Source organism: Paenibacillus illinoisensis NBRC 15959 (genome assembly GCF_004000925.1).
Taxonomy (GTDB): Bacteria; Bacillota; Bacilli; order Paenibacillales; family Paenibacillaceae; genus Paenibacillus; species Paenibacillus illinoisensis.
On sequence record NZ_BIME01000005.1, the window covers coordinates 57,672 to 173,014 of the forward strand.

The window sequence follows — 115,343 nt, forward strand, 5'->3', positions numbered from 1 at the left end:
TGAGGGCAGCAGACAGCTCCATATAAGCATCCGTATTTTGAGTGGCATCGACGAGATCATCAGCCGTCTGCAGCTTCAGTCCGGTAACATCGGACAAATGCTCCGTGACCTTAACGATGTACTCCGGTTTGGCATTGAGCCCTGTTCCTACTGCCGTAGCTCCGAGGTTGATCGTCAGCAGGCGGCGATTCGCAAATTCAAGACGCTCCATATCGCGTCCCAGCACACGCGCATAGGCACCGAATTCTTGTCCCAAACGGATCGGCACGGCATCCTGGAGATGGGTGCGTCCTACTTTGACGACATCATTGAACTCCAGTTCTTTTTTTAGAAAGGCATCTTTCAGACGCTGCATGGTATCAAGCAGTGTTTCAGACAACCGATACGCTGCGATCCGCAGTGCCGTTGGAATGACATCATTGGTCGATTGGGACATATTCACATGGTTGTTGGGATTGCAATGGAAGTAGTCCCCTTTGTTTTGCAGCAGCAGTTCCAGTCCGCGATTGGCCAAAATTTCATTCATATTCATATTCATGGAGGTGCCTGCACCGCCCTGAATGGAGTCAACTATAAAATGATCCAGATGATGACCTTTCATCATTTCTTCAGCGGCCATCACGATGACATCGCCAATTTTCGGCGGCAGCATCTTCAGCTCCATATTCGTGATTGCGGCAGCCTTCTTCACGGCAGCGAGGGCTGTAATTAGCTCCCGGTGCACAGGTACGCCGGTAATCGGGAAGTTTTCCACGGCCCGCACCGTCTGTATACCGTAATAGGCATAAGCAGGAATTTCTTTTTCACCAATAAAATCTTTCTCCGTCCGTGTGGACATTGTAGACATTTCTTTCGCCTCCAGTGGCATCCAAAAATAGGTCAGCTCCGGCGATGCCGAAGCGCACTCAGTATATCATTTAAGCAAAATGGATGCCAGGCTAAATGATTTTACCCAAGTTGCCGATAATAATTAAAATTAGGGGGTTTAACCTGGCGTGGTACTGGGTGAATCGAAGTGTAACAAACTTATCTTATAAATTATGCACCACAAGGATGAAAAGGTATTCGTGCAGGACAAGATGGGTTCCTGATTCAGCGTTTTCAGTGATGTAGATCACATGTTTTTTGGTCGATGATTGGTAAAATAGGAAAAAAGGACTACGAGGTGTGAGCATGAAATGGACTTTAGGCGCAAAGACAGTCGCAGGTCTGGTACTCATTTCGATTATTACATACGGGACTAGCGGCTTTTTTATATTCTTCCTCCAGGACTGGCTCTCTTTCTCCATGCCAAGCTGGTTGTATATCACCTTAGTACTCATACTAGGGGTATGCTGGAACGGAATTCTGGGATGGTTTGCCTCACGCTGGCTGACACGCCCAATTGTTCACCTGTCCAAGGCAGCTCAGCAAGTTTCCTCAGGGGATTTAACAGCTGAAATTCCGGAGCGCCGTACACAGGACGAGCTTGCCGTTTTATATGACGCATTTCGCGCGATGGTCGTTAATCTAAGAAGTATTGTAAACGATATTTCGGATAGTACGCGTACGACCTCACAGAATGCGCAATCGCTGAGTGAAGCCATTACCCAGGCAGCCGAACAGATCGAAATGATGTCGGAAGCGGTGGATCACATTGCCGTAGGGGTAGAGGAACAAAAAGTGACCTCACAGCAATCACTGATTACCGCAGATGAGATGTTGAATGATTTTCAGCGCATGCATACCCAATCGATCGGAATGACAGAGATGTCAGGGCAAATGGAACGGTCGGTTGATCAAACGAAGCAGACTTTCTCGTATCTGATGAAAGGCATGGACGAGCTGACCGTATCGCATAATCGTTCCCGTGACATCATGGTGCTTCTGGAGAAGGAAGCTTCGGATATTGAAGCCATTACGCAATCGGTCAAAAACATCGCTGAGGAGACAGCGCTTCTTGCCCTTAATGCATCCATCGAGGCAGCGCGTGCAGGGGAAGAGGGAGCTGGTTTTGCTGTAGTTGCCCAACAGATTCGCAAGCTGTCGGACGAGAGTACACAATCGGTTCACCGGATTAACGAATTGATCAGTCGTGTTCAGCAGCGTATCCGCGATACAGCACAGCTGATTCATGAGCAGCACGGGCTTGTCGTGAATGAGTCCCAGCGTACCATCAACGTCGATCAGACTCTGCAGGAGCTGACGGGAACGGTTGAGGTGTTCATGAAAGGCGCTCATGAGATCGGCTCCAAAATTGCAGAGCAGACCGTTCGGGTTGAACGGACGCATGGTCACGTGAAACAAATTCAAGGAAAAGCCGGCTCGTTCTCGGACGAGGCCAGACGGATTATGGATGCCGCTCATGAGGAGACGGCAATCATGGAGGAAATCTCCTCTTCCGCTGAAGAGTTGAGAGAATTAACGAATCGTTTGATGGATAAAACTAAAGCATTTCGGATGCAGCCATAAGCTGTGTCCGGAGTGTTTTTTTCTTTATATGGATAAACCCGAACATTCTTTCGCAAATTTTGAGGTTTGTAAAGTTTTTTTTATGAAACATTAACAAAATCGCAACGACTGGGCGATAAATGACGATATAATAGTTGTAGTATTCCATTTTTAAAAGAAGGAGCCCAGAATATTGAAAACTTGGACAGGTATCCTGCTGATGATCGTTTTGGCGGTTGTTACCATTAGTACAACTTCAGCTGCCAGAACCTCCAATGAACAAAAACAGCTTAACATAGATGATCAATCCAGCCAGACTTCAGGGGTCGTGGCTTCCAATATAGAAACAATGAATGAAACAGCTTTTACAACGAAAGAAGCAACCTCCGTCAAGGAGGAAGACATCTCAGTTGCTCCCGAAAATGAGAACGTAAGACTGTACCCCATGAAATTGGAGGGTTCAGGATATATATATAACGGAATGGTGCTGGAAGTGAACGGCAAAACACAAGAATTCAGCAAATGGCAAGGAGAAGGCGGGTCCTACAAACCCGAAGTGCACGAACTGGATTTGAATGGAGATGGCAAAAAGGAAATTATCGTGCTTTTCACTGCCGGACACGGGACAGGTATTTATTTGGGTCAGGCACACATCATAGATCCGGATACGCTAGAAGAGATGAAGATGCAATCACTGGATGACATTGTCAAGCAGCATGTACATTCGAAAGTCAGTGTTGCACCGGGGCAGGTGACGATCAATGTTACCGTTGATGGTGTTCATGCAGAGCCCTCTCTGATGGAGGAAGAGACGAGCGATGGCGTGTATAACGGTGAGCTCAAGTTCGGCGGTGTTGTATATTACAGTGTGGAGAATGGCAAGTTGGTTGTGTCGGCATCAGGTGCATACGGTATGGGCTTGTATGACGGTGATCTTAACTTTGCCTATGACTATAAAGATGGCGAGTGGCAAGCTGTGGAATTGGAATACAGCACAGAAGAGTATGAAGATGAGTACTATGAATCTTTTGATTGAACGGAAGTAATCAGAGAAGCGCAGAATAGCTGAGAAGCATGGCAAAAAAATAGGTCCCTAAGGTCTGAATGCCGGAGGGAAACGGGTGAGGCTGAAAAAATGATGCACCTTTAGCCTCGCTTTGTGTTATCCAAAATCGAATTTTATTTCAGGAATTTACCATGAAATGGTTGACACAAGCACTTTAGTCGTTTAAATGTATAAAGGATGGAACTTATCTATTTCATCCTTTCAGGAGGGATCATTCATGAGGAAGAAGGTTGTTTTGGGTTTAATGGTGGGTACATTAACACTGGGCATCGGCACTGGGGCACTTGCAGCAACGGGGCTGGAACCGATTAAAGCGTATTTGAACAGCAAGATATCTCTGAAATTAAATGGGACAACGGTAACAGCCAAAGATGCCAATGGCAAAACGGTATTGCCGATTACTTACAACGGAACGACTTATTTGCCTGTGCGTGCGGTGGGATCATTGCTTGGGACAGAGATCACTTATGACAGTGCAACTTCATCCGTCCTGATTGGTGGAAAAAATGAAACCGGGCCAGTAACAAACGATAAAGTAACACTAAGTACACTTGGAACAACTGTATTGGGATCTACTGCATGGCATACCAAAGATCCTGCGGAGACTACTTACAAAGGCAAGGATTACAAAGATGTATATCTGCATACCGATTCCGTGAAGCAAGGGGACGACTTCCAGATCATGACGGGCAAAAAGTATTCTTCCCTGCATCTGGAATTGGCCGCTCTTGTTGGTAATCAGGAGATACAGGTAATCAACCAGGACAATACGGTTCTCAAAAAGCTAAGTATATCGCCGGGAAGCGGTTTGGTAAGCTTGGACGTGGATGTATCAGGCACAGAAGCTGTTTTTGTTGAGATTGTTTCAGAAGATCCAGGTTCATCGCTGTTTGTGCCTCTTACAACATCGTATTTGGTTAAATAAAATAGACGTAAAAAACGATTATCAACGATGATGTTGCTGGATCAAATCCATAGCACACATTGTGATAATCGTTTTTACGTTTATTCAGTGCGAATCATGTTGATCAAACGACATTACCGAATTACAGTATCGAGCGGTTTGAGATTTGCTTCAATCTCTGCACGGCGACCTTCAAGGAATGGAGGCAGTGCCAGGGACTCCCCAAGATGAGCCAGCTCTTCATCCGTATCGAAACCAGGACCGTCGGTTGCAAGCTCGAATAGAATGCCATTGGCTTCACGGAAGTACAGGGACCGGAAGTAAAAGCGATCGACGAAGCCGGAATTAGGGAAGCTGAAGTTGCGAACACGTTCTACCCATTGTTTCAATTCTTCCTCATTATCCACCCGGAAAGCAACATGGTGTACGCTGCCACGTCCTGGTCTCTCGATCGGCAAGTCATTACGCTCCTCGACATGGACCTCGGAACCACTGCCTCCTTCACCGGATTCGAATACAAGTACATCTGGTTGACCTGCAACAAAAGCAGGGTAGGTTCCTTTTTGACGGAATCCAAGCAGCTCCGTGAGAACAGCTGCCGTCAACGATGCATCCTGAACGGTGAGGTGAACAGGACCAAGACCGACAATACCGTATTCAGCTGGTACCGGGCTCTGATCCCATGGTTTGCCCCCAGGTACACCTGTGTTGTTCTCATCAGACACCAAGATCAGACGCTGGTTCTCAAAATCAGTAAATGAGAGTGTTGCACGGCCACCACGATTCGTAATTTCACCGTGAGGTACTTCGTACTCGTCAAAACGTTTGATCCAATACTGGAGTGCAGCATCACTCGGAACGCGCAGCGATGTTGCAGAGATGCTGTTCACGCCTTCACGTGTTTGTCCGGCCATCGGAATTTCGAAGAAGGTTAGCTCCGTGCCGGGATTGCCTTTTTCATCTCCATAGAAAAGGTGGTACACGGAAACGTCATCCTGGTTTACTGTTTTTTTGATTAGGCGAAGGCCCATGACATCGGTATAAAAACGATAGTTTTCAGCGGCATGTGCGGTCAGTGCGGATACGTGGTGAAGTCCTTTGATTTGCATTGTTAATTCCTCCTGAGTAATTGGGATGGGGTATTCTTGATTATGTGTAAAGTGTTATTTAACTTTTATTAAGTGGCTAACTTTTTGTTTGTTTTGTTCTGAATTTATCTTAACATAAAGATAATTAGAACGCAATACATATCTGCAAACATTCAATGGATAGACTTTCACTTCGATTAATGCCAAAATGAAAAATATTACATTTCAAGGTATCACTGTTTGTGATGGGAAGGAGAAGAACATGGGATATCCCCAGTGGCTTGACCCTTATGATGAACGGCCTTTTATCATGTTTTCGAATCCACACATATGGGCGATAGCCTGCACGGCAATGGTGATTATCCTGCTGTACCTGTTTAGAAACCACTTGAGATCATGGCCGGAACGCACACGTAGGGTGCTGCGAATCACTTTAGCCATCTTTATGATAGGTTGTGAAGTGCTGCTTCAGTTATGGTATGTCTACGGCGGGGTGTGGAGTGTGAGGACATCGCTTCCGCTGGAGCTGTGCAGTCTGTCCCTGTTGTTGTCGGCCGTGCTGCTGTTAACACGCAGTCGTATGCTGCATTCAGCATTATTATTGGCAGGGATTGCAGGTGCGCTGATGGCGATTGTAACTCCAAACCTCGGTTATACCGTTCCACATTTTCGTTTTATTCAATTTTTTACGGCTCATGCCTGTATTATACTTGCCTTGCTCTATATGACCTGGGTAGAACAGCTTCGTCCAAGCTGGAGATCAGTTGTGGGTTCGATGGTTTTTGTTAATGTGGCGGCGCTGATTGTATATGGAATGGATGTGCTTTTGGAAGCCAACTATATGTTTCTTCGTCATAAACCGGAGACGGCATCCGTGCTGGATCTTCTGGGACCGTACCCGTTATACATTTTGGGGGAAGAAGTACTGGCAGCCGTGTTGTTTTCGCTCATGTACGTGCTGTTCTTCGCCATTCCGGAGCGAGTGAGGAACCGGGTGAAGAAGGAGAGAAGTTCCGCAGTGTGATTGGCAAAAGGAGAACAATGAAAATCCCGCAGTATCCTGAAGCTCAGGAGACATGCGGGATGATTGGTTTATTGAACTCAATGCGATGGGGCGGATAACTTATCCCCGAAGGAGGGATTCTGCACCATCCACGTAGATTCGTGTACCCGTGACATGGGAAGATTCGTCGGAAGCCAGGAAAAGCACCAGGTTGGCTACCTGTTCTGAAGTACCAGGTTCACCCTTGAGCGGATGTTCATGGCCTTCCGGGAATTCCACGGGGATCTGTACATCCTTCAGATCATCTGAAGGATAGGTGTTGTCATCGATATTGGTGTCGATGGCACCAGGACATACGGCGTTGACACGAATCTTGTAACGGGCAAGTTCGAGTGCAGCCATCTTCGTAAAAGCGGTTTGCCCGGCTTTGCTGGAAGCGTATGCAGAGAATCCGATACCTGAGAATACCCGGTTACCGTTAATCGAACTGGTGATGATGATGCTGCCTCCACGGTCTTTCAGATGGGGGATGGCGTATTTGACGGTTGCAAACGTGCCGCGCATATTAATCTCCATCGTTTGGTCCCAGTCTTCCGGTTCCATCGTTTCAATCGGCGCCATGGTGCCGTTGATCCCGGCATTGGCGAATACAATATCCAGTTTGCCGGCTTCAGCCGCAGCCTGATTAATAGCTTTTTGCACATGGTCCGGTTTGGAGATATCGCATTCGATCACATAAGCTTCGCCGCCAGCCTTCTCAATGGTCTGCTTCGTTTCTTCCGCTTTCTCTGGCGTACGGTCCAGCATGTAGACTTTGGCTCCATGCTCTGCAAAACGAATCGCGGTAGCCTGCCCAATACCAGAACCACCACCGGTCACAATCGCCACTTTTCCTTTCAAACGCTGTTCACTCATCCTGATCCCTCCACGTCCATAAAATTTCAGTGTTACTCTCTATCTCTACATACCCGGCACAAGGGAGGTGAATCAGATTCCTTCATACTTGTCCAACCAAAAAAAACAGGACCGATAATCGGTCCTGCATCTAAATCTGAAATGACGTCTAATATGCGAATCGCTTGCTGAAATGTTATTTATGTTTCTTCCAGTCCAGCGAGCTGTTATTCAATAAATACTCGAAGTCATTATCCCGTCGCTTCTGTTCCGCTTTACGAGCTTCTTCTGCCTGCTGGCGTTCCTCTTCCTTGCGCTGGGCTTCGGCAGCCTTGGCTTCATCAGCTTGAGCCTTCAGCTTCTCCAGCACGTCGCTGCTGAGCAGATCCTTCAGCGTCGTTGGTTTATCCTGAGCTGCTTTGGGGGCAGCAGGTTGTTTTTTGGATTTTGCCATGGAAAATTCTCCTCTCCAACGTAAATCAGGTTCCCTGTTTCGATCCGTAGTCATAGTATATCAGGTTCCCGGTATCCATTCCATGAAACGAGTCAAGAAAAGAAGGAAATCAGCTGTTCCGTGACGAATGAAAACGGGTATAAAATCATATAGTATTACCGATACTGCGACTATTCCCTGGAGAAAGGAGTCGTTGTTCGTGGAAGTTGACCGCAGCATGTTGAAAGGGCTTGCATGGGGGATTGCCTTCAGCTGCCCGCTATGGATTGCGATTATTGGCTGGTTCCGTTTGTTGGGGTGGATGTTGTGAGATCAGCGGGTTGCAGAGCTGCTGCATATATAATGCGTAGAGGGCTTTTTTTAAAACCTCATATGTAAACGCTATCATTAAATAAAGCTCTGCCTTGCGTATTTATCGCAAGACAGAGCTTTTGTTTGTTTGGAATGTACCTGAAGGCTTATTACTCAGGCATTTTAACAGGTTCAGGATATTCCAGTCCATGCGTGTCCACGGTCACCTTTTTCATAACTTGATCGGTAACCGGTTTTACTCCTTCAGTAGGCTGATTAACGATGCTATCCACCACATCCATACCTTCTGTGACTTTGCCAAAAGAGGCATATTGAGCATCTAAATTCTCATCGTCTGCTGCCATGATGAAAAATTGGGAACCAGCTGAATCGAGTTTTCCGGATTCCCGCGCCATGGAGATAACCCCACGTGTGTGCTTCAGATTATTTTTGTGGCCGTTGGATGTGAATTCACCCTTAATGGCATATCCGGGGCCGCCTGTCCCGTTACCATTCGGATCTCCACCTTGAATCATGAAGCCCGGAACAACGCGGTGGAATATCAAGCCATCATAGAAGCCCTGATTGGCCAGCGAGATGAAATTGTATACCGTGTTGGGCGCAATGTCCGGATAGAGTTCGATCACGATTTTTTGCCCGTCCTGCATTTCAATCGTGGCTACCGGATTTTGACCTTCAGGCGGAGCCGGAACGGGTTCCGTAGCGCTGCTCGAAGGGCGTCCACAGCCGCTAATAACAATAAGCAGCAGCGCCATGATCAGCGATGCAGCAGTTGTTTTTTTCCATCGTAAAGACATGAGAATGTTCCCCCTTGCATCTCTGCTTAATGTGATTCAACGGAATTATTTTGGGATAATCCATCAACTATCATACCGTTTTTTGGGACAGGAAGGCAATCCAAGCTTTGCTTTTGCAGGTGCCAGGGATGGTCTTCATGGGAGCATAGGTGTAAAATAAGGAAAATGCTTCCGCAGCAGGGACGTACGGGTCTGTTCCGTCCGCTCCAAACCACGGCAGTCCCGGGCGTCAGTAACGGAAAGGACGTGTGGGTATATGAACTTCTCGTGGAAGCGTAATCTGGTGATTTTGTGGATTGGTGTATTTTTTTGCAGCACCGCATATTCAATCTCCATCCCGTTTTTGCCCTTGTTTCTGAGCGGCGATCTCGGTGTTCGTGATCACCTGGAGTTTTGGTCAGGGCTGGCCTTTGGCATCACGTTTCTGGCCAGTGCACTGGTGTCTCCGTTCTGGGGTTCCCTGGCAGACAAATACGGACGCAAGCCGATGCTGATCCGGTCGGGATACAGCCTTGCGGTTTTGTATTTAATCAATTATTTTGTACAGGACCCATATTCACTCATCGTAGTCCGGCTGTTCCAGGGATTGCTGGCTGGTTTCGTTCCGGCTGCAATTGCCCTTGTGGGTACCAATACACCAGAAGCGAAGACCGGATACGCGCTGGGTATCATGTCCACGGCTGGAGCTACGGGCGGGATTATTGGTCCGCTAATTGGCGGTGTGGTGAGTCACTACTACGGCAATCGAAATGCTTTTTTATTCTCAGCCATTGTGGTGCTCGTCTCTGCGGTAATCGCGACCTTCTGGGTAAAAGAGGAGAATTTCAATCGCAACAAGCCGCGTTCCCATGTCATGGATGATATCCGTGAAGCCAGAGCGAATCGTCTGTTTATTACTGTGCTGGGCATGATGGGCATCTGTACCTTTTCCGTCATGATTCTTGAGCCGCTGCTCACGGTCTATGTCATGGAGATGGGTATTCAGCCGGACCGGGCATCACTCAGCTCAGGTATTATTTTCTCAGCGGTAGGTATAGCTACCGTCATTATGGCACCGAGATGGGGGAAGATTGGTCAGCGCATCGGTTACGGCAAAGTGTTGATTATTGGACTCGTCGGTGGGGCAGTGGGGAATCTGCTGCAGTTTTTCACGACAGGTTATATCGGTTTTGGTGTTTTGCGGTTTGTATACGGGTTGTTCTTCGCGGCTGTGTTCCCGGCCATCAATGCCATGATTGTGCAGGCGACGGACCCGGGCTTCCGAGGAAGGGCCTTTAGCCTGAATCAGTCGGCCTCCCAGATCGGTACGATGGCAGGTCCCATCATTGGTGGTATTCTTGGTGGATGGCTGCCTATTCGCTGGATTTTTATCATCAATGGACTGGCGCTGTTAATCACAGCGATTGTAGCCAAATGGTCTGGCTTGGAGCATAAGCTTCCGGGTTCAGGAAAATCAGCATCGAAGAAAGCGGTAACAGCAGATCGATAGATGGATCTTAAGGAGAGATGGCGCTGTAGCAATACAGCAGCCATCTTTTTGATATGACTATATATGTGGGCAAGTAATATACATTTAAAAAGGGAAACCTCTTCATGAGAGATTTCCCAATTGTTCAGCCTGATTCATTTCATAAAAAAGGTGTATCATTCTTCAGAATCGGATTTCTCCTTCGGAATGGCATGTTCAACAGCATCAAGCTGATCCTCTTTTTCCAGAGCATCCGGAAATGAATCTTCCGTAAATAGCCCGAAATCAGGGTCGATGTCCCGTTCGGTTACCAAATTATCCGGCGTCTCAACATGCTTATGGTGGTCATCCTTCATTATGCTGCACCTCCTTATTCACGACGCAAGGGAGTTTGCCAATCTTAACCTCGTGGAAGAATGTTGTCCTGCGGTTTGGCACCCGCTCCCGCACCGTTGAGAAGATCAGTACCATGAAGGGCATCCGGATCAGGTGCAGCGGGGTCCACCGGGCTATTCGGCTGCAGCAGATCGGCATCAGGTACAGATTCCAGTGCAGGTTCTGCCAAACGTGATTCGAGCTCATCATCCTCTACCGCCGTTGCAGCTACAGGAGGCAGGTACGTCTCATCGGTTTCAATTCGTCTTCCGGACACTTCGTCAAATGTATCCATATCGCCCGCGGGTACTTCTGTTTCGGGTGGAATATCGCGGGACCTCTGATATCGGTCATAATAACGGTCGCTTTCGTCATTACTAATCGGTCTGTCTGTCATAAGTAGCAGCTCCTTTCAGGAATTAAATGTGATTGACTGCATGTATTATTGTGCTGATATTTTCTAAGGTTCTTACCCCGTAGTTACCCAAACCCTAAACGTTGTAATCCTGCACGTGTTAGCATTCCCTGGGTTGACCCGAATATGAATGATTAAAATTTAGGGAATACATATTTGACGAGAAAGTACAGGAAGCCGAAAAAAATGAGTACATAAGCCGCATATTTAATAAAAGTGGAGGCGACCATGCTGGAATCCGATTTTTGCTGGATATCTTTCCGTTCTACTTCTACCGTTTTGTGTGGCTCGTTCATTTAAATCATCTCCTTAATAGGTGAATGGTTGCTTTGAGGAACCATTACACCCATAGAAGCGAATTGAATCGCAGAGCAGCTGGTACAGCTTTCGAGCAAGGCCTATGTTATGATGGAGCATGATGAAATAGGGAGGGATTCCAGTTGGAATGGTTTACACTTGGCAATATGATCACTCGAATCCGAATTGGACAAAAGGCATCTACGCCCGGCTTTTCGCGTACAGTCATTCGCAGACCGGACGGTTTGTTCTGGGTCGGTGGCATATGGGCCGGACAAGTTGTCCAGTTGCGTGATTTTCTTTTTTCGGATATATGGACGATTTATGAGGATGAGGAAACGGAGCAGTGGCTGAAGTTTCGGAATGCCTATGAACGAACGGAACGGGAAATGATTGAGAACCAGTTCGAAGATTTGCGCGGGTAAGACAAAGGATAACTGGATTTCCTCGTTATAAAATGGAAATAAATATATAGTTGGACTAAAATGTGATTTTTTTCGTTTGCCATTAGAAGGTGACACGTTAAATCATGGCGAATCATAAATGATAGAGTTAGGGGATAGATGCAGCATTTTGCATCATTCGAATATTGCTAAATGCTCAAAATATGAACTTTGAGGTGCTGTGAATGAAAAATGTGCCCAAAGCTATCATCGTCCTATGGATCAGCCTGTTATTCATCATGTATTGGCCGCAGGGAGTAGGCGCGGCAGGTGTACAGGAAGATAACAGTCCTGTCCCCATTACGACATGGGAAGTAAAATGGGGAAATGAACACGATCAGGGGTTTATCAGCGAAGTGGGAAGACCTGATGAAGTCTGGGAGCGGCAAGGGCTGGAGAAGCCGGATTACACTACGGTAAATCCTTCTACGGAGTCACTATGGACTCGCTTGACCATTCCGCAACTGAGTGAGGATAATTCTGCCATTCGTTTTGAAAATATTAAAGGTCAACATATTGTGATCTATCTTAAGGATCGCAAGGTGTATGAGAACTATCATTATAACTATGACAACAATGCGGCACTGCTGCCCCTATCTATCGAAAATTCAGGTGAGCAGCTGTATATATGGACTGAAAATACCAACGGCCGACTCGGAATCTTCGGGACGGTGGAGGTAGGCAGATACACCAATCTGCAAGAGAGATATATTCATAATGGCTTGTTGGATGTCATCTTAGGGGCAACCTTTCTGTTTACAGCCATGACCATGCTCAGCTGCACATTCTTCTTTGGCAAATTCCATAAGGGATTATGGATCTCACTATGTGTTGTCATGGGTTCCATCGGAACGATGATCATTACGTATTCACAATTTCTGTATACGTTCTACCAGATTTACGGCGATCTGTACTCCATATTGTTCGATATGGCGATGCTGGCGGGAATGCCTGCACTATGTTATTTTTTCGAACAGATTATTGGGGCGGGGCCTTATGGGATCTTCACGAAGTTAAGAAAATTTCAGCTCGTGTATTCCGGTATTGCAATCATCGCACTGCTCGTGTATTTCATCTCGAGCGGTCAATGGGACGTACTTTATGTATTTCTGGTTCAAAAGGCAATCGGCGTCATTTTGGTAATCCTGCTGACATTACTGATGATAGGCACCATATCCCAGGCACTAAGAAGAAACAAGGAAGCAATACTGCTGGCTGCAGGATACAGTACGTTTGCGCTCATCAGTGTAGCTGAGTTGTTATGGTACTACCAGCGGAATGGCACGTATCATCTCATATGGTGGAAGTGGTCGATGGTTGCTTTTATCATAGCGCTTATTGCCATTCTGGGCAGTCGTTTTGCGGAGAAGCATAGACAGGTCATTGAGTACTCCAAGGAACTGGAGCTGTTCAACAATGAATTGCAGCGATCCGAGAAGATGGAGATTATTAGTGAACTGGCCGCTTCAGTTGCACATGAAGTTCGCAATCCTCTACAGGTGACCAGAGGATTCCTACAGCTGATGACCGAACAGGAAGACAACAAAAACAAGGGGTATGTGCGAATTGCCCTTGAGGAGCTTGACCGAGCATCAGGGATCATTACGGACTTTCTGACGTTTGCCAAACCGGAATTCGATCATATTGCTTCTCTGAATATTGCTGATGAGTTTACGCATATAGAAGGGATTCTGGTGCCGATGGCCAATCTGGAGGGCGGCAAAATAACGACCGATATCCCGCCAGATCTCTGGATTCGAGGCAACTCTTCCAAGTTCAAACAGGCCTTTATTAATATTATTAAAAACAGTATTGAAGCTTTGCAGGGTCAAGGCCAGATTGATATATGGGCCTATGCCCAGGATGGAATGATTAAAGTACACGTGAGGGATAATGGGGAAGGCATGGATGAGGAAGCTTTGGTCCGCCTGGGAGAGCCCTACTTCTCCAACAAGATCAAGGGAACAGGGCTTGGCATGATGGTAACCTTCCGAATTGTGGAAGCGATGCATGGCGAGATCTCATTTACAAGCACAAAAGGGGTAGGAACGGAAGCTGTCGTATCTTTTGCCGAGTTCGTCGATTGACGGACTGGCAGAAGATAGACAGCTTTTTCGTTCTCTACCCCTTTACCTGTAATGTTGGCCCAGAGCCGTTAAGTTGGGTGTTTAGGTTCTCCAAGGTCCGCAATTCACGTCATAATTCACTTTGGAGGGATTGGGCGGAATGACAAGAACATAATCGTTCTGCTGTTCTTCTACTGTACGGATCTTGACGTTGTCCGGAATATCAATACCGAATGCATCGCGAAGTGCCTGTTTTGGATTGGAATGCAGCTGCTGTCTGAAATGTTCATCGGTCCATGCCTTTTCAATAATATCCTCATGCATTGTTCTCTCAGATACCATCATCGTTCAACAATCCCTTCTTAATATAGAATATGAACTGTCACAGTTTCATGACTTCCCTTGTGGGTTTAAGGCATGTTCACTGATCCAGTAATGAAACCCGCCTTGATGAAGCATTTTTTTATGCTGCTTGATTGCCTCGACAGCTTGTACAAGTGTTTGGCATAAATGCGTATTAAAGGACAAAAGGTGCGGAATTCCTGAGTTAGAAGATGCCAATATGTCATGATATCGGTAAGCAATGTCTACATAAGAGTTCATGATTGATGTGCTGTACATATTATCCCGGATACGCTCGCTTAGCGGCTGTTCAGGATAAGTTAGTTGTAGAGCAGAAGAAATATGAGAAAGGAAACTATTATAATTTCCCTGCGCAGCATCTTGATCCATGTCATTGAAATCGTCTGTCATCTGGAGGGTCATGAGTGCGATGTTAACAGCAGAACATACAGCAACAATTCGGTCTTTTTGTTCAAGTAAAAGAAGAGCACCTGCAGCTCCAAGTTGAAGGGGAGCAGCCTTTTGGGTGATCAAAAGCGGGTTTTCTTTGAAGTAATCCAGCGACTTCTCGCCGTTAACACTAACAGCCCAGTCCGTTACATATTGTCTGAAATACGTCCAAAACAGGGAAGACGGGCTAAATAAATCCGAGTAGATACTTAAAGCATCCATGTAGTATAAATTACCCAAGGATAACTTCAAGGTGCTGTCGTCAGGACGTTCATCCATCACTTCATCCTGATTGAGAAAATACAACATATGAATTAGACAGGCCGTGCTTAACTTGTGTGCAGTCTGTGGGGGGAGTCCGTCTGAAATCTGCATCCAGAGCGGAATAATGTAGCCAATATAGCTGTGACCTGAATCGCGCAACAGGGGATTAATTGAGTGAAGTTGTTTCAGTGCATGTTCTGACAGGGATTCAGGATAGTTCTGAACCAGCTGCTCGGCAGCAGCGAACACCACCTCCAAATCGGATCTAAACGGATCAAGCCATTCTCTCCGCATCGTTTGTTTACGCCCTTCCCGCAATAAAATAATTAAGGACTATTCGACTAGATCATGGAGTTATACCCAGTATAGCGGATATGAATTGAAAAAAATAGGATCTTTTGTGATGAATTGTGAAATATTTGATGACTTTTTGTATTTTTATGGGATAAAAACGGGTGGATTAGGCTCAAACTAGGTGTAGACCACAGTATTTCGACATACGAAAGGCGGAAAATAAATATGAAGCACCTATGGAAAACATGGCTTGTAAGCAGTTTGGCAGCCATGCTCATATTAGCAGCAACGGGAAATGCTGCCTCAGCCAGTGCGGCAGAAAAGCCTGACAGCACCGCAATGACAACTCCGGCAGCTTCCCAGCTTGACAAACAACCATGTATGCAGGCAAGCCATGGATTATTTATGATTGGTGAAACAGCCGATCTGCTCGGCATTGGACTCCGAGATCTGAAGGAGCAGATGGAGCTAGGCAAGACATTGAGCCAGATTGCCAAGGAGCGCAAAGGTCTAAGCGAAGAGCAGCTGTTACAGAAGCTCAAACCATCCCTTGTGAAACGTCTGGATCAAGCTGCTGCAGAAGGCTGCCTAACCAAGGAGCAGGTCTCGGCAGCCAAGGCTGGCATGGATGAAAAGTTGAAAAAGGTGATCAATACTCCCCTCAGAGAGCTGCGTAGGGAGTTTGCAGGTCATGGTAGAAAACATGCTTCCTTGAACCACAAGGCGATTGCTCAATTTATCGGCATTACGCCGGAACAGCTTCATGAGCAGTTGAAAAGTGGAAAGTCTCTTGCTGAAGTTGCTAAAGCACATGGAATTAGTGAAACACAGCTTATTGACAAGCTGAAGGAGCAATTAACAGGGGATTTGCAGCGGCTCGTGAACCATAAGGGCGGGGCACATCCGATTCCACGGGAGCATGCACCGGGGCACCCGGCTTCGACCGAGTCAGATTAATGTATGTATATGCAGGGCGCCTGGTCTTCCTCGGAAGACAGGCGCCCTGTTTCTCGTCAACATAGGTGTATAACGAGGTTGACTGAGGTTTACTTTTACTAGCTAAGTGATCAGCTCTTCTAGCTTGTTTCGGAAGAATGGCCTGCACTTGCACTCAGCGGTGTAACTGATCCGGCTTTAAGCCGAGGCTCTACAGGATCGGAGCTTTGAACAGACGAGTTTCGGCTCCGCTTACGCTGTAAACCAACCGTATACCGGGAACCTGGTAACCGGGATAGTCCATAGCTAATGGCCAGCGCTGTGGCAGTTGTCACCAGAAATGACAGCAAGGTTACGGGCAGATGCCAGCCGCCAAGCTGGAGTGGTCTGGTGAAGTAGGCGATCGCATAAATAATCAGAGCATGCACAAGATATCCCCCGAACGAATAGCGGCCGATCCAGGTGAGCGCGCCCAGAAACTTCGTTGTTTTACCTCGTAATAGGACAAGGAATCCATATAACATGAACATCTGCGCCATAATAATAATGAACGTTGTCGGCTTCAGATATGTCGATATATTAAGATTAACAACATCCCCAGAACCTCTGAGCACATCGTAACCCAGCCAGAAGTACATGCCAATGAAAAGACTGATCATCCATGGGAGTGCACGAATGGTCCAGTTTCTCCAAGTGTCTACAGCCCAAGCGCAAACTGCCCCAAGTAAAAAGTAGAACCAGTACATCACCCAGGAATAGGAACGATACTCCAGCAATGTCGACCAGGGCTTCGCAAGTGCCGCTGTCCAGCTGGCCATGTCGTAATAGGACCACTTCATCAGCAAGCTATACATTCCCGCTGCAAGCAGAACAAGCAATAGAACGGAATGCATGCGCGTTATTCTGGTGATTTTGGTAAGCTGGCTGTTCACGAATTGAACCCCGAGCCGGAACAAGGGAAATAACACATAAAACTGAAAAATCATGATGACAAACCAGAGATGATATCCTGTCTGAGGGATGAAAAGCTCGCGGATTAGGCTGCGTACATCAGGCGTGCCCGAGAGCCAAAATGCAGGTGTGAACATGCGAACAGACAGCCAGTAGATCAGTGTCCAGAGAACAAAAGGAACATAAATATCACCAAATCGTTTTCGGATAAATGGACGGTATTCCGGCTTGACCTGACGATGATGATAAAAAAGCATCACACCGGACAAAAAGACAAAGGTCGGCGTTCCGAACCGGGTGAGATGATAGATCATGGTCAGCATGACGGAATCCGGCTGTTCAATATCTGAACGATAGATGTATTCCGCAATATTATGCTGCATGACGATGGCGAGAAACGCGATCCCGCGCAGCTGCGTCCACTCTTCTATACGCGGTTTACCCAAGATGGCCCGCCTCCTTCCAATACACAACATCATTAAAGGGTACTATCTCAACATTAAGAGGAGATTAAATGGTGAAAAAAGGATAAAAAAACGGCGGTCCAAAAGGCCGCCGCTTTTCTATTTATCGTTGCTCTGCCTGAGCATCTTCCTCGAACAGATTTTGAATGAATGCCTGGAGTTTATTTTTGTCCACGCCCAGAACCTGGGCAGAACCTGCAAGCTCGTTGGTTAACAATTTATTAGGTGGAATCTGCTGTTTGTCCACTTCATTGACATTAATATCAAACCCGAGCGAGGCCAGCTTCAGCATCTGCGTAGGGCTGAGGTCTGTTTCGATATAAGGGGCAACCGCCTCCAGGATCTCTGGAATTTTGAAGAGGGAGGTAGTGCTTTGCAGCTTCTTGGCAAGCTCGGTCATGAAAATTCGCTGCCGTTCGGTGCGCGTGAAGTCCGATGTGGCATCATGCCGAAAACGAACATATTGGAGAGCCGTTTTCCCGTCCATGTGCTGAAGTCCTTTTTTGAGATCAATGTCATACATATGTTTGTCAGCTTTACTGGTGTAGTACATGTCTTTTTCCACATCAATATCAATGCCGCCTACGGCATCGACAAGAGCCATAAAGCCGATGAAGTCCGTGTATACGTAATGCTGAATCGGAATGCCGAGCAGATTGCTTACCGTTTGTTTGGTCAATTCAGCGCCTCCGTATGAAAAAGCTGCGTTAAGCCGGCTTTTGCCATGTCCGGGTATTTCCACATATGTATCTCGCAGGACAGAGAATAAATGCGCTCGTTTGGACACCGGATCAATGGAAGCCACCATGACCGAATCGGAGCGCCCGGCATCATCACCTCTGGAGTCACCCCCGAGAAGCAGGATGTTTACGCGTTCCTTGCCTTCCCACTTGGGAATTGGTGTTGTTGTAGTGTCCGTACCAAGGTCTGTCTGAGGATTGGATGTAGACGATGAGGAAGTACCTGAAGCGATTGAGATGCTATTGGCAAAATGTACAATGGAATATCCGTAATATACGAGGACACCTGTTACGGCAAGTGCCAGGGTTAGGGTTGTCCCCCATAACCATTTTTTAAGCATAATCTTCACCTTTCTATTGTTGAACTGATATGTAACCCAGACTATTTTAACAAAAAGTAAGGAAAATGTCCCCTTTGATTTCGAATATTCGGTCATCGGTTGCATTGTTTGACAAATCGTTGGTCGGTATTATAGTGTAAAAACGAATCACGTTTTATGTCATGGAGGTATGAACGCAATTATGAATCAATCTGTTTTTAACTGGATCAACCAATTTGCGGACCGGGTACCGCTTCTGGACTGGTTTATGATCACTTCAGCAGAATATGCCGTGTGGATTATGATTGCCCTTCTGGTTATTGTCTGGTTCCTGGGTAATCCGGCCAAGCAGCGTATTGTCTTTTATGCATGTGTAGCATCTATTGTGGCTCTTGTTCTTGCCAAATGGGGCATTTCTCCAGCCGTTGGTCATCCAAGACCCTTTGTGGAAGGGAATGTACATCAGCTGGTGCCGCATGTACCGGATCCATCTTTTCCAAGCAAGCATGCTTCATTTGTCTTTGCCCTTGCTGCCGCTTCATTTTTCATCGGACGTCGTTTCGGATGGTGGATGCTGCTGCTTGCCGTGCTGACTGGGGTATCGCGTGTATATGTAGGTGTGCATTATCCGGGAGATATTCTTGGCGGATTTATTCTGGGCAGTCTGGTCAGTGTCATTCTGATCGCGACGCGTAACTATACGAAGTCGGTTCCTGATTTCTTTATCCATATCCATCGGAGAGTTTTCCGTTAGAATAGCGCTTATGATGTGGGGACAAGGATTGGGGGATATATACTTTGAAGTCTTGAGTTTTGGCTGTGCCAAAGACTTGAGGCTTTTTTGTTTTTAGGACGAAGTTACATGAAATTGATGAAAATTAAATTTGGAATATCTACAATTCATGTCGATAGATGTCGATATACTATTCATACGTATTGGTTTATGGCCAAGTTGGGAGTGGGGAATATGAAAAGCACGCGGGGAAACGCGTTGGGGAAATTGAAGTTGACGATTCGCATGAAATTGTTGACGGGATTTATGATTGTAGTCGCATTGCTTGCCTTCGTAAGCAGCTATGCCTTGATTCAGATCTATGATATGTCCAATACTTCTGAAGAGATCGATCAGACGTGGATGCCGAGCGTCAGTCTGTTGGGCATGATGAATGGCGACGTCTCGGATGTGGAGCGTCTGGCTCTTGCAGTCATTGTCGAGACGGATGAAAGTGAAATCGCGAAGATGAATGAGGCTTTGGAGCAGCTGCAAGTCAAGATTGAGGATGAGAGCAAACAGCTGCTTGACCTTGTTAAGGGCAGTGACGAAGCAATGGCACTGTATGATACGTTCAGCACCAACTATGATGCCTATTTGGCCAAAATGCCTGCTTTTATCGAGCTGGGCATGGCTAACAACTATGTTGAAGCCAGCAGGCTGCATAATGAAGCATATCCGCTGTGGTTCACAGCCAATGATACCATTGCTCAGCTGATTACGATGAGTAATGAATTAGCAGGGCAAGCCACAGCTGATTCATTGAACGAAGCAAACAGAGCATTTATCATTATTTTGGTGGTAACAATTATTGCTTTCCTGATTGCACTCTTTATTGCTTTCTTCATTGCAAGCATCATTTCGAGACCTATTCAGAAGATGAACGAATCGGCGATGCTAATTGCAAACGGTGATCTAACGGGCGAAACGATCACGCTGAAAAACAAGGATGAGCTTGGCACGCTGGCTGCTTCCTTCAATACCATGACGGGCAACTTACGTGCAATGATTCAGTCCGTTTCCGTGACTTCCGAGCAGGTAGCTGCTTCTTCCGAAGAACTGCTGGCGAGTGCCGAGCAAAATACGCAAGCATCGGAGCAAATATCCGCAACTGTGGAGCAGCTGGCTGTGGGCACATCTGACCAGGTGAATATTGTGAAACGTTCTTCCCAGGCGATGAGCGAAATGGCCATTGGTTCAGAGCAGATTGCAGAGCTTGCTCAGAGCGTATCCGTATCGGCTGTAGATGCAGCGAATCAATCGGCTGAAGGGAATATGATTATCCAGCAGGCTGTGGATCAAATGGGATCGGTGCGTACGTCCATTGCTTCACTTACAGAGCTCGTAACCGGGCTTGGAGAACGTTCTGCAGAGATTGGCAGCATCACGGAGGTCATCAACAATATCGCCCGTCAAACCAACCTTCTCGCATTGAATGCTGCGATTGAGGCCGCACGTGCAGGGGAGCACGGACGAGGTTTCGCCGTTGTTGCCGGAGAAGTTCGTAAATTGGCCGAAGAATCATCGGAGTCCGCACAGAAAATTACGGACCTGGTGCAGCTCATTCAGAATGACACGAACCATGCGGTACAGGCAGTAAAAGTGAACAGCAGTGAAACAGAAGCCGGAATAGAGATGGTAACTGCGGCAGGACAAGCCTTTGAGCAAATCTCAGAAGCAGTGAACAAGGTCGCTGGTGAAATTCAGGAAGTATCTGCCGGATCCGAAGAAATGTCAGCAAGTACGGATGAAGTGGTTCGATATGTGGATCAAATCTCGAATATTGCTGAAGAAGCATCAGGCGGGGTACACAATGTATCTGCAGCAACTGAAGAACAGCTGGCTTCCATGGAAGAGATTGCGTCATCGGCTGGTTCTCTCTCCAAAATGGCAGAAGAATTGCAAGAACAGATCAACAAATTCAAAGTATAGAAAATATCAGAGACGGTTACTTCATGCGCGCAGACCTGCGTCATGAGTGACCGTCTTTTTTTGCTCTAAAGCAATATGGACCTATCTATTTTTCGAGAAGGGAAGGAATTCCTGAAGCAGCTTTTAGGAATTTGAATCAATAAAGCGGCAGTTTTTGCTGATTTTAGACGTAGTAATGTTTACCACTTATGGAATTTGCAAATGTGGTGGTGGGTATATGGACCTATATACTGGTTTAGTTGAAATAACCTATCCGTAACAGCTGGAAACGAAGTGGTATCAAATAGTTACAATATTTTAACCTTTAGAAAACACTTCATATTCCTGCTGTTTTTCATGTGGATGGCGGTTTCATTCCTGATTCTTAGTGCTCAAATGGCCTGAGATGAATACAGGACTTTAGTCTGATGATCACGATGGACAGCCCGTTTACAATGGGGCAAGCCCGGAGAGAACGAAGCCAGGTTAAAATTCTGTAACATCAGGGGGAACACGACATCATGAACTGGAAAAGTAAAATTATTACCGCGAGTCTAACAGCAACGATGCTGATGGGAAGTCTGACGACAGGAGCACTAACGGCACCGGTATCTGCAGCAACGGCCGAAAATGCCAAACTGAAAGTGATCTGGGGAGTTAACATGCGTACTTCACCATCTTCTTCTGCGAGTGTTGTTCGTATGGTGGGTAAAGGGGAGACCATTACCGTACTTCAACAATCTGGATCCGCATGGTATAAAGTAAAAGATTCCAGCAACCGGACAGGATACATATCCTCTTCATCTAAATACACCAAAGCCGTTAGCGGCAGCACAACGACATCGGGTTCCAGCAGCACTTCTGTAACAGGCAGCGCAGCTGTGGAGAAAGTTATTGCTGCTGGCATGAAATATTGGGGCACGCCTTATGAGTTCGGAGCGAGCAGAAACAGTACTGCTACGTTCGACTGCTCCAGCTTTGTTCGCCAGGCATTTATTGATGCCCTTGGGATCAAGCTTCCTGCAGATTCACGTCAGCAGGGGACTTATGTAAAAGGCAAAGGTAACGTTCAGACGGATTGGAAAAAACTCAAGCGTGGGGATTTGATGTTCTTTATGTCGTATAAAGGCACGAAAGCTTCCTCTTATGCTGGGGTGAACAAGTCTACGGCAAGAATTACGCATGTCGGAATCTATCTTGGCGACGGAAAAATACTGCACACCTATTCCAATGCTGGTGGCGGAGTAACGACCAGTGACATCTCGGGCAAGCACTGGGAACATCGCTTCCTCTATGGCGGAAGTGCACTGTAAAGCTAGTTATTATTGATAGTTCCAGGCTCACTTTGAATTCGAATGAACTGAGTGACGGAAAACTGGATACAGCAAAAAAAGGCCTTCCATCATCGCCGAACAGGCAGATGGAAGGTTTTTTGGTTTTTCTTTTCAAGCCTCTAATCCTGGTAGTAGAGACGGAACAGTATATCCTGATTATAGTTGCCGAATCCCTCACCGTATAAGGTAAGACCTCCTACATGCTGGGCATCTTCTTCTACCGACAATCGCAATGTCCATTGATTGCGCTCGACCGGAATATCCGAGAGTGTTACTTCAGAGACACGCTGCCCATCAATAAACGTACCTTCCTGCGTGATCCGAAGCACTTTCAGCATGCCATACTGATTGACACTTTCACTCCACCAGTCAGGCGTGAATACGCCGCGGCCATTCCCTGAATCACCTGGGCTAGTCCATTCACCGACCTGTATTCCGTTGAGCATAAAGGTAATATCCGAGGGCCAATTGGGATTGACCGAAGGCGCCTCTGAACCGATCTCCAGCGATAATTCAATCGAGTTGATCTGCTGTCCCGGTAAGAGGTAGTTTGGAATTTTGTATTCCACAAATCCACGTCCGAACCAGAGAATATTGGCGTGCATCCGCTCGGGATCCAGGAAGTACCGCGGGTCATCATATTGCCCGATCACATGATTGACTGTAGCCAGGCCGCAGGTGGGATAAACGTCAAAATGGGTATAATGCCCGACGGGTACAGCAACCTCATGCACCTTGTTCGACATACCGGTATCCTGCGGCATGGAGATGCCGATCCAGTCGATCGCAAGGCTGTTCATTTTGTGGGTACCGCCGTCCTTGCGGACCATCTTGGATTGAATGATGCCGACATCCTGCAGCTTGCGAACGTGCATCGTTACGATGGCACTGCTTAGTCCAAGTGAGGCGGCGATATCTTTTACGTTCATCGGATTCTCGGCAACAAGTCGTATAATCTGCAAGCGCACTTCACTGGCAAGTGCTTCGTATAAGGGCAGCCATTCGGCATCCGTATTTGCTCTAATCATGGGGTTCCTCCATTATTGGATATAGAATTAAGTTAAACATAAATCCATCAAAAAGAATAACATTTTTAAAAATTCAGGTTGAAATTAGGGTTATAATCGATTTTAATATAAATATGAACGTTGATCCATAGATTATCAATTAATTTTTTTATTAATCTTAAGGAGCTGAACTTCACGATGGTAAAAGCAAAAATGACGGTAGACAAGGATTTCACGATTGGTGCAGTCGATAAACGTTTATACGGTTCATTCATTGAGCATCTCGGACGCGCCGTATATGGCGGTATTTATGAGCCGGGGCATTCCTCTGCGAACGAAGCGGGATTCCGCACGGATGTGCTGGAGATGGTCAAGGAGCTGCAGGTGCCGATTGTACGCTATCCTGGGGGTAACTTTGTATCCGGTTACAATTGGGAAGACTCCGTAGGACCCGTTGCAGAACGTAAACGCAGACTTGAGCTGGCTTGGAGAACCATTGAGACCAATGAATTCGGTTTCAACGAGTTCGTGGATTGGTCCAAACTTGCGAATTCCGAAGTCATGATGGCCGTCAATTTGGGGACACGGGGCGTAGATGCAGCCCGTAACATCGTGGAGTACAGCAACCATCCGGAAGGTTCATATTATAGTGATCTGCGGATCAAGCATGGTTACAAGGAGCCGCATGCGGTCAAAACCTGGTGCTTGGGTAACGAGATGGACGGCCCATGGCAGATCGGTCACAAAACGGCAGAAGAATATGGACGGGTTGCCCTGGAAGCAGCGAAAGTCATGAAATGGACTGACCCAACCATTGAGCTGGTTGCCTGCGGAAGTTCATCACTGGGTATGCCAACGTTCCCGGAATGGGAAGCAACCGTACTGGATCATACCTATGATCATGTGGAATACTTGTCACTTCATCAGTATTATGGCAACGCGGATGATGACACTCCTACGTTCCTGGCGCGTTCGCTGGAGATGGATCGATTTATTGAGACCGTCATGGCAACCTGTGATTACATCAAGGCGAAGAAGCGCAGCAAGAAAACGATGTATCTGTCTTTCGATGAGTGGAACGTGTGGTACCATTCCAATGAAAGTGACAGGAAGCTGGATCCGTGGCAGATTGCACCTCCACAGCTGGAGGATGTATACAACCATGAAGATGCGCTGCTTGTGGGCTGTATGCTGATTAGCATGCTTAAGCATGCGGATCGCGTGAAGATGGCCTGCCTCGCACAATTGGTCAACGTTATCGCGCCGATCATGACGGACACAGGTGGTGCTGCCTGGAGGCAGACCATTTTCTATCCGTTTATGCACGCTTCCGTCTTTGGACGTGGAACAGCACTTGTGCCATTGATTCAATCAGCGAAGTACGATACGAAACAAATTACGGATGTACCGTACCTGGAAGGGATTGCGGTGCATAATGAAGAGCAGGGTGAAGTAACTGTATTTGCCGTGAACCGTCACCTGGAAGATTCTCTTCAGCTTGAAGTCGATCTGCGCAGCTTCGGACAATGCAGCCTGCTGGAGCATATCGTACTGGAAAGTGACGACCTCAAAGCCGTGAATACGGCTGCACAGCCGAATCGGGTGGCTCCACATAACCGCGGCGGGGCAGAAGTGTCGGGCACGCTGGTTACTGCAAGTCTGGCGAAGGCTTCCTGGAACGTGATTCGTTTGAAAATTCAATAAAAATAAGTGTAAGTGAAGAAAAGGATGTTTCCGTCATGACGTGACGGGAACATCCTTTTTTACTGTTCAATTTAACGGGTCTTTACCCAGCTCCGATTTTGAATCAAATACGAAACTTTCGCCATCCCGGGGAATGAGAACTTGTCCGTCCTGCTGTTCGGAAGCCAGATAACTGGCGAGATCCAACCGGGTCATCATGCAATGGTTAATGGCATCCATATGAACAGCGATGACATGTGCATCCGGTGCATGTCGTTTCACTGCAGCTACATCCGGTCCGTCCATGGTGATTGGGTCACCTTGGGTAAAACGGGCACCCCCCGCGTTCACAACGATCACTTCCGGTTGATATCGCTCTATGGCCTCGGCCGGTTCTTCGCACCAGATCGTGTCTCCGGCAATATACGATACGGGTTCGGCATCAGCCTCAAGCACAAAACCGGACACCCTGCCCATCCGCTCCGCGATTTCCCCCGTGCCATGTTGGCCTGAAGTTCGTGCAAAACGCACGGAATGGAACTCATATTTCTCATCCACCGGATGAACGCTCGTAAAACCGGCTTCGATAAATATGTTCTCATCACCAGGCTGACACAGCAAAGGCACATCCTTGCGGAGTCGTTCCGCTGCGGCTGCATCCCAGTGATCGATGTGGGTATGGGTAACAATCACCAAGTCCGGATTGGTGTAATCGGTCTCTGTTTCTGGCAAGGCAACTCTCGGATTACGTAGATCATTAGGGGTGTTGGGAAAGGCAGGCATCTCTTCAGGATCCATCAACATCGGATCAACCAGAATATTCAGCCCGGCATATTCAAGCCACAGGGTGGCATGACGAATCAATTGAATTTTCATTGCAGCTGCACTCCTTCAAGATAGGTTTATATTCTCCTATATGGTATACAACCCGTTTTCACGGTAAATAACGCGCATAACCAAGAAATGGATGGGAGAAGTAAGCTTCAAGTATCTCGCTGCCTCTTTTCGCGCAGGTTCAACTGCAGCAGAATCTCGGCTCGGAGCAGTTCCTTGGAGGTAAGTAAATGGCCAGTCCGGATGTAAAGCCGTTTACCGTCCTTCAGATGCAGGGCGAGCAGGGGAGTTGAGGATAACATCCAACTGCTGGCCCCGGATGGTGTAAGTTCGATATGACGTATCTTATGCCAAGGAACGGTCCTTCCCTGGGTTACGAGTGCTTCATCATTCCAAGAGAATAACACGGTGGATCGTCTGGTTAAGCCCGACAAAAACATGAAAAACAGTGGACCCACGAGCCACATGCCAATAATGGCAGCAATCGTGTAGGGCAATGTCTGCCATCTCCCCGCGTATTCCACATAATTGATCCAGAGTAGAGCTGCACATAACAGTAAAAATATAAGACACAATGCGCTTTTCCAGAGCATAGTACTCCGGCGATAGCCTAAATGCTGATCACCAAACTCAGCTGTTTCGCGTTGCAAAGGCCACTCCTCCTTATCATCATCTGCTCCAAAAACAAATCATGCCGCACTGCAGCGCAGGCGGCACTTATTGGCATTCATTACCCCGGAATTGCCGTGTCACCACCGGTCTCCCGTGCATGGGCGTACAGATCGGCGTAGATGCCTTCGGCTTCGATCAGATGCTGATGTGAGCCTTCCTCGACAATTTCGCCATGTTCCATGACCAGAATCCGGTCTGCGTGCATGACGGTAGACAGGCGATGTGCAATGACAATCGTGGTTCGACCCTGAGATACCGTTTCCAGTGCCTGCTGCACCAGCTGCTCGGTATGGGAATCCAGATTGGCGGTTGCCTCATCGAGAATGAGTATACGGGGCTGGAATACCACAATGCGGGCAAAAGAGATTAACTGACGTTCCCCGGCAGACAGACCGCTACCTCGTTCCGAGAGGCGGGTATCGTATCCTTGCGGCAGTCGTGAGATCATGGCGTGTGCCCCGACAAAACGGCAGGCTTCGATTGCCTGTTCTCTCGTAATATCCTCCCGAAACATGCGGACATTGTCAATAATGGAGCCTGAGAACAGAAAGGGTTCCTGCTGAATAAGCCCCACAATACGGTGCAGCTTGGCCTGAGGCAGCTGCCTAATATCCGTGCCGTCGATTTCAATGCTGCCCTGATTGACATCGTAGAACCGATTGAGCAGGGAGATCAGCGTGCTCTTGCCAGCTCCCGTTGTACCCACAATGCCAACCATTTCTCCTGGATAGAGGTGCAAATTCAGATGCTGAATGAGTGGGCGGTCTGCCCGGTAGCCGAATGACACATCGTTAAAATCAATTTGTCCCATCACGTCCCGGGGCTCTAGTGAAGAAGCGGTCTCTGCTTTTGGATCTGCGACCTCGGGTTTGGTATTCAGAATGTTCCAGATCCGATCCATGGACACGGTAGTGGACTGGAACGTATTCCATTGCATCGTAATCTGGTTGATCGGCTGGAAGAACTGGCGGATGTAGCTGATAAACGCATACAGCACCCCGACCTGAAGCGATTCACCCAGCACGGCGCGTCCGCCAAGCCATACCATCATCACCAGGGCGGCATTGCCCAGAATGTCAAACGTCCGGTTGAAGATAACATTGGAACGGGCCTGAGTAATGTTGGCCTTCAAGTGTAACTTGTTTTGCTCTGTGAAGCGTTTCTTCTGTTCCTCCTCCTGGTGAAAGGCCTGAATCAGAAACATGCCGGACAGGTTCTCCGCCGTAAAAGCAATCAGGCGGGAGAGACGGGTACGGGCATTTTGATAGGCCTGGCGCAGCTTGCTGCGAAACAGGATGGCCACAATGGCGATAACGGGCAGTACAATCAGCGAGTAACCTGCGAGCACCGGATCAAGCTGGAACATGAAGAAGATAATAAGCACCAGCATCATGCCATCCCGAATCAGACTGAGCAGTACCTGGGTGAAGAAACTGCTGATTGTCTCCGTATCGCTGGACACATTCGTGACCAGACTTCCGATATGGAAGCGGTCGAAGAAGGACATGGACATTTTGGAGATGTGCTTAAAGAGATCTTTGCGAATGCGGGAGACGATGTTCTGACCGACATGCTGCAGCAGGTTGTTTTGTATATAGGTAAAAATAAAGCTGATTACAGCCAGTGCCAGATAGACGGCAGCCAGTTTTATAAGAAATCCCACGCTGGTCTGGCCGATCGCCAGATGATCATCAATAGCGATTTTGACCAGATATGGCTGGAGCAGATCGGCGGAGATCCCGAGCAAGGAGCATAAAAAGATGCCCAAAAAAGCAAATCGATGAGGTTTGGCGTAGCTCATCATCGCTTTAAACGATGAACGCTTGCTGAGTTCTTTCTCTGTGCCCGAACCCGTATGGTTCCCGGATGAGGTATGAGGTACGGGGTTCGCTTCGGTATGGGCGCCAGTCTTATGATCCTTCATGATGCAATCCCTCCTCCTGCAAACGGTAGGTCGCAGCATACAGGCCCTCTGCGGCCATCAATTGCGAGTGCGTGCCTTGTTCAGCGATGTGTCCCTCATCCAGCACAATAATTTCATCCGCATGACGGACGGCGCTGATGCGATGGGAGATAATCAGGGTAGTCTTGCCTTTGCCAATTTCCTTCAGGCTGCGCAGGATGCCACTTTCCGTTACCGCATCAACGGCACTCATACTGTCGTCGAGAATGAGGATCTGAGCCTTTTTGATCAATCCCCGAGCCAGGCTGGTTCGCTGACGCTGACCGCCGGACAATGTTAGTCCACGTTCGCCGAGCAGGGTGTCGAACTGATCCGGGAAGCGAATAATGTTGTCGTAGATCATGGCCTGCCTTGCACTGCGTTCCACGGTGTCCAGCGGTACCTCCCGGTCACTGAATACGATATTGTCACGAATGGTGGTGCTGAACAGGAAACCATCCTGCGGGACATAGGCAATGCGGGAACGAAGACTTTCCAGCGACAGCTGCCGAATGTCTGTGCCATTCATACGAATCGTGCCTTCAGGCGGTTCATATGTACGAAGCAGCAGTTTGACCAGGGTGCTTTTGCCAGAGCCGGTCTTGCCCACAATGCCCACGGTCTGTCCTGCGGCAATCTTCAGACTGATGTGCTTAAGAGCAGAAGCTGAGCTCCCCGGGTAGGAGAAGGACAAGTCTTCAATGGTGATGTCATTTACGGCATTCAGGGTTTTGGCCCCGGAGACTTCCCGGACATCCGGTTTTTCTGTCAGCAGATCGTTAACCCGTTCAAGGGACGCTCCCGATCGCTGCATGGTATTGATCACATTGCCAATCTGCTGAAGCGGTCCCATAATGATCCGCAAATATAGCGTCAACGCGACAAAGCTTCCGAGTGTAATGGAATTTTGCATCGTCAGAATACCGCCGACAAGCAGGGAAACAACGAGCGAGATGGCCCCAAGCAGTGGCAGCAGCGCTTGAAACAGGGAAGAGAGGCGAACGAGTCGCAATTGTTTTTCCTTAATGGCATCTACAGTTGCGCCAAATCGTGCACGGGCACCGTCTTCAATGGCGAACGTCTTCGTCACGCGAATTCCGCCGAGCTGCTCTTCCGCAGATTCGGTCATGTTCGCAAGGGCATCCTGCACATCGCGAGAACGCTTGCGGATGCGGGGGCCAAAGAACACAACCAGAAAGGGTATGGCCAGCAAGGGAAGGATACTGATCAGAATAAGGCTCATTGGAATGCCGCTAAGCAGCATCATGACGATACAGGAGATCAGCAGAAATGTAGCATTTGTCATCATCGTCACCCCGTTGGAAATGGCTTCGCGCACGGAGGTAACGTCATTCATGACATAGCTGAGCAGTTTTCCGTTTCCTTGCTTGGAAAAGTAGTGCTCGCTCAATTCGGAAAACTTGCCGAAAATGCGTTCGCGTGTCATGAATTCGAAGCGGCGTCCCAGTCGCATAATCATGAACTGTCCTGTTCCGAAGAGAAGGTTGTAGGCGATGGCGATGGCCAGAAGCCACAGGCTGTAACGGATGACCGTATTCATCTGAAGCGTATTCTGCATGAGCTGGTCCGTGAAACTGCCCAGAATACGGGGCAAAGAGGCCTGACCGACATTGGAGGCAATGATCAGCACAACGGCAGTCAGATACACGGGCCAGTTGGAGACGACATAGCTTCGAAGCAATCCTGTCTTGGACATATCTCGGGTTCTCCTTTGTTCGGGTGAAGTTAGGTAAGGTACGGAGGCAAGAAAAGGGCCGACACCTATAATTAGCGCGTCGTGCCCTCTTACTTTATGCGATCCAGTTTGCTATTTATCCGTTAACGAATGATTTCTTCTTTTCTTATTTTTGCGCTAATTCGTATCATTGTCAACGAAGCCGGGAAGAAGAGCATGAAAGTGAAAATTCGCAGGCCATGCAGACATGTATATGTAGTTTTTTGCACAGGATTACCCTAATGTCGAATTCTCTGAAACATTTTCTGAAGGTGTCCCGTCTGTAGGATTGAAGAAGTCAAAAATAGGGTTTACTAATCTTAGGAGGTGCCAGGAAATGAAACATAAAAAAGGATTGGCTGCAACACTTGCGCTTTGCGTTTCTCTGACGGCAGGAGGTGCGTCTGTACTCGCCTTTTCAGACGTGCAGGATGAAGGACAAAAAACCATTGTGGATTCCCTGAAATCCAAAGGGATTGTCAGCGGAGTAACGGCGGATCTGTTCCGTCCGGATGCTGCGTTGTCCGAGCCGCAGGGTGTTCAATTGATTGTAAAGGCATTTGGATTGAAGAATGAATATGCTGCGGCATCCGCGCAAAACAAAATTAGCCCGGATACCTGGTATGCAGATGCTGTACAGGCTGCAACCCAGAATGGTCTGTCGATTCCGGTAGAATTGAATCCACAAGGCAAGATGACACGCGAGCAATTTGTTATTTTGCTTCATGAAGGCATCAACACAACCGGGAATTATCCGGTCGTTATGAAGTATAATTTTGTTAAGGACGAAAATAAAATTGGTAAGGACGCCATATCTGCAGTCCAGAACCTGCTGAACATGAACATCATTGAACTGGATAAGGACGGTAACTTCCGTCCAGATCAGTCGCTTACCCGTATGGAGGCTGCAAGCATGATCTTCAATGCACTTGAATTTGTGGATAAGCATGGCAATGGCGGCTCAGCTGAGCCAGCTCCAGAGACTCCGGGGGAAGGCCAGCAAGCCATCGTACCTGAAGTGAGTTCTACCAAGGTCGATGACAAAACAACCAAGGTGAAACTCACGGCTGAAATGCCTCATCCTGGTTACGGCTTGAAGATTGATGATGTCAAACTGGAGAAGGATGGACGTGCGATCGTGCTGTATTCCATCGTTCAGCCGGATCCGGACATGATGTATCCGATGGTTATCACGGAAGTTACGGCAGAGACGGATATTCCAGCCGGGTATACCGCTGAAGCACAGCCTTCCGGCAAGTAAGACCAATTGTATTGGGAATGAACCTTGTTAGATTGATGATGTAAGAAAGAACTTCATCGCTAGAATATGCTTAAAACCCACCGCGGCCAGATCAACATGGACGGTGGGTTTTTTGGTATGTTTGCATGGCTTATATCAATGATTAGTCCTGGTTTCCTCTTGCGGCTCATAGTCGAACCAATCGAACTGAGCTGGCGTACCCACTCCGGATGGAGCATGGGCGTACATGGCGATGATGATGCCGGTGAAGCCGCCTGCCACTTCGGTGGAGAGCAGATGGGTTTCGCCAGATCCAATCAGGATGTCCTTCCCCAAGCCGTGCTGCAGGAAAAACGTGAATTGATTACGATCTGTCTGAATTTTTAATCTGACGGGGCCTGTTCCACAGTCGTGAATCTGTTCAGTTTGTAATGAACCTACGGTTCGACGGAAAATAACTTTCTTCTGTCCATGAAGCTGCTTAATCGCCAGATCATAATGATATTTTTCATTCATGAAGACCGTTAATCCGGCTTCTTCTTCTTCCTGTAGGGGCTCATAGTCCAGCCCGGCAGCGATGCTGCATTGGAAATGACTCAAGCGCCGCCCAACAAATGCGGGATTCCCCTGCTCATGAAGGGAGAGGGAGTTACCGCATAAAGTCAAGTGACCCCGATTCGAAGTTAGTGACCAGCTGCCGGGAGCCGGATTTCGCAGGAACACCCAGCCCAGCCCCAGTGTGGGCAGGTCAAAATGGTCTCGAACTGCTGGCGATGGCCACGGCGTTTCCGGCAGCTGCGGTCCAGTCATGGCAGGCTCGATATGTCCGTTATTGCCGATGACTGGCCATCCATCTTCCGTCCATGTGACTGGGGCAAGGAACGTCTCACGTCCCAGATGATGCCGAAGCGGATAGGCAGCAGGACGAATGCCGAGGCAGACCGCCCACCAGCTTCCATCCTGAATCTGGATAAGGTCTGCATGCCCTGTAGCATGGATGCTGGTCTTCATGCTTCGATTGGACAGGATCGGATTGGCGGGACATGCTTCATATGGTCCATAGGGATCGTTGCTGCGGGCAATGGTAACCATATGACCATATTCCGTGCCCCCTTCAGCAATCATCAGATAATACATGCCATTTACTTTGTACAGATGGGGTGCCTCAGGTGCGGCTCCTCCTGTTCCTTTCCAGATTAATCGGCTGTCGGTTAATCGTTCTCCTGTCTCGATATCAATCTCGCACTGATAGATGCCTTCACCTTCTGAACCGTTACAGGCACTTTGGAAGTATACCCGGTCATCTTCATCGAACAAAAGGGAGGGATCAATGCCTTTCTGATCAACATAAACGGGTTCCGACCAAGGGCCTTCAGGCTGAGGGCTGCGTACATACAGGTTGCCACCTGCACTTACATTGGTCGTGATCATATAGAACCAACCTTCATGATGCCGAAGGGTTGGCGCATAGATTCCCCCGGAAACCCATGCATTTGCAAGTACAATCTGTTGGTCAGAGGTTAGCACATGGCCAATTTGCCGCCAGTGGACCAGATCTCGGCTGTGGAATATGGGCACTCCTGGAGCATATTCGAAGGTACTGGTCACCAGGTAATAATCTTCATCTACCCGGCAGATGCTCGGATCAGGATAAAAGCCGGGTATGACGGGATTGCTGTATTTCATCTTGTATTACTCCTATTCATTCCAAAGTTTAACGCGGTCCTGTACATACTTGGTAAATCCCTGTTCCATTTTCTCAACGCCGGCATCAATCAGCATCTGCTGATACTCATTCCAGATGGCCTCGAATTCCTCCGGTTTGGCCATAATGGCCTGCGGGATCTGCTTCCATGTGATGTCCTTGACCTTACTTGAGATAATGTTGATCTCGTCCTCGCTCGGCACGGAGATGTTCCATACGGCCCCCCAAGGTTTGGCCGGAAATTCCTTTTCATTCGGGAACAAATCCATCCATGTTGTGGCACCATAAGCCTTGAGTGTTTCCTTATCAGCATCCGTATAATTTTCCACAATCTGGTCCGGGAAGTTCTTGGTGTAATAATTGCCGGTAGAGTCTTTGACACCATCTCCATAATGAGCTCCAAGGTTCGTGTAAAATCCGATACCCGATTCCCTGCTGAACGCAATGTTATCATTCACGATACGTTCCTGTACTTCAGCGGGGACAACACGGGTGCCATCCTTGACTTCATAATGCTTGCCTTCAATCCCCCAATTGTTCAGTACCTGGGCTTCATCTGAAGCAAGGTAGTCCAGGAACTTGATCGCCCGGACCGGATCTTCGCAGTCTACGGTGATGCCAACACCCCAGCCAGCCATAAAGCCTGTTGATTGATAACGATTATCCTTGTATTGATCCGACAACATGACGGAATAGTGTCCGTAAGTCTGGTCATTTTTCCCGGCAGCTTTCAATGCCTTTTCGCCATCAGCATAGCCCCAGTCCACATCGGTCAGGCCGATAACCCGGCCAGATGCGACTTTGGACAGATACTGGTCATTCTTTTGCACAAAGGACTCCTTATCCAGCAAACCGGTATTGTACATGTGGTTCAGCCACTGGAAATATTCCTTTTCACCTTCAGTGCGGAAATGATAAGAAGCCTCATAGGTTTCCGGATCGATGTAGTATTCACCGTCACCTGATTTGCCGGTCGTTTCGGCAGCCGGGTTCGTTACGGTAATCTGAATGTGCCAGTCGTCCGCATTCAACGTCATGCCGATGTTTGGATTGCCATTTTCATCGGTAGGATGTTTCTCCAGATAATTGCGGATGACATTCTCGTAATCCTGTAACGTTTTGATCTCAGGATATCCAGCTTCCTTCACGGCTCGATGCTGCAGCTGGAAGCCGCCGCCTGCGACGAAGTTGACCCCATCAATCGCAGAGTATGTTGGAATGACGTAGATGGAGGGATCATCATTGCTGTAGCGAAGCCGCTTCATTTCATCCCCGAACAGTTTTTTGAGGTTGGGCGCATGCTCTTCAATCAGATCGGTTAGATCAAGCATGGCCCCGGCATCAATCAATTTGTCCAGATCCCCTTTTGGACTGATCAGATCCGGGTAATCCCCGCTTGCTGCGATGAGTGCCAAACGCTGGGAAGGATCGGACATGGCGAACTCCGCATTCAGGGTTACACCTGTTTGTTTGGTAATTTCCTTTCCGACATCATCCTGCATGTTGCTCCAATTCGGATTGGCATCTGCACCGAAGAAAGTGAAGGTTACCGGAGCAGTTTCATCACCGCTGGAGCTGACATTTGTTGCACCTTCACTGCTGCATCCTGCAAGCAAGCTTAATGAGAGTGTGAGCGCGACTGACCATTTGGGAATATTTCTTATCGATTTAACCATGCTAACCCCCTGAGATATTGTATTTTTGAATGCGTTTACAAATCTGGTCTTAAAAAAATCAGACTGCCCATAGAGCAGAATCATGATCATGTGTTTCTGATCGTATACACCTCCTCAATTCGTCTTCCACTGGCGTCTCTACATGATGAATTATATCGGGGTAGTAAGGTGGAAACCTTGATTTTTCGGTCCTGGAGTAGCATGATATAGACATCAATCCAACTGGAATTGTGGAGGAGAAACGATTGAGCAGCGCGTATCTGAACTGGTTTACATCTGACTTGCAGTTTCCATTTTATATTCAGTACGGTGGGCATGAGGAGGATACCGAGCTGCATCAGCACGTCGATTTTTCGGAGCTCGTGATTGTGCTGAACGGTAATGCCACGCATGTTGTACATACAGAGGAGTATTTTATCAAAAAGGGCAATGCCTTTGTCATTAACGGCTCCACACCTCATGCTTACAGGGACCCTCATGACTTTAAAATCTGCAATATTATGTTCAGACCGGAGATGCTTGCATCCATTGGACCGGATCTGAAGAAATCGAACGGGTTTCAGGCGCTGTTTGTCTTGGAGCCATACTATCGTAATATTCACTCCTATCCTGGCAAGCTGGCGCTGCCCATTCCCAGTCTGGAGTATGTGGAATCACTGATTGCGATCATGATTGAGGAGTATCATGGCCAGCTGCAGGGCTATCAGACGATGCTGCTCTCGCGATTCACGGAGCTGGTCGTCTACCTGTCGCGGCACTATGATACGCAGGAAAAGGGGATGGAGGGCAACCATCTGATGCACTTGGCGAATGCCATATCCTATATGGAAGATCATTACCTGGAGCCGCTGACACTGGAGGAGATTGCAGGTAAATCCAATATCTCGGTAAGGCACCTGAATCGGATCTTTCGCTCTTATTATCAGATGACGCCAATTGCTTATATGTTGACGCTCCGCCTGGAGAGAGCATGCAGCTTGTTGAAACACAGTGGCCTGACCATAACCCAGATATCCTATGAATGCGGCTTTAACGATAGCAACTACTTCACCCGTCAGTTCCGAAGGGCTTATGGAGTCTCCCCTAAGGTATACAGGCAAAATCACATCGATTAGTAACCAGAATCCTTTTTCAACGTATACAATCCATAGCTGAAATAATTAATCGAACATACAGGAGGATCACATATGGATTCACGTGAAACATTGGATCACGAGCTTGAGCAGATTCTAAAGTGGGAAAAGGAACAGAAGGATTTATTCATCTGGGATAAAATCGGGCGTTTGCCATTTGCGATGCTGGATAAAGTCATGCCAAAAGCAATCAAACAGAAAATTGGTGATGCCCTGAACGAAGTTGGGCAGTATGTACAGAATGGCGGCAAATTTCTCGTTCAGAAAAAGAAGGTAGCCAAGCTGCTTCAAGAAGAAGCGGAGAGATCGGGTTACTCCATGAAGGACCATACCTATCGAATGGAAGAGGATGCCGAAGCAGAAGGGACTGCCAAAATTCATAGTGTAGAAAATCTGCCGCTTGAAGTGTTGGACCGCGTTGCTGACAACATTACGGAGAGCAGAACCAAATTTGCCGCAGCACAGGGTGCCGCAACAGGAATTGGCGGTATTGTAACGATCGCAGCGGATATCCCGATGGTGATGGGGCTTTCCCTGAAGGTACTGCAAGAGATGGCGTTATGTTACGGATATGATCCCGACGATCCCCAGGAACGGATATTCATTGTGAAGTGCCTGCAATTCTCCTCTGCCGACATTGTAGGCAAGAAGGCAATTATTGATGAACTGGCCGAGTATGACAATCCGGACAAGCAAGTACAGGTCGTTTCACAAATGCAGGGCTGGCGTGAGGTTTTCAATTCCTATAGTGAATCCTTCGGCTGGAAAAAGCTGTTCCAGCTTATCCCGATTGCGGGCATGGTGTTTGGTTCGGTAAGCAACAAAAATACGATTAGCGATGTTGCCGAAGCAGGTAAAATGTTATACAAAAAAAGGCTGATTCTTCAGCGCTTGAAGTAATAAACCATTTAATAAATAAAAGGGCTCCCGCCAATCTGTATACCAGATTGGAGCGGGAACCCTTTTTGACGTTTATGAGGTTTATAGAAATGTAGTAACAGTACCAGTATCAGTATCCTTTTTATTCCTCACTGCCGTTTTCATCTGCCCAGCGTTTCAGTACCTTATCCGAAGGCAGCAGGAAGGTGAATATGCCGATCAGCGGCAGAAAGCTGCACATCTGCATGACTGGAGATACACCGAACACGTCGATCCAGTTTCCCAGAACAAGCGCACCGAGTCCTCCCATACCGAATGCGAGCCCGGTGATTAATCCGGAGACGGTTCCGATTTTGCCCGGAATGAGCATTTGGGCATAAACCACGGTCACCGAGAAGCTGGATAGCATGATGAATCCGATAATGGTCAGCAGCACGCCGGTCCAGAACAGATTGGCATAAGGCAGCAGCAGCGCAAGTGGAGCGGCTCCAGCCATCGACAGGAATATCATGTTGCGTTTGCCGAAGCGATCTGCCAGTGGACCTCCGAAGAACGTGCCAAGTGCGCCAGCGGCCAGGAACAGGAAGATGTAGATCTGTGCATCCTCTGTGGAGAGACTGAACAATTCCTTAAGATTAAACGCATAGAAGCTGCCGATGGAAGCGACATACCATGAACGAACAAAGACGAGCATAATCAGAATCGTGATGGCAGCAGCTATCTTTTTGCGAAGTGCGGGATTTGGAGCACGACGGGCAGCCGCCTGTTTGCGAAGATAACCTCCGGATTGCAGCATGCGGCCGTACCAGCGGGCAATATAGATCTGTACGGCAATCCCCATGGCTGCAATGCCGGTGAATCCGATGGCACCGAACAAGCCAAACGGGATGAAGATCCATCTCGTCAAGAGCGGAGCAAGAGACTGTCCGGCGTTGCCACCCACCTGGAAGATGGATTGAGCGAGACCCCGACGAGGCCCTGCGGCCATATGGGATACCCGGGAACCTTCCGGGTGAAAAGCGGCCGAACCAAGCCCGACAAAGATAACGGAAATCAGGACAGCCATATAACTGTCAGCAAACGCCAGCAGAAGCATGCCGGTGAACGTGAATCCCATGCCGATCGGCAATATCGAAGGCGTCGGCTTCTTATCTGCAAACCAGCCTACAACAGGCTGCATAATGGATGCGGTAAAGTTGATAGCGAAGGATATCCATCCGATCTGTGTGTATGTAAGATGCATGGAGTCTTTCAAGATTGGAAAAATAGCCGGTATGACAGACTGGATCGAATCGTTAAACAAGTGAACCAGACTGATGGCAATCAAGATCCGGTAAACGGTGCTCTGGGCATCCAATCCGGGTTGGTTTTTCGAACGCATGGCAGCGTCCTTGGATAATGAAGTTTGCATGGACATGTACTTTTCTCCTTTGGTCGCGGTCACGAAGGATCAGCGCCTGATAATGTAGTTTGCCTAAGCATATTGTTACATAATAGGATAGATTGTTGGAAGCGACAAGGGGAACAGGTAAAATAATGACATTCCATAAAATATATTAACCGCTCTTGATAGGTTCGATCGAACCTTTGAGCGATTGAGGGATTACATAAATAAAAGCCGAATTTCTTCGGAGTGAAGAGTTCGGCTTTTAAGTGTTCTATTATTTTCGATATACTGCACAGCGGAACAGAAGTGCCGGAGAATTAACGGTTATCAATCGTTTCCGGATACATGTCATGATTCATCATGCGGTGTTCAGCCATCTGCTCATACTTGGTTCCTGGCTTGCCGTAATTGGTATACGGATCAATGGAAATGCCACCGCGCGGCGTAAATTTGCCCCAGACCTCAATGTAGCGAGGATCCATCAGCTTGATCAGGTCGTTCATGATAATATTCACACAATCCTCGTGGAAATCCCCATGGTTGCGGAAGCTGAACAGATACAGTTTAAGCGATTTGCTCTCTACCATTTTCACATCGGGAATATAACTGATATAAATGGTGGCAAAATCAGGCTGACCCGTGATTGGGCACAGGCTCGTGAATTCCGGGCAGTTGAATTTTACAAAATAATCGCGGTAGGGATGCTTGTTATCAAAGCTTTCCAAAATGCCGGGATCATACTCGAACGTATATTTTACGCCCTGGTTACCCAGCAGCGTCACATCTTTCATTTCATCAGGTTGTCTTGTCAATGGGTTAACTCTCCTTGTTCCGTTCAAGCGCGAAGCTCTCCGGTATATATGATAGGGATTCCAAGTTTTAAATATGAAGCCCCTGGTTGTTTCCAAAAAAATTACATCATGCCGCCCAGTTCTACCCAAGCTGTCCATGGAGCCGATCAAACGCCGCGTTTGTTTCCCCACACCAAGGTGTGCAGCTGTGGAAGCACGCGGACATCGTTCAGGTCATCCGATGCACTGACCTGATCAATCAGCCACTCATAACGGGCGAGCAGCGACGAAGCCAGATCTTTCGTCTCGGCAGAAGTGACGTCCGGATTTCCAGTCTGCAAAAACAAATCGGTAGCCGGATACCGTTCATGCACGCGGCGGGCATAATCCAAGTCTATTTCATCGAAGATGACAATTTTCAGGCTGTGGCTGCGTCCTGCAGGGCCTGTGGACAATCGGTTAATGAGATCATCCAGCACGTCCCAGTTGGTGTCCATGCCCGAGCTAGGCGGCTTGGGAGACACGGTGACCTCGTCAATGTCAGCCAGCCAAGGCTGCCAGCGGGAGCCCTGCGTCTCCACCGCAGTGCGGATGCCGTTCTGCCGGAGCAAAGAAACCAACCCGCCCAGCGAAGCCAGCAGGGCAGGGTTCCCGCCGGAGATGGTAACATGGGAGAATCGTGAACCGCCAATGCGGCGCAATTCAGCCCATACATCCTCCGGTGTGATCATTCGGATCTGGTCCTTGCCACTGCCGTCCCAGGTAAATGCAGAATCGCACCAGGAGCAGCGATAATCGCAGCCGGCGGTGCGGACAAACATGGTTTTCTGTCCGATCACCATGCCTTCGCCTTGAACTGTCGGACCGAAAACCTCCATGACCGGGATGCGCGCTTCTTTGCTTTGTACGGAGGAAGCAGAACCGATGTTTTCTGGCACACTACTCATCGATCATCCACTCCCGTCTAGCCTCGGCATAGCTGGTTGGTGTCTCGTAGAGGCGCACAAATTCGGTTCGGCCACCTTCGGTAAGTCCTGCATAGGGTTCAGTCTGAAGCGCGTGTTCCATTTGTTCGAACAACCAGACGACCATGTTTTCAGCCGTGGTATTCATGAGGGGAAGGGTCTCATTCAGATATTGATGATCCAGATAACCTTCAATTTGTGTTTTCCATATATCCTTGATGTGTCCAAAATCAACCGTCAGTCCGGTCTCGCCCGGATAACCGCTGATGCCAAAAACGACTCTATACGTATGGCCGTGCAAGTTCTTGCACTTGCCTTCATAACAATGCAGGTGGTGCGCAGCATCGAAGGTGAACTCTTTGCTGACCAGCACACGTTTGCGGTGATAACGCAGCTGTGAAGGCAGTATATCCTCCCCAATCCGCTGCAAATGCTCAACAATGCGGAACGTTCCTGGCTCTCTCATCATACATCTGCTCCTACAGATGCCCCAGCAGAGCGCTGCTCCATGTAGCGATCCAATCCTGCTTTGCGCAGTTTGCAAGCAGGGCATTCACCGCATCCATCTCCAATAACCCCGTTATAGCAGGTCAGTGTCCGCTCGCGTACATAATCAAAGGCACCGAGATCGTCTGACATCTTCCACGTTTGGGCCTTATCCAGCCACATTAGCGGAGTATGAATGACAAACGGGTAGTCCATCGACAGGTTAAGCGTCACATTCATGGATTTAACAAATGAATCCCGGCAATCCGGATATCCGCTGAAATCTGTCTCACATACGCCAGTGACCAGATGACGCGCTCCTTTTTGCTTCGCGAGAATGGCGGCAAAACTGAGGAAAAGCAGGTTGCGGCCATCTACAAATGTGCTAGGCAACTCGCCTTCTTCGTGCGTAATTTCCACATCTGTACGGGTCAATGCATTAGGCGCCAGCTGGTTAAGCAGACTCATGTCCAGCACGGTTTGCTGTACATTCAGATCGCGTGCAATCGCAGCGGCGCATTCGATCTCCAGCTTATGACGCTGTCCATAATCGAAGGTCACCACCTCAACTTCAGCAAATTGCTGTTTGGCCCAGAACAAACATGTGGTACTATCCTGACCGCCGCTAAATACGACGACCGCTTTTTCTTCGTTCAACATAAAAAAACCTCTCCATCTTCTTAAGATCAATCTATGCACCTAGGCACAGAGTGTCGGAAGAACAGAGAAGTTCATGAACTGGCATCCATCAAAAAACACACCTTTCCTTACGCTGCTAAAAAACAGCACGGTAAAAGTGTCCTTAGTTTTTTACGTACGTCATACACGGTGTACGCAAGACTTGTAATGACCTGTAAAGGTCAAGTCTTATAGAGGGAGTTCGCGAACCTCTCCCATGCCAGGAGGCATGGATTTTCTTCTTCAATTGTCTGAACCATTATAACACGAAACCGCCCGGTGACTACCCCGCATGTGTAATAAATGCGGAGATCACCGGGCGGTTCATTTAATGATTACATTGCCGAAAGGGATGACTTCCTTAAGGATGCGTTTGAATAGTCCTTCATCATTCAGGTCCCGTTCGAGTCTGCTATTCTCCCGTCCTGCCTGGAAGAGTACCGAGCCCTGTCCCGTCATTTTCCAGTGGTAGTTCATATGCTGACTGGCGAGATTATTTCCATACACGGTGAGTTCCAGCTTGGCATTCTCGGGATAGGCTATGATGCTGCCTGCATCTACGTAAAGCGGGGCAGTAGGATGTAATTCCTGCTGGCAGACCTGGCCTTGGGTTAACAGTCCAATCTTGCCTTTACCTGAGAATTTCATTTTGACAGCATCCTGCGTGATCAGCATGTTCTTAATTTTCTGGATCTTGGTATGCATGCTCACTCCGTCTGAGTAAAAGAAGAGATGCCGAAAGTCGTACAGCAAATCACTCTCCTCTGTGAGCTCCACTTCCTTCATGGTAAATCCGGGAGGGAGTGCAGCCACAAATTGGCAGGGGCCAGTGATTTCGGATTTGATCAGCTTTTTTTTGCGGACCATGCCTGAGATGTTCATGAACTTGTCATTGCGACTGCCGCTCGATCCGCGAAAGGCCACGATCTGCTGCGGGTGTAAAATATGAAGCCGGTCATTCTGGACCAGCGAGAAGGTTACCACTTGTCCAGCTCCGCCGGCCTCGGCAGTGTTCAGGTGTATGTGCATGTGCTTGCTCCTGTTCTTTTAGGCTCGGCCAGAACGACGACGCATTCCCCAGCGCATCACGCGAATCAGAACAAAATAGCCTAATATGAGGACAATGACGGTGATAATCATCGTTTGAATTCGTTTGGTCGTGGCATTTTTGGCATCTTGATCTTCCTGCAGTTTCGTGACCATATCGGTCAGCTTCTGGTTCTGTTCTATTAACTGCTCATTCTGGGCCTTGAATGCTTCAACATTGGCCTGGGCTTGTCCCAGTTGAGCAGAGGTTTCATTCAGTTGGTTCAGCGTCTGCTGGTAGCTCTCCTGCAGGGCGTTCACTTCACCGGGGAGCTCGGAAACGCGTTCCCACCCGCTGTATATGTCAGAGAATATATTGGCACTAGCTGCATTTACTGTAGATGACAGTGTAACGGTAAATAGAATGAATGTGGTGAATAACACCCGAATGAAATGACCCTTCATGGGTTGTGGCATCATTGGCACCTTCTTTCGGTGAGGTTTTTCGTCTGCCGAATTCGTCGTCATTTGTTGAAATACGGCTCTTACATTATACGCCAAAAGCGGCGTGTTGGGTTCAGTACATTGCAAATTTTCAGGAGGGATCATTTGTTTAATTCAATGTGCAACAGGGTAATATACGTTCAAGGCAGCGCGCGGACAGTTTAAACATAATATCATTACCCCGGTTCCGGGTGCTTCCATTCACAATGACGAAAATAATAAAAAATAATAAAAAATAATAATATATCCGATTTTTAGAATAAGATCGTGAATAAAGGAGAAGAAATATATGTACACAACAGAGCAAACGACACCAACCAAAACGATTATGATTACCGTAAACGGAGAGCCAATCGGGCGTAAACTAATCATTGATAGTGTGACTTACGCGCCTGTGAGAGAACCGGAATGGGTAGCATCCATAACAGAGATGGGAATGAATCAGCCTACCGTGTAAGTTGGGACTTGTCATAAATATGAAGCGGGGAAGCTTGGCATAATGCCAGGCTTTTTCGTCGTTTTATGTCGGATTTAGGCGGATTTAGGGATGTAAAAACATTTTAATGTAAAAATATTATGCGAACATATGTTCCGTGACAATATAGTGTCCATTCACCCTGATAACTTATAAGATAATACACATAAATCGGGGGAGAGACTACCAGTGAACTCAGTCTTTGAAGTATGTTATTCGTGGAACAGAGAGGCCATACCGACAGGGGGGGCCGACCCCGTATATATGATGGTGGAATGGCGTTACGGGGCCCCTGCCAAAAGACTTAGGAAAGTAGCACCTAAAATTGTGTCAAGAGACATGGAACTTTTGCTCAAACCGGAATTTGGAATTGAACTCAAAGGGATTTATGGCTGCCGATCCAAGGAGACCGATATCGGCTGGATTCTGCGGCTCGGCGATGTATACAAAGGGGAGAGTAAACAAATTCTCCTCGAATTTGCCATGGGCCCTCGTGTGTCTGGAAAAGCAGCCATATGCTCTGCCTACTGGAGCACACGCAAAGTGAAGCAGAGTCAGAGAGTACTGCTGCGCCGTGAGCAATTGTATATTCAATATACAAGCCACCTGGGGATGTTACGGCAGCCGGAGGACCCGAAGGTGGAGAAGACGATTAAATTAAGCGAGACCGTGCCGTTGATTAAACAAGCCCTGCGGGCCTATGAAAGAGGTCGTGCACAAGAGGGAAGCAATCTGCTTCGCAGGCATGCAGATGCCTTGTTGATTGAGGCAGCACGAAAGCAGGATCTGGATTATTACCAAGAAGCCGAAATTGTGGAGAAGCTGCGTTATCACTACGGAATCACGTATGGTGGAGCGTACAATAGCCACGGAAAAACCATGTTATGTGAGTAGGGACAAAGGACTATTGAGAATGATATGAAAATGAATGTTTCTACATAGAATTTAAAGGTGAAAATAAAGAGTGAGTCGAATGTACTATATATCATGATTAACAATTGGATGGAGTTGTATCGAATTTTTTGACAACTTAGTGGAGGGTCCGGCAAAATGACAGACCGACTGATCCGATTAATGCGCATTATAACTCTCGTGCAGGCGAAACCGGGAATTCTGGCCCGGGAGCTGGCCGAGCGATGCGAGACAACGGAAAGGACGATATATCGCGACATGGAGGCCCTCAGCGCAATGCATATTCCGATCGCCAATATGGGACACGGGAGAGGTTACATGTTTATCAGCAACTTTGCCATGTATCCGCTCAACTGGTCTGATGAGGAGGCTCACGCTTTTGCTCATTTGGCTGAGGTTATGGATGATATTCGTCCTTATCTGAAGCCTGCCTTCGAGAGCGCCTATGAGAAAGTGGTTGCATCGAATCAGAAGAACAAAACGGAGCGGGTAGAGTGGTCAGAGCAGATTGGCGGTTTATTTAAAACAGGGCTGCCTGCTTGGCAGAATGACGGCGATGAATGGAAAAGCAGTTCACTGGTGACTTTACTTCAAGCTGGCATGTCACAAAACACAATTGAGGCAGAATATCTCACTCAAAACATGAAGAAAGTGGTACGGCTCGATCCGTATTGCTTGATCCCACGTGAGTACCGTTTTGATTTGTTGGCATACTGTCATCTTTTGGAGACGCTAAGGATTTTTGAAGTAGAGAATCTGCAAAAAGTACGGATTCTGCCTCGTACATTCCGCAAAGACGATTTTCTTTTGCAATCCCATTTCCGCAAGTCGGGAGCCGGCCAAGGACAAGAATGGATTGCGTTCAAGATCCGTTTCTCCCCCGATGCAGTTGAGCATGTGATGCAGCAAAAATTTTTGGTGCGTCCCATTCTCACGATGGAACCAGAAGGCACATTACTGCTGGAGACCATTTTGGCTGAAGATCAGGAATTTTTGAGATGGCTTAGTCAGTATGGGCCAGAGGCAGAGATTCTTGAACCCGAGGGATACCGAAGCGTAATGAAAGAACGCCTGAGACGCTGGCAGCAGTTGTATAGCTAATGCCCAGCGTGGACAGGCGTTCTTTTGCATGATTAAGAGGAAAGATCAAACAGCTTATTCATTGGTTTTGAACAGATGAGCGAGATTACCGAAGGGTGAATCTTTCACATCGTCTTCTGTGCTGCTGGAATACACAACTTTGGAAGCAACGCCTTCATCATCAGCGGCACAGTTGGTTTCCAGATTGAAGCGATCGAATTGATGCATGAATACTTTGGCGGTATTGATGGCGTCATCCAGTGCACGATGTTGGGTGCCGTCGAACTCGATTCCGCATAGTTCGAGTGCTTGAGCTAGTCCAAGCTGACGGAATTTGCCTTCCTTGCGAACGGTTCGCGACCACTGCTGCTGCAGGTCATTATGATTCGTGATCCAGGCAACATCAAGCTGGTGTGTACGACAATGGGAGATCAGCTTGCTGCGGTCATCGGGTCCCCAGGAACACATATAATAAACTTCGCTTCCCATCCAGGCGATAAAGTTTTGGAGTGCTTCAGGAAAAAGAGGAGCAGCATCAATATCTTTTTGCGTAATTCCAGTAAATTGAATGGTGTCGGTGGACAGCACCGATTTATTCGAAGGACGAACATAAGTATGAAACGTGTCGGATACATATAATCCGTCAGGTCCTTCCGTAACTTTTACCGCACCGATATCGATAATTTCAGAAGAGTAACGCGCGTTACGGCTAACCGTAAATTCAAGATCATAGATAATATATGGCATAGGACAAGCTCCTTTATCAATAATACATGTTCTCTATCTCTCTATATTACAGGGAAGCCAGCGGGATGTCAGCATCACCCGCGGAATTCTTCCTGCCCGTTATCTGCATGTAACACATTAGTTGACAATTGCTTGCAAATGCACTAATGTGATCAAAAATGATAACAGCGATTAGTGAGGACATAATTGCGCCAGCCAGCTTCAATCAGAGAGGGAACCGATTGGTGAGAGGTTTCTGCTGCTGCTTCGTAATTCCCACCTCGCGAGCTGCGGAAGAGAATGCCAGCAGGCTGCAACCTCCGCCGGACTGGGCCCGTTACGCCTCAGAGGACTGTATGATTCCATATTGCCTATTGGGGAAACGGGACGTTTGTTCAGCATGCCCGGGGAAACCCGAGACGTGTTAGTGAATGTAACCATGCAGTTAAATAAGGGTGGTACCACGACACATTCGTCCCTTGACGGATGTGTCTTTTTGCTGTTTATCCACTCATTTTGCAAAAATGATCAGGAAGATAAGGAGTGTGGAATGGATGCGTCAAAGTGAAATGCTTGTTCCAACATTACGTGAAGCGCCGGCAGAGGCGGATGCAGCCGGACATCGCTGGCTGCTTCGTTCAGGCATGATTCGCCAGCTGGCAGCAGGGATATACAGCTATTTGCCGCTGGGGCGGCGTATACTGCTCAATGTCGAGCGGATCGTTCGTGAAGAGATGGACCGTGCCGGTTGTCAGGAAGTACTGCTGCCTATTATGCAGCCGGCAGAGCTGTGGGAGGAATCGGGAAGATACAGCCAGTACGGCCCTGAGCTAATGCGTTTGCAGGATCGCCACGATCGGGAGTTCGCTCTCGGACCAACCCATGAGGAAGTGGTGACTGCTCTTGCGCGTGATGAGGTCAATTCCTACAGAAAATTGCCCTTCACGTTATATCAGATTGGAACCAAGTTCCGGGATGAACGGCGTCCAAGATTCGGCTTGCTGCGTGGCCGCGAGTTTATTATGAAGGATGCGTACTCTTTTGCTTCCGACTGGGAAGAGCTGGATCACACGTATCAGGCGATGAATAAGGCATATTCACGCATTTTGGAGCGCTGCGGTCTGGAATATATTCGTGTAGAAGCAGATGCAGGTACAATCGGCGGTCAGGGAGAAACACACGAATTCATGGCACTGGCTGATGTGGGAGAGGATACGATTGTATCCTGTAAGCAGTGTGGGTATGCTGCGAATCTCGAGAAGGCCGGATACCAGACAAATGGAGCTGTAACCCAGCATACAGCTGAATCCCGGTCCAATGCCGTGGACCAATCGCTAATCCGACTCCATACGCCCGCTATTCGTACCATTTCCGAGCTCAGTTCCTACGTCGGTGAGGGACCCGAGCAAATCATAAAAACACTGCTCTATCAAGCGGATGGTCAACTGATTGCTGCACTTGTTCGCGGGGACCATGAAGTGAATGATATTGCGCTCAAGCACGTATTGGGTGCCGAGGAACTCATTCTGGCTGACGAAGAAGCACTAGCAGGCCGTTCGGATTTGAAGGTTGGTTTCCTGGGACCTGTCGGTCTGGATCTGCCACTCATCGTGGACGCGGATGTGGCTGCGATGGGAAGTGCGATTACCGGCGCCAACGAAGTCGATATGCATTTGTCGGGTGTTCGCCCGGGGGTCGATTTTGCCTTGAACAAAGCCCGGCAAATTCGCTTCGCGACTGACGGTGATAACTGCCCTACATGTGGGGCCAAGCTTGTATTTACCAAAGGCATTGAAGTAGGACACATTTTCAAGCTGGGCACCAAATATAGTGATGCCATGAACGCTTCATTCTTGGACCGGAATGGTCGCCAGTGTGCCCCGGTGATGGGATGTTACGGTATTGGAGTGTCCCGTCTGATGGCTGCCATTGCCGAGCAATATGCTGGAGAGGACGGAATAAGGTGGCCGGCAGCTGTTGCGCCATATCAGATTCACCTGATCCCCATAAACTGGAAAGATGAGCAGCAGCGTCAGCTTGTCCTGGAACTTGAACAGCAGTTAGGGGATGCAGGATACACGGTGCTGACAGATGATCGGGATGAACGTCCCGGGGTGAAGTTTAAGGATGCGGAACTCATTGGTCTGCCTGTACAGATTGTGGTTGGCCGGGGCGCTGCAGAACGGAATGTCGAATTAGGGTCCCACACTCTTGCCGGTAAAGGGGAAACCAAGCGGATTAGCATGAGTGTGGAAGAGGCATTGACTCATGCCAAGGAAGTGCTCTAGTCCGTAGATAATCTTATTTGTCCGAATGTCAGTACACTGTTAATTCGTGTCATAAAGGGACATATTTTATAGGTCCACATATTATGAGATATTCCATTTTTGTGGGGTATTTTGAAATCAAGCATCAAAACAAGGCCTATAGACATATGAATTAACAGAATCATATGCATGATGCCGTACAAAATGACTACTCTTTACTAATGTGTATAATGCATTTTAACTTTTTTGAAAAGTACACGTTCCGCTGATTGGGTTGAAGTATGGAAAGAGGTGCAAATATGCAAAGCATTTTTGTATATTATGTTCGTCTGGAAAGCGAATAAATCGCGCAGCAGTGGCAATTATGCGCATATTTTCTATAGTTCACGATTAGGGACTCAGAGAGTGTATGTACGATAGGTTAGGTTTGAGGATTTATTTTTGCCGCAAAGGTATTTTAATCGTTTTTGCCTAAAAGGCTCACAAGGGAAAGGTAAATGGTTGCTTTTCAAATGAGAAGCAGAAAGGGTGCTCCTTCAGCCAGATTGGCTGAAGGAACACCCTTTTTCCGATACTGCTATCATTACTTCTGATTCAATCGATCTGTGGAGCAGGTCACACTATTCGAATATTGGTTTGCTGCTTAAGAAGCAGCAGGCAGCTTCAGTTGTTGACCAGGATAAATCCAGTGAGGATTTTTGATGCTGTTCAACTTTTGCAGCGCTTGCCAGGTTGTGTTGTATTTTTTGGAGATGGAGTACAGGGAGTCTCCGGATTTTACAACATATACTTTGGCAGGAGCTGGTTTGTTTGGTGTCGGTTTTGAAGGTGTTTCTGGTTTTGGTGTTACCGGTTTTGGCGTTTCTGGCTTCGGTGTAGCCGGAGCAGGTGTCTCTGTCTCTGGAGCTTCCGGTTCAGCTACAGGTGTTTTTGCTTCCTTGATTCGGCCATCTGTTTTGATGTCCACAGCGCCAAGCTTCTGCATGTATTCAATCAGTGCTTCGTCCATTGCACCGTACATGCCGGAGATGGTGTATTTGTTGAACATGGTGTACTCGTCACCGCCAACGGCTGTGAAGTCATTCGTAGCCAGTGTATACGTGGCTTCGGGATCAAGAGCTTTGTCTCCGATCATCACGGAATGTACACGGCTGCCTTCGGCAGCTGAAGTATCAATACTGAACGTCATGCCAGATACTTGCGGGAAACCACCGCTTGGTTCCGGATAGGAGGCTACGCCGTTTTCAAGGGCTGCCAGAACATCAGAGCCTTTTACATCAAGCGTTACAACCTGATTACCAAAAGGAAGTACAGTGATAATGTCGCCTTTGGTTACGATACCTTTTTCAATGGAAGCACGGATACCGCCGCCGTTCGTAAGTGCAATATCTGCATTGCTGACATCACGAAGGGCATCTGCGAGCAGGTCACCTAGGTTTGTCTCGCCAGCACGGACTTGTTCGCGTTTACCATCAAGCAGGATCGCTGTATTGGCCACTTCTTCTTTAAGAATAGGTTCTTGTTCTTTTTGAATGGAGTTCACGAGTGCTGCTACTTTCTCATTCGGTTTAATATCTTTGGCTTCTGTTTCATCAATCAATGTAGCTTGTTTCTTCGTTACCTTGCCACCGTCTACCCACAGATCGATGACACCTACGAAGTTGGTGTACTCTCCGGCACTCGCGATCAATGTTCCGTTGTCGGATACGAGACCATCCTGGAGGATGGTGTGGCTGTGTCCGTCGATGAATACATCAATACCCGGAACTTCTTTTACCACTTTGAAGCTAGTGTCAGTACTGGAAGCATCTTGTCCAAGGTGTCCCAGAACAACTACCACATCCACTTTGCTGCGAATTTCGTTCACCAGAACTTTGGCTTCCGCAGCTGGGTCTGTAATATCAAGACCTTCAACATTTTTTGGATTCGTTTTGTACATGGTTTCAGGTGTAGTCAAGGCGATGATTCCGATTTTCACACCGTCAACTTCTTTAATAAGATAGGGATCAAAAAGACGAGTTCCGTCTTTTTTCTTCACGTTGGCACTGAGCATTGGAAAATTCATCATGTCTGCAAGCTCAACAAGGTGCTTGGAGCCGTAGTTAAATTCGTGGTTACCCGGAACGATGGCCTGGTAGCCCATTTCATTCATGACTTTGACGATACTCTCGCCATTCACGAGTGTCGCAAAGGTAGTACCATGCACAGCATCCCCTGCATCAAGCAAAAGGGTATTTGGATTCTCGCTGCGGTATTTGTCAGCAATCCCTGCCACTTTGGCATAGCCCATTGCAGGTGAAGCTTCAACTGCACGTGCATGTGTGTCATTCGTATGTAGAATCGTAATGTGTTTACCCGTGCCCGGAGTTGTATCCGTTGCAGCGGCCGCAATTCCTACACTGCCAAACAGTAAGCAAGCCGTTAGCAGAAGTGAAACGTAAGTCTTCCAGATTTTCATATGAATCTGTACCCTCCCAAAAATATGATCTGCCTGAGCTCTCGCACAGCTCAAATTGTATTTTAGCAGACTATGATTAGGAAATCTCGTGATTTACGTAAAAATAGGTAACCTGAAAGTGACATCTAATCGACTGGCTGGGAAATAAAGTTAACGCTCATTTGAATGAAACGTATGTTCTTATATAGAGTAAAAAAAATGCTGCGCTTCGCGCGGCAGTCCTGTACGTAAACAGAATTTCTCCAGGGATTCATCAGGTTCCGGCATGACTCCCGAGGTCAATAATTGAATGGCAAAACGATTGGCCTGTCTTTCCAGCTTGCCGGGAGCAAAATAGGAGTGTTCCTCCAAAAAGAAACGATTAATGCCTTTGTGCAATCGGTCGTGTCCAAGTTCATGAGCGCATACAAACCGCTGCCATTCCGGCGGAAGTTCACTGTGAATGACAATAAATCTGCGGCGGAGCTTGCGGAAATACAGCCCTTTGGTAGACTTGCCCAGATTGGTGAAACGGATCTGTATTCCAATGGCTCTGGCAATGCTGAAGGGGCAGTTGGTCCGGTGTTTTCGAATCAGCTTTGTTACCATCTCGTCCATATCATCTCACCTGCTGCTTCATTGTAATCAGCTTTCCATGCCTCATTGGCGGCTGTCCGGTTCATCGTTTTTCTTGCGTTTGTTCATCTGCTTGGCTTCCCAGAACAGTCCGGTCAGCACATCCTTGATACGTTTTTTGTCTTCGTCATCCAGTGGAATTCCGTCAAACATCAGATCGTCTTCGTCCTCAAGCATTTTCTTGAAATCACGTCGGTCTTTGTACGTTGCCCATTCGGGAATGTCCTGAGCTTCACTTGCTGCATTTGCTGCCTCAATATACCCTGCCTGTTTCATCATGTCGGCATAGGGAACGGAGAGCGCATCGGCCAATTTGCGGATCGTGGCTGGTTTCGGAACACCGCGGACTCCATTTTCAATGCGTGAAATTTGTGAGTTGCTGATTCCTGCTGCTTCGGCGAGCTGATTGATGCTATAGCTCTGCTGTTCCCGCAGTTGTTTCAGATAAGGACCAAAAGCGTGCTCCACAATTCATGCCAACTCCTTCAATTCGTATAAGCGTATTTAATAGATACTAAGAAACACTCCATGCCCTATGATCTGCTAGTGCCCCGTTCCGGATACGGATCGTTCTTCCAATCGCCGTTATCCCCAGATTTCCTTGATCCCTTATGAAAGGGAGAAATCCGGTGATAAATGCGAACGCTAACGCTTTTTCAGAATCGATTCCGTCTCCTCCACTACTTTCGCACTTCTAGGGGACAAATCATGTTCACTTTAACATTCAAGTAGCTTCTTAATATTTATAATAGAAAGTCGCTTATACGAGAGATCTGTAATTATCTGTACTATAACGTATATATACCATTAGGTAAAGGGAATTGAAACAATTATGCCAAAAGGTATAGAAAATAGGAGCGAGGGTTTTATTTTATCGTCAAAATGACCCAAAATGAAGGTTTACTCTAATCTCCAATAAGTGGTATCCTCAAATAGAAATACGAACAATATACGAACATAACATTAAATTTGAACGATTTATATGTACTGGAAACCGGAAGCCTCAAGGTATGAAGCCCTGCGGAAGTGATTCCAAAAGGCAACACAAAAGACCTGGACAATGGCCGTTATTTCTCTGAAAAGACTGTATAACACTCATAAAAGAAGTGAAGTTTAGCGTGTTTTATTTTAGACCAAACCCTTAAGGAGGAGAATGAATATGGAATTATTGCTGCCTGAACTGGATCGACGCAAAACGCAAACGGCTGTGGAAGCCGCGCTGGAGAAATACCGAATTTATAAAACGATTGCCTTTGAAGAACGTGAGGTCATGGTCACGGCGAGTTACACGGAGCGTTTCCATGGGCCGACCAATGTCACAGGGGACCCAACTGCCAGAACGGCGATCTACAATGTGGATGTACAGCGGGCACGTCAGGCGTATTGCGATACAATTGATCATATCGTGTCTCGTCTGAGTGAGAAGGAACGGATACTGGTTTGTGAACGGTACCTGAAAGATGATGACGTGTTTGATTACAAGGTGTACAACCATGTATTTGATCCGCCTGTGAGCAAGGATACGTATACCAAAATCAGAACCCGTGCCTTCTATAAAATGGCTCTTGCCTTATCTGATCGGGGACTGATCAATGTGGAGCCGCTGTCCATATCCCGCAAGAGCCGCCAAAAGCTCGGTTAAAACGATTGCAAGTTCGTCCTTTAAACTCCTGAAATGATTGTATACAATAATGAAACAACAACACTTCGATGGAACAAAGGAGAGAAATCCGCATGCCGCAAGATTCCGGAATGCAGGAAATGTACACGCTGAAAACCATTGCGGAGACGCTGAACACATCCAATGATCTGAGCCCGATGCTGGATACGGTAGTAGGCAAGCTGCTGGAACTGACGGGACTTACGACAGGCTGGGTGTTTCTCATTCGTGAGGGCGGAGAATATTCATGTGTATCGGACTACAACCTGCCGCCGGCTCTGCTTCATGAAGACAAGGAGCCCATGCGCTGTGGAACATGCTGGTGTGTAAACCGTTTCCGGGATGGTAGACTCGATAATGCCGTCAACATTATTAACTGCAAACGGCTTGAGGATGCCACGGAGCATCAGTGGGGAGATACGCGTGACATCACCCATCATGCAACGGTTCCGCTGCGATCGGGTGAGAAAATGATAGGATTGCTCAACGTTGCCGCACCAGGCAAAGAGCATTTTAGTGAAGGGGAGCTGGCGCTTTTGCAGGCCGTAGCCTATCAAATTGGAAGTGCCATGGAGCGCATGCGATTATATCGCGGCGAGCAGAGAAGAGCGGATCAGTATGCCAGGCTGGGGGAGTTCAGCAGAGCGCTGGGGCTGGAACTGAACGAGTGCAGCAATGCTGACGATATGGCCAGGACGGTGGTCAAGCTGCTTGGACAGCATTACGAATGGCCTTTTGTCGCTCTGATAGCTCAAAAAAATGAAGCTCTACGCATACAAACGGCGCATGCCAGTGCCTTGGAAGACTCATTGCTAGTTAACGAGATACCGCCGGAGACGGATCGCCTACTACAACGTGTGATTCAATCACATCGCGCCGAAATATTGTCAGCATCCGAGATGGTAGAATTGTCTCAGGTTTGCGGCATGCCTCCCGATTCCGTTATGTCTTCAGGTCTGGCTGCTGCCATACCACTCAGCCCTCCCGGGGAAACAGCCGTGCTGGTCGCCCAGCTTGGTTCGGAAATGGATTCTCTTCTGTCAGACCGTGAGGTTATGGATGCGCTCGCAGAACATATTACAGCTTCTTGGGAAAGTCTGAGACTCGTCGAGAAGCGCCGTGAATTAACCCGTCTGGAGGAGCGAAACCGATTGGCTCGGGATCTGCATGATTCGGTAAACCAAATATTGTTCTCGCTCTCGTTGACCGCCAAGGGAGCAGAGAGCATGTTATCCGGTACAGCAGAACTGCATCCGGCGGCTGAAGCCATGAGAGATATCCGTTCGTTATCTCAAGAAGCTCTGAAGGAAATGCGTGCGCTGATCATGCAGCTTCGTCCCGCCGGACTCGAATCCGGTCTGCTAAGTGCACTACAGGAGTATGGTACGAGTCAGGGGCTGCAGGTCGTCGTTAACCGAACCGGCATGCGCAGCCTGCCTCGCAGTATAGAAGAGGGGTTATGGCGAATTGGACAGGAAGCCCTGAATAATGTACGTAAACATGCGGAAGTTACAGCGGCAGATATCACTCTCCAGCTAGGGGATACCGAAGCCGTGTTCATTGTGAAGGATCGGGGAAAAGGTGGAGCCAAAAGAAAGCAACCCCTGCCTGCCCGTTCGCTCGGTCTGTCCATTATGAAAGAGCGGGCGCAGTCGCTGGGAGGCAAGCTGGATCTTATAAGTTCATCCCGTACGGGAACATCGGTAACGGTAGTTATTCCACTCCCGTCCGAATTGGGTTAATGTCAGGGGGAGACAACATGCCGATTACAATTTTGCTCGCAGATGATCATGCCATGGTTAGACGGGGACTGCACGTGTTTTTGTCCACGCAGACGGATATGAAAGTGGTGGGTGAAGCCTCCAATGGGCAGGAGGCGATTGAACAGGCAGAGAAGCTGCAGCCCGATGTGGTGCTCATGGATCTGCATATGCCTGTGCTGGACGGGATCGAGACCGCCAGACGCTTGCGCACGATTTTGCCTGGAATTCGCGTTATTGTGCTCACGTCGTTTTCGGATCAGGATCACGTTATTCCTGCCGTGCGGGCTGGGGTCAAAGGGTATCTGATGAAGGATATTGAACCCGAGGATCTTGCCGTGGCGATAAGGAATGTGCATGCAGGACAGGCCCAGCTTCATCCTGCAGCGGCTGGTCAGTTAATGCATGTGATGGCTTCATCTGACATACCATTAGAAGCGCAGGATACTGTACGCACAGATTCAACAGCATACGGGAAAGTTCAGAATTATGAGAAGCTTAAGCAGCCTTTACCTTTACAAAGCGATGAAACTTCGCCGAGTCTGGATGCGCTGACCCGCCGCGAGCAAGAGGTATTGGCCCTTATTGCACAGGGACTCAGCAACAAGGAGATTGCGGTTCAGCTCGTCATTACAGAGAAAACCGTAAAGACACACGTCAGTCATCTGCTGGATAAATTGGGATTGGCCGATCGTACGCAAGCAGCCATCCATGCCGTGAAGAACGGCTGGGTCTGATTGATTCGAGCCCCTTCTCAGCCTAAAGTCGTAGAAACTCAACCGAAAGGTTGAGTTTTTTTGTGCTGCAAGTTAAGTCTATCTGCTGACGATATGGAAGAAGAAGCAAGGTAAGATAGAGACAGAAGAGATGAAGGTTGATCATGGAATACCAACCAAAAACAGGCAGGAGCGTGACATAGATGAAGATCATCGTATTGGCAGGAAGCAACCGAAAGAATGCAACCAGTACACGTTTGGGGGAATATGCGGTCGAAGTCATGCGCAACCAGGGTCATGAGGCGAGCCTGTTTGATCTGTATCAGACACCCGTTCCATTTTACGCACCGGATGAGAAGCAGGCAGAGGATCACAACCTGGCAGAGCTGAACTCGCGCATGCTCGCAGCGGACGCCATTATTTTATCAACGCCAGAGTATCACGGTAGCATCAGCGGGGTGCTCAAAAATGCGCTGGATCATCTGAGCCAGGCTCACTTTAGCGGCAAACCGGTCTTGTCGATCAGCTCAGCGGGAGGAGCGGTGGGGGTTAGTTCTCTTTTGCAGCTGCAGGCTATCGTTCGCAATCTGCACGGGATTAATGCACAGGAATGGATCTCCATTGGGGGAGCGCAGCGCAGGCGGTTTGAAGCAACCTTTGACGGATATGAGGAATATGAAGGCAGCCAGGACATCGAGGACCGGATTCAGCGAGTGATTGGTTCGTTCCTGAGCCTAGCCCAGACATTAACATCTGCACGGAAATCATCCGAAAGCTGAGAAAGAGGGAATGAACATGATTAAAGGCATATTTGAAACACATTTGAATGTAACGAATCTGGAGAGATCACATCACTTTTATGAACAGATTCTCGGTTTGCCGCATGCTTACGGGCAGAAGGATCGCGGTAACTCATTTTACTGGATTGGTGGAGCGGGGAATGCCATGCTGGGGCTGTGGGAAAAAGAACCGGAGCTGGTGCAGCGGCAGCATTTTGCCTTTCACGTATCGCTGGAGGACATGAAGCATGCTGTCACATATCTTGAGGGTAAAGGGATTACGACGCACAACTTCCTTGATGATGATATCGGTGAGCTGTATGTATTCGGCTGGATGCCGGCTGTATCGGTATATTTCACGGACCCGGATGGTCATTCTCTTGAATTCATATCCATGCTTCCGGATGAAGCGAAGCCGGAGCTGGGTATGGTGCCATGGAGTACATGGGAGAAGATGCACGGACGGGCGTGATCGAGAGGAGGCAGTCAGATGCTATTTGAAGAAGTGAAGCTGCACACCACTCGTTTGGCTGAGATTAAACATTTCTATAGGGATACGCTCGGACTGAAGGTGGCCGATGACTCCGATTCTTCATTCACATTGCAGATCGGATGCACAAAAATGATATTTGTACACAGTGAAATGGAGCACGAGCCCTTCTATCACTTTGCCTGGATGATTCCTAAGAATCGTTTTCAGGAGGCCAAAGCGTGGGCAGCGGCACGGGTAGAGCTCAGTACGCAGGATGGAGAGGATGAAACCTTTTCAGAGAACTGGAATTCCCATTCGCTCTATTTCGAGGATCCCGCTGGTAACATTCTGGAGCTGATTGCTCATCACAATACCCATCATAAGAGTGAACGTCCTTTCTCGGCGGAGGATCTGCTGCAAGTGTGCGAGGTGGGACTTGTATCAGAGGACGTATTGTCCACGGTGGGAGAATTGGGGCAAATGGGCTTAAACCAATGGGGAGCGATAAGTGAAACCTTTGCCCCGGTAGGAGACGTGAATGGTCTGTTTATTGTGGTGAAAAAGGAACGGATCTGGTTCTTTTCGGAGCAAAAAGCACAACGATTCCCGCTCGAAGTTGTCGTACAAGGTGTCGGCAGACTGCAGTTTGGGTAAATGATTGAATCTGGGAAGCGAAACGGGCATATATGCACGATTTGATTCATTTTATAGAAGTAAGCACAATGTAAACATGGTGTAATAAATTTAAATTCGGTGAAGGAGTGATGACGTTATGGATCGACGTTTGTTGGAAGAGGGTCTGAGGGTCATCGTTTCGAGTCGTGAGCGTACAGGTGACCTCTGGCATGCCCACTATGGAGCAGGAGCAATAGCTGCTTATTTCTGGGTTCGGGAAAATCGTCTGTCTTCCCTTGCGGCGGGCAGCGTTACCGCAGAGGCGAAAGCCATGCTTCGCAAACACGGAGTAGATCAGGAGCCACAATCTGCCCGTGGTGAAATACTCGAACGGGAAGAAGCCGAGGCGCGGATCACAGAAGCGCTGGATCGTACGATCGGGGAACTTCACTGGGTTGGACACCAAGCAATCTATGGCGCCCTTACGCTGAAAGCCATTCGCGAGCTGGATGGTTGGGGCACAGAGCAGGATATTGAACGGATGGTGGAGCTGATCGATTCATTTGAGAAGACCATACCGGGCAGATCGTGGCTGAACACAACGGTTAAGGAAATCCGCAGTCTGAAGATAGATGATACGGATGAATTTCCTCGTATTAAAGGACCGGAGCAGCTGTCCCGGTTGATTCTGGATGAGCTGGGTGCTTTCCCGGCGATCTATCAGGCCGAGTCCCATCATGATCTGATCGGTCATATGCTGACCTACGGCCATGCACTCAATATCTTGCATGAGCTGGGTTATCCGGCACTGTTCCACAAAGGAATTCCACCGTTCCTGACGATGATAAAGGCCCTTCGATTGAGCCGGGAAGCGGTAAGTGAAGATGGACAGTGGACATTGCAATCTCCGGTTGACGTGCTGCCGCTCGTTCCTGCCGAACGTTCGACGGCTCTGCCGCACGAGCTGGAATACTGGCTCACCGACCGAAGATCCCGCGATTGGAACGCAGGCCATGTGTTCAAATTTCCGTTCAGCTTCTATCATCATACAAGAAACGGCAATTCGTTCCCGGAGAGCTGGGAGAATTTCCGGTATATTATTGCTTAAGTATAAAATGTTAAGACGCTCGCTCATGGCATTAAAGGATGCATAGTGAACGATAGCAAACATATAAATGATGAAGAGCACTGCCTGAAATGGCTGGTGCTCTTTTTTGGTTTTAACGAGGTTAGAACTCAAGGATAAACAGGATAAGAATGACACCGGAGAAGAGTAAGAAGAGACGTTTAATGGAAGGATTGTGAGCAGCCCAGACACCCCAGGAACTCATAACTGCGATACTCTCCCAAAACACTAATAATGGGATGCCTTCAGGTGTAAATGGAAAAGAAAGTCCTGGCAGCCGGGAAGTACCTGAACCCATAAGAACAACGGTCATATACACGGGGATGAGGGATAGGAGCATATAGAGCAGTGTTTGCAGCCAAAAGAAATAGATCTTTAGCACACGTAAGAGGATAACTGCAAGCAGAAAGAAGAGTATAACAACGGACGAAAATGTTGCAGCAGTCCATCCAAGAAGGGGGACAGTCAATACATTCGTTTCCTGGTAGAGAATATACATTGTTATGGCGTACATAACGGGCCCTGCCATATAACAGGGTATGGCTATCCACAAATAGAACCAATCCGATGTTTTCATGATATCCACCTTTTACACGGTCTTGTTTATATGTACTAAACGTACAATATAAGCATAAAGTTTGATGATCGTAACAGAGATTACCTGGAACCGACTTTTTACCTCCCGGAGGGCGACGACAATCAGACGGAAACCGTACCTTTCACCGTCAGCAGAGCCGGAAAAAGGGTGTAAGATTGTATTATCGGATTAGCAGCAAGGGACACAGCCGATAGCACATACGCTAATGTACAGCCGGCCTGGGGGCCGGTTTTTTGATGCGGTGATGGTGAGCCTGCTCTAATCGGGTACTTATGTAAGACTGAATTTAATAAACAGGAGGTTACGTGATATGAAAACCGTATTGTATGTTCCACTGGATGACCGCCCGGCTAACTTGGATGACGTCATTGTTCAAGGGAAGGCAGCAGGCATCCATATCGTTACGCCGAACCTGGGTGATATTCAAAACCGACTCGATTCGGAAAAAACGACAGAAGGCACAACGCTGCTTGGTACATCTGCACCTACGTATGGTATTCCGACCAACATTTATAACTTTATTCTGAAGCATGCTGCCCAAGTTGATGGATTCATTATCTCATCCGATATGCTGGCCTATGGCGGTCTGATTGGCAGTCGTCAGCTTCGGGATGACGGAGGAGATGCCTATCCGGACTACGATGAAGAAACAACGCGTCTGCTCAATGTGATTCAAGTAATTAAGGAGAAATATCCGCGCAAACCGGTATATGTCATGGATACGGTAATGCGACTGGCGACGACTTCATTTGCAGACGGTCTTGCGCTCGACGCCTATAACGAGTCCCGTGCACTCATGCAGCAGCCGCGTCAGGCCTATACCGAGTTTGAGGACATTATTAACGGCTACAACCTGTCGCCAGATGGTGTGGAGTATGGTGAAACAACTTTTTTCAACAAAGAGCAGTATTACAAGACCAGACAGCACAAGTTCAAAACGAACCTGTACATTCTGGATCAGCTGGCCCGCAAAGGGTACATTGATTTCCTCGCTGTGGGTGTCGACGATGCAAATACACAGGGGGTTCAGATTAACGAGATTAACTATGTAGAAGCACGGATTAACGAATGGCTGGGGGGAATTGACGGACAAAATCCGGAACGGGCCATCATCCTTCCGGATGCGGACGGCCTGGGTCATGCCCTTGTCGCACGTATGGCGAATCAGCTGCTGCGAGGCGGCAAGAAAACACGTTACGCTGTGAATTATTACGGCCCTCACGGCTCCACCATTATTAATACCTATGAATATATGGACGTTCACGAGAATGTAGCTCACCATATTGATATTGTAGGCGGGGTGCTGGTAGCGGATGCGGCTTACCCAGGAGATGCTGAGGGAACCACTTCGCTTGACATGTCCTCGGAATTGGATCGCATGACGAACCGGCCATCAGGAAAGCCAGGACCAAAGCCGGGTGTGGATATCGAGATTATTGCGATTACGGCACTGGATCAAGTCCAAGCCGCGGTTGAACGGCTGACGAGCATTAGTGAGCAAGGATTGCCAGCGGTGCTGATTGATTTTGTCGGAAAAGGACCAGCCAATTTGGATGTAGCGGAAGCGCTGCTGAACAGTCCATATACCGGCCGGGTTCTGGGGTACAGCGCCTGGAATACACCCGGGAACAAGATTGGCCTTGCCGTAGGTATGGGACAATCCCGATATGCTTTTGTTACCACAGAAAAGCGCGCTTCTGCTCTTCACGAAGCTGTAGATGCACACGGATCATTGCTGTTCAAACGGTTCCTGAAAGACTACTACTATAAAGCTGTAGCGATCGCGGATATCCGCACGTACTCCAGAGCCCATGCGCTCTATACCAATGTGGCAACCCTTGCGGACCAGAATATGGTGCTGTTCAATTCCGAGGAAGATTATGCTCACCTGCAAACACTGCTTCGGGATCTAATGCAGACGTACACCGCGGGTCTCGCAAGCAAAACAGCCTTTGCCCAAGGAAATGTGGCGATCAAGCAAATCCGCGACTGTGATGTGTTGTATGCGAAATATTGCAGTGCTGCACTCGACTATGCCAATCCGGATTTCATCTGGGGACGTGCATTTGAAATTACATTGAGTCCGCAAGTTACGTTGAAATAATGTGACCTATAAACTTTACACTAGACCACTACGATTGCAGAACCATCTTACGATCACTGTTATCCCCGGCTTTTTGTGATTCCCTTCTCTAAAGGGAAAAATCCGGTGATAAACGCGACCGCTCTGCTTCTCTAGACTGATTCTGCACTCTCCGTTCTCGTATAAATGTTTCAGTTCATCTTATATTGTGTGAAACGTGGACTCGTCTTTTTTCCGCCCAAGATACGCTTTAAACCACACGGAAGTCATCCGATTCACCGTCCGCGCTAGGGAGAAAAGGGTGTAAGATTGTATTATCGGATCAATCGCAAACGGACACACACCGAAAGCTCATACGCTTATGTACAGACCGGCCAAGAGGCCGGTCTTTTTGATGCGGTGATTCGTGTCCGGCATTGATCTCGGTATTTATCATTTACTCAGTCACTGAGATCAAGGGGGAGTCATGGGCTGCCGCATGGCCGCTGCATCATGCGAGCAGATGACAAACGTGCAGCTGAAGGGGGCGAGATGAATGTGTCTATCCAAAGTGAAACAAACATTACAGTTACAGGGACAAACCAAATGAGTGTGGCTGTGAGACAGACGCTGAAGCAAAAGCTTGCAGCACTCGTTCCGGCATGGGATGGCCGGGTGCTGGATGTGCCTGCACAGGGTGAGGTTCTGACAGGGCCTTGTGCGGTCGTCGCCTTTGCTGAAGAAGTACCAAAGTCTGCTTGGGCAGGGTACCGACGAATTATTAAAATCTCTCTGTACGTTCGCCCGGAAGATGGAGGAGCAGAACAGCTGGAAACGTGGTCTGCGGAGCTGGTAAAAGGACTTCATCAGGTGCGGCTGGAGGATGAGAATGGTGCAGCGTTTACCTGCATCTATTTCGGTTCATCCGACTGCGACCGGGTGGACACCGGATCAGGCATGATGACGCGAAGTCTGCGGTTCGGGATGTATATTCCTGAATCCACCAATGACCATACTGCTCCAGGTACACCTGATTCCTGGATGGCTGCGCTTCAGGACTGGACACAGTCAGCGCTTGGCTCTGTATGGTCCGTGTATGGCGATGTCTGGCCCGGAGGTTATGAGACGCCTTCCGTGCTGTGGAGATTGACGGGTTACAGCTCAGCTGCAGCGGGCACTTCGGCGCTGGAGATACGAAAGCAGTTGACGGGACATGTTGTTGCTGCAGGTGAAGCCGTCACCCGTCATACCGTTACGCGTCTGGTCGAACAACTGGCTGTACAGCCCCGTATTGCTCTGGCGAAAACAGAGAATACCCGGTACCTGACGGTGGAGGAAGCTTCAGCTGATTTGCAGGCAGATGCCTACCTGAACGGGCAGATTCGTCTGACGCTGCAGCAGCGAATTCGTCGTCCGGGGACGGATGTGCCGTTGATCCGCGAGATTCATCACAGTAAGGGAATCGAATAGTCAGGAATGGCAAGGAATTGTCCCTAGGTTGGAAAAGTATCCGTAATTTAAAGATGAGGTGAAGTGGCAATGGCAAGCACCGTGAAAAAAAGCAAACAGGCTGACCCGCAATATACGCGGGCGGAACTGATGAATCATGCAGAAGCCCTCTTTGCCGTTAAGGCAGAGGTGCTGTATGGTGCGCTGTACGAAGCAGCGCAGCAGACGTTTTCCATTGAGGAAACGCAAGTACGAATCAACCAATTTATGAAAGCGAAGGTGAAGGGATAATGGCAGGCGGAACATGGGAGCAAACGAATCGTCCGGTCCTACCGGGCTTATATATGAATTTTCAGGCGGCAGCATCTTCAGCCATTCAGGCTGGCAATCGGGGAACGGTTGTCGTTCCGATCAAGGCGAACTGGGGTCCGGTGGGTACCTTTGTGGAGGTCGGAAGCGAAGCAGCGATTGAACGTATTTTCTCGGCACATGCATTGGATAACGGGACAGCCCATACATCCTTGAAGCTAGCCCTGCTGGGTGGCCCGAAAAAGCTGCTGGCCTATCGGGTAGCGGGAGCCACGGCAAAGGCAGCCAGTCTAACGTTGAAGGACAGCAGCGATGCAGATGTACTGCAGCTGGATGCCAAGTATCCAGGAGATCGTGCGAACGGATTCTATGTCACCATTCAGCCGGGTGTAATTGGTAACACGAAGCATGAAGTGCGCCTGTTTGAAGGGACCCGGATGCTGTATGCACTCCTGACCGCAGATATCTCTGCAGCATCTCTAGCCAAACAGATCAATGAGGATGAGCGCAATGAGTGGGTAACGGCTCAAGCGATTGGCGATGGTACGGGTGTGGTTGCCACCGTGTCGGGTGCGGCTTTCAAAGGTGGTGCCAGCGGTAATGATGACCTGACCAACGCGGAGTATATTGCGGTGCAGGGTGCGCTGGAAGGCGAGCAATTCGATGTATTGGCATTGGATCATGCGGCGGATGTGCCTATGCTGGCAAGCTTCGCGGCCTGGGTAAAGCGTGTGCGCAGCGAAGGAAAACCAGTGATGGCCGTATTTGGCGGTTCCATCGCAGATGATACGTCTGCAACGGCTGCACAGAAGGCAGCCGCCCGTTCACTGACATTGAATCACGAAGGTGTGATCAATGTGGGTACCGGTGTGCGTCTGGGGGATGCGTACTACAGTTCGGCGGAAACATCGGCTTATGTCGCCGGTCTCATCGCTGGACAACGTCTGAATGAATCGACAACGTATGCTCCTTCACCGTTCGATGATGTCACGCGCCGCTGGACTCGGGCGGAACAAGAGCAGGCGGTACAGAATGGCGTATTTATTTTCTTCCATGATGGCCGCCAGGTGAAAGCTCTTCGCGGAGTAAACACACTCGTGACTCCTGCTGCCGGACAAAATAACGCATGGAAAAAAATCCGTTCCATTCGTGTGATGGATGCGATTAACACAGACTTGCAGCGTTCCGCGGAAGATACGTATATTGGGAAAGTAAACAATACCGAAGAGGGGCGCCAGGCGCTGATCGGTGCAATGAAGGCCTATCTTGCGCTGCTTGCACAGAGCAATGTGATTGAGGCTGAGGGATATGATGTCATTCTCGACCCAGCCTATTATGGCGCAGCCCCGATCCTGAAACCGGAGGCAGATCAGGTATTCCTTCAGTGGAATGTGAAGTTGACCGATGTGATGGAGCAGTTGTTTGGTACATTTTACGTGCAATAAGTAGAGTAGAAGAGCAGGGCGAGAGCTTTGCTTAGTTATAAGTCAGATTCAGGATTTCGAACCATTTGTTCAACTTATATACATTTGAAAAGATCCCAAGGAGGAATTGTACATGTTGGATGCATCAAGAGTTATTCTCGGTACCCATGGTCAGCTGCATATGGATGGGGTGTGGCAGACGAATATTAACAAGCTGGAAGCCAGTGTGGAAATTGAAAAACGTGAGCTGAATCTGGTCGGCAATGACTGGAAAGTTCACAAAAATGGTGCGAAAAAAGGAACAGGCACAATGACAGGTTACAAGGTTACTTCCGACATGATCCAGCGCGGGTTCACCAAGTTCCAAATCATCTCGAAGCTGGACGATCCAGAGTCGTATGGACACGAGAGTGTTCTGCTGAAGGGCTGCATGGTGGACAAAATCCAGCTTGCAAACTGGACAGCGGGTGAGGAAGTACCGGAGGAAACGGGCTTTACGTTTGAAGGATTTGAATTGTTGAATCCGATTGTTGCGTTGTGAAGCAGTAGGTAATGGTGTAGATGCGGTTTTATCAATAAATTAAAGATACGCCAGGTGCTCGAGGTATAGTTAATATTAATGTTTTGGGAAAAATCTGGGATGGGGAAAAACTGTAAAGGGTTTGCTTCAATACATTCCGAAACAAGGACATCAGGGTCAGACCAGCAGAATTTGCATAGAAAAACAAACAAAAAAATGGAGGTTTTTAATATGGAAAACGTGCATGTGTCTATCGAGAAATATATCAATTTGGTGTCTAACCGTACGGATCCAAGATCCGAATGGGATTGGACTGAAGCTTTTGATGCCCTGATGAATGATCCAGCAGTACAAGTGTTTCTCCCACCAGGAGCTTACCGTGTAAGATTTCCTAAAGCAATTACAAAACTTAAAACCATCAATGGTGAAGGTGCAACGTTGTACTCCAGAGGTGCACTCAACCTTGAAGCTCATGGTATTCGCATTATTGGTTTGACCCTTGCAGGTAAAACACCTAACGGCATTCAACTAAGTGAAGGTCATGGTATTACGCTGTTAGGAGTAAATAATATTGAGATCATTCGTTGTAATCTCCAAGATATCAATCAAAATGCCATTCAGTTCAGTAACCAGGTGAATTACTCTACAAATATCAAAATTGATTCTTGTAAGATCAATAACATTGGTATCAATACAACGACGATTGAGACAGAAGGCATGGGTATCTATGTGCAACATGCCAAAAACGTTCTGATCACAAACAGTGTTATTTCTCGGACATATGGCCAGTCAGGTATCATGATTCAGAAAGCTAATACTGTTGCAGTGGAACACACATTGATTGAAGACACCAAGTATCGTGGAATCCAAACATTTGCAGGGACTAGTTCGACAGATGTAACAGATGTTATCAACAACATTATTATCTTCAGATGCACGATCCGTCGTACAGGTGAACTCAATCAGACAGGTAATGGCTTGGCTACAAATGGAATCTTTATCCGTAATCCCAAAGGTAGACCTGAGGATGTGAAAATCACCCATACCTTGGTCGAACACTGTGGAGAAAATTTCATTGAAGGAACATTTGATGCTCAGTTCAATACATTCAAGTTCTCTGGGTGGTATGATTCCCTCGAGACTCCATCTAAAGAAGGATTGTACCCACACTCCAGAGCTATCATCGCAAACAATAAAATTATTTCCGCAAAGAAAGAAGGCGTAAAGCTTTTCGGTAATCGCGTTGATGTTATCGTTCAAGGTAACCTGATTATTGATTCAGGAATCTCTGGTGTACTTGTGCAAGCTCATGGTGCAGGCACAATTGCAACAGGAATCATTGTTGTAGATAACATTATCCGTGATACCACAAAACAAACCGTTCGTGGCGTTGAGTTGGTAGCTAGTCAAGGTGGCGTTCTGGACACAGTTAACATTATCAACGAACGGAACCACGTATTAGGAGTTTCTTAATAAAAAAGATTATCAAGAGATGAATTGAACAAATGACTTAACAAGATAGGGACACACATGCAGGCTGAGGAATCTCGGTCTATTTGTTGTCCCTAATTGTTGAGATGAGTTATCCAATTGTGAAATGAGAAGGAGACTGCACCCTATGAGTATGAATGAAAACATGTCCGAAGAACAGATTCTGGATCAGCTGTTTGAAGCAGCAGAACGTTTGCCGGAAGAGAATGTGCGCATTCAGCGCCTGGATCTGCTGCTGACCCTGCGGGGACTGACGTCTTCGAAAGTGGATCAGATCCGAGAACGCTGTACCATCCGTAAAACGACCAAGGGCCGTACCGAGGAGAAGGTAGATACCGAAACATTTAACGCACTGCTGATCTCCGAAGCCACGGTGAAAATGAATGTCCGCGGTCTGGAACTGTCCGGATGGGGAGATAACCGCATTACAGGTCGCATGAAGCTATCCGGTGGGGAACAGGCGGTTCGCCGCATGCTGCTCGCAGGTGAACTGGATGCCGTAGGTGACAAGGTACTGGAGTTATCCGGCTTTGGTGTGGAGATTGAAGACCTAAAAAACTGATTCACTCCGGCGGGATGACCACGTTCCTGTATCACATGTGGGTTCGTCACCATCTTCGTCCCGGAGAGTTTTGGGCTTTACCACGAGGCGAACGCTCACTGTTGATTGCGTTCTCGGAAGAGGAGATGGCAGCGCTGACTTCGCAAATGAATCGATAATTAGTTTGGACAGGAGGTGAAAGGAATGGCAGAAATGATTGTGGGTTTATCCAAATCCAACGCGGAGATGCGTACGACTATCCGTTATCTGGATCAGATCCAGCGTTCGACCGAACGTCTGGGCAGGGTTCGATATCAGAGCCTGATTAAGGTGAATAATGAACTGAGAACAACCGGACGCAGGCTGGAAAGCATCTATAGTACGGCTGTTCGATTGAGCAGGCTGCGAATCACACCGAAGATCGGGCTGGATGATCAATTAAGTCCGGCATTGGACCGTGCATTAGCGAAACTGAATAGTTTCCGTAACCAGATGGTGAAGGCTTCGGGAACGGTGTCGGTGGAGGTGAGGCAGAAGGTTGAAGTGGCGATGGGGAAAATGAGTCCGGCGAGCGGGCCTTCGCTGTCTCTGAACATTGGGAGCAACAATAATACGGTAAAGAATGTGGCGAAGGAAGAAGAGAAGAGCTGGGTAGAGAAGGCTAACACTTGGATGGACTTTGCTAATAATATTGCTGATCTTGCTGAAGCTCCGAATAAGGTAAAAGAAGCTTATGAAAAACTGAAAGGTGTATTTTCTGGGAAAAAATCAAAAAAGAATGCATCCACAAACTCAACTACACAATGTTGCTGCTGCTCTGGCGGAAGCCTTGTGGGGAGGCTTTCAAAAGGCGGAGCTAAAGGCGGCAAAAACAAAAATGCAGTTGGTGGCAGTGCTAAAACGGTAGCCGCAACAGAGGGAGGAAAAAAAGGTCCTTACAAGAGCGGTTCCAAGTCCTACCAAGAACGTGCGACTGGAACTGTAAAAACGCCTGCTTCTGATCCTGCGAAAAAAATTATTACTAACATCTCTGGTGCAGAAGAGAAGAAGCTGAAAGTGGACTTTGATCAAAAACTAAATTCTAACCGATTCGGCTTCAGTGCAAATGTGCCCTCAGGATCGCCAATGTCCAATATGTCTTCTGGCAATGGTATGTTCAGCAAACTGAGCGGGGGACTCGCGAAGGGAGCGGGTAAACTTCTTGGACCAATTAGCATGCTTGCTGATGTAGCGAATGTTGCCACTGCTCCTCCTGAGGAACGAGGCAGAGCAGTCGGATCCATGATCGGTGGAACTGCTGGTACCGCGATTGGTAGCGCCATTGGCAGTTTTATTTTACCTGGGATCGGCACGTATATTGGGGGTGCATTAGGTGGATGGGCCGGCAGTTCCGCGGGAGGCTGGATCGGGGACAAAGCGAAAGATATTGGAAACTTTATGTCTAACGCCACGGAAGGTGCAGGTAAAGCGTTGTCGACTGCAGCCGATTTTGTTTCTGAAAAAACGAAGAGCATGGTGAGTGGCATATCCGATTTCTTCGGCTTTGGTTCCAAAAAAGAAGAAAAGAGCGTCTCAGCAACAACGGTTGCTAATCCAACTCCAGTACCTGCTGGTCCCTCGATTCCCCCGGCTTATATTCCATCTGCGCTCACAATAACTGGGCCTATGGCTTATGCGAACAGCATGGGCGGTCAATCCACGACTGCCGCTCTTATGGGAACAAGTGTGATGCAGTCCCAAGCGATGGCCCTCGGCAATGGAGCTCAGACGAATGGCAAATCGTCTTCGATGACGGTACAAATTTCAGAAGACCAGATGAGCAGTCTGGCCGGTTACCTTAAGGATTTTAAAACCGAAACGACCAACCAGATCGCCGTCAACGTGCCTCAAGGGGCTGTGCAGGTGACTGTCCGTGAAAATGCCATCGACTACGATGCGATCACACATCAAGTTGGACAGCGAATTTCGGGAGAGTTCCGCCGTGCCATGGAAAACCGTAAAACCATTATGGCCTAAGCAGAAAGGAGGCCTGTTATGAGTGTAATTAAAGACAATGTGGAAGGTATCCGAATGGAATTCACCCTGAAGGATGGAACAACATCGTTCCGATTCCCGGTGAAGCCGGAGGAGCTGACAATATCAAGGTCCAAAGGTTACGAAACGATCAATATGCTGGAGTATGGCGAGTTTGATTTTGCACAGGGAGAGAAGGTGAAGGAGATCACCTTCTCTTCTTTTTTTCCAAAAGAATATGACGCGTCCTATTGCATGTACGAGCCTGTACCTGATCCGCGGGTGGCGATGAATATCCTGAATACGTTTCTCGTATCCAAAAAACCACTTCGTTTCATCATTTCCAACACAGGGGTGAACGTGCCGGTGTATCTCATCTCGCACAATACGACCTTCCGGGGCGGCGAGAGTGGGGATATTTATTTTGACATCACGCTGCGCACCTGGCGGGATTCCAAAGTGGAGAAGGTTGGTGCGGCAACATCAGGAAGCAAGTCGGGTTCTCGTACCGATCTGAAAAAAAGCAGTAAGACGTACACCGTCAAATCTGGCGATTCGCTGTCCAAAATTGCAAAGCTTGAGCTGGGCAGCAGTTCCAAATGGAACGAGATCTACAAGCTCAACGCGAAAACCATTGGCAGTGATCCGAACCGGATCAAGCCCGGACAAAAGCTGGTGATGCCATGACCTACAAGGTCATTGTGGACGACAAATATGACATCACCAAGCTGGTGGAGACGATTACGCTGAAGGACTCGCTGGACCAGATTGCGTATCAGGCCAACATTCGGCTGGCGGTGTCGGCTTCTTCCGGGTTGCCTGCGATATCACCGGGGATGGCGGTGCGGATCAGTGGTGTTCCTTTTGGTGAAAAATCCATGGTTCATCTGCTGCATCCTGCGGTCATCTGGGAGGTGGAAAGCTCGAACAGCGGCACCAAGCGGCTGTCTCTCACGGTGTACGACCGGATGATTTATCTGGAAAAATCGGAAGATGAGTTCCTCCTGCCCAAAGACCAAACCGCCACGCAGCGGCTCAAAACGTACGCCAAAGAGTGGGAAATTCCATATGGAACACTGCCAGACACCAAAACAAAACTGGGCAAAGCGGTGTATCGTTCGCAGACGATCTTTTCGATGATGTTTGCGGATCTGAAGGAAACGGCTAAGTCTGGCGGAGACATGTATCATCCCCGGATGACACCTGGCGGACTGCAGCTGTTCAAGGTGGGCAGCAATGCGAAGGTGTACGAGCTGGATCGGCTGATCGATCTGACCCAGATGCGTACGCTTGAAGGTGCAGTCACCAAAGTTAAAGTCATGGCTGCATCGGAATCCAGCAGCGGCAAGGAAGTTCCATCGAAAGTGCTGGCGATTGAGCAGGATGGTGTGGAGGAACTGGGCACCTTGCAAAAGCTGATCGAGGACGATCAGGTCAAAACGGCGACGGCTGCCAAGAAGCTGGCGAAAAGCCGTCTGACAGGCATCCAGGAGACGTTTACCGTTTCCGCACCGGATGTGAACACGATTCGCGCCGGCGATGCAGTATTGCTCAAAGGCCTGAAGCTGATCGTGATGTCCGTCAGTCGAGACTTATCGGTCGGGCCAGGTACGATGACGCTGGAGCTGGGTACGGCGGAGCTAGTGAAAAGGAGGTATTACCTTGAATAAGGAAGATCCGTATGGGCATTTTGCCGAAGTCATGCGGGGCGCGATGAGTACGCATACCCGTCAGGCCGTGAGCGGTATGGGCGCGGTGCTGGGGACAATGACGTCGTCCGGCGTGAAGCTGGATGATTTCAAGCACGAAGTGCAGGACTATCTCGTGGCCGAGCTGCCGGGCACGCTTGGATTGCCGGAGCGCGAGGCTGTTGGCGCGATCTCCGGGATACCTGACGTGGCGAATGGCGGAACGACGGGCACGGGAAGGTTTCTTTTGCAAGAAGAGGAAGTGGAGGAGGCAGTGTGGTCTCTGGGGAAAGGCTTGAAGGCTGGGGACCGTGTGCTGGCGATGCGGGTGAATGGCGGTAACGACATTGTGGTGCTGTGTAAGGTGGTGAGTGCGAATGCCTAGTTTGTTCCCGGAAACGGGTGTGGTCTGGGGAGATGAAGAGGACCTGTCTGGTGCGGTTTCGGAAGAGGTACGCTTTGGACGAAGCTGGCGATTCGATTACGATGCAGGGGATTTTGTGCTGACCCCAAGTGGCAAAGTGGCTGCGGCAGGTCCGCAGGAAGCCTGGGTGCAGTGGTGCATCAAGGCGGTGAAGACGCCGCGGTACAGACATGTGATTTACTCCCGGAACTATGGCTCGGAGCTGGAAGAACTGGTGGGTCAGGGGGACAGCCGGGGTGTGATGGAAAGTGAGATTACTCGGATGGTGACGGAGACGCTGTTGGCGGATCCACGCACGGATTCGGTAGACCAGTTCACCTTCGATTGGAATCTAGAGCAGTGCATGTTCTCATGCCGGGTAGCGAGTGTACAGGAAGAGATGTTTATTCTGGAAAGTGAGGTGATCTGACGGGATGGCTGAGATTCCGCGTTATTTGGAGGACCAGACGGAGGAACAGATTATGCAGCGCATGCTGGATCGTCTGCCCGCGGATCTGGATAAGTCGGAGGGATCGTTTCTGTGGGATGCGGAGGCTCCGGTTGCGTTTATGCTGTCTGAGGCGGCGCTGTGGGCGCAGGAGCTACTTCGGCGAGGGTTTGCCAGTACGGCTGCGAGCAGTGACCCGAATTTTCGTTCGGAAGAGCTGGATCTGCGGGCGGGAGAGCATGGCATTACCCGGCGTGCCGCTGTGGCGGCACAAGGTACGGTGAGGTTCACGGGTACACCGGGGAAAGTGGTGCCAGCGGGTACAGTTGTGGCTACGCTCGCGGATGAAGTATCTGGTGAAGCTTCGCTGGAATACGAGACCGTTGGGAGCGTAGAGCTTGGAGAAGATGGATTCGGTGTGGTTGGTGTGCGGGCGCTCGTTGCAGGAAAAGAGAGCAATGTGCCCGCAGGCACCGTGACCGTGCTCTCTACACCGGTAAGTGGCGTGACGTCTGTGGTGAACAAGGAGGTTATCAAAGGCGGTGCGGACATCGAGGGGGATACGGCGCTGCTGGAACGCTTTTATGCCAAAGTCCGCAACCAGGGGACAAGCGGCAACAAGGCACAGTATGTGCAATGGGCTAGTGAAGTGCCTGGTGTTGGCGCAACACGTGTAATTCCGTTATGGCAGGGGCCGGGCACGGTAGGACTGTATCTGCTGGATACGGACAAACGTGCTGCAGGCAGCGATCTGGTGGCGGCCGTGCAGAAGTATGTGGACCCGACGCAGGATGGTCAAGGTGAAGGCGTTGCCCCGGCAGGTCCGGTGGTGTCGGTCATGCCAGCCGAGGAAGTGCCCATGAACATTGAGGTGAAGCTGACGCTGGCGAGTGATGCAACCTTGGCGGATGTCCGAACATTAATCGAACGCGGGGTGACCGCGTACCTGAAGCAGCTCGCTTTTGCCGATCCACTTGTGCGCTACACCCGTATTGCAGCAATTTTGCTCGACATTCCGCCGATTGTCGACTATTCGGAGCTTACCGTAAACGGCGTGAGTGACCAGAATATCGAGATGACCGCGAGTCAAGTGGCGGTACTGGGGACGGTGGATGTACATGAGTAGTCTGCCGGGGGTTGTGGCTACTACACTCACAAGCCCGAAGGGAAAAGAGCTGTTCTCGTATTTGCCGAGCTATTATGAGACTTCGCGCGTTATGCAGGCGGATATGCAGTCCAAAGGTACCGAGTTGGATCTGCTGTATCAGGCACTGGATGAAACATTGGATCAGTTTTTTGTCCGTACGGCGACGTGGGGATTGGACTTCTGGGAGCAGGAGCTTGGCCTTGAGACAGACAGACTCAAACCCGTGGATCAGCGACGTGCCGTGGTGGAGTCGAAGCTGCGCGGTGCGGGGACATTTTCCGGAAGACTTGTTGCGAATGTGGCTGAGGCGTACGCCGGAGGCAAGGTGGATGTGACGTTTCAACCGGAGGCGTGGAGCTTTACGGTGAGCTTTGTGGATACGATGGGCATCCCGCCCAATATTGATGATCTCAAACGCGCGATTGATGAACTGAAACCGGCCCACATGGCCGTGGAGTATGAATATCGCTATCTGATCTGGGACGATCTGGACAACAAACAGATGACCTGGGATGAACTTGATGCCGCGTCCCTGACGTGGAATGAACTGGAGGTGTGGGCGTAATGCCACAAGAAACGGATCGACTGAAATTACCTCTGCCCTTGGGTAACGAGAACGTAACCCGGGAGAGTATTAATGGGATTTTTGAAAAGATTGATGCAGGTGTTGCGACACAAGAAGATTTGGATACGCTTCGTGAAGCGGTGAGCAAGATGGATATTCCTGATGCGTCTTTGACGCAGAAGGGGAAGGTGCAGTTGTCTAGTAAGACGGATGGTACGTCTGAGGCGATGGCGGCGACGGAAAAGGCGGTTAGGGATGCAAGGGTGGCGGCTGTTAGTGCAGCGGCTACAGATGCAACCAACAAGGCTAGTACAGTTATATCTGATGCAAAAAGGTATTCTGACGGGCTTGTCGGGGAATTATTTAATCTCCAGACAAGCGCCAAAAATAACACTGTTGCTGCTATAAATGAGCTTTTTCAATCTGGCGTTAGTGCAAAGCAATTAATAGTGGATGCCATTAACGTCAAAGGAGGTAATGCATCCACTGAGGATACGTGGGCAGTAGTATCTTCAAAAGTTAATTTACTCACTAACGGAGAAATAGAACGACTTGGAGAGTTCTCTACACCGACTACAGGAACGGATTGGACGCTCGTAACAATAGACACCGACAGTGGATTTTATTATTTGGATATTTTCGTGGGTGCTGGATGGGATATTTCAAGATCAATTATTATCCCTACTATATTTTCTACAAATTGGACGGGTCAACGTAGTTATCAATGGATTAATAGTTCTACTGTTAGGGTATGGACCGGTAAATATGGAAACACAGATGCAACTTATGCAAAGTTTAGAATCGCAACGATGAAAAATTATAAATCAATGCAGCAAGGATTTACACAAGTAGATAGCGGAATAGCATCCGTTTCAGTTCCAATAAGAGCAGTTAATATTGCTAACAGTATAATTTTCTGGGGCATTGCACATGGGACAACAGCAGGCGGACAAGCAATATCTAGTATCAGGCCCTCCTTTATTAACAGTACAAGTTTGAAAATTAATGGTATTTCAGCTTCTTATTTTCAAAAAGTATCATGGTTCGTTGTTGAATTTTATAACCCTGTTTCTGCATCAATTTTTGATTTGTTAAGAACTGCTCAAAGTCCATTTTAAAAAGAGAACGAAAGATAGATAATAACAGTTTGCATAGGGAATGAAAGTGATATTTTTATGCCTTCTGTAGTGGAGAGGAAACTATTCTGTTTTTGGACATAGACATTACTTTAGGATTTCATTACTATATTTTGTATTTTAATTGAGGTATTGTCTGTCACTAAATAGGGTGCACAGATACAAAGTTTAACTCTATATTACTGAACGTATACTTAGAAAGTTAGATTGGAGATATGGCTTTATTTCAGTCCTTACTAAAAAAAAGGAGGTGAACCATGACTACAAACCAACTAACCACAGCAATCACTCACACACTCACGCAATACTTCCCAAACATCCCGATCAATCTAGCAACTGGTACAGCAAACCCCAACCCAGATTCCAAAGGCATCACCTACCGCCTGCTATCCGCCCAACTTACTCGGGAACGTAGCGATCGTTTCGTGCAATCTCATGCTTTTGAAATTCGCTGGCTCGAAGCAGATAACATCCCAGCAACCCTGCCGGACGAGCTTTTTGAAGCACTGGAAGCGATCAATGTAGAGGGAACACCCTACCGAGCAACGGAACTGCGCTGGGAGACAGAGAACAACACACCGCGAATGCTGGTGTACTACACCATGCGAACGACCAAAGTGTCAGAGTCAGCTACGACCATGCAGCATCTGGAACAGCGACCCACCGCACTTAAAGCGGCTAACGAATAACAAACCAAATGAGGGGATAACCATGAAAGGAATGGGAGGAGTATTAGCGATGTTTACGAAAAAGGAACCGGACTCTAAAAAACCGGAATCCCAACAGATAACCAACCAGAGATACAGCAAAGCACAGTTCGCTGAATCCAGGCAATTGAGCTGGATAGAGAAAGACATTCTGGCAGCCGTACTGCTGGAGAATGAGACATACACTATCGAAGAAGCACAGCAACATATCAAACAATTTATGAATGGGGAGGCACAATAATGGCTGGAGGAACATGGACAACTCAAAATAAGGTACGCCCTGGCGTATATATGAATTTTGCATCAGAGGGCTCGTTACCAGGTACGGTAGGGGAGCGGGGAACGGTGGCTTTGGCGCTTCCATTGTCATGGGGACAAGCAGGTACAATGCTGACCATCCAGGCCGGTGAAGATGTACAAGCCAAATTGGGCTATGATTGGACAGCACCTCAACTGCTGCTGATTCGAGAGGCATTGAAACGGGCACAAACATTGCTCCTATATCGTTTGAACGCAGGGACACAGGCCAAGGCCGCGCTGGGAGAACTAACGGTTACTGCCCAACACGGCGGCGTGAGAGGGAATGATCTGGCGATTGTGGTCTCAGCGAATATCAATCAGCCGAACCGGTTCGATGTTACAACGCTGCTTTCAACTAAAGAAGTGGATAAACAAACCGTCTCAACCATTGAAGAGCTGGAATCCAACTCATATGTTACTTTCACTGGCGAAGGTGCCCTCACAACAACAGCTTCACTTCCACTAACAGGTGGATTGGACGGCACGGCAACGAACCAGGAGCATACCAATTTCCTATCCAAGCTGGAAGTACTGGATTTTAACACCGTGGGTCTGATCTCCGACGATGCTACCCTTAAATCCGTGTACTCTGCATACATCAAACGTTTGCGCGATACTGAGGGCAAGAAGGTCCAATTAGTGCTGGCAGATTATCCTGCTGCGGATCACGAAGGTGTGATTAGCGTCAAAAATGGCGTTGTGCTTGCAGACGGTACCGTTCTCTCCCCCAAACAAACGGTAGCTTGGACAGCCGGAGCAACAGCTGGGGCCAATTTGAATGAATCCCTGACCTTCCGTGCGTATGACGACGCTGTAGATGTAAATGGTCGATTGACACACAGCGAGACAGAAGCTGCACTGCGTAATGGTGAGTTTGTCTTTACAGCGAGCAGCAACCGGGCGGTGGTAGAGCAGGATGTGAACACGTTCCGTTCGGTAACACCGGATAAAGCACGTCATTTTGCCAAAAACCGTGTTGTCCGTGTACTCGATGGCGTTGCCAACGACATGAAACGAATTTTTGAATCCTATTACATCGGCAAAGTGAACAATAACGAAGATGGGCGCAGCCTGTTCCGCTCCCAATGTGTTACCTACCTGAAGCAGCTGCAGGACATCGGGGCCATTCAAAACTTTGACTCCAACACAGATATCACTGTGACACCGGGAAATGAAACGGACAGTATCGTGATTGAGGTTCAGGTCCAACCTGTGGATTCCGTTGAAAAAGTATACATGAAAGTGAAGGTGGTTTAAGATGGCATTTTTGAAAGCAAGCGATACGATTTCCGGCCAGGAAGGCCGCGCATATGCAACGATTAATGGACAGACGGAAGAGATGTTCTACGTGAAGACGCTGGAAGCAACGGTGGAGAAACAAAAAGCGGAGGTCAAAACACTGGGTCGTCGCGGTGTTCAGCACAAAGCAACCGGTTGGTCCGGCTCGGGTTCTATGACAATCTTTTATACAACATCCCGTTTCCGTGAGCTGATGCTCCAGTACATGCAAAATGGTGTGGACACCTATTTCGACATTGAAGTGACCAACGAAGATCCTTCGTCTACCATTGGTAAACAGACCGTGACTCTTAAAGGCGTCAACCTCGACAGTGTGATCATGGCATCCCTGGATACCGAGGCCGAGGCTTTGGAGGAAGAAGTGAGCTTTACCTTTGAAGATGTCGATATGCCTGTATCGTTTAATCTGCCGAAGTGATTTTTGAAGTGACAAATATATTAGCCATAGATATATAACGAGTCCAACTTTAGCATCAGGTTTATAAAAGAAACCTGTTCAACTTGCCTGTGTTACGGGCTATTTGGCGTGTCCAAATTTGTTTGCAATCTCTCTTCGTTTGAAGAGGGGCATTACATTAACAGTACATTACACATGCTCTTCGCCGCTTCTTGCGGCGGGGAGCCTAACTTTAGAGGAGGAATGGACAATGAGTGGATTAAGTATGTTTTTTGCGCAAAATGCAGCGGCGGATACAACAGAGGAGTTTATCGTATCTCCCCGTTTCAAGGATGAGAAGGGTGAACCGGTTGCCTGGAAACTGCGCAGCATGACCGAAGACGAGAACCAGGAATGTCGAAAAGCTGCTACTCGTAAAATCAAGGGCAAGAACGGTGTTTACACACCCGACATTGATGCGAATGATTATATGGCTCGCCTGATGAGCGCCAGCGTGGTCTATCCTGATTTAAAAAATGCAGAGCTTCAGCGTTCATATGGCGTGATGGGGGCGGAATCGCTTTTGCGGAAAATGCTGCTGCCTGGGGAATTTGCCGCACTCGGCGAACAGGTCCAGAAGCTCAACGGCTTCAATCAGGACATGAACGAACTGGTGGATGACGTAAAAAACTAATTAAAGAGGGCGATTCGGAAGCCAATCTGGCTTATTACGCTCTCCATGAATTGAACATCCTCCCACATGAGCTGATGGCATTCTCTATACGTGAACGTGCGGCTATATATGCCATGATCTCCATCCGGGTGGAGGAAGAGAAGAAAGAGCGGTCCAAAAACCGTGCAAGGAAGAAATAAAGGGGAAAGGAGGGAGAAATGAATGTATGCCATGTTTGCAAGATTATATCTGATGTCAAACAAAATGGTTCAGCAATTTCAGAATCTGCCTGTAGTGATCAACTCGGTTTTTAATCCTGGAAATCTGAGCAGAATTCAGCTTGCAGGTAACCTACTGCGAGGTGTCTCAGAAGAACAGGCTAAAGTAAATGCCTCATTTGCGGAAGGTGCTCAGAGGGTGAAAGCTTGGATCGGTATGATCAAGTCAGCAGGGCAAACCGTCCTTGTTCCAGCGGCGCAGGAAGAGGATTTGAAGCAACGTTATATGGCTGCTACTGGTGATGATGCTCAAGGAGAGACGATATTTAATCGGTATCGGGCAGAAGCTTTTAGGAGTGGACAAAATGTCACTGACGCTCTGAAGGGAGCATTATCATTCATCCCGTACGCCCAGAATACGGATCAAGTTGATCAACTAAGAGATATGACTAAACGATTAAGCATGCTTTCTCCAGATGGGAAAAGTGTTTCGGATGCATCCAGTGCACTAGTAGCTGCGATGAACGGAAATAACGGTGAACTTGCCAAGTCCTTCAACCTTCCTGCTGAAGTGCTGAATGGAGCTGGCTTACAGAAAAATATTGAAGCATCGGATTTGGATGGGTTTATCCAAAAACTTGATGTTATTCTGCAAAAACAAGGCTATACCCAGCAGGCTTTTGATACCATGTTAGACTCACCACTGCAGAAGTGGAATGCACTCGTGAATCAGTTCAATGGGGTACTGGGTCAGGTTGGGCAGGCGGCACTTGTTGCCTTAACTCCTTTACTGGATCGTTTAAACGAAGCATTTGCGAATGGAGAGTTTACCGTCATTATTGATTGGATTAGCAACGCTTTTACGATAGCAGCAAATGCACTGACGATGTTGGTAGATGGGATATTATTTTTAGCAGGTGTGATACAACAAAACTGGGATATTATACAGCCTATACTAATGGCTCTCGCTATCGTTGTTCTGGCTCTTGTTATTGCGCAAGTTTACAGTCTCGTGGCTGCGTGGTTGCTGCTTAATTGGCCTATCCTTCTGGCAATAGCGGCAATTGCAGCAATTATTGGCATTCTGAATCTGATGGGGATATCAGGTACGGAGATATTGGGAGCGATTATTGGTACATTTATGATGTTAGCTGAAAGAGTCAGGGTGGTTGTTGCAACAATATGGAACCTCTTTGCTATATTAGGAGATTTTATAGCTAATTTATTCAATGATCCTGTCTATGCAATCCAAAAGCTATTCTATGATTTGGGCATGTTCATTTTGCAGATCTTCTATAATGTGATGTTAGGTATAGAGGATTTTCTTAATAAAGCTGTAGGTGCAATAGGGAGTGTTGTCTCCTTTATCAATAAAACTTTTGGTATGAACTTGACCGTGATGTCCGAATCGGATATCAAAATTGGCAGTAATACTGCCAAGGAATGGATGGATACGCTAGAGTCATGGGAACCGCAAAGTGATAAAAACGTATTCCATTCAATGAGGATGGATGGCCAGTACAATCCTGATGCGTATGGAAAAGGACCCGAGATGGCGGAGAAGTTACTTTCGGGTTTTTCAACGGGTTCAAAAGCAGATTCCAAAGAAACAAGTTTACCTGGTAATTTTGGCGGCTTTACACCCAAAACCCCTTCCATGCCAACCATTCCAACTGCACCCGCTCCGGCAATGGTCCCTAATAACAATATGAGTAACATTAACAAAATCAACAATATCGGACAGGTCGATAAAATTGGTGACGTGGATGGCACGGTGGATGTAACAAGTGAAGATCTGAAACTGATGCGTGAGCTTGCAGAGATGCAGGCTATTCAGCGATTTGTCAGTTTGACACCAACTGTTCAGGTCACCACCGGAGATATCAACAGCGGACATGACGTTGACAGCATCATCAGCAAAATCACCGATGGACTGAATAGTCAGATCGTCTCCAGTGCCCAGGGGGTGTATGGATAAGTGGAATATTATATTCAACTAAGCTTTAATAACCGCTCTGAATACATGTTTTTCCCGGTGACACCAGAGAGCATTGAGTTTTCGGATTCGGGAGACGGTAGTACGTTTAACGTGAGCGCTTTGGGTGAAATTAACGTGATTAAGTCGCCGAAGCTGCGCGAGGTCAGTTTCAGCGGGATATTTCCGGCGGACTACAGTCCGTATCATCTGAATTACGATGCAAGTCATCCGGCAGTACAGAAGGAATATTACCGTGATCCGTATGAATATGTGAAAAAGATCATCCGTTGGATGCAGACGGGCAGACCCGTCAGACTTTTCTTTTCCAGTGCAAGGTACACGATTAACATGGCAGTTTCCATTGAGAGCTTCGACTGGAAGGAGACAGCGGGTACGGTGGGGGATATCCAGTATGATATCAAGCTGAAGCAGTTCATTTTCTATGCCGCCAAAAAAGTAGTGCCACTCAAGGACAGCAAAGATACGGCTGCTTCGAAAACAAAAACTAAAGCCTCCCGGCCCAATGAAAAAATCCAGCCCAAGACCGTTACGCTCAAAGCTGGAGACTCCTTGTGGTCTGTTGCCAAAGCCCATCTTGGAGAAGGATCTCGCTGGAAAGAGCTGCAGAAGCTGAACGGCATCAAGGATGCACAACTGAAGAAGCTTCCCATCGGTCTGGTGATCAAGCTACCGTGAAAGGAGAGGGAACATGCAGCAGCAGATCAGTTTGGATAACAAGCAGGGCAAGTTGAAGGAGCAATTATGGCTGGATGATAAGCTGGGCAACATCTGGGATATTAGTGAGATTGCCGGCGAAATTACCTACAAAACCTCCCGCATTGGTAAGCCATCCTCTCTGGAATTCACGTTGATCAAGGGGAGTTTATTCCAGAATTCGAAGTTCACATATGAGAATGGATACGTCGTAAAGTATGTCAGTAACGAAGTGGGGATATTTTTCGGGTATATCTTCTCGGTGGACAGCGGCAAGGACGAAAGTGTCAAAATCAAAGCCTACGACCAGACTCGCTATCTGACCGCGAACCAGACGTACCAGTTCGTTAACGCAACCGCTGCGGATGTGATCAGACGAATTGCAACTGACTTTCAGTTGAAGATCGGGGATCTGATTCAGCCTAAATATGTCATTCCGCGTATGTTATTTGATAACAAGAAGCTTATCGACATGATCTGTGAGACATTGGACAGGACGCTGATTTATGGCGGCAAAAACTATATCTTTTACGACGACTTCGGCAAGCTTGTGCTTCGGGATGTGGAAGAGATGCCTTACGGCTTTGTTATTGGGGATAACAGTCTGCTTACGGATTATAGCTATACCCGGTCGATTGACGACCAGACGTATAACAAGATCAAGCTGTATCGGGACAACAAGGATACGGGAAAAAGAGAAACGTTCGTCCATCAGGACTCAGGCAGCATCCGTCAATGGGGGCTGCTTTTTTTGTACCAAAAAGCGGACGATGGCCTGAATGAAGGCCAGATCGATGCCATGCTGAAAACCCTGATGACGCTGCGTAACCGAGAGACTCAGTCATTGAAAGTGGATGCGTTAGGCGATTTCAAAGTCAGGGCAGGCAGTTATGTCAATATTCAGATTGAGGAACTGAAGATCAATCAATATTTTCTGGTAGACGAATGTACACACAAGGTACAGGGAGGCGTGCACACAATGTCGCTGGATTTGAAGGTGGTGTAACAATTCATGATGCTGGATGTAATTAAAAAGGCGGCAGTAGCCGCCGTAGATGCCAAAGTCCCAGTTCAGGTCATGTACGGAACAGTGGCGAAGACAGAGCCCTTCGAGATTACCGTTGAACAACGGCTGACCTTGGCTGAGCCTTTTCTGGTGATGCTGGAATCCGCAGCAAGAAAAAATTGGACTGTGGGTGACCACGTCCTGCTGCTCCGGGTGCAAGGTGGGGACAGCTTTGTTGTGCTGGATCGGTTGGTGAAGACATGATTCCACAAGGTGCACAAATGAGTGCAGAAGAACAGGAAGAACCGGCTGTTGTTCCAAGCCTGACGTATGTTCTGCAGCCTTCTGGGCAGCGAATCGGAAGGCTGCAGCTGGATGGAAAAGAGGCGGTGAAACAAGCCGTGTACAAGGCATTGTCCACTCGGCGCTATGAGCATCTAATCTACTCATCGGATTACGGCATGGAATGGTCCTGGGAGGGAATGGCCGGACGATCCATGGTGGAATCCGAGCTGGAGCGCTGGATTGTGGAGGCTTTGCTTCCGGATGATCGCATTTCAGATGTAACGGAGTTTGATTTTGTTCATGAGGCGGATGGGGTGCGGGTGTCTTTTACCGTGGAAACCAATTTTGGCTCTTTCAGGGGAGAAACGGAGGTGAACATGAATGGTTGAAGAGCAGACGTTTGAGGTCATTTTAGAGCGAATGCTGGACAAAGTACCGGATGGAGTGGATAAACGTGAAGGCAGCATTATCTATGACGCGCTCGCGCCAGCCGCTGTGGAAATGGCTCAGATGTACATTGAGTTGGATATTAACGCCAATCTGAAATTTGCGGACACAGCTTCCGGGGAGTATTTGGACCGAGCGGTGGCCTGGTCTGGCATTACCCGGAAAGCGGCAACCCAGGCACGCTGGATCGGCAGCTTCAAGGACAACGGGGGGAAACCGGTTGAGATTCCATTGGGGAGTCGTTTTTCTACAGGGGATCGGGTGTATCTGGCTGTCGAACGAATGGCAGCGGGGCAATATGTGCTGCAATGTGAGGTTGCCGGAGCGGAAGGCAATGAATATACAGGGGCGCTGCTGCCCATCGATTATATCGCCGGACTGACAACAGCGGAACTAACCCAGCTGCTTGTTCCAGGTGAAGATGAGGAAACAGATCAGGCTCTGTATGACCGATATCAGGACAAAGTCTCCCGTCCGGTAACGAGTGCCAATAAATATCAATATGAACTATGGGCACGGGAAAACTCGGGGGTTGGTAAAGCGAAAGCTTTTCCACTGTGGGACGGTCCGGGCACGGTAAAAGTGGCACTGTTAAACAATGAGATGCATGCACCCGCTGAGGCTGTGATTCACGCAGTACAGGATTATATCGATCCAACCCGGGATGGGATGGGCGAAGGCGCTGCTCCAATCGGCCCCGTGGTCACGGTGGTGGGGGCAGAAGAAGTACCGATTGATGTGGAGGTGCAGGTCACACTTGCTTCAGGCTCAACGTATGAGGGGGTAAAAACGCTGATAGAAGAGGGTGTTACTGCATATCTCAAGGAGTTGGCATTTGCAGATCCGTTAGTCCGTTGGACACGAATTGCCAATGTCATTCTGGATATCCCGCCTGTCATCGATTATAGCGATCTGTTGGTGAATGGCGGCATGTCCAATCTGGAGATTGCACCCGGTGCAGTAGCCGTTCTCGGGACGGTGAAGGTGACATGAGTAAAGGTGAGGTGTTGATGTCCCTTTTACCACCATTGTATGAAAATGTGCTGGAGATGCAGTTGCTCACGGAGACCGAAGGTGAAGAACTGGACAAGCTTGCGGCGGGGTTGGAAAGCGTGTTGGACCAATTCTATCCCGAGTCTGCAACCTGGGCATTGGAGCGATATGAGCGGGATCTGCAAATTCCAACGAATCCAGCCAAACCGGAAGACCAGCGGAGATCCGTTATCATCTCCAAAATGCGAGGAAGCGGCAAAGTCTCAGGTTCGATGCTTAAAAATGTGGCACAGGCGTATGAAAGTGGCGGGATCGAGGTTTCCGTCTCACCCGAGGAATATCTGATCCGAATTCGCTTCATAGATACATGGGGATTGCCGCCTAACCTTGACGATCTGAAGGCAGCGATTGAGGATATTAAACCGGCACATATGAGCGTGGAATATCGCCTGCGGTATTTGACGATTGCTGAGGTCGAGAACATGACGTTGGATGAAATCGAACAGACCCGGCAGGATAAATTTTCAGGAGGTGGAGCTTAACATGAATGAACCCAAAACACCGAATCTCGGGCTAAATAAGATTGACCGCAGCTCGCCATCAACAACCTATTTTGATCTGGACAAGTATTTGGATCAGAACTGGGACAAGGTTGATGCTTTTGCGGAGCGGGTAGGGGAGAAGGCCGAAGAGACGGCTGCACAGGTTAGTAATATCCAGGAGCGGCTGGATACGGAAAAGCGGAGATCTGTGACACTGGAGCCAGGGGTGCAGATTGTTAATGCTGAACGTGCTTCGGCGTTTAAGTTGGAAGGATTGAAGGGCCGGACGCTAGTTAACTTGTTGGGGCGTATCGGAGGAATGGAAAGTTTAACAGGTTTGTCTAGAAGTTATACAACGCTTGCTTTGGATTCTATTAATAAGACTTCCGGTGTCAATGGGCTTAAAATTACTAATCTGGAAGGGGCCTCAACTGCGTCCGCAGGACTTGCTTACACATCTGTAACAGGACTTAGATCAGGATGTTATTATGTCTTAATCGCTGACGCTAAGAACATAGATGCAGAATCTGGATTACAGATTGGCTTTGGAGGGAGTTTTGGAGGCCCTTATTCTTCTGCAGTGAAGAGTAGAGATAAGTTCGTTACAATTTGGGCAAAGAAACAGATATCAACCGTAACAGCTGGAAATGTGGATTTAGCAGTAGTAGGTTCCGTTGGTAAATCCGGATTTTTTGACTCAGTACGTTTGTACGAAATTAGTGCAGCCGAATACGATTCATTGGACAACATGAACCCGGTACAATTAGCAACCAAGTATCCCTACGTCGATAGTGTTCAACCCGTTCGAAATCCATATGCGATTCGATATGGAGAGAATTTGTTGCCGCCGTTTTACGAATGGACAAGAGGTAGTACGTTTATGTTATCGAACGGATATGCTGGGGTATTAAAAAATACCGTGAACGACGCGATTTTTACCAGTATCCCCTTTAAAACCGAGGTTGAATATACGTACTCTGCAGAGCATACGGGTGCAATAGCAATTAATGCTTGGGATAGTGGCGGTAATTTAGTAGGAGGTAAATCGCTTGTACCCTACACAACTAATCAATCCGTTACGTTCAAGATTCCAATTGGAACAGCAAAGTTAGAAGCATATTTTTCTAACATCATTTCCGATACTCAAACACTTCCGGAGGTGTCGATAAAAAAACCGGTAATCACGATCGGCACTACAGCCAAACCGTTCAAACCGCGTGAAGACGCTATGCTCGCATTGCAAACGGATCTATACGCTGATCCAGTAACCGGGACGAATGCTGACGAATTATTTGAGAAGGACGGACAGTATTTCGAATTGAAGAAGTGGAGTCGAATTACGAATTTTCCTTCATTGTCAGGTTGGACTCTCTTGGCGAGCGGGACAGGATGGAAATCTGTAGCGTCCGGGGCGAATAGCATACCACTTGCTTCTATAAATGGGCCTGTAGGTGTATCTTTTGTAACGAAATCCGACGGCAAAGTGTTGAATCAGTACACCACGCCAGTGTCAGCTGACATGGGCTGGGTTGCTTCAGATAATTCTGTTCGCATAGCTATTTCCAGAGCAGACAGTGGATGGGGAGACTCATACACACCTACGGCAGATGAGATTAAGGCGTATTTCATGGGCTGGATTATGTACCTCTCTGGAACCGGAGGAAGTGGTAAAAGTGGTATTACACCGTATAACGGATCAGGGACAAAGTATTGGGCAAGAGTAGGAGCTGACGGCCACACTTTAGCAGATGGAACTGTAGTTTTGCCTACGACTCAAGCGTCAAATTTTATGCCTTACCAACTAGATTACCAACTTGCAATGCCGACTGTCGAACCGATCATCTCAAAAGGGCGATTGACTTTAACTGAAGGAAGTAACCAAGTGGAAATCGGAACGGGTTTGGTAATGCATGAAGAAGTAAAACCTGCTAACGATGGTGTGGGTCATTATAATATCAACAACGCAGATATACTAGCGCCTCAAAATGTATTGAAGTATAAGGTGCGTAAAATCCTTTACGTGTTTAAAGATTCCAATTTAGATAAATGGAATTTATACAACGATGTTAGTGTAACTGTTGCGGGGGCGTTGGCTCAAAAGGACATCGGAATTTTTGATCTGTCAGCCATATATACCGTAACATACATGATGCTAGACAAGTCCCCGATAGCCCCATTTGTTGGATCTATCGCTGAAAACGAAAAGGCATTGCTAAACGACCTTGTTAGATTAGGCAGTGAGTTAATAAGTTCTTCCAATGGATCAGGTATTGACAAGGCCGAAACCGCGGCATGGCAAAAAACTAAAATTACTGCTGATAGCGGTACTGTCAAAATTTCTATATCTGATAGATCCGTCGATATTCTTGCAACCTTAATGCAGCAAGGGCCAGGCGTACATACGTTCTACTGCATAGGTGGCGCGGTAAATGCTCTACCGTTATCGATCCGAGGACATACAGTGTTCACTAATGAAGGTAAATATGGCTACGTGTTCGCCGTAGATTATCAGAATAATGTGTACACCAACTATAGAGATGGAGACATCAACGGATGGTTGGGATGGAAAAGAGTATTGAACCAAACAGATTATGATTTGCTTTTTCAGCTTGTCAGTGATGGGAAATCGGCTATCGCTGCCGCTATTACTGGCAAGGGAGTGGCAGCATCAGGCAGCGACACACACGCTCAATTGGGAACAAAAGTTGGGCAAATTCAAACAGGTCCGAAATCTGCGAAAGGGTCGGGAGTCGTTTCAGGCGGTATTTTAACCATTACCGATCTTGGCTTTTCGCCTCGTAACATCATAGTTCAAAGAAACGGTTTCTCGACAAACACAGCCATATATTCATATGACATCAATGTAAACAAGTTTGCGCAAAACGGAATTTCCGACTCTAACAATGCATTCACTCTTAACAGTGGAGGATTTTCAGTGAATATGGGCACAGGAATGAACAATGTTACATTTAACTACATTGCATTTAGTTCGTAGAAGGAAAAACTTGCAAATCGGATCTTAAATTTATTATAACAAAGTAACCGGATGTAATTGAAACCATTGGTGAACGCTTTGGGGAATTGTAGAAACGACTTCCGAATAAGATCTTCGGGCATATATCGCTCTTACTAATTGCATCCCTGATTCAGTAGATAAGATTCGGTTTAAATCTGTGGGATTTAAATCTGATTAAGCTGAAGGTGGGAATATAACTCGATTAATACGGAAAATCAAGGACTAATGTTCGCTGATCTTGACTGATTGTTCCTTAAGAACACTAAGAACCAAAAAAAGGTATTAAGTGGTCAAGTAGAAGAATTTAGCAGTAATTGTTTGAATGGATTAAACGAAATAATCACTTGACGAAAAAACACAATTAATCAAATCGCGCTCATGGAGCTACATGCTATGGTGCTGAGTCTCATGCCGGCTGAAGAGGATGCTCCAACAGAAGTTGATCCTGTGAAAGATCCTCCAGAAGAAACAGCAAATGAAGAGTAAGCTTACCTCGCTGTTAATCAGATGGGGAACTGCACTCACAAGAGGGGGTGAGACTATGTTGGCAGTATACGTTGTATTGATCCAAAAAGGCGTGATTACTATTGATGCTGTTCCAGAATTGAGTCGGACGAAGGTAGCCGAAGCTCTTGAAAATGCAGGAAAAGAACAAAGAGAAAATATCGTTTAACAAGCGTTCCTATAATCGGAGCGCTAAATTTATGCCTTCCATCGCATTCTACCAAAATTAAAGGAGGTGAAACCATGGAAAAATGGGACACCATATGGAAGTCTTTTATCGCCCTGCTAAGCAGCTCAGCCACCTACTTCTTCGGCGGTTGGTCAGGCGTGCTCGGGGTGCTACTCGTATTTGTTATCCTGGACTACCTAACCGGCATCGCAGCGGCGGGGGCGAGTGGCAAGCTCGAAAGCAATGTCGGGATGTTCGGCATCGCGCGAAAGGTATTTATATTTGCAATGGTATCGGTGGCTCATCTGGTGGACGGTGTTCTGGGAGACGGACATTTGTTCAGGGATGCGGTTGCCTTTTTTTATATCGCGAATGAGCTGTTATCTATTATTGAGAATGGGGGCAAACTGGGGGCACCGATTCCGCCTGCGATCCGGCAGGCCATTGAAGTGCTCAAGGGCAAGGGAGGGGACGGTGGGATTCCCGGTAGCTACACTCCTCATTCCAGAGAATCTATTGCACCATCAGATCCTAAGGATGTGGATCAACAGATCAGGGATGACACGAAGTAAGGACTCACATTCATTCCAATGCGCTCTGGAAAAGAGACAGAGCATAACTGAGTCAAAAGTATGTGCCACTAGCTATAAGTAGTGGAAGAGACGGAATCGATTCTGAAGAAGCGGAGCGGTCGCCTTTGTCTTCGAATTTTACCCTTTTAAATAATGAATCATAAAAATTTGGAGACAACAGCGATCGGAAGAACGATCCGGATCTGGAACGGTCACGTGCCGACTTGGTATGTTTTCCTTGGTGGGTTAATAGATAACCAACTGAACTTGGCTTTTACCTTCAACAAGGGACACGCACACAAGCAATCCCAAGACTCTTGGCATTAACTATATACAAACGGCAATTGCCGCATAAAGGGTGTGAGAAACATGCAAACCAGAAGCTCAGGCAACACGCAGGGCATTGACGTCTCCCGCTACCAGGGCAATATCGACTGGGCAAAAGTGAAGGCAAGCGGCATGACGTTTGTGTTCATCAAGGCGACCGAGGGGCAGACGTATACTGATCCGAACTTTCAGAAAAATGTAAGCGGCGCACTGGCGGCAGGCATGCTGGTCGGAACGTACCACTTTTTCCGCGCAACGTCCACGGAGGGGGCTAAGGCGGAAGCTGCGCACTATGCGAGTACGCTAAATAAGGTCGGAGGCGCGAAGGCGCTGCAGCTGCCACCGGTCATGGACTATGAGAACAACCCGGGCAATCTGAGCAAAGCCCAGATCAACACGGTAGCTAAAGCCTTTTTAACTGAACTGCAGCGTCTTACGGGTGTAAAACCAATTATATATACGGGCAATTCATTTGCCGGCAATTTTGAACCTTCACTTGGCACATATGATCTGTGGGTTGCGCGTTACAGCAGTACACGTGTGCCGGATGATCAGCCTGCCTGGAAACGTTGGACGTTCTGGCAGTACACGGACTCAGGTAAAGTGAATGGAATTAGCGGCAATGTGGACATGAATGAGTTCGAAGGATCGGCAGCAGAGCTGCGGGCCAGATATGCAGCAGCCACGCCGAAGCCGCCTGAACCATCCGAGCCTGTAAAACCGACCGAACCACCGAAAGGGGGCGAACCGATGACAGCCGAAGAGAAAGCAGCATTTGATGTGCTGAAGGCTCAGGTAGATAAACTGCAGGCGCGTCAGCAGATGGAAGTTCCGGTGTGGGCCAAAGCAGCCGTGGATGCGGCCCTGGCGTATGACACCAAAAATCCGCTGTTCAGCATCAATAATGGGGCGAGTTATGATTTTTACCGTTTTATTACGGTCATGTATCGCAGAGGTTTGTTTAAGAAGTGAGTTAACACCGACATAATAAAGCTATATTGGACGTTGCCAGAGCGGGATTAAGAGGGGACACATGGGCATTATCATGTCGAATGGTGTTCCTTTTTTGTGTTTTATGTAACTAAAATTAACGTACGAATAAAGTTGAAGACTTATGTCCGCAAAACTCTTGTCTAAATGATGAATGTGATGTAAAGTAAGTTACACGAAATTGTTTTCAACCACTGTTTATTTACATAAATCTCCTCACCATGACAGAGCCTTAACATGATAAGTTATCGTAATGTCTCCCTGTTGTCCAATCCCTGCATCTTCGAACATACACACTCATACACGCCAGCTTCATTCAACTACTTTCATGAGAACTACGACGTTCTACATCCATTTAGCTTTTAACGATTGTTAGATGCTGCCTAACCCTTCCAATGGTCAAAAACAAACTTCATGATCAATGATCAAACAAACAATATGTATCTAAAACGAGCGATGTTCTACTACCATGTCGTGATGCAATTCTCTTGTCTTTTTTTTCTTCTAACTCAACTTTCACTTCCATCCAAAAAGTAGAATGCTGTTGCTAATTGACCTAAGTTCAAATACTGCGCAACTGAGCCGAACTAACCTTTTTTCTAAAAGGAAATCTTTTGAATTCACATAAATTCTCTCGGGGTCCACAAAACCGTAAAAAACGAATGCTAATCCATCTTATCCTAATACGATCACAATTACAGGTATCACAGGCACCTAAAGCCTTTCATTGATACAAGCAAGCACCGAACCAATGGCTATCATTGAAGTTTTTTCACGCCAGCATTACACACATTATGAGACAGGGAAGGGTGTTGTACGTATGCGAATGAGAAAGAAATGGATGTCCGGTTTTGTGACTCTGGCTTTGAGCACCGTCTTGGTGTTGTCAGGCTGCTCCAACAATGAAGAAACAGGCAATTCACCTGCTCCGGCAGAAGGTACCGATCCCCCAACAGAAACGGCAGCTCAGGATACAATGATTATGGGCCGCGGCGGGGATTCAGTGGCACTGGACCCTGCAATTGTAACAGATGGGGAGTCGCTGAAGATTGGGCACCAGGTGTTCGACTCATTGCTGGATTACAAGGAAGGCGAGACGGAGGTCGTTCCTGGTCTGGCAGAGAGCTGGGAGATTTCGGCGGATGGCCTGAAGTACACGTTTAAGCTGAAGTCTGGTGTGAAGTTCCATGATGGAACAGATTTTAATGCAGATGCTGTTGTGTTTAACTTCAACCGTTGGAGTGATCCGGCGAGTGAATATAAATTTGAAGGGGATTCCTTCGATTATTACGATTCCATGTTTGGGCCAGAGGATGGCCGTGTCATCAAGGAAGTGAAGGCGATTGATGAGACGACTGTGGAGTTCACACTGAACCAGCCGCAGGCGCCTTTCCTGCAAAATATCGCGATGACCCCATTCGGTATTGCCAGCCCAACAGCGATTCAGGAGAAAAAAGAGAATTTCAAAAGCGAGCCCGTGGGCACAGGCCCATTTGTATTTGTAGAGTGGAAGCGGAACGACTCCATCACTCTGGAGAAAAATTCGAATTATTGGAAAGAGGGCTTACCGAAGCTGAACAAAGTCATTGTTCGTTCAATTCCGGACAACACGGCACGCTTCAATGCCCTGCAAAATGGCGAGATTGATGTCATGGAAGACCTGAACCCGGATGATCTGTCCATTCTCGAAGGCAACAGTGAGCTGCAAAAGATCGAGCGTCCACCGTTCAACGTGGCGTATATCGGCTTTAACTTCAAGAAGAAACCCTTTGACGATGTAAAAGTAAGACAAGCTCTCAACCACGCGGTGAACAAGCAGGGTATTATCGATGCTTTCTTTGCCGGACAGGCTCAGCCTGCCGTGAACCCGATGCCGCCAACCCTGTGGGGTTACAACGATGCCATTGAAGACTACCCGTATGATCTGGAAAAAGCAAAAGCATTACTGGCCGAAGCCGGCTTCCCGGACGGATTGCCAGACCCGGTGACGTTCTATGCAATGCCGGTATCCCGTCCTTACATGCCTGACGGCAAGAAGGTGGCCGAAGCAATTCAGGCTGATTTCGAGAAAATTGGAGTGATAGTTAACATCGAATCGCCGGAGTGGGCGACTTATCTTGATGATGCAAAAGCCGGAGAGAAGGACGACATCTACATGCTCGGCTGGACCGGAGATAACGGCGACCCGGATAACTTCCTGTACACGCTGCTGGATAAAGACGCAATCCCGGGCAACAACCGCAGCTTTTATGTAAACGAAGAGCTGCATGTGCTGCTGACCGAAGCGCAGAAAGAAACGGATCAGGACAAACGCGCTGAGCTGTACAAACAAGCTCAAGTGATTATCAAGGAAGATGCACCGTGGATTCCACTTGTGCACACGACACCTATTCTGGCAGGCAAAGCAAACCTGAAAGGTTTTGTGCCGTCCCCACTGGGCAGCGAATCCTATGCAAATGCTTATTTTGAATAACGGATTTATGTGATCTAAAATCATCGTCATTTTTCGTTTCATCTTTCAAGGCGCTGGTGAACACGCAATGCTTGGCAGAATCCACATCTGGTCATAACAATCTAAAGCATTCTTGTCTGCCAGCGCTTTTATAATTGCATGTTGCATGATACGTCAAAGGCAGGTGAATAGGGATTGAACAGTTATATTGTCAAACGCATACTCGTGTTGCTGCCTGTGCTGCTCGGCATGACCCTGATCGTTTTTTCCATCATTCATGCCATCCCGGGTGACCCGGCGGAGACGATACTTGGGCAAAAGGCAACCGAACAGTCCAAGCAAGCCCTTCGGGACCAGCTCGGACTTGATAAACCGTGGTTCCAGCAGTACTTCGCTTATCTTGGTGATTTGCTCCAAGGAGACTTGGGCACATCCATCCGCACCAAGGTGCCTATTGCCCAGGAAATCGTACCTTACCTGACAGCGACGCTCGAACTAACAATGGCAAGTATGCTATTTGCGGTCATTATTGGCGTAAATGCGGGGATCGTCAGCGCATGGAAGCATAACTCCTGGTTCGACTACTGCTGCATGGTTATTGCTTTGGTTGGTGTATCAATGCCAATCTTCTGGCTCGGTCTGATGGAACAGTGGCTGTTTGCCAACAAGCTGCACTGGCTGCCGTCCATTGGACGAATGAACGCACGTGATCCCGTCGAAGCCATCACCGGTCTTTATGTACTGGATACGATGATTGCCGGGCGTTGGGACCAGCTCTGGACTGTAACCAAACATCTCATCCTGCCAAGTGTTGCGCTTGGAACAATTCCGATGGCCGTTATTGCCCGGATGACTCGCTCCAGCATGCTTGAGGTCATGAGCTCGGATTACATCCGCACCGCAAAGGCGAAGGGACTCGGTCCGTTTTTTGTCGTATATGGACATGCGCTCAAAAATGCCTTTATCCCCGTCCTGACCGTTATCGGCATCCAAACCGGCTCTTTACTCGGCGGCGCAGTATTGACCGAAACGATCTTCGCTTGGCCTGGTGTGGGGCGCTATATATATGAAGCGATTAGTTCGAGGGATTATCCGGTGATCCAGAGTGGTATTCTGATCGTGGCCTTCTTTTTCGTATTAATCAACCTGATTGTCGACTTGCTCTATGCTGTGTTTGATCCACGAATCAGCTATAAGTAGGAACTCCATCATTTGTTTTGATGAATGAATTTTCAAATAAGATAGATATCAGAAATTACACGATACGAAGAGTGCAGAATCAATCTGTAGAAGCGAAGCGTTCGCCTTTATCACCGGATTTTCCATTTATAATCATTGAATCAAAAAAATCTGGGGATAACAGCGATCGGAAGATGGTTCAGCAATCGTAGTTCGAAGGGTTATTGGAATCATTCTTCTTATCTTTCATTCATAGCTAAAGAAGGGAGACGCCGCATGGCCAAATTATCAACCAATACCGGACAATCCATAGAAGCAGCATCGGCACGTGCATCCGGTCCATGGCGGAAAGCCTGGAGAACATTTCGCCGCAATCGGCTGGCGCTCGCCGGACTGATCATTATTGTGTTTTTCATCCTGCTGGCCTTCCTTGCGCCATACATTTCTCCTTATGATTACAAGGAACAAGTGCTGACGGATCGGCTTCAGGCCCCTTCGGCAGAGCACTGGTTTGGTACCGACGATCTGGGGCGTGACGTATTTTCCCGAGTGCTTCACGGTGCGCGTATCTCCTTGTGGGTGGGGTTCTTCTCCGTAATCGGTTCCATTATTGCGGGAGCATTGCTTGGACTGGTTGCTGGGTTTTATGGAAAATGGGCAGACATGCTCATCTCACGTCTATTCGATATTCTGCTGGCCTTTCCGGGTATCCTGCTCGCGATTGCCATTGTGGCAATCCTCGGCCCCTCCCTGCAAAATGCATTACTCGCCATAGCCATCGTCAACATTCCAACCTACGGGAGATTGGTGCGTTCGCGTGTACTTAGCTTGAGACAGGAGGAATTCATTACATCTGCCCGCACACTGGGCGCAAATAATATGCGAATCTTGTTTCGCCATATCCTGCCGAACAGCCTTACCCCGCTAATTGTTCAGGGAACGCTGGGCATCGGGACAGCCATTATTGAGGCAGCTGCACTGGGGTTCCTCGGTATGGGTGCACAACCGCCTGACCCGGAATGGGGTAAAATGCTCTCGGATTCGCGTCAGTTTTTGCAAAAAGCGCCGTGGACGCTTATCTTTCCCGGCCTTTCCATCATGCTGACAGTACTCGGCTTCAACCTGCTCGGGGATGGCTTGCGTGATACCCTTGATCCGAAAATGGTGAAGTAATTGAAAGAATGCACTCCAGCCTCTCATTGCCCCACTTTTTAACCAGCTTATTAGCCAAGCTGACCATTTCAGCTATACCATACAGAGAAAAGCCGGTTCGAACGATGATTCGAGCTGGCTTTTGTATTGTCTGATTGATTACGTTAAAATCAAATATGCGTGTATAAACGAAGTGTTAATCTCCCATTTTGTTAAAATAACGCCCGGCGTATTGACACCCAATTTTGCCATATGTTATATAAAAGAAAGGGTTTAGCACTCCGGTCACCTGAGTGCTAACAAATGATGCTTTATACTACAGCGACTACATATGGAATGATTGTGTTTTTGAATCTAGAAGTCAATTGAAAGAACGCGGGGTCGCAATGTGGACAGGAAATACTTTGTTATAGAGCATAATTGATCAACAGAACTTGTATTTGTCTCAACTTAAAATTGGCTATGATTAACGGCGAAGGTAGTGGAGGGGACGAAATCGATTCTGAAGAAGCGAAGCGGTCGCCTTTATCACCAAATTTTTCCCTTTTCAAAAGGGAATAAAGGGAATTTGGGGATAACAGCGATTGGAAGAACGATTCGTAACCGGAACGGCCACACCGCACAACGTCATGTTTTTAATTGGGCTTATACAAGAGTTCAGAAAAAGGATCATAGCGATCAAAGAGTTCTATCCACTTAGCGGTATTGCGAATGTTCAGCTTCTTTCTATATTCAAATCAATCATTCTATATCCCAAATTGAAAGGAGAACACCCATTCATGGCCAAGAAACAGTTCCAGGCAGAATCCAAACGTTTGCTGGATATGATGATCAACTCCATCTATACCCAAAGAGAAATCTTTTTGAGAGAATTGATCTCCAACTCCAGTGACGCCATTGACAAAATATATTACAAAGCCCTTACCGACGATACGCTCGTCTTCAACAAAGAGGATTACTACATCAAGCTGACCATCGACAAAGAGAACCGTACGCTCACGTTGACCGATACCGGAATCGGGATGAGCCAGGAAGAGCTGGAGAACAATCTCGGGGTTATCGCGAAGAGCGGTTCGCTGGCATTCAAAAAGGAAAACGAAGCCAAAGACGGCCATAACATCATCGGACAGTTCGGGGTTGGTTTCTACTCCGCGTTCATGGTGGCGGACAAGCTGACCGTAACGAGTAAAACGCTGGGCAGCAATGAAGCCTGGAGATGGGAGTCCGAAGGTGCGGATGGGTACACGATCACTCCAGCTGAGAAAGATTCCGTAGGTACGGAAATCGTCCTGACGATCAAGCCCAATACCGAAGAAGATTCGTATGATGAGTTTTTGGAAGAGTATCGCCTGAGATCCATCATCAAGAAATACTCCGACTTCATTCGTTACCCGATCAAGATGGATGTGACAAGTCAGCGTCCGAAGGAAGGTACGGAGAACGAGTTCGAGGAGTACAAGGAAGAGCAAACCGTGAACAGCATGGTGCCGATCTGGCGTAAAAACAAAAGCGAGCTGACCGAAGAAGATTACAACAACTTCTATATGGAAAAACGGTACGGTTTTGACAAACCGCTTAAACACCTGCACATCAGCGCGGACGGTGCCGTAGTATACAATGCAATTCTGTTTATTCCGGAGAACACACCGTTTGATTACTATACCAAAGAGTACGAAAAAGGCCTGGAGTTGTACTCCAACGGTGTCCTGATCATGGATAAATGCGGCGATCTGCTGCCGGACTACTTCGGTTTTGTCAAAGGTATGGTTGATTCGGAAGACCTGTCCCTGAACATCTCCCGTGAAATGCTGCAGCATGACCGTCAGCTGAGCCTGATTGCGAAAAATATCAAAAACAAAATCAAAAGCCAACTGCAAAGCCTGCTGAAGGACGATCGCGAGAGCTATGAGAAGTTCTATCAAGCGTTTGGACGTCAGTTGAAATATGGCGTATACAGCGACTACGGCGCAAACAAGGATACATTGCAGGATCTGCTGCTGTTCTCTTCTTCCAAAGAGAAAAAGCTGGTCAGCCTGGACGAGTACGTTTCCAGAATGCCGGAAGATCAGAAGTATATCTACTACGCATCGGGTGAGTCCATTGAGCGGATTGAGAAGCTGCCTCAGATCGAGGGTGTACTGGATAAAGGATATGAAGTGCTGTACTTCACTGAGGACATCGATGAATTCGCGATCAAAATGATCATGAACTACAAGGAGAAAGAATTCAAATCCATCTCCAGCGGTGACCTGGGTATCGAAGACAGCGAGGATAAAGAGAAAAACGAAGCAGAAGACAACGACAACAAAGAGTTGTTCGAAGCGATGCAAGCACAGCTGGCAGGCAAAGTAAAAGCCGTCAAAGCTTCCAAACGCCTCAGAAGCCATCCGGTATGTTTGTCCACCGAAGGTGAATTGACCATCGAAATGGAAAAAATTCTGAAAGCCATGCCGAACAGTGAGAATGTACAGGCAGATAAGGTGCTGGAGATCAACGTCAACCATGATGTCTTCAAATCCCTGAAAGATGCTTACGCACAGGATAAGGAAAAATTGAGCCTGTACACTAGTCTGCTGTACCACCAGGCATTGCTGATCGAGGGCTTGCCGATCCAAGATCCGGTAGAGTTCACCAACGACATCTGCAAAGTGATGGTGTAATTGCATTACCGAGTTTATGGTTTGTAAGTAGCGAGCAGTTTCACGCTATCAGCATTCCCATAAATTATAGGCCAGCAAGCGAGGCGCTGACCATCTGCACCCGACAGGGCGATTCCGTCCCTGTCGTTTTTTTTATTTTCTCCCTCCTCCAAGGAAAAAAATAGGAGACAGAGGATCATGAAAGGGAGCGCACTTGAATTGAGAATGAGTTTGTTTCTTGCAACCTAGTAATATTTTAGATTCTATGAATATCCTGTTTTATTGAAATCCATAGCGGTCAGCAGCGAAGTAGTGGAGGGGACGGAATCGATTCTGAAGAAGCGGAGCGGTCGCGTTTGTCTCCGGGGTTTTCCCTTGCAAAGGAAATTCAGAAAACCTGGAGACAACAGCGATCGGAAGAACGATCCGTAACCGGAACGGCCACCGATACTCATTAGCACCTTTTATCCTATCTTTTTTGAATTATCGGAATGTATCTCTATATTCTCTGAATGGCTTCATATTTTGATGTATTTTGATGTATATCATTATTCATTTAGGTGCACGGATGATAGTCTGTCGGGGTATAATAAAAGAAGAAGACTGTACATCACAAGTTGATGTGAGAAGAGATGACAATCACAGACAGGTTTTGCTTTTCGAAACGACGGATGTTGTGTATAATCACTCAAAATAGAGACAGTCGGCTAGGAGTGATCACATGCAATGGAACGATTTGAGAGAACATAGACAATATCCTGAACTTACCAAACTGGATGGAGCTCGTGCAGCGTATGAGCGGGACTATTCCAGACTGATTCATTCACCGACCTTCCGCCGGTTGCAGGGCAAATCCCAGGTGTTTGGGGCTGGAACAGGCGACTATTATCGCACACGGTTAACCCACTCCCTTGAGGTTGCGCAGATTGCGCGAGAGGCGGCAAGAAGCCTGCTTCGTCGTTACCCCCAAGTGGACTGGAGTCAGGCGGACAGCCCGGGGCTTATTATTGATTCGGAAGTGGTGGAATGTGCCGCAATCGCACATGATTTCGGACATCCGCCGTTTGGACATAAAGGGGAAGAAGTACTGGATGGTATATTGGATGACCTGATCAACACCGAGGTCAAGAAGATCATGAAGAAGAGCCGCGGCGCGAAATCACCTCAACAGGAGCCGGAGGTTCGTGCAGAGCTGAAGCGGAAATATGAGCATTTTGAAGGCAATGCACATAACTTCCGTCTCATCATGTTCCTGGAGAAACGAGAGGACATCGATGGATTGAATCTGTCCGATGCGGTGCTGCTTGGAATCAACAAATATCCTTACCCAGGTACGGAGAGCAAGAAGGGCATGTATCATCATGAGTGGCAATATATCCACGAGATTCGTAATCGCTGGAACATGCCGGCAGGCAAAAAGACACTGGAAGCACAGCTCATGGATCTCTGTGACGATATTGCGTATTCTGCACACGATCTGGAAGATGGCATTAAGGCAGGCAAGATCGAAGTGCACGAGCATTTCCTGCAGGACCCGCACATTCATCGACTGATTGTGGATAAGATTACTACACTCGAGGATCTGTTCTGGAATGGATGGACGAGAGAGGCGATTGGGCAAAAGGTAGAAGAAGTGCTCGCTTCGTTCCTGCGTGTCTGGAATGAGAAGATGCCGTTCTGCGAGCATGATTACTCCCGTACCCGCCGCGAGGTCAAGGCATACTGGGTAAGCCTCTTTGTGGGCAGCCTGGGCGTAATTGACGACGGGGATTGGAAGAAGGTGACGTTTGTCCGCGAAGGTGCAGAGGATCTTGACATGCTGCGCACGGTGAGTGTGCTCAAGAGCTTTGCCTGGGTGACCATGATTCGTGATCTGCGTGTTCAGCGTCTGCAAAAACGCAGTGAATGGATGATTAAGCGCCTGTGGGATGCGTTCCTAGACCCGGAAACGTCCAAATCCATTATTCCATCCGACTGGCTGCAGCGATATGAGAAGGATCAGGCGAAGGCTCATCCGATCTGGACATGGGAGCACATGGTGATTGATTATATTGCAGGCATGACGGATGCGTTTGCCGAGAAAATATACAATGAATTGTATGGTCTGAAGGTAGGCTCCATCTACGATCTGGACTAGAATAAGGAGTGAGAAGCTTGGATACAAACATCGGCACAGGCTCAAGTGAGCCGTTCATTCTGGGCGTGCTCGACCTTGTGCCAAGGTTGAATGGAGCTGCAGCGGAAGAGGCTTTGCAGCAGTCCGTATCCTTGGCTCAACATGCCGAAGCCTGGGGATATACCCGGTACTGGACATCCGAGCATCATGATATGGAGGAACTTGCATCCGCATCGCCTGAAGTTCTTCTCTCGCATATTGGTGCGAGGACAGCAACAATTCAGCTGGGATCGGGTGCGGTGCTGCTGCCGCATTACAGTCCGCTGAAGGTGGCCGAGTCGTTTCGGCTGCTGGCTGCACTTTACCCAGGCAGAATTGAGCTGGGACTGGGACGCGCGCCTGGAGGTGGGCCGCATGCCACCATGGCGCTAAGCGGCAATTATTTGCAGCATGTGTCCAAATTGCCTGAATCACTCGCGGCACTCACTGAATTGCTCGAGGATCGGTACAGTTATGAGGAGCATCGGGTAACGGCACGTCCGATCCCTGAACTTCCTGTATCCCTGTGGATGCTGGGTACCAACGTCAAGAGTGCCGAGTTTGCCGCACGGTATGGCATGGGGTATGTATTTGGTCAGTTTATGAGTGATGCCGATGGTACGGAAGCAGTGAAGCGGTATCGGGATGGGTTTACCCCAAGTAAAACGATGAACGAACCGCAAGTGATGGTTGCGGTCAGTGCAATGTGTGCAGAGACAGAGGAGGAAGCTCGGGACTGGAGCCTCGAAATGGCAGATCGGCGCAGGCAGAGTGGACAAGATGCGCCAGCCCTGCACGCTGGCGAGAAGGAATCTAACTCTAGTACGGGTGGTCAGATCAACATTGAGAAGGGCGAGGGTGCGGACGAAGCACGTAAACATTTTGCAGGGACAGCGCCGCAGATCTGGGAACAATTCGGGCAGGTAAGCAAACGACTGGCGACGAATCAATTTCTGGTGGTTACAGCCGGCCCTGATTACGAGCGAAGACTTGCGTCTTATCGGTTACTTGCCGAGTTTGGTAAAAACATGGTGAAGTGAAGTAAGCAGCGCTTTTCCGGTTTTCATAGGATGATCCTCACAATTTAACATGTTGAAGGGTTGCAGATCGGTATTCTCCGTATGCTGCAGCTCTTTTCCATTTTATCACGCTGCATGCTTTCAGAAGTATTCCTATGACCTCAACGTGTATACGAGGCACAGGATTTTACAAAACGAAGCATGTCTTAAACAAAATAATGTTATAATACTTTACGTCAGTTTACCCATAGAGATATGATGAAAGAGTATTTTGCAAGATGCCAAAAGAAGGGTAAAACCAAGACAAAAGAACTGAAAGTTCGGAGAATGTCCGAATCAGGCATAAGGGGGAAATCACATGTTCAGCAGATTCAAGGTCAGGAGTATCGGTCTGCGTATCAGCATCGCGTTCTATTTGTTAATCCTCTGTTTAATTCTCCTTAGTGTCACCATTATTACCCGGTTGAACTCCATGGAAGCCAACACCAATGAGATTACGGGGAACTGGATGCCTTCGATTCAGCAAATCAATAGGTTGAACTATACCACCGAACATATTTTGTCATTGAGTTACCGGCACTTTGATGCTCCGGATGGAGACAAGGCTGAACTCGCTGAAGAGCGTACCAATTACATTCGCGAAACCGCACAGGCGATCAAAATATACGATCAGCAGGAAAAGGCGACAGACGAACAGGAGCACTGGGATGCATTCAAGACGAAGTGGGCAGCTTACCTTAAGCTGAATACCCAAGCGATCAATTTGAGTGATCAAGGACAATCCCAACTGGCGAAGGAAGTATCGGAAAAAGGGGCTGATTCCTTCGATGCCATGCAGGTCGATCTGGATTTTCTGGTCGAGTACAATCAGAATCAGTCTGATCTCTCGGCAGCACAAACCATCAGGTCAGTGCAGAATGGTCGAATGATCATTATTGTAGGGGTGCTGATCATGATTGCGATCACGGCAATCGTGATTCCGATTATCCGTTCCCAGGTCGTGAAACCGCTGCTCCGGGTTATTAGTGCAGTGAAGCTGATTGCAGAAGGCCAACTGAATGTGCAGGATATACATACCAAGCACGAAGATGAAGTAGGGCTCTTGGCTAAAGCGGTAAACACGATGAAAGGGAATCTGACTTCGATGGTGCTGAATGTCAGACGTGTTGCCGAAGCGGTGAATCGCCAGAGCAACGAACTGGCCATTTCTTCGGAAGAAGTCAAAATTGGAAGTCAGCAGATTGCCATTACGATGGAAGAGTCGGCCAAGGCTGCAGAGAGTCAGGCCGTAACGGCAGTCGAATCAGCACGTACGGTTGAGGGATTAAACGATCACATTCAGCAGCATGCTATTCAAGGGAGCAAGCTTAGTGCGATGTCAGAACGTGTGCTGGAGCAGGGATTGAATGGACGTAAGGCCATGGAACAATCGGTGCAGCAAATGCAGCAAATCTCCGGGGCTGTATCGGCTTCGATGGATCGGATGGAGCAGCTAAACCGTAAAAACGAGGATATTTCCAAGCTGGTCCAAGTGATCCGTGACATTGCAAGGCAGACCAACCTGCTGGCATTGAATGCTTCCATTGAGGCAGCCCGCGCTGGAGAGAGTGGTCGTGGGTTCGCCGTGGTCGCAGCCGAGGTTCGGAAGTTATCGGAAGCGGTGCAGACTTCAGTGGAGGAAATTACAGTGATTACGGAAGATATCCAGCAGGATTCCCAGGGAGTAGTTGCTGAATTACGTACAGGTGTTCGGGAGACTGAACGGGGACAAGAACATGTGCGAACTTCGGGTAATCTGTTCCGGAATATTAATGAATCCGTAGAGGAAATGGTTCACGTGATTGGCACGATGACAGCTGGGTTGGAAGGCATGCAGGATGCAAGTGGACGCATGAATGATTTCAGCCAACAGATCTCGGCAGTATCGGAACAAACTGCGGCAAGCGTAGAGGAAGTTTCGGCTTCGGCTGAAGAACAGGTAAGCTCCATGGAAACGATTAGCGGCAGCATTCAATCATTGAAGGAATTGTCGGATGACCTGCTTACTTCCATCGAAAAATTAAAAATATAAACCTTCTTCTTATAATAGAAGAAACATGAAGGACGGCTGCAATTTTGACTGAAATCTATTCGACCGACATCACAAGGAGTTCAATCAACCAAGATTACATCTATACGTTTGCCTGTCATGAGAATGAGCGTGAATTATGCTCGCTCGAGCTCCATACACTGGTTGGTTCCAGACTGGAAATGAATTCGGATTTACGCTCATATGTCCGGTCTAATATATGCATTCCACCAGGCAGAAGCCCGTTTATTCATGGAAGGCTGGACGTGATATCGGAAGCAGAGACCGTGAAGGATCTGCTTCCGACTGCAGCGAAGATTGAATTGCTTCAAGAAGAGACGTTTAAGGTGGTATGTTTGAAAGAAGGAGACCATATGCCTGATTATGAACATTCCCGTCAGCTGGAAAGAGAAGTGGGAATGTGCATTAAGGGAAAGGCGCAGATGAAGCGCCCAAAAGTGACCTTTGGACTAATTCGAACAGGTAGAAAATGGATCTTCGGTCGGTGGACAGAAGCGGATCGATCGTGGCAACGTCATCAGCAGAAGCCGCAAAATTACTCCACTGGTTTCGGAGTTGCGCTGGCCAGATCTCTCGTTAACATTGCCGTACCGAACATTCTGAACCAGCGGCTGCTCGATCCATGCTGCGGCATGGGTACGGTAGTCATTGAAGCACTCTCCATGGGAATTGAGGCAAGAGGGAACGACCTGAATCCGCTGGCCATTCAGGGAGCGCGCATCAATCTGCCGCACTTTGGTTATGATCCGGCTTGCCTTACACTGGGTGACATGAAGGAATTAGACGGATCTTACGACGCAGCGATTTTGGATATGCCCTACAATCTGTGTTCCGTCCTCCCGGATGAAGACCAGCGCGTCATGCTGACAAGTCTGCGCAGGCTGGCGAAACGGGCTGTAGTTGTATCCACGGAATGGGTGGAAGAGCATTTGCTTGCAGCGGGGTGGGAAGTGGATCAGTATTGCGCTGTGCGTAAAGGAACGTTTATACGTCACGTTTGGTTATGCACATAGTTATATAGTAGAAGAAAACCTCCAACTCGGAAGAAATGATTTCCGGGTGTGGAGGTTTTTTATATCCATTTTTAGAAATAATGATAAGGCATTTGTACAATTGTGCATGGAAAATGGAGGGCGAATTAGTATTTATGACTATAGTCGACCAGGTTGAGCGGCAGTGTTTTGCCCGCCAGGTAAGCTTCCAGATTTTCCACAAAAATATCAAGTGCCCGATCCGTATATTGCTCCGTACTTCCCGCGATATGGGGGGTAATTAACACATTGTCCTTTTGCCATAATGGATGCTCAGCAGGAAGGGGTTCTTCTTCAAAAACGTCCAGCGCAGCATAGGCGACCTGGCCGCTATCCAGTGCACGAATTAGCGCTTCAGTGTCTACACTTGGACCTCGTCCTACATTGACGAAGCAGGAGCCTTTCTTGAAATGTTCGAATGCGGTTTGATCATACAAATGATGGGTTTCGTCTGTGAGGGGCAAGATGTTAATGACATAATCACCTTTGCCCAAAGCTTCATGCAGTCCGGACATATCGTACATGTGATCGACATTAGGAACGTCTTTGCCGGACCGGCGGACCCCGATGACATTCATGCCAAACGCCTTGAGAATACGGGCAGCTTCGGTGCCGATCTCTCCTACACCAACAATGACAGCCGTTTTGTCGTGCAGCTCCGGCAGTGGTTTGCCGGGATTTTTCCACTCGGCTTGCTGTTGATGAAGCATGGCTTGTCTCAGCCAACGGCTGTGCGATAACATCATGCCTACAATAATTTCAGTGATCGGGATGGCATGTACGCCATTGGCACTGGTCACCTGAATATTTTTTTGTTCCAAATCCAAGAAGGGGAGGTTATCCACACCTGCGGACCAGACCTGTACCCACTTCAGGAGGCTGTCCTTCTTCAGGGCATGTTCTGTGACGAGTGGAGACCAGCCAACAATAATTTCGGCTTCTGTTAACTCAGTAGGGTCAATCTCCTTGGCTTTGCTGACGGTCAGCGTATAGCCGGGTGCGGCGTCTAAAATGCGCTGCTGCTGTTCCGCAGATAAAGATGGAAAACATACAATTTTACCCATAGTGTGTAACCTCCTGAATTCAATTGAGTTGTGAGATAAGTGTAGCAGATTTGAGAAGATGCTGCAGAAAGGCAGGAATGAAGCCTCATGTGCAAGTGCTGACATTTGTGTCAATCTATAATTACCCAACTTGAAACAGGACATATGATTATGAAATAATAGAACGAACTTTAGAGAGGTGTATACGATGATGAATAACTATTCATATACGGATCTACCATCACGGCGGGAAAGATTATTTACGGCGATACGTCTTCCGGCAGCTATTCAGGAATCCCTTCAACTCGATGCAGGAATGGTGAAGAACGGACTCGATTTTCGCAAATGGACAGACCATCGGGATTACCATATCACGCTGCAATTTCTGGGAGATACACTGGTGAGTGATATCGGGCATCTGCGGAAAGCGCTGCGCATGGCGAGTACTGGAATTCAGCAGTTTGAACTGCAAACTTCCGGGTGGGGTACTTTTGGTCTGAAAGATGCTCCGAAGGTGTTGTGGAGGGGTGTGGACGGCGAACTAGAGTCTTTGAATCTTCTTCACAAACGGATCGTGGAGGCCACATCCACACTTGGATATGAAGCAGAGCTGAGACCTTACTCTCCGCACATTACAATTGCACGCAAATTTCTGGGTTTAGCTCCAGGAAATGAAGATAAAGGTATTTATGGGGTGCTTCCGGAACATTCCTTGGGTGCTAAATCATGGATTGTGGAGGACTTTGTACTTTATGTGACTAGGCTGGGACAATCGCCAATGTATGAGGTTGTGGATACGTTTTCATTTTCCTAAAACTCGTTTTTATGACATAAAATCACATTGACATTACGTTTATCCCTATGTAATATTAGCCATCGTTATTCAAATTCTTTTTTTTGGGTTACTTAGTTAAGGGAATTGTTGCGACAGGAGGAATCTTACGAATGGATATTATAAGCAAGAATCGTTGGGTAGCACCGATGTTATCTGTGCTGCTTGTATGTATAGTGGGGGTTAATGTAGTTCAGGCAACTGGGAAATGGAACGAGGCAAGTGATAGTAAACAGATGACCGATCTGGCGGCTTCTGTGCAAAATAGCGCATCATCTTCTTCTGCTGGGGACAGGCGAATGATGTCAGACGGGACAAGTCTGTCTGCTGATTCATCGATTCATACGGCAAACTGGACGGCTTCCTTGCCAGCCAAGGACTGGCTTACGGCTGCTCAGGAAGAACAGGAATTGAAGGAAGCCAAGGCCAAGCATAAGGCCAGAGCTGCTGCTGCGGCCAAAGCCAAAAAAGAAGCTGCCCTGAAATTGGCCAAAATAGAGAAGGCCAAAGCGGCTGCTGCTGTAACAACTCCCCCCCAAAAACTTTACTTTACGCGGACCGAGCTTTTGAACCAGGAGGACTCGAAACTTGCAACCTGGTCATACAGTGTGTCCGATAAAGAGCTGCTTCTGCTGCAAAAAATCGTCATGGCAGAGGCGGAAGGTGAACCGTACGAAGGCAAAGTGGCAGTTGCCAATGTTGTCTTAAACCGGCTGCGGTCAGCCAATTTTCCCGATACTATTTATAAGGTAATCTATCAGAAGTCTCAATTCAGCCCGGTAGCCAACGGACGTCTGAAGCGTGTAGTTCCCAATGAGGACAGCGTGAAGGCAGTGAATGCTGCACTGAATGGACAGAAGGAAGTCGCTGATGATACGTATTATTTCTTGTCATTGACGCTTGCTGATGATCTGACGGTTGCCCATTCGAAGAAAAAAGTGAAAACGATCGGTCATCATACTTTTTACAAGTAATTGATCTGAAAATTCTGCAAACAGGCAGGGTAGTTAATGTATTTACATTAAACAAACCTTTGAAAACACCTGAAACAGAGTTTTATTTCGGTATTTAATTGGATCTCTTTCCTTTAAATTACCCTTTTTTCTGGTAAAACATACGTTTACTTTAAATGAAATTGAAGAAGGTTCCCTTCCAAAATGAGAAGGGAACCTTTTCTGTATGCATTTCGTTTCAAATGAGTTGATGTTAATCATAGGACATGTCTATCCATATACAACACCCTCCCAGAAGAGCTCCAGGGGCCTTTAGAGGCCTTAGAATGGAATTCTGGTACCTGACAGCGTCGTGGTAGGAATTCCGGCCTTAAAGCGTTCCTTGGGCGTGGAGGGGAACTCGGCTGCAGCCGGACACAATAATTCGTGAACAGCCTGTGCACAAGACGTCGGATCATAGGACGGTTTGTTCCACGGTTTGCGTACAACTTTCAGCTGGCTTTCAGCTTCCTTCGGTGCTTTTGTACGGTCGCACAGCTCTGTGAACCTTGTGGTAATGACGTCTGCTGAATGTATCACCTGGCCGTATCCGGCTTGTACAAAATACTCGCAATTCTCTTCTTCCTGGCCTGGAAGCGGTGGAATAAACAACATCGGCAGCCCTTTAGCCAGAGCCTCTGTGCAAGTCATGCCGCCCGGTTTCGTAATAAGGACGTCCGATACGTCCATCAGTTTGCTGACTTCTCTTGTGTAACCGAGAATGCGGATGTTCGGATGCTGGAAGCAAGCCATCTCTTTCATCTTGGAGATCATCTTCTCATTGCTTCCAAGGCAAAATACAAGCTGCACCCGATCGGCCCACGAGGTTAATAGTTTCATATGTTCTTCATCAAAGGAAAGCCCCCATCCACCGCCCATAAGCAGTGCCGTAGGCATATCCTGAAGTCCCATTTCCTGACGCAACCGTACTTTGTCACCTGCTTCCCAAAAATCAGGATGCACGGGAATTCCCGTAACCTGAATTCGAGAGGGGTCGACTCCCCGAATTTCAAGTAATGCCTTAACCTGCGGGGTAGAGACCAGATATTGATTTACTTCAGGATTGATCCATGTACCGTGCACATCGTAATCCGTAATGACCGTATACAGTGGTATGTTCAGTCCTTGCCGTTTCAGTCTTGAAATGACCGCATTCGGAAACGGATGAGTGCAGATTACCGCATCCGGCTTCAGCTGGGATACAACCTGCGCCGTCTGAGTATAGAAAATCCGATGCAAAGCGAGTTTGGTAAATCCGTTCAACGATTTATTATATTGTGTCCGATACAGCATGCTGACCAGTTTGGGCTGGACGGATAATGTTTTTCGATAGGCGGAAAAAATAAGCGGAGCCACCGTCGGATTTAGGAATTTGCCAAGTTCGATAACGCGGCTATGGACGTGTGGACTGACCTTTTTGATGCCGCTTGCCAGCGCATGTGCGGCCTGGGTGTGACCGGTGCCGAAACCTTCGGATAATAAGAGCACTCTTGGTTTTCGCATGAGTTCACCTTTATTCATAAGTTTAAATTTGATAAGTTCACCGTTCTGCCGTACCCTTCAATACATGAATATACAGCGAAACGGAAAATCATGTTCATTCCATAAATATTTACACGAAAGTTGATGATCTGAGACAGCCCATCTTCGTTTAATCCGTATTATTGGAACCATCATACACTATAGACGACGAATGAATCACTTTCCACTGCATTTCGGTTAAAATAAATTAACACAAATTTGAAATGTTAGGGTTGCAATCTGTTGTCGAAGGTGATAATGTAAGTTTTGACCAAGTGACCAAATTGTATTTTTGGTCATTTCATAAGAGAAGATCAGTGAAGGAGGGGATATGATGGCTCCGATTGACCGGAGGCAGCAGGTCATTCATGCAGCAGCTCAGTCGTTCGCCATGTTTGGATACAAAGCTACCACGATGGATCAGGTAGCCAAGATAGCGAATGTAGGCAAAGGGACAATTTACACTTTTTTTACGAACAAGGAGCAGCTGTTTGATCAGATTCTGGTGGAAGTGATCCAGGAAATGAAAAATATTGCCCATCGTGAAGTGCGTCAGGAAAGTGCCTTTTTTGATAACCTGTTTCGTGTGCTGGATTCATTGCTGGAATTCCGACGTGATCATGATTTATTGGTGAAGCTATCCCAGGAACTTAAAGATTTTGGAACACTTCAGGCCAAGGAGGGTCTGGACAAGGTGGAGAAGGTCATTTCCGACTTCTTGTCCAAGGAGCTGGAGAAAGCCAGAGACAGCGGTGAGATTCGGGATTGTGATCCGCAAGTCGTGGCCTTTATGATGATCCGTCTGTATATAGCGCTCACCTCGGATTGGAATAAACAGCACGAACCGCTCAGCAAAGAGGAAATCAAAAATTACTTTCGTCTTTTCTTAATGGAAGGAATTGCTGCCGTCATGTAGTTTCCAAATTTCTCTACTATAATATAGGGAGAATATGGATTGTCTTTTTTGCGTGAAGGCAGTGAGGCTTGCCGAGAGGCAGGTTTGTTTTTTACTCTAAATTGACCGTTTGAGGAAAGTGGTCAGTTCGTATTTCAGCAAATTGCTGAATTTATTCACATATTTACATTAAGTTAGTTCCTGCTCATGAAGCAGAGAGTTAGGGGAGAAAAAAGACATGAAATCTTTATCCGTGTTTTTCAAGGATGTGGGATCGGCCGTGAGAAACCCGAAGGTGTTGATCCCCGTCATTGCAGTAATGTTTATTCCGATCCTGTATAGCGGTATCTATCTGGCTGCCTATTGGGACCCATATGGTCATGTTGACCAGATGCCGGTTGCTGTCGTCAACCTCGACAAGGGAGCAGAGCTTGAAGGAAAATCCTTGCAGGTGGGCGACGATCTGGTGGATGAGCTGAAGAAAAATAAAGATTTTGAATGGGAGTTTGTTAATGCATCTCAGGCCAAAGAGGGTATGCAGAACGACAAGTATTATATGCAAATTACGATTCCTGAAAATTTCTCTTCCCAGGCCACCACGCTGCTCGATGATCAACCGCAGCCAGCTGAACTGATCTACGAACCGAACGGCAATTACAGCTTCGTAGGTGCACAGATCGGCAAGACGGCAATCAAGGATCTTAAGGCGAAAGTATCTGCCAAGGTGACAGAGGCTTATGCCGAAACGCTGCTCGACAAGTTCTCCGAAGTATCTGACGGACTGGCGGAAGCCGGCGATGGTGCGGGCGAACTGAATACGGGGGCAGGCAAACTGGATGATGGTGCGGTCAAGCTGAAAGACAATTTGGCCAAACTGTCATCCGGAACACTTGAGCTTCAGGATGGACTATCTCCATTGAGCGATGGCGTTGATGCACTGCATACCGGGGCCACCCAGCTGGAAAGCGGCACAACCAGTCTGGTATCCGGTCTTCAGCAGCTGCAGGCTGCAGCCTCGGATCAGCTTCAAAGCGGAGCAGACCAGTTAAAGGATGGCAGTGACAAGCTGCAGGCAGGTCTTCAATCATCACTTGATGGCACAGGCAAGCTGCAGGCAGGTCTTCAATCATCCGAACAAGGCAGTGCGAAGCTGTCAGAAGGTTTGCAAAGTGCAGTGCAGGGTAGTGGAACTCTGGCGTCAGGCTTACAGTCTGCCGTTGATGGAAGCAGTAAAGTTGCGGACGGTGCCCAAGGTGTGGCGGACGGTTTGAAACAGCTGGCTGCATCTAATCCGGAGCTGGCTGCAAGTGAGGAGGTTCAGAAGCTGCTGGCAGCCAGTGAGGCTGTGGCAGAAGGCAGCGCACAGCTGCACGAGAGTGAACAAAAGCTGGCGCAAGGTGCGAATCAGCTTCACGAGGGCAACCAGCAGCTTGCAGCAGGTGCGACAGAGCTTCACGGCGGACAACAGCAGCTGCTGGCTGGAGCCGACCAACTGGTTGATGGACAGCAGCAGCTGCTCGCTGGAGCCAATCAGCTTAGCGAAGGCGGAGCGAAGCTCTCTGACGGCCTGAAGCAGTTTAGTGGCAAGTTGGGTGAAGCTGCAAGCGGTGGCACTCAGCTGGTGAATGGGGCCAAACAACTTGGCACAGGCACAAGTGCCTTGCAAACCGGCGTTGGCAAGCTGAGCGGTGGTGTGAGTTCGCTGACAGACGGTTCCAAACAGCTTGGTGATGGTGCAGGCGAATTGGCTAATGGTTTGACTGAGCTTAAAGACGGCTCAAGTGAACTGGCCACCAAGCTGAATGATGCCGCTCAGAAAACGTCTGAAGTGAAGAAAACCGATGACGTGGTCAACATGTTTGCTGAACCGATTAACTCGGCTGAGAATGAAGCAGAATCCGTGTCCAATTACGGTACAGGATTGACGCCATTTTTCCTGTCCATTGGATTGTTTGTCGGATCCCTTATCTCGACCATTATTTTGAAAATGCGTGATACATCCGTACCGGGTGCATCTGGCTGGAGCCGTTTTGTAAGCCGTACACTCGTATTTGGTTCCATGAGCATTTTCCAATCGGTTATCGTTGCCAGCTTTATGCTGTATGGTCTTGGTTTGGAAACGCACAGTGTAGGACTGTTCTATCTGTTCACGATTATTACGGGGCTGACGTTCATGTTGATTGTTCAGGCGCTTGTTACCTGGCTTGATCTGCCTGGACGCTATGTGGTCATTCTGCTGCTGGTATTCCAGCTTGCGGCAAGTGCAGGAACCTTCCCGGTAGAACTGATTCCGTCCTGGCTCCAGGCATTTAGCCCATGGTTACCGATGACGCATAGCATTATGGGCTTCAAAGCAGTCGTGTCCAGTGGCAACTTCGATGTGATGTGGCATCAGGCTGGAATTCTGGCTATCTATGCAGGGGTATCCATTCTGTTGACGCTGTCGTACTTCCTCTGGAGTGGCCGTCGTCCGAAAAAAGAGGCTGAAATGACTGATTCGGCCGAATCGGGTCAAGTTGTGACAGCATAAGTCTGAAGTCATGCAGAGTAATGGCTTGGATGGAAAAATAAAGTTTGGTATCCAGTATCAAAATTATGCAACATAGTAGTCAAAAAGTGCAAAGAGCTTGTGACCCCAAAATGGGTCGCAGGCTCTTTTTGTATACAAATGCATGTTCGGGCTGCAATTTGCTCGAAAACGGAATGGGAAATTGGTGATATTAAGTAGAAACACAGGCTGCATATGGAATGTTTTTCTTTTGTCAGCAGATAAAATCAGTTGTACTCTGTCTTAAAATGTGTATAATTATTCGAAAAAGAGATGAATTTAAACGTCATTACACTAAAGCTGTACTGCAAAACATTTCTTATCAGAGGTATTAAAAAGTTTAAATTGCGCTGATGTTAGGTCGGTGTTAAAATAATAGAACTATATCAAAAAACGTCGCTCCATATCAGCGGTCGTGCCAGCGACTGCGAGTAATTATAATGTGCTCTTTACCGGCTCATCCGGAAGCACTACGAAAGAATGACTTCTTCTCCAGCAGCAGAAGTACTCTAAATCCAATGACCCGATTGCGGTCACCCCGATTATTCAGCAGGGTTCTCAACCTGTAGGCCCGCTCCTCCCGTTTCATTGTTGCTTGTTGCCTATGTTCTTGATCTTTCCGAAATACTTCATTATAGAAAGGTTGCGTTCCATGAGACACATCGGATTACCTCCTAAACAGGGTTTGTATGACCCACAGTTCGAAAAAGATGCATGCGGAATGGGTTTTGTTGCCAACATCAAAGGAGTGCCTTCACACGATATCGTTAGTCAGGCACTGACCATGCTCAGCAATATGGAGCACCGCGGGGGACAGGGCAGTGAGCCGAATTCCGGTGACGGAGCCGGTATTTTGATTCAGATTCCACATCGTTACTTTGCACAGGAAGCAGACCGCCTTGGCTTTGCGCTGCCAGAGCAGGGAGCGTATGGCGTGGGAATGCTGTTCCTTTCTCAGGATCCTGAGATTCGTCATGCTCATCAAGAGAGCTTGAAGAAAATCATTGAAGAAGAAGGACAGACATTCCTCGGTTTCCGGGATGTGCCGACCTTTGATGAGATGCTGGGTCGTTCCGCTCTTGCTGCGAAGCCTTATGTACGTCAGGTGTTCATTGGCAGATCTGCGGATATCAACGATGAGCTCGCGTTCGAGCGCAAGCTGTATGTGATTCGCAGACGTGCCGAGCTGGCGATCCGGTATTCGGCTGATGAGAAAGAAGGCGGTTCGTTCTACCTGCCAAGCTTGTCCTGTCGTAAAATTGTCTACAAAGGCATGCTGACTACCGAGCAGGTTGGACAGTTCTATCTCGATTTGCAGGAAGACCTGGTTGAATCGGCGATTGCATTAGTACACTCCCGTTTCAGTACCAATACATTCCCAAGCTGGGAGCGTGCCCACCCGTATCGCTTCATGATCCACAACGGTGAGATCAATACGATGCGTGGTAACGTGAACTGGATGCACGCACGTCAATCGCTGTTCGAGAGCGAAGTGTTTGGCAACGATATCTCCAAAGTGAAGCCGATCATTAATCCGGACGGTTCCGATACGGCGATGTTTGATAACACACTGGAGTTCTTGTATTTGAGCGGACGTTCCTTGCCACACGTGGCGATGATGATGGTTCCTGAGCCGTGGAGCACGGATGAGGGAATGGATCCGGCCAAAAAAGCTTTTTATGAATATCACAGCACGATGATGGAGCCTTGGGACGGACCGGCAGCAATGGCCTTTACGGATGGTCTGCAGATTGGTGCAACACTGGACCGTAACGGTCTGCGTCCGGCACGTTATTATGTAACGAAAGACGATCGCATCATTTTGTCCTCTGAAGTCGGGGTCCTGGATATTGCTCCAGAAGATATTCTGTACAAGGATCGTCTGCGTCCAGGTCGCATGCTGCTCGTGGATACAAAAGAAGGACGCATCATCTCGGATGAGGAAGTAAAGGCTCTAATTGCAGCCGAGAATCCGTATCAGGAGTGGCTCGATGAGCACTTGATGGATCTGAATGAATTGCCGGAAGCGCCGGAACTTCCAGATCCAAAACACGATAACGTAACCCAGCTTCAGCTGGCCTATGGATATACATTTGAGGAACTGCGCAAAGTGCTGGAGCCAATGGCGTCCACAGGGATGGAAGCTACGGGTTCCATGGGTTATGATGCACCACTGGCAGTGCTGTCGGATCGTCCGCAGCGTTTGTATAACTACTTTAAACAAATGTTTGCACAGGTAACCAATCCACCAATTGATGCCATCCGTGAAGAGATCGTCACGTCTACGGCTACAACGATTGGTCCAGAGCGCAACTTGCTCAATCCTGAACCGGAGAGCTGTCGCCAGATCCGTCTGGATACACCGGTATTGTCCAATGAAGATTTCGCGAAAATTCGTCACGTGCGCCGTCCAGGCTTCCGTTCGATGACTATCCCGATTTTCTTCACGGCCAAAGAAGGTGCGGAAGGACTGCGTAAAGCGATGGATCTGCTCTTCGAAGCAGCGGACCGTGTCATCGACAAAGGTCATAACATCTTGATCTTGTCTGACCGCGGCGTGGATGCGGAGAATGCGGCCATTCCTGCACTGCTTGCAGTGGCAGGTTTGCATCACCACCTGATCCGTCAGGGTACAAGAACCAAAGTCAGCATCTTGCTGGAATCGGCTGAGCCTCGTGATATTCATCACTACGCATTGCTTCTGGGCTACGGCGTAAGTGCCGTGAACCCTTATCTGGCATTCGAAACACTGGATGACATGATTCAGCAAGGGCTGCTGCGCGGCATCTCGCATGAGAAAGCTGTCAAAAACTACATTAAAGCCGCAACCAAAGGCGTTATTAAAATATTGTCCAAAATGGGAATCTCGACAATTCAGTCCTATCGGGGCGCTCAAATTTTTGAAGCGGTGGGCCTGAAGTCTGATTTCGTTGATCGTTACTTTACTTGGACGCCATCCCGGATCGGGGGTATTGGTCTGGAAGAAGTGGCAGCAGAGGTGCTCACTCATCATAATCGTGCCTTTACGGACAAAGACGGCAATGACAAAGTGCTGGATTCTGGCGGTGAATATCAGTGGCGTAATGACGGGGAGGAACATCTGTTCAACCCGCAAACGATTCATACGTTACAGCACGCCGTTCGCACAGGCGATTACAACCTGTACAAAAAGTATGCCAAATTGGTGCAGGGTGAGAATGATCAGTTGCTGACGATTCGTTCCATGCTGAAACTGAAACCGGCAGGGCCGGCAGTTCCGCTGGAGGAAGTGGAATCCGTTGAAAGTATTATGCGCCGCTTCAAAACAGGTGCGATGTCCTTCGGTTCCATCAGTAAGGAAGCACACGAAGATTTGGCGATTGCCATGAACCGTGTCGGTGGTAAATCGAACACAGGTGAAGGCGGGGAGGATCCGGCTCGCTTCATTAAAGATAGCAACGGTGATTCACGGCGCAGTGCCATTAAACAGGTTGCATCCGGACGTTTCGGTGTTACGTCTAACTATCTCGTGAATGCTGACGAGATCCAGATCAAAATGGCACAAGGTGCGAAACCGGGTGAAGGTGGACAGCTGCCAGGACGTAAAGTATATCCTTGGGTTGCTGAAGTTCGTGGTTCAACGCCTGGCGTGGGTCTGATCTCACCGCCACCGCATCACGACATCTACTCTATCGAGGATTTGGCTGAGTTGATCTATGACCTGAAAAACGCAAATCCACGTGCGGAAATCAACGTGAAGCTGGTTTCCGAAGTCGGCGTAGGTACCATTGCTGCAGGTGTAGCCAAAGGTCGTGCTGATATTATCCTCGTAAGTGGATACGACGGCGGTACGGGTGCATCTCCACAAGGCTCGATCCGTCACGCGGGTATGCCTTGGGAGCTTGGTCTTGCCGAAACACATCAAACGCTGATGCTGAACAATCTGCGTGATCGTGTTGTTCTGGAAACGGATGGTAAAATGCTGAATGGTCGCGACCTTGCGATTGCTGCCTTGCTTGGAGCGGAGGAGTATGGTTTCTCCACAGCACCACTCGTGGCACTGGGATGTATCATGATGCGTGTTTGTCAGATGGATACATGTCCGGTAGGTGT

At 48.0% G+C, this 115,343-nt stretch carries 104 protein-coding genes (2 of these 104 cut by a window edge); 70 read left to right on the top strand and 34 right to left on the bottom strand.

The features are described from left to right. Window positions 1-847 carry the 5' portion of an aspartate ammonia-lyase gene (locus PIL01S_RS14085; protein WP_095288886.1) on the bottom strand. The gene continues 578 nt to the left of window position 1, outside the view, so the window shows 847 of its 1,425 coding nt (coding positions 1-847); its start codon is at window positions 845-847; its stop codon lies off the left edge, out of view. Window positions 848-1,173: 326 nt separating this feature from the next. On the opposite strand from PIL01S_RS14085, the gene PIL01S_RS14090 reads away from it, so the two are divergent. The 3 genes from PIL01S_RS14090 to PIL01S_RS14100 all read left to right on the top strand — a co-directional run bounded on the left by PIL01S_RS14090 (window position 1,174) and on the right by PIL01S_RS14100 (window position 4,421). Next, complete coding sequence (locus tag PIL01S_RS14090) at window positions 1,174-2,451, top strand: methyl-accepting chemotaxis protein (RefSeq protein WP_127538042.1); 1,278 nt, start codon at window positions 1,174-1,176, stop codon at window positions 2,449-2,451. A gap of 172 nt (window positions 2,452-2,623) precedes the next feature. Further along, the gene (locus PIL01S_RS14095; protein ID WP_127538043.1) at window positions 2,624-3,466 is read left to right on the top strand and encodes a hypothetical protein; all 843 of its coding nucleotides are present in this window, start codon (window positions 2,624-2,626) and stop codon (window positions 3,464-3,466) included. A 247-nt stretch (window positions 3,467-3,713) separates the two neighbouring features. Continuing rightward, window positions 3,714-4,421, top strand: coding sequence for a stalk domain-containing protein (locus PIL01S_RS14100; protein WP_127538044.1), 708 nt, complete (start codon window positions 3,714-3,716; stop codon window positions 4,419-4,421). Between the two features lie 113 nt (window positions 4,422-4,534). Here the strand turns inward: PIL01S_RS14100 and PIL01S_RS14105 are convergent, their stop codons facing one another. Beyond that, a complete protein-coding gene (locus PIL01S_RS14105) occupies window positions 4,535-5,509 on the bottom strand; it encodes a ring-cleaving dioxygenase (RefSeq protein WP_127538045.1) in 975 nt (324 codons plus the stop codon). A gap of 241 nt (window positions 5,510-5,750) precedes the next feature. On the opposite strand from PIL01S_RS14105, the gene PIL01S_RS14110 reads away from it, so the two are divergent. After that, window positions 5,751-6,512 carry a YwaF family protein gene (locus tag PIL01S_RS14110; protein WP_127538046.1) on the top strand — a complete coding sequence of 254 codons (762 nt, stop codon included), beginning with the start codon at window positions 5,751-5,753 and terminating at the stop codon, window positions 6,510-6,512. Between the two features lie 99 nt (window positions 6,513-6,611). Here PIL01S_RS14110 and PIL01S_RS14115 read toward each other — a convergent pair whose 3' ends face one another. The 3 genes from PIL01S_RS14115 to PIL01S_RS14125 form a co-directional block, all read right to left on the bottom strand. After that, entirely contained in the window at window positions 6,612-7,406 is a 795-nt protein-coding gene (locus PIL01S_RS14115) for an SDR family oxidoreductase (RefSeq protein ID WP_127538047.1), read from the bottom strand. Window positions 7,407-7,581: 175 nt separating this feature from the next. Then, complete coding sequence (locus tag PIL01S_RS14120) at window positions 7,582-7,839, bottom strand: YqkE family protein (protein ID WP_110821486.1); 258 nt, start codon at window positions 7,837-7,839, stop codon at window positions 7,582-7,584. A 461-nt stretch (window positions 7,840-8,300) separates the two neighbouring features. Then, window positions 8,301-8,948 carry a peptidylprolyl isomerase gene (locus tag PIL01S_RS14125; RefSeq protein WP_127538048.1) on the bottom strand — a complete coding sequence of 216 codons (648 nt, stop codon included), beginning with the start codon at window positions 8,946-8,948 and terminating at the stop codon, window positions 8,301-8,303. Window positions 8,949-9,204: 256 nt separating this feature from the next. Between PIL01S_RS14125 and PIL01S_RS14130 the strand changes: the two genes are divergently transcribed. Continuing rightward, window positions 9,205-10,437: an MFS transporter gene (locus PIL01S_RS14130; protein ID WP_127538049.1), complete on the top strand. Its 1,233-nt coding sequence runs from the start codon at window positions 9,205-9,207 to the stop codon at window positions 10,435-10,437. A 155-nt stretch (window positions 10,438-10,592) separates the two neighbouring features. Here PIL01S_RS14130 and PIL01S_RS14135 read toward each other — a convergent pair whose 3' ends face one another. The 3 genes from PIL01S_RS14135 to PIL01S_RS29495 form a co-directional block, all read right to left on the bottom strand. Beyond that, window positions 10,593-10,772: a hypothetical protein gene (locus PIL01S_RS14135; protein WP_127538050.1), complete on the bottom strand. Its 180-nt coding sequence runs from the start codon at window positions 10,770-10,772 to the stop codon at window positions 10,593-10,595. A 44-nt stretch (window positions 10,773-10,816) separates the two neighbouring features. Next, the gene (locus PIL01S_RS14140) at window positions 10,817-11,188 is read right to left on the bottom strand and encodes a hypothetical protein (protein WP_127538051.1); all 372 of its coding nucleotides are present in this window, start codon (window positions 11,186-11,188) and stop codon (window positions 10,817-10,819) included. 152 nt (window positions 11,189-11,340) lie between these two features. Further along, window positions 11,341-11,502 (bottom strand): hypothetical protein, encoded by a 162-nt coding sequence (locus tag PIL01S_RS29495; RefSeq protein ID WP_164764231.1) that lies wholly within the window; start codon window positions 11,500-11,502, stop codon window positions 11,341-11,343. A gap of 144 nt (window positions 11,503-11,646) precedes the next feature. On the opposite strand from PIL01S_RS29495, the gene PIL01S_RS14145 reads away from it, so the two are divergent. Beyond that, the gene (locus PIL01S_RS14145) at window positions 11,647-11,928 is read left to right on the top strand and encodes a hypothetical protein (protein WP_095288897.1); all 282 of its coding nucleotides are present in this window, start codon (window positions 11,647-11,649) and stop codon (window positions 11,926-11,928) included. A 203-nt stretch (window positions 11,929-12,131) separates the two neighbouring features. Beyond that, on the top strand, window positions 12,132-14,033 hold the full coding sequence (locus PIL01S_RS14150; RefSeq protein ID WP_127538052.1) for a sensor histidine kinase: 1,902 nt from the start codon (window positions 12,132-12,134) through the stop codon (window positions 14,031-14,033). A gap of 81 nt (window positions 14,034-14,114) precedes the next feature. Here the strand turns inward: PIL01S_RS14150 and PIL01S_RS14155 are convergent, their stop codons facing one another. Next, window positions 14,115-14,357: an NHLP leader peptide family RiPP precursor gene (locus PIL01S_RS14155; RefSeq protein ID WP_095288899.1), complete on the bottom strand. Its 243-nt coding sequence runs from the start codon at window positions 14,355-14,357 to the stop codon at window positions 14,115-14,117. Window positions 14,358-14,402: 45 nt separating this feature from the next. Further along, entirely contained in the window at window positions 14,403-15,362 is a 960-nt protein-coding gene (locus tag PIL01S_RS14160; protein ID WP_127538053.1) for a hypothetical protein, read from the bottom strand. A gap of 225 nt (window positions 15,363-15,587) precedes the next feature. On the opposite strand from PIL01S_RS14160, the gene PIL01S_RS14165 reads away from it, so the two are divergent. Next, entirely contained in the window at window positions 15,588-16,319 is a 732-nt protein-coding gene (locus PIL01S_RS14165; protein ID WP_127538054.1) for a hypothetical protein, read from the top strand. Between the two features lie 119 nt (window positions 16,320-16,438). On the opposite strand, the gene PIL01S_RS14170 is transcribed toward PIL01S_RS14165, so the two are convergent. Both PIL01S_RS14170 and PIL01S_RS14175 read right to left on the bottom strand, forming a co-directional pair. Further along, window positions 16,439-17,695, bottom strand: coding sequence for an acyltransferase (locus PIL01S_RS14170; protein WP_127538055.1), 1,257 nt, complete (start codon window positions 17,693-17,695; stop codon window positions 16,439-16,441). A gap of 121 nt (window positions 17,696-17,816) precedes the next feature. After that, complete coding sequence (locus PIL01S_RS14175) at window positions 17,817-18,794, bottom strand: LCP family protein (RefSeq protein ID WP_127538056.1); 978 nt, start codon at window positions 18,792-18,794, stop codon at window positions 17,817-17,819. Between the two features lie 181 nt (window positions 18,795-18,975). On the opposite strand from PIL01S_RS14175, the gene PIL01S_RS14180 reads away from it, so the two are divergent. From PIL01S_RS14180 to PIL01S_RS14190, 3 genes are all read left to right on the top strand, one after another. Further along, window positions 18,976-19,527, top strand: a complete 552-nt coding sequence (locus PIL01S_RS14180) for an undecaprenyl-diphosphatase (protein WP_164764232.1) — start codon at window positions 18,976-18,978, stop codon at window positions 19,525-19,527. 213 nt (window positions 19,528-19,740) lie between these two features. Continuing rightward, a complete protein-coding gene (locus tag PIL01S_RS14185; protein WP_246058269.1) occupies window positions 19,741-21,477 on the top strand; it encodes a methyl-accepting chemotaxis protein in 1,737 nt (578 codons plus the stop codon). 500 nt (window positions 21,478-21,977) lie between these two features. Further along, window positions 21,978-22,769: a C40 family peptidase gene (locus PIL01S_RS14190; RefSeq protein WP_127538058.1), complete on the top strand. Its 792-nt coding sequence runs from the start codon at window positions 21,978-21,980 to the stop codon at window positions 22,767-22,769. Window positions 22,770-22,909: 140 nt separating this feature from the next. On the opposite strand, the gene PIL01S_RS14195 is transcribed toward PIL01S_RS14190, so the two are convergent. Continuing rightward, complete coding sequence (locus tag PIL01S_RS14195; RefSeq protein WP_127538059.1) at window positions 22,910-23,818, bottom strand: ArsR/SmtB family transcription factor; 909 nt, start codon at window positions 23,816-23,818, stop codon at window positions 22,910-22,912. A 177-nt stretch (window positions 23,819-23,995) separates the two neighbouring features. Here PIL01S_RS14195 and arfA point away from each other — a divergent pair, with 177 nt between their 5' ends. Next, the gene (gene arfA, locus PIL01S_RS14200) at window positions 23,996-25,501 is read left to right on the top strand and encodes an arabinosylfuranosidase ArfA (protein ID WP_095288907.1); all 1,506 of its coding nucleotides are present in this window, start codon (window positions 23,996-23,998) and stop codon (window positions 25,499-25,501) included. Window positions 25,502-25,567: 66 nt separating this feature from the next. Here the strand turns inward: arfA and PIL01S_RS14205 are convergent, their stop codons facing one another. From PIL01S_RS14205 to PIL01S_RS14220, 4 genes are all read right to left on the bottom strand, one after another. Continuing rightward, entirely contained in the window at window positions 25,568-26,356 is a 789-nt protein-coding gene (locus PIL01S_RS14205; RefSeq protein WP_127538060.1) for an MBL fold metallo-hydrolase, read from the bottom strand. Between the two features lie 107 nt (window positions 26,357-26,463). Beyond that, window positions 26,464-26,964 (bottom strand): DUF5381 family protein, encoded by a 501-nt coding sequence (locus PIL01S_RS14210; protein WP_127538061.1) that lies wholly within the window; start codon window positions 26,962-26,964, stop codon window positions 26,464-26,466. A gap of 80 nt (window positions 26,965-27,044) precedes the next feature. Further along, window positions 27,045-28,790, bottom strand: a complete 1,746-nt coding sequence (locus PIL01S_RS14215; RefSeq protein WP_127538286.1) for an ABC transporter ATP-binding protein — start codon at window positions 28,788-28,790, stop codon at window positions 27,045-27,047. A 106-nt stretch (window positions 28,791-28,896) separates the two neighbouring features. After that, window positions 28,897-30,645, bottom strand: coding sequence for an ABC transporter ATP-binding protein (locus PIL01S_RS14220; protein WP_127538062.1), 1,749 nt, complete (start codon window positions 30,643-30,645; stop codon window positions 28,897-28,899). A gap of 355 nt (window positions 30,646-31,000) precedes the next feature. Here PIL01S_RS14220 and PIL01S_RS14225 point away from each other — a divergent pair, with 355 nt between their 5' ends. Then, on the top strand, window positions 31,001-31,924 hold the full coding sequence (locus tag PIL01S_RS14225) for an S-layer homology domain-containing protein (protein ID WP_127538063.1): 924 nt from the start codon (window positions 31,001-31,003) through the stop codon (window positions 31,922-31,924). Window positions 31,925-32,059: 135 nt separating this feature from the next. Here PIL01S_RS14225 and PIL01S_RS14230 read toward each other — a convergent pair whose 3' ends face one another. Both PIL01S_RS14230 and PIL01S_RS14235 read right to left on the bottom strand, forming a co-directional pair. Further along, window positions 32,060-33,589: a glycoside hydrolase family 43 protein gene (locus tag PIL01S_RS14230; RefSeq protein WP_127538064.1), complete on the bottom strand. Its 1,530-nt coding sequence runs from the start codon at window positions 33,587-33,589 to the stop codon at window positions 32,060-32,062. A 12-nt stretch (window positions 33,590-33,601) separates the two neighbouring features. Continuing rightward, the gene (locus tag PIL01S_RS14235; RefSeq protein WP_127538065.1) at window positions 33,602-35,284 is read right to left on the bottom strand and encodes an ABC transporter substrate-binding protein; all 1,683 of its coding nucleotides are present in this window, start codon (window positions 35,282-35,284) and stop codon (window positions 33,602-33,604) included. A 245-nt stretch (window positions 35,285-35,529) separates the two neighbouring features. On the opposite strand from PIL01S_RS14235, the gene PIL01S_RS14240 reads away from it, so the two are divergent. Together PIL01S_RS14240 and PIL01S_RS14245 are read left to right on the top strand one after the other, a co-directional pair. Then, window positions 35,530-36,399 carry a helix-turn-helix domain-containing protein gene (locus PIL01S_RS14240; protein WP_127538066.1) on the top strand — a complete coding sequence of 290 codons (870 nt, stop codon included), beginning with the start codon at window positions 35,530-35,532 and terminating at the stop codon, window positions 36,397-36,399. A 72-nt stretch (window positions 36,400-36,471) separates the two neighbouring features. Continuing rightward, the gene (locus PIL01S_RS14245; protein ID WP_127538067.1) at window positions 36,472-37,317 is read left to right on the top strand and encodes an EcsC family protein; all 846 of its coding nucleotides are present in this window, start codon (window positions 36,472-36,474) and stop codon (window positions 37,315-37,317) included. A gap of 121 nt (window positions 37,318-37,438) precedes the next feature. On the opposite strand, the gene PIL01S_RS14250 is transcribed toward PIL01S_RS14245, so the two are convergent. The 7 genes from PIL01S_RS14250 to PIL01S_RS14280 all read right to left on the bottom strand — a co-directional run bounded on the left by PIL01S_RS14250 (window position 37,439) and on the right by PIL01S_RS14280 (window position 43,106). Next, entirely contained in the window at window positions 37,439-38,713 is a 1,275-nt protein-coding gene (locus PIL01S_RS14250; RefSeq protein ID WP_095288916.1) for an MFS transporter, read from the bottom strand. Between the two features lie 287 nt (window positions 38,714-39,000). After that, window positions 39,001-39,474, bottom strand: coding sequence for a preQ(1) synthase (queF, locus tag PIL01S_RS14255; RefSeq protein WP_095289120.1), 474 nt, complete (start codon window positions 39,472-39,474; stop codon window positions 39,001-39,003). A 167-nt stretch (window positions 39,475-39,641) separates the two neighbouring features. Continuing rightward, on the bottom strand, window positions 39,642-40,421 hold the full coding sequence (queE, locus tag PIL01S_RS14260; RefSeq protein WP_127538069.1) for a 7-carboxy-7-deazaguanine synthase QueE: 780 nt from the start codon (window positions 40,419-40,421) through the stop codon (window positions 39,642-39,644). Continuing rightward, complete coding sequence (gene queD / locus PIL01S_RS14265; RefSeq protein ID WP_127538287.1) at window positions 40,414-40,905, bottom strand: 6-carboxytetrahydropterin synthase QueD; 492 nt, start codon at window positions 40,903-40,905, stop codon at window positions 40,414-40,416. Before queD ends, queE begins: the two co-directional genes overlap by 8 nt. Continuing rightward, complete coding sequence (queC, locus tag PIL01S_RS14270) at window positions 40,905-41,582, bottom strand: 7-cyano-7-deazaguanine synthase QueC (RefSeq protein ID WP_127538288.1); 678 nt, start codon at window positions 41,580-41,582, stop codon at window positions 40,905-40,907. The genes queD and queC overlap by 1 nt, the downstream gene beginning before the upstream one ends. 345 nt (window positions 41,583-41,927) lie before the next feature. Continuing rightward, complete coding sequence (locus PIL01S_RS14275) at window positions 41,928-42,632, bottom strand: AIM24 family protein (RefSeq protein WP_127538070.1); 705 nt, start codon at window positions 42,630-42,632, stop codon at window positions 41,928-41,930. Window positions 42,633-42,650: 18 nt separating this feature from the next. Continuing rightward, complete coding sequence (locus tag PIL01S_RS14280) at window positions 42,651-43,106, bottom strand: hypothetical protein (protein WP_127538071.1); 456 nt, start codon at window positions 43,104-43,106, stop codon at window positions 42,651-42,653. A gap of 316 nt (window positions 43,107-43,422) precedes the next feature. On the opposite strand from PIL01S_RS14280, the gene PIL01S_RS29500 reads away from it, so the two are divergent. The 3 genes from PIL01S_RS29500 to PIL01S_RS14290 all read left to right on the top strand — a co-directional run bounded on the left by PIL01S_RS29500 (window position 43,423) and on the right by PIL01S_RS14290 (window position 45,621). Then, window positions 43,423-43,590 carry a hypothetical protein gene (locus PIL01S_RS29500; RefSeq protein WP_164764233.1) on the top strand — a complete coding sequence of 56 codons (168 nt, stop codon included), beginning with the start codon at window positions 43,423-43,425 and terminating at the stop codon, window positions 43,588-43,590. A 207-nt stretch (window positions 43,591-43,797) separates the two neighbouring features. Continuing rightward, complete coding sequence (locus PIL01S_RS14285) at window positions 43,798-44,502, top strand: hypothetical protein (RefSeq protein WP_127538072.1); 705 nt, start codon at window positions 43,798-43,800, stop codon at window positions 44,500-44,502. Between the two features lie 156 nt (window positions 44,503-44,658). Then, window positions 44,659-45,621 (top strand): helix-turn-helix transcriptional regulator, encoded by a 963-nt coding sequence (locus PIL01S_RS14290; protein WP_127538073.1) that lies wholly within the window; start codon window positions 44,659-44,661, stop codon window positions 45,619-45,621. A gap of 54 nt (window positions 45,622-45,675) precedes the next feature. On the opposite strand, the gene PIL01S_RS14295 is transcribed toward PIL01S_RS14290, so the two are convergent. Beyond that, window positions 45,676-46,347, bottom strand: a complete 672-nt coding sequence (locus PIL01S_RS14295; protein WP_127538074.1) for a 3'-5' exonuclease — start codon at window positions 46,345-46,347, stop codon at window positions 45,676-45,678. Between the two features lie 533 nt (window positions 46,348-46,880). Here PIL01S_RS14295 and PIL01S_RS14300 point away from each other — a divergent pair. Beyond that, window positions 46,881-48,614: a proline--tRNA ligase gene (locus tag PIL01S_RS14300; protein ID WP_127538075.1), complete on the top strand. Its 1,734-nt coding sequence runs from the start codon at window positions 46,881-46,883 to the stop codon at window positions 48,612-48,614. A 622-nt stretch (window positions 48,615-49,236) separates the two neighbouring features. Here PIL01S_RS14300 and PIL01S_RS14305 read toward each other — a convergent pair. The 3 genes from PIL01S_RS14305 to PIL01S_RS14315 form a co-directional block, all read right to left on the bottom strand. After that, complete coding sequence (locus tag PIL01S_RS14305) at window positions 49,237-51,051, bottom strand: 5'-nucleotidase C-terminal domain-containing protein (RefSeq protein ID WP_127538076.1); 1,815 nt, start codon at window positions 51,049-51,051, stop codon at window positions 49,237-49,239. A gap of 180 nt (window positions 51,052-51,231) precedes the next feature. Continuing rightward, entirely contained in the window at window positions 51,232-51,648 is a 417-nt protein-coding gene (locus tag PIL01S_RS14310) for an ImmA/IrrE family metallo-endopeptidase (RefSeq protein WP_095360761.1), read from the bottom strand. Window positions 51,649-51,690: 42 nt separating this feature from the next. Beyond that, window positions 51,691-52,137: a helix-turn-helix domain-containing protein gene (locus PIL01S_RS14315; RefSeq protein ID WP_127538077.1), complete on the bottom strand. Its 447-nt coding sequence runs from the start codon at window positions 52,135-52,137 to the stop codon at window positions 51,691-51,693. 688 nt (window positions 52,138-52,825) lie between these two features. Between PIL01S_RS14315 and PIL01S_RS14320 the strand changes: the two genes are divergently transcribed. The 7 genes from PIL01S_RS14320 (at window position 52,826) to PIL01S_RS14350 (ending at window position 58,776) form a co-directional block, all read left to right on the top strand. Continuing rightward, a complete protein-coding gene (locus PIL01S_RS14320) occupies window positions 52,826-53,308 on the top strand; it encodes an ArpU family phage packaging/lysis transcriptional regulator (RefSeq protein ID WP_127538078.1) in 483 nt (160 codons plus the stop codon). Window positions 53,309-53,400: 92 nt separating this feature from the next. After that, window positions 53,401-55,068 (top strand): GAF domain-containing sensor histidine kinase, encoded by a 1,668-nt coding sequence (locus PIL01S_RS14325; protein WP_127538079.1) that lies wholly within the window; start codon window positions 53,401-53,403, stop codon window positions 55,066-55,068. A 17-nt stretch (window positions 55,069-55,085) separates the two neighbouring features. After that, window positions 55,086-55,823: a response regulator gene (locus PIL01S_RS14330; RefSeq protein WP_127538080.1), complete on the top strand. Its 738-nt coding sequence runs from the start codon at window positions 55,086-55,088 to the stop codon at window positions 55,821-55,823. 182 nt (window positions 55,824-56,005) lie between these two features. Beyond that, on the top strand, window positions 56,006-56,581 hold the full coding sequence (locus PIL01S_RS14335) for an NADPH-dependent FMN reductase (protein WP_127538081.1): 576 nt from the start codon (window positions 56,006-56,008) through the stop codon (window positions 56,579-56,581). 16 nt (window positions 56,582-56,597) lie between these two features. Then, window positions 56,598-57,053, top strand: a complete 456-nt coding sequence (locus tag PIL01S_RS14340) for a VOC family protein (RefSeq protein ID WP_127538082.1) — start codon at window positions 56,598-56,600, stop codon at window positions 57,051-57,053. An 18-nt stretch (window positions 57,054-57,071) separates the two neighbouring features. Further along, entirely contained in the window at window positions 57,072-57,707 is a 636-nt protein-coding gene (locus PIL01S_RS14345) for a VOC family protein (RefSeq protein ID WP_127538083.1), read from the top strand. A gap of 118 nt (window positions 57,708-57,825) precedes the next feature. Then, on the top strand, window positions 57,826-58,776 hold the full coding sequence (locus PIL01S_RS14350; RefSeq protein ID WP_127538084.1) for a hypothetical protein: 951 nt from the start codon (window positions 57,826-57,828) through the stop codon (window positions 58,774-58,776). 121 nt (window positions 58,777-58,897) lie between these two features. Here PIL01S_RS14350 and PIL01S_RS14355 read toward each other — a convergent pair whose 3' ends face one another. Beyond that, the gene (locus PIL01S_RS14355; RefSeq protein WP_127538085.1) at window positions 58,898-59,371 is read right to left on the bottom strand and encodes a hypothetical protein; all 474 of its coding nucleotides are present in this window, start codon (window positions 59,369-59,371) and stop codon (window positions 58,898-58,900) included. Window positions 59,372-59,702: 331 nt separating this feature from the next. Here PIL01S_RS14355 and PIL01S_RS14360 point away from each other — a divergent pair, with 331 nt between their 5' ends. The 39 genes from PIL01S_RS14360 (at window position 59,703) to PIL01S_RS14545 (ending at window position 103,402) form a co-directional block, all read left to right on the top strand. Continuing rightward, window positions 59,703-61,496: a DUF4127 family protein gene (locus PIL01S_RS14360; protein WP_127538086.1), complete on the top strand. Its 1,794-nt coding sequence runs from the start codon at window positions 59,703-59,705 to the stop codon at window positions 61,494-61,496. A gap of 516 nt (window positions 61,497-62,012) precedes the next feature. Continuing rightward, window positions 62,013-62,924: a hypothetical protein gene (locus PIL01S_RS14365; RefSeq protein WP_127538087.1), complete on the top strand. Its 912-nt coding sequence runs from the start codon at window positions 62,013-62,015 to the stop codon at window positions 62,922-62,924. A 69-nt stretch (window positions 62,925-62,993) separates the two neighbouring features. Then, complete coding sequence (locus PIL01S_RS14370) at window positions 62,994-63,194, top strand: hypothetical protein (protein WP_127538088.1); 201 nt, start codon at window positions 62,994-62,996, stop codon at window positions 63,192-63,194. Beyond that, a complete protein-coding gene (locus PIL01S_RS14375; RefSeq protein ID WP_127538089.1) occupies window positions 63,194-64,657 on the top strand; it encodes a phage tail sheath family protein in 1,464 nt (487 codons plus the stop codon). The genes PIL01S_RS14370 and PIL01S_RS14375 overlap by 1 nt, the downstream gene beginning before the upstream one ends. A gap of 112 nt (window positions 64,658-64,769) precedes the next feature. Beyond that, window positions 64,770-65,177 carry a phage tail tube protein gene (locus tag PIL01S_RS14380; protein ID WP_110821452.1) on the top strand — a complete coding sequence of 136 codons (408 nt, stop codon included), beginning with the start codon at window positions 64,770-64,772 and terminating at the stop codon, window positions 65,175-65,177. A gap of 210 nt (window positions 65,178-65,387) precedes the next feature. Further along, window positions 65,388-66,629 (top strand): right-handed parallel beta-helix repeat-containing protein, encoded by a 1,242-nt coding sequence (locus PIL01S_RS14385; protein WP_164764234.1) that lies wholly within the window; start codon window positions 65,388-65,390, stop codon window positions 66,627-66,629. Between the two features lie 145 nt (window positions 66,630-66,774). Then, entirely contained in the window at window positions 66,775-67,209 is a 435-nt protein-coding gene (locus PIL01S_RS14390) for a phage tail assembly chaperone (protein WP_095288941.1), read from the top strand. A gap of 183 nt (window positions 67,210-67,392) precedes the next feature. Continuing rightward, entirely contained in the window at window positions 67,393-69,204 is a 1,812-nt protein-coding gene (locus PIL01S_RS14395) for a hypothetical protein (protein WP_127538091.1), read from the top strand. 54 nt (window positions 69,205-69,258) lie between these two features. Then, on the top strand, window positions 69,259-69,888 hold the full coding sequence (locus tag PIL01S_RS14400) for a LysM peptidoglycan-binding domain-containing protein (RefSeq protein ID WP_127538289.1): 630 nt from the start codon (window positions 69,259-69,261) through the stop codon (window positions 69,886-69,888). Further along, window positions 69,885-70,871, top strand: coding sequence for an XkdQ/YqbQ family protein (locus tag PIL01S_RS14405; protein WP_127538092.1), 987 nt, complete (start codon window positions 69,885-69,887; stop codon window positions 70,869-70,871). Before PIL01S_RS14400 ends, PIL01S_RS14405 begins: the two co-directional genes overlap by 4 nt. Next, on the top strand, window positions 70,864-71,274 hold the full coding sequence (locus PIL01S_RS14410; protein WP_095288944.1) for a hypothetical protein: 411 nt from the start codon (window positions 70,864-70,866) through the stop codon (window positions 71,272-71,274). The genes PIL01S_RS14405 and PIL01S_RS14410 overlap by 8 nt, the downstream gene beginning before the upstream one ends. Next, on the top strand, window positions 71,267-71,722 hold the full coding sequence (locus PIL01S_RS14415; protein ID WP_127538093.1) for a DUF2634 domain-containing protein: 456 nt from the start codon (window positions 71,267-71,269) through the stop codon (window positions 71,720-71,722). Before PIL01S_RS14410 ends, PIL01S_RS14415 begins: the two co-directional genes overlap by 8 nt. Before the next feature lie 4 nt (window positions 71,723-71,726). Further along, the gene (locus tag PIL01S_RS14420; RefSeq protein ID WP_127538094.1) at window positions 71,727-72,866 is read left to right on the top strand and encodes a baseplate J/gp47 family protein; all 1,140 of its coding nucleotides are present in this window, start codon (window positions 71,727-71,729) and stop codon (window positions 72,864-72,866) included. Further along, window positions 72,859-73,452 (top strand): YmfQ family protein, encoded by a 594-nt coding sequence (locus tag PIL01S_RS14425; RefSeq protein WP_174818701.1) that lies wholly within the window; start codon window positions 72,859-72,861, stop codon window positions 73,450-73,452. The genes PIL01S_RS14420 and PIL01S_RS14425 overlap by 8 nt, the downstream gene beginning before the upstream one ends. Next, window positions 73,452-74,570 (top strand): tail fiber protein, encoded by a 1,119-nt coding sequence (locus PIL01S_RS14430; RefSeq protein WP_127538096.1) that lies wholly within the window; start codon window positions 73,452-73,454, stop codon window positions 74,568-74,570. The genes PIL01S_RS14425 and PIL01S_RS14430 overlap by 1 nt, the downstream gene beginning before the upstream one ends. A 275-nt stretch (window positions 74,571-74,845) precedes the next feature. Then, window positions 74,846-75,277 (top strand): phage tail terminator family protein, encoded by a 432-nt coding sequence (locus PIL01S_RS14435; RefSeq protein WP_127538097.1) that lies wholly within the window; start codon window positions 74,846-74,848, stop codon window positions 75,275-75,277. A gap of 49 nt (window positions 75,278-75,326) precedes the next feature. Then, the gene (locus tag PIL01S_RS14440) at window positions 75,327-75,536 is read left to right on the top strand and encodes a hypothetical protein (protein WP_127538098.1); all 210 of its coding nucleotides are present in this window, start codon (window positions 75,327-75,329) and stop codon (window positions 75,534-75,536) included. Continuing rightward, on the top strand, window positions 75,536-76,852 hold the full coding sequence (locus PIL01S_RS14445; protein WP_127538099.1) for a phage tail sheath family protein: 1,317 nt from the start codon (window positions 75,536-75,538) through the stop codon (window positions 76,850-76,852). The genes PIL01S_RS14440 and PIL01S_RS14445 overlap by 1 nt, the downstream gene beginning before the upstream one ends. A gap of 1 nt (window position 76,853) precedes the next feature. Continuing rightward, on the top strand, window positions 76,854-77,312 hold the full coding sequence (locus PIL01S_RS14450) for a phage tail tube protein (protein WP_017690162.1): 459 nt from the start codon (window positions 76,854-76,856) through the stop codon (window positions 77,310-77,312). 229 nt (window positions 77,313-77,541) lie between these two features. Beyond that, window positions 77,542-77,964 carry a phage tail assembly chaperone gene (locus PIL01S_RS14455; RefSeq protein ID WP_127538100.1) on the top strand — a complete coding sequence of 141 codons (423 nt, stop codon included), beginning with the start codon at window positions 77,542-77,544 and terminating at the stop codon, window positions 77,962-77,964. 201 nt (window positions 77,965-78,165) lie between these two features. After that, the gene (locus PIL01S_RS14460; protein ID WP_127538101.1) at window positions 78,166-80,139 is read left to right on the top strand and encodes a hypothetical protein; all 1,974 of its coding nucleotides are present in this window, start codon (window positions 78,166-78,168) and stop codon (window positions 80,137-80,139) included. Next, the gene (locus PIL01S_RS14465; RefSeq protein WP_127538102.1) at window positions 80,140-80,835 is read left to right on the top strand and encodes a LysM peptidoglycan-binding domain-containing protein; all 696 of its coding nucleotides are present in this window, start codon (window positions 80,140-80,142) and stop codon (window positions 80,833-80,835) included. Window positions 80,836-80,848: 13 nt separating this feature from the next. Continuing rightward, on the top strand, window positions 80,849-81,859 hold the full coding sequence (locus tag PIL01S_RS14470; protein WP_127538103.1) for an XkdQ/YqbQ family protein: 1,011 nt from the start codon (window positions 80,849-80,851) through the stop codon (window positions 81,857-81,859). Between the two features lie 6 nt (window positions 81,860-81,865). Continuing rightward, a complete protein-coding gene (locus PIL01S_RS14475) occupies window positions 81,866-82,123 on the top strand; it encodes a DUF2577 family protein (protein WP_246058278.1) in 258 nt (85 codons plus the stop codon). Next, a complete protein-coding gene (locus tag PIL01S_RS14480; RefSeq protein ID WP_127538104.1) occupies window positions 82,120-82,533 on the top strand; it encodes a DUF2634 domain-containing protein in 414 nt (137 codons plus the stop codon). The genes PIL01S_RS14475 and PIL01S_RS14480 overlap by 4 nt, the downstream gene beginning before the upstream one ends. Then, window positions 82,526-83,584, top strand: coding sequence for a baseplate J/gp47 family protein (locus PIL01S_RS14485; protein ID WP_127538105.1), 1,059 nt, complete (start codon window positions 82,526-82,528; stop codon window positions 83,582-83,584). Before PIL01S_RS14480 ends, PIL01S_RS14485 begins: the two co-directional genes overlap by 8 nt. Continuing rightward, entirely contained in the window at window positions 83,581-84,126 is a 546-nt protein-coding gene (locus tag PIL01S_RS14490) for a putative phage tail protein (protein ID WP_127538106.1), read from the top strand. Before PIL01S_RS14485 ends, PIL01S_RS14490 begins: the two co-directional genes overlap by 4 nt. Window position 84,127: 1 nt before the next feature. Continuing rightward, window positions 84,128-87,121, top strand: coding sequence for a hypothetical protein (locus PIL01S_RS14495; RefSeq protein WP_127538107.1), 2,994 nt, complete (start codon window positions 84,128-84,130; stop codon window positions 87,119-87,121). A gap of 562 nt (window positions 87,122-87,683) precedes the next feature. Continuing rightward, window positions 87,684-87,815, top strand: coding sequence for a CD1375 family protein (locus PIL01S_RS30040; RefSeq protein ID WP_281280799.1), 132 nt, complete (start codon window positions 87,684-87,686; stop codon window positions 87,813-87,815). Between the two features lie 74 nt (window positions 87,816-87,889). Next, window positions 87,890-88,387, top strand: coding sequence for a phage holin family protein (locus tag PIL01S_RS14500; RefSeq protein WP_127538108.1), 498 nt, complete (start codon window positions 87,890-87,892; stop codon window positions 88,385-88,387). Window positions 88,388-88,756: 369 nt separating this feature from the next. After that, on the top strand, window positions 88,757-89,686 hold the full coding sequence (locus tag PIL01S_RS14505) for a glycoside hydrolase family 25 protein (RefSeq protein WP_127538109.1): 930 nt from the start codon (window positions 88,757-88,759) through the stop codon (window positions 89,684-89,686). 844 nt (window positions 89,687-90,530) lie between these two features. After that, window positions 90,531-92,177 carry an ABC transporter substrate-binding protein gene (locus PIL01S_RS14510; protein ID WP_127538291.1) on the top strand — a complete coding sequence of 549 codons (1,647 nt, stop codon included), beginning with the start codon at window positions 90,531-90,533 and terminating at the stop codon, window positions 92,175-92,177. 174 nt (window positions 92,178-92,351) lie between these two features. Further along, on the top strand, window positions 92,352-93,356 hold the full coding sequence (locus PIL01S_RS14515) for an ABC transporter permease (RefSeq protein ID WP_127538110.1): 1,005 nt from the start codon (window positions 92,352-92,354) through the stop codon (window positions 93,354-93,356). 255 nt (window positions 93,357-93,611) lie between these two features. Continuing rightward, entirely contained in the window at window positions 93,612-94,508 is an 897-nt protein-coding gene (gene nikC / locus PIL01S_RS14520; RefSeq protein ID WP_127538111.1) for a nickel transporter permease, read from the top strand. Between the two features lie 758 nt (window positions 94,509-95,266). Next, window positions 95,267-97,147, top strand: a complete 1,881-nt coding sequence (gene htpG, locus PIL01S_RS14525) for a molecular chaperone HtpG (RefSeq protein WP_127538112.1) — start codon at window positions 95,267-95,269, stop codon at window positions 97,145-97,147. Between the two features lie 700 nt (window positions 97,148-97,847). Continuing rightward, window positions 97,848-99,263, top strand: coding sequence for a deoxyguanosinetriphosphate triphosphohydrolase family protein (locus PIL01S_RS14530; protein WP_127538113.1), 1,416 nt, complete (start codon window positions 97,848-97,850; stop codon window positions 99,261-99,263). A gap of 17 nt (window positions 99,264-99,280) precedes the next feature. Continuing rightward, complete coding sequence (locus PIL01S_RS14535; protein ID WP_246058280.1) at window positions 99,281-100,321, top strand: MsnO8 family LLM class oxidoreductase; 1,041 nt, start codon at window positions 99,281-99,283, stop codon at window positions 100,319-100,321. A gap of 337 nt (window positions 100,322-100,658) precedes the next feature. Then, on the top strand, window positions 100,659-102,371 hold the full coding sequence (locus PIL01S_RS14540) for a methyl-accepting chemotaxis protein (protein WP_127538114.1): 1,713 nt from the start codon (window positions 100,659-100,661) through the stop codon (window positions 102,369-102,371). 68 nt (window positions 102,372-102,439) lie between these two features. Then, a complete protein-coding gene (locus tag PIL01S_RS14545; RefSeq protein WP_371859964.1) occupies window positions 102,440-103,402 on the top strand; it encodes a DNA methyltransferase family protein in 963 nt (320 codons plus the stop codon). A 125-nt stretch (window positions 103,403-103,527) separates the two neighbouring features. Here the strand turns inward: PIL01S_RS14545 and PIL01S_RS14550 are convergent, their stop codons facing one another. Then, complete coding sequence (locus PIL01S_RS14550; protein ID WP_127538115.1) at window positions 103,528-104,484, bottom strand: D-2-hydroxyacid dehydrogenase; 957 nt, start codon at window positions 104,482-104,484, stop codon at window positions 103,528-103,530. Window positions 104,485-104,674: 190 nt separating this feature from the next. Here PIL01S_RS14550 and thpR point away from each other — a divergent pair, with 190 nt between their 5' ends. Together thpR and PIL01S_RS14560 are read left to right on the top strand one after the other, a co-directional pair. Then, window positions 104,675-105,277, top strand: a complete 603-nt coding sequence (thpR, locus tag PIL01S_RS14555; protein WP_164764235.1) for an RNA 2',3'-cyclic phosphodiesterase — start codon at window positions 104,675-104,677, stop codon at window positions 105,275-105,277. 131 nt (window positions 105,278-105,408) lie between these two features. After that, window positions 105,409-106,269: a cell wall hydrolase gene (locus PIL01S_RS14560; protein ID WP_095288975.1), complete on the top strand. Its 861-nt coding sequence runs from the start codon at window positions 105,409-105,411 to the stop codon at window positions 106,267-106,269. A 300-nt stretch (window positions 106,270-106,569) separates the two neighbouring features. Here the strand turns inward: PIL01S_RS14560 and PIL01S_RS14565 are convergent, their stop codons facing one another. Further along, entirely contained in the window at window positions 106,570-107,790 is a 1,221-nt protein-coding gene (locus PIL01S_RS14565; protein WP_127538117.1) for an MGDG synthase family glycosyltransferase, read from the bottom strand. A gap of 352 nt (window positions 107,791-108,142) precedes the next feature. Between PIL01S_RS14565 and PIL01S_RS14570 the strand changes: the two genes are divergently transcribed. Further along, window positions 108,143-108,724, top strand: coding sequence for a TetR/AcrR family transcriptional regulator (locus tag PIL01S_RS14570; RefSeq protein WP_095288977.1), 582 nt, complete (start codon window positions 108,143-108,145; stop codon window positions 108,722-108,724). A gap of 217 nt (window positions 108,725-108,941) precedes the next feature. Next, complete coding sequence (locus tag PIL01S_RS14575; RefSeq protein WP_127538118.1) at window positions 108,942-111,233, top strand: YhgE/Pip domain-containing protein; 2,292 nt, start codon at window positions 108,942-108,944, stop codon at window positions 111,231-111,233. Between the two features lie 475 nt (window positions 111,234-111,708). On the opposite strand, the gene PIL01S_RS14580 is transcribed toward PIL01S_RS14575, so the two are convergent. Next, on the bottom strand, window positions 111,709-111,912 hold the full coding sequence (locus PIL01S_RS14580; protein WP_127538119.1) for a hypothetical protein: 204 nt from the start codon (window positions 111,910-111,912) through the stop codon (window positions 111,709-111,711). On the opposite strand from PIL01S_RS14580, the gene gltB reads away from it, so the two are divergent. After that, window positions 111,904-115,343: the 5' portion of a glutamate synthase large subunit gene (gene gltB / locus PIL01S_RS14585; protein ID WP_127538120.1), read on the top strand. Its footprint extends 1,159 nt past the window's final position; only the first 3,440 of its 4,599 coding nucleotides appear in the window; the start codon lies at window positions 111,904-111,906; its stop codon lies off the right edge, out of view. The genes PIL01S_RS14580 and gltB overlap by 9 nt on opposite strands.

Excerpts from the sequence above, each read along its gene's own strand:
- PIL01S_RS14090 (WP_127538042.1), top strand. The coding sequence starts at position 1,174 with ATGAAATGGACTTTAGGCGCAAAGACAGTCGCAGGTCTGGTACTCATT.
- PIL01S_RS14100 (WP_127538044.1), top strand. The coding sequence starts at position 3,714 with ATGAGGAAGAAGGTTGTTTTGGGTTTAATGGTGGGTACATTAACACTG.
- PIL01S_RS14105 (WP_127538045.1), bottom strand. The coding sequence starts at position 5,509 with ATGCAAATCAAAGGACTTCACCACGTATCCGCACTGACCGCACATGCC.
- PIL01S_RS14110 (WP_127538046.1), top strand. The coding sequence starts at position 5,751 with ATGGGATATCCCCAGTGGCTTGACCCTTATGATGAACGGCCTTTTATC.
- PIL01S_RS14115 (WP_127538047.1), bottom strand. The coding sequence starts at position 7,406 with ATGAGTGAACAGCGTTTGAAAGGAAAAGTGGCGATTGTGACCGGTGGT.
- PIL01S_RS14120 (WP_110821486.1), bottom strand. The coding sequence starts at position 7,839 with ATGGCAAAATCCAAAAAACAACCTGCTGCCCCCAAAGCAGCTCAGGAT.
- PIL01S_RS14125 (WP_127538048.1), bottom strand. The coding sequence starts at position 8,948 with ATGTCTTTACGATGGAAAAAAACAACTGCTGCATCGCTGATCATGGCG.
- PIL01S_RS14130 (WP_127538049.1), top strand. The coding sequence starts at position 9,205 with ATGAACTTCTCGTGGAAGCGTAATCTGGTGATTTTGTGGATTGGTGTA.
- PIL01S_RS14135 (WP_127538050.1), bottom strand. The coding sequence starts at position 10,772 with ATGAAGGATGACCACCATAAGCATGTTGAGACGCCGGATAATTTGGTA.
- PIL01S_RS14140 (WP_127538051.1), bottom strand. The coding sequence starts at position 11,188 with ATGACAGACAGACCGATTAGTAATGACGAAAGCGACCGTTATTATGAC.
- PIL01S_RS29495 (WP_164764231.1), bottom strand. The coding sequence starts at position 11,502 with ATGAACGAGCCACACAAAACGGTAGAAGTAGAACGGAAAGATATCCAG.
- PIL01S_RS14150 (WP_127538052.1), top strand. The coding sequence starts at position 12,132 with ATGAAAAATGTGCCCAAAGCTATCATCGTCCTATGGATCAGCCTGTTA.
- PIL01S_RS14155 (WP_095288899.1), bottom strand. The coding sequence starts at position 14,357 with ATGATGGTATCTGAGAGAACAATGCATGAGGATATTATTGAAAAGGCA.
- PIL01S_RS14160 (WP_127538053.1), bottom strand. The coding sequence starts at position 15,362 with ATGCGGAGAGAATGGCTTGATCCGTTTAGATCCGATTTGGAGGTGGTG.
- PIL01S_RS14165 (WP_127538054.1), top strand. The coding sequence starts at position 15,588 with ATGAAGCACCTATGGAAAACATGGCTTGTAAGCAGTTTGGCAGCCATG.
- PIL01S_RS14175 (WP_127538056.1), bottom strand. The coding sequence starts at position 18,794 with ATGCTTAAAAAATGGTTATGGGGGACAACCCTAACCCTGGCACTTGCC.
- PIL01S_RS14180 (WP_164764232.1), top strand. The coding sequence starts at position 18,976 with ATGAATCAATCTGTTTTTAACTGGATCAACCAATTTGCGGACCGGGTA.
- PIL01S_RS14185 (WP_246058269.1), top strand. The coding sequence starts at position 19,741 with ATGAAAAGCACGCGGGGAAACGCGTTGGGGAAATTGAAGTTGACGATT.
- PIL01S_RS14190 (WP_127538058.1), top strand. The coding sequence starts at position 21,978 with ATGAACTGGAAAAGTAAAATTATTACCGCGAGTCTAACAGCAACGATG.
- PIL01S_RS14195 (WP_127538059.1), bottom strand. The coding sequence starts at position 23,818 with ATGATTAGAGCAAATACGGATGCCGAATGGCTGCCCTTATACGAAGCA.
- arfA (WP_095288907.1), top strand. The coding sequence starts at position 23,996 with ATGGTAAAAGCAAAAATGACGGTAGACAAGGATTTCACGATTGGTGCA.
- PIL01S_RS14205 (WP_127538060.1), bottom strand. The coding sequence starts at position 26,356 with ATGAAAATTCAATTGATTCGTCATGCCACCCTGTGGCTTGAATATGCC.
- PIL01S_RS14215 (WP_127538286.1), bottom strand. The coding sequence starts at position 28,790 with ATGATGAGCTACGCCAAACCTCATCGATTTGCTTTTTTGGGCATCTTT.
- PIL01S_RS14220 (WP_127538062.1), bottom strand. The coding sequence starts at position 30,645 with ATGTCCAAGACAGGATTGCTTCGAAGCTATGTCGTCTCCAACTGGCCC.
- PIL01S_RS14225 (WP_127538063.1), top strand. The coding sequence starts at position 31,001 with ATGAAACATAAAAAAGGATTGGCTGCAACACTTGCGCTTTGCGTTTCT.
- PIL01S_RS14230 (WP_127538064.1), bottom strand. The coding sequence starts at position 33,589 with ATGAAATACAGCAATCCCGTCATACCCGGCTTTTATCCTGATCCGAGC.
- PIL01S_RS14235 (WP_127538065.1), bottom strand. The coding sequence starts at position 35,284 with ATGGTTAAATCGATAAGAAATATTCCCAAATGGTCAGTCGCGCTCACA.
- PIL01S_RS14245 (WP_127538067.1), top strand. The coding sequence starts at position 36,472 with ATGGATTCACGTGAAACATTGGATCACGAGCTTGAGCAGATTCTAAAG.
- PIL01S_RS14250 (WP_095288916.1), bottom strand. The coding sequence starts at position 38,713 with ATGTCCATGCAAACTTCATTATCCAAGGACGCTGCCATGCGTTCGAAA.
- queF (WP_095289120.1), bottom strand. The coding sequence starts at position 39,474 with ATGAAAGATGTGACGCTGCTGGGTAACCAGGGCGTAAAATATACGTTC.
- queE (WP_127538069.1), bottom strand. The coding sequence starts at position 40,421 with ATGAGTAGTGTGCCAGAAAACATCGGTTCTGCTTCCTCCGTACAAAGC.
- queD (WP_127538287.1), bottom strand. The coding sequence starts at position 40,905 with ATGAGAGAGCCAGGAACGTTCCGCATTGTTGAGCATTTGCAGCGGATT.
- PIL01S_RS14275 (WP_127538070.1), bottom strand. The coding sequence starts at position 42,632 with ATGCACATACACCTGAACACTGCCGAGGCCGGCGGAGCTGGACAAGTG.
- PIL01S_RS14280 (WP_127538071.1), bottom strand. The coding sequence starts at position 43,106 with ATGCCACAACCCATGAAGGGTCATTTCATTCGGGTGTTATTCACCACA.
- PIL01S_RS29500 (WP_164764233.1), top strand. The coding sequence starts at position 43,423 with ATGTACACAACAGAGCAAACGACACCAACCAAAACGATTATGATTACC.
- PIL01S_RS14290 (WP_127538073.1), top strand. The coding sequence starts at position 44,659 with ATGACAGACCGACTGATCCGATTAATGCGCATTATAACTCTCGTGCAG.
- PIL01S_RS14295 (WP_127538074.1), bottom strand. The coding sequence starts at position 46,347 with ATGCCATATATTATCTATGATCTTGAATTTACGGTTAGCCGTAACGCG.
- PIL01S_RS14300 (WP_127538075.1), top strand. The coding sequence starts at position 46,881 with ATGCGTCAAAGTGAAATGCTTGTTCCAACATTACGTGAAGCGCCGGCA.
- PIL01S_RS14305 (WP_127538076.1), bottom strand. The coding sequence starts at position 51,051 with ATGAAAATCTGGAAGACTTACGTTTCACTTCTGCTAACGGCTTGCTTA.
- PIL01S_RS14310 (WP_095360761.1), bottom strand. The coding sequence starts at position 51,648 with ATGGACGAGATGGTAACAAAGCTGATTCGAAAACACCGGACCAACTGC.
- PIL01S_RS14320 (WP_127538078.1), top strand. The coding sequence starts at position 52,826 with ATGGAATTATTGCTGCCTGAACTGGATCGACGCAAAACGCAAACGGCT.
- PIL01S_RS14325 (WP_127538079.1), top strand. The coding sequence starts at position 53,401 with ATGCCGCAAGATTCCGGAATGCAGGAAATGTACACGCTGAAAACCATT.
- PIL01S_RS14330 (WP_127538080.1), top strand. The coding sequence starts at position 55,086 with ATGCCGATTACAATTTTGCTCGCAGATGATCATGCCATGGTTAGACGG.
- PIL01S_RS14335 (WP_127538081.1), top strand. The coding sequence starts at position 56,006 with ATGAAGATCATCGTATTGGCAGGAAGCAACCGAAAGAATGCAACCAGT.
- PIL01S_RS14340 (WP_127538082.1), top strand. The coding sequence starts at position 56,598 with ATGATTAAAGGCATATTTGAAACACATTTGAATGTAACGAATCTGGAG.
- PIL01S_RS14345 (WP_127538083.1), top strand. The coding sequence starts at position 57,072 with ATGCTATTTGAAGAAGTGAAGCTGCACACCACTCGTTTGGCTGAGATT.
- PIL01S_RS14350 (WP_127538084.1), top strand. The coding sequence starts at position 57,826 with ATGGATCGACGTTTGTTGGAAGAGGGTCTGAGGGTCATCGTTTCGAGT.
- PIL01S_RS14355 (WP_127538085.1), bottom strand. The coding sequence starts at position 59,371 with ATGAAAACATCGGATTGGTTCTATTTGTGGATAGCCATACCCTGTTAT.
- PIL01S_RS14360 (WP_127538086.1), top strand. The coding sequence starts at position 59,703 with ATGAAAACCGTATTGTATGTTCCACTGGATGACCGCCCGGCTAACTTG.
- PIL01S_RS14370 (WP_127538088.1), top strand. The coding sequence starts at position 62,994 with ATGGCAAGCACCGTGAAAAAAAGCAAACAGGCTGACCCGCAATATACG.
- PIL01S_RS14375 (WP_127538089.1), top strand. The coding sequence starts at position 63,194 with ATGGCAGGCGGAACATGGGAGCAAACGAATCGTCCGGTCCTACCGGGC.
- PIL01S_RS14380 (WP_110821452.1), top strand. The coding sequence starts at position 64,770 with ATGTTGGATGCATCAAGAGTTATTCTCGGTACCCATGGTCAGCTGCAT.
- PIL01S_RS14385 (WP_164764234.1), top strand. The coding sequence starts at position 65,388 with ATGGAAAACGTGCATGTGTCTATCGAGAAATATATCAATTTGGTGTCT.
- PIL01S_RS14390 (WP_095288941.1), top strand. The coding sequence starts at position 66,775 with ATGAGTATGAATGAAAACATGTCCGAAGAACAGATTCTGGATCAGCTG.
- PIL01S_RS14395 (WP_127538091.1), top strand. The coding sequence starts at position 67,393 with ATGGCAGAAATGATTGTGGGTTTATCCAAATCCAACGCGGAGATGCGT.
- PIL01S_RS14400 (WP_127538289.1), top strand. The coding sequence starts at position 69,259 with ATGGAATTCACCCTGAAGGATGGAACAACATCGTTCCGATTCCCGGTG.
- PIL01S_RS14405 (WP_127538092.1), top strand. The coding sequence starts at position 69,885 with ATGACCTACAAGGTCATTGTGGACGACAAATATGACATCACCAAGCTG.
- PIL01S_RS14415 (WP_127538093.1), top strand. The coding sequence starts at position 71,267 with ATGCCTAGTTTGTTCCCGGAAACGGGTGTGGTCTGGGGAGATGAAGAG.
- PIL01S_RS14420 (WP_127538094.1), top strand. The coding sequence starts at position 71,727 with ATGGCTGAGATTCCGCGTTATTTGGAGGACCAGACGGAGGAACAGATT.
- PIL01S_RS14425 (WP_174818701.1), top strand. The coding sequence starts at position 72,859 with ATGAGTAGTCTGCCGGGGGTTGTGGCTACTACACTCACAAGCCCGAAG.
- PIL01S_RS14430 (WP_127538096.1), top strand. The coding sequence starts at position 73,452 with ATGCCACAAGAAACGGATCGACTGAAATTACCTCTGCCCTTGGGTAAC.
- PIL01S_RS14435 (WP_127538097.1), top strand. The coding sequence starts at position 74,846 with ATGACTACAAACCAACTAACCACAGCAATCACTCACACACTCACGCAA.
- PIL01S_RS14440 (WP_127538098.1), top strand. The coding sequence starts at position 75,327 with ATGTTTACGAAAAAGGAACCGGACTCTAAAAAACCGGAATCCCAACAG.
- PIL01S_RS14445 (WP_127538099.1), top strand. The coding sequence starts at position 75,536 with ATGGCTGGAGGAACATGGACAACTCAAAATAAGGTACGCCCTGGCGTA.
- PIL01S_RS14450 (WP_017690162.1), top strand. The coding sequence starts at position 76,854 with ATGGCATTTTTGAAAGCAAGCGATACGATTTCCGGCCAGGAAGGCCGC.
- PIL01S_RS14455 (WP_127538100.1), top strand. The coding sequence starts at position 77,542 with ATGAGTGGATTAAGTATGTTTTTTGCGCAAAATGCAGCGGCGGATACA.
- PIL01S_RS14460 (WP_127538101.1), top strand. The coding sequence starts at position 78,166 with ATGTATGCCATGTTTGCAAGATTATATCTGATGTCAAACAAAATGGTT.
- PIL01S_RS14470 (WP_127538103.1), top strand. The coding sequence starts at position 80,849 with ATGCAGCAGCAGATCAGTTTGGATAACAAGCAGGGCAAGTTGAAGGAG.
- PIL01S_RS14475 (WP_246058278.1), top strand. The coding sequence starts at position 81,866 with ATGATGCTGGATGTAATTAAAAAGGCGGCAGTAGCCGCCGTAGATGCC.
- PIL01S_RS14480 (WP_127538104.1), top strand. The coding sequence starts at position 82,120 with ATGATTCCACAAGGTGCACAAATGAGTGCAGAAGAACAGGAAGAACCG.
- PIL01S_RS14485 (WP_127538105.1), top strand. The coding sequence starts at position 82,526 with ATGGTTGAAGAGCAGACGTTTGAGGTCATTTTAGAGCGAATGCTGGAC.
- PIL01S_RS14490 (WP_127538106.1), top strand. The coding sequence starts at position 83,581 with ATGAGTAAAGGTGAGGTGTTGATGTCCCTTTTACCACCATTGTATGAA.
- PIL01S_RS14495 (WP_127538107.1), top strand. The coding sequence starts at position 84,128 with ATGAATGAACCCAAAACACCGAATCTCGGGCTAAATAAGATTGACCGC.
- PIL01S_RS30040 (WP_281280799.1), top strand. The coding sequence starts at position 87,684 with ATGTTGGCAGTATACGTTGTATTGATCCAAAAAGGCGTGATTACTATT.
- PIL01S_RS14500 (WP_127538108.1), top strand. The coding sequence starts at position 87,890 with ATGGAAAAATGGGACACCATATGGAAGTCTTTTATCGCCCTGCTAAGC.
- PIL01S_RS14505 (WP_127538109.1), top strand. The coding sequence starts at position 88,757 with ATGCAAACCAGAAGCTCAGGCAACACGCAGGGCATTGACGTCTCCCGC.
- PIL01S_RS14510 (WP_127538291.1), top strand. The coding sequence starts at position 90,531 with ATGAGAAAGAAATGGATGTCCGGTTTTGTGACTCTGGCTTTGAGCACC.
- nikC (WP_127538111.1), top strand. The coding sequence starts at position 93,612 with ATGGCCAAATTATCAACCAATACCGGACAATCCATAGAAGCAGCATCG.
- htpG (WP_127538112.1), top strand. The coding sequence starts at position 95,267 with ATGGCCAAGAAACAGTTCCAGGCAGAATCCAAACGTTTGCTGGATATG.
- PIL01S_RS14530 (WP_127538113.1), top strand. The coding sequence starts at position 97,848 with ATGCAATGGAACGATTTGAGAGAACATAGACAATATCCTGAACTTACC.
- PIL01S_RS14540 (WP_127538114.1), top strand. The coding sequence starts at position 100,659 with ATGTTCAGCAGATTCAAGGTCAGGAGTATCGGTCTGCGTATCAGCATC.
- PIL01S_RS14550 (WP_127538115.1), bottom strand. The coding sequence starts at position 104,484 with ATGGGTAAAATTGTATGTTTTCCATCTTTATCTGCGGAACAGCAGCAG.
- thpR (WP_164764235.1), top strand. The coding sequence starts at position 104,675 with ATGAATAACTATTCATATACGGATCTACCATCACGGCGGGAAAGATTA.
- PIL01S_RS14560 (WP_095288975.1), top strand. The coding sequence starts at position 105,409 with ATGGATATTATAAGCAAGAATCGTTGGGTAGCACCGATGTTATCTGTG.
- PIL01S_RS14565 (WP_127538117.1), bottom strand. The coding sequence starts at position 107,790 with ATGCGAAAACCAAGAGTGCTCTTATTATCCGAAGGTTTCGGCACCGGT.
- PIL01S_RS14570 (WP_095288977.1), top strand. The coding sequence starts at position 108,143 with ATGGCTCCGATTGACCGGAGGCAGCAGGTCATTCATGCAGCAGCTCAG.
- PIL01S_RS14575 (WP_127538118.1), top strand. The coding sequence starts at position 108,942 with ATGAAATCTTTATCCGTGTTTTTCAAGGATGTGGGATCGGCCGTGAGA.